This is a genomic window from Mesorhizobium sp. M1182 (assembly GCF_040318335.1).
In the GTDB taxonomy this organism is placed as follows: Bacteria; Pseudomonadota; Alphaproteobacteria; order Rhizobiales; family Rhizobiaceae; genus Mesorhizobium.
Genome location: NZ_JAMYMD010000002.1, coordinates 111,176 through 226,518, shown reverse-complemented (window position 1 = coordinate 226,518; position 115,343 = coordinate 111,176). Strand labels below are relative to the sequence as shown.

General features: G+C 62.7%; 100 protein-coding genes and 1 pseudogene (1 of these 101 cut by a window edge). 49 read left to right on the top strand and 52 right to left on the bottom strand.

Annotation, left to right across the window (positions count from 1 at the left end; all coding sequences use genetic code 11):
* The 3 genes from NKH33_RS03630 to denD all read left to right on the top strand — a co-directional run.
* Window positions 1-710, top strand: the 3' portion of a protein-coding gene (locus NKH33_RS03630; protein ID WP_352918227.1) for a cation diffusion facilitator family transporter. The gene continues 268 nt to the left of window position 1, outside the view; only the last 710 of its 978 coding nucleotides appear in the window; the start codon falls outside the window, past its left edge; it ends in the stop codon at window positions 708-710.
* Between the two features lie 68 nt (window positions 711-778).
* Window positions 779-985: a hypothetical protein gene (locus tag NKH33_RS03625; protein ID WP_352448198.1), complete on the top strand. Its 207-nt coding sequence runs from the start codon at window positions 779-781 to the stop codon at window positions 983-985.
* A 1-nt stretch (window position 986) separates the two neighbouring features.
* Window positions 987-1,964 carry a D-erythronate dehydrogenase gene (denD, locus tag NKH33_RS03620; protein WP_352918226.1) on the top strand — a complete coding sequence of 326 codons (978 nt, stop codon included), beginning with the start codon at window positions 987-989 and terminating at the stop codon, window positions 1,962-1,964.
* A 25-nt stretch (window positions 1,965-1,989) separates the two neighbouring features.
* Here the strand turns inward: denD and NKH33_RS03615 are convergent, their stop codons facing one another.
* The 4 genes from NKH33_RS03615 to NKH33_RS03600 all read right to left on the bottom strand — a co-directional run bounded on the left by NKH33_RS03615 (window position 1,990) and on the right by NKH33_RS03600 (window position 5,987).
* The gene (locus NKH33_RS03615; protein WP_352539487.1) at window positions 1,990-3,135 is read right to left on the bottom strand and encodes a nickel/cobalt transporter; all 1,146 of its coding nucleotides are present in this window, start codon (window positions 3,133-3,135) and stop codon (window positions 1,990-1,992) included.
* Window positions 3,132-3,800: a DUF1007 family protein gene (locus NKH33_RS03610; RefSeq protein ID WP_352564924.1), complete on the bottom strand. Its 669-nt coding sequence runs from the start codon at window positions 3,798-3,800 to the stop codon at window positions 3,132-3,134. The genes NKH33_RS03615 and NKH33_RS03610 overlap by 4 nt, the downstream gene beginning before the upstream one ends.
* An 86-nt stretch (window positions 3,801-3,886) precedes the next feature.
* A complete protein-coding gene (locus NKH33_RS03605) occupies window positions 3,887-4,786 on the bottom strand; it encodes a LysR family transcriptional regulator (RefSeq protein WP_352469556.1) in 900 nt (299 codons plus the stop codon).
* 1 nt (window position 4,787) lies between these two features.
* The gene (locus NKH33_RS03600; RefSeq protein ID WP_352918225.1) at window positions 4,788-5,987 is read right to left on the bottom strand and encodes an amidase; all 1,200 of its coding nucleotides are present in this window, start codon (window positions 5,985-5,987) and stop codon (window positions 4,788-4,790) included.
* A gap of 562 nt (window positions 5,988-6,549) precedes the next feature.
* On the opposite strand from NKH33_RS03600, the gene odc2 reads away from it, so the two are divergent.
* Both odc2 and NKH33_RS03590 read left to right on the top strand, forming a co-directional pair.
* On the top strand, window positions 6,550-7,683 hold the full coding sequence (gene odc2 / locus NKH33_RS03595; protein ID WP_352612858.1) for an ornithine/lysine decarboxylase: 1,134 nt from the start codon (window positions 6,550-6,552) through the stop codon (window positions 7,681-7,683).
* Window positions 7,684-7,892: 209 nt separating this feature from the next.
* Window positions 7,893-8,495, top strand: coding sequence for a GNAT family N-acetyltransferase (locus NKH33_RS03590; protein WP_352918374.1), 603 nt, complete (start codon window positions 7,893-7,895; stop codon window positions 8,493-8,495).
* Between the two features lie 60 nt (window positions 8,496-8,555).
* On the opposite strand, the gene NKH33_RS03585 is transcribed toward NKH33_RS03590, so the two are convergent.
* A complete protein-coding gene (locus NKH33_RS03585) occupies window positions 8,556-8,840 on the bottom strand; it encodes an SCP2 sterol-binding domain-containing protein (RefSeq protein ID WP_352448193.1) in 285 nt (94 codons plus the stop codon).
* A 202-nt stretch (window positions 8,841-9,042) separates the two neighbouring features.
* On the opposite strand from NKH33_RS03585, the pseudogene NKH33_RS03580 reads away from it, so the two are divergent.
* Window positions 9,043-9,243 (top strand): annotated as a pseudogene (locus NKH33_RS03580) (chloride channel protein); the annotation flags it as partial.
* Between the two features lie 57 nt (window positions 9,244-9,300).
* Here the strand turns inward: NKH33_RS03580 and NKH33_RS03575 are convergent.
* Window positions 9,301-10,311, bottom strand: coding sequence for a nucleoside recognition domain-containing protein (locus tag NKH33_RS03575; RefSeq protein ID WP_352918372.1), 1,011 nt, complete (start codon window positions 10,309-10,311; stop codon window positions 9,301-9,303).
* A 118-nt stretch (window positions 10,312-10,429) separates the two neighbouring features.
* Here NKH33_RS03575 and NKH33_RS03570 point away from each other — a divergent pair, with 118 nt between their 5' ends.
* Window positions 10,430-10,882 (top strand): Lrp/AsnC family transcriptional regulator, encoded by a 453-nt coding sequence (locus NKH33_RS03570; protein WP_352918224.1) that lies wholly within the window; start codon window positions 10,430-10,432, stop codon window positions 10,880-10,882.
* Window positions 10,883-10,967: 85 nt separating this feature from the next.
* On the opposite strand, the gene NKH33_RS03565 is transcribed toward NKH33_RS03570, so the two are convergent.
* From NKH33_RS03565 to NKH33_RS03540, 6 genes are all read right to left on the bottom strand, one after another.
* A complete protein-coding gene (locus tag NKH33_RS03565; protein WP_023675441.1) occupies window positions 10,968-11,213 on the bottom strand; it encodes a MoaD/ThiS family protein in 246 nt (81 codons plus the stop codon).
* On the bottom strand, window positions 11,213-13,477 hold the full coding sequence (locus tag NKH33_RS03560; RefSeq protein WP_352918370.1) for a xanthine dehydrogenase family protein molybdopterin-binding subunit: 2,265 nt from the start codon (window positions 13,475-13,477) through the stop codon (window positions 11,213-11,215). The genes NKH33_RS03565 and NKH33_RS03560 overlap by 1 nt, the downstream gene beginning before the upstream one ends.
* A 2-nt stretch (window positions 13,478-13,479) precedes the next feature.
* A complete protein-coding gene (locus NKH33_RS03555; protein ID WP_352448182.1) occupies window positions 13,480-13,956 on the bottom strand; it encodes a (2Fe-2S)-binding protein in 477 nt (158 codons plus the stop codon).
* Window positions 13,956-14,816: an FAD binding domain-containing protein gene (locus NKH33_RS03550; RefSeq protein ID WP_352448181.1), complete on the bottom strand. Its 861-nt coding sequence runs from the start codon at window positions 14,814-14,816 to the stop codon at window positions 13,956-13,958. The genes NKH33_RS03555 and NKH33_RS03550 overlap by 1 nt, the downstream gene beginning before the upstream one ends.
* 136 nt (window positions 14,817-14,952) lie before the next feature.
* The gene (locus tag NKH33_RS03545) at window positions 14,953-16,596 is read right to left on the bottom strand and encodes an MFS transporter (RefSeq protein WP_352918222.1); all 1,644 of its coding nucleotides are present in this window, start codon (window positions 16,594-16,596) and stop codon (window positions 14,953-14,955) included.
* A gap of 237 nt (window positions 16,597-16,833) precedes the next feature.
* Complete coding sequence (locus tag NKH33_RS03540) at window positions 16,834-17,865, bottom strand: histone deacetylase family protein (protein ID WP_352918220.1); 1,032 nt, start codon at window positions 17,863-17,865, stop codon at window positions 16,834-16,836.
* Between the two features lie 141 nt (window positions 17,866-18,006).
* Here NKH33_RS03540 and NKH33_RS03535 point away from each other — a divergent pair, with 141 nt between their 5' ends.
* The 15 genes from NKH33_RS03535 to amaB all read left to right on the top strand — a co-directional run bounded on the left by NKH33_RS03535 (window position 18,007) and on the right by amaB (window position 40,668).
* Window positions 18,007-19,674: an amidohydrolase gene (locus NKH33_RS03535; protein ID WP_352918218.1), complete on the top strand. Its 1,668-nt coding sequence runs from the start codon at window positions 18,007-18,009 to the stop codon at window positions 19,672-19,674.
* Window positions 19,675-19,813: 139 nt separating this feature from the next.
* Window positions 19,814-20,908 (top strand): ABC transporter ATP-binding protein, encoded by a 1,095-nt coding sequence (locus tag NKH33_RS03530; protein WP_352918216.1) that lies wholly within the window; start codon window positions 19,814-19,816, stop codon window positions 20,906-20,908.
* Window positions 20,908-21,828: an ABC transporter permease gene (locus tag NKH33_RS03525; protein ID WP_352918214.1), complete on the top strand. Its 921-nt coding sequence runs from the start codon at window positions 20,908-20,910 to the stop codon at window positions 21,826-21,828. Before NKH33_RS03530 ends, NKH33_RS03525 begins: the two co-directional genes overlap by 1 nt.
* Window positions 21,821-22,621 carry an ABC transporter permease gene (locus NKH33_RS03520; RefSeq protein ID WP_352918212.1) on the top strand — a complete coding sequence of 267 codons (801 nt, stop codon included), beginning with the start codon at window positions 21,821-21,823 and terminating at the stop codon, window positions 22,619-22,621. The genes NKH33_RS03525 and NKH33_RS03520 overlap by 8 nt, the downstream gene beginning before the upstream one ends.
* A 23-nt stretch (window positions 22,622-22,644) precedes the next feature.
* Window positions 22,645-23,679, top strand: coding sequence for an ABC transporter substrate-binding protein (locus NKH33_RS03515; RefSeq protein WP_352539328.1), 1,035 nt, complete (start codon window positions 22,645-22,647; stop codon window positions 23,677-23,679).
* Between the two features lie 150 nt (window positions 23,680-23,829).
* Complete coding sequence (locus NKH33_RS03510; protein WP_352918210.1) at window positions 23,830-25,011, top strand: serine hydrolase domain-containing protein; 1,182 nt, start codon at window positions 23,830-23,832, stop codon at window positions 25,009-25,011.
* 119 nt (window positions 25,012-25,130) lie between these two features.
* On the top strand, window positions 25,131-27,443 hold the full coding sequence (locus tag NKH33_RS03505; RefSeq protein WP_352777051.1) for a Tex family protein: 2,313 nt from the start codon (window positions 25,131-25,133) through the stop codon (window positions 27,441-27,443).
* A gap of 238 nt (window positions 27,444-27,681) precedes the next feature.
* The gene (locus tag NKH33_RS03500) at window positions 27,682-28,887 is read left to right on the top strand and encodes an acyl-CoA dehydrogenase (protein ID WP_352918208.1); all 1,206 of its coding nucleotides are present in this window, start codon (window positions 27,682-27,684) and stop codon (window positions 28,885-28,887) included.
* A 443-nt stretch (window positions 28,888-29,330) separates the two neighbouring features.
* Window positions 29,331-32,693: a transglutaminase family protein gene (locus NKH33_RS03495; protein WP_352918206.1), complete on the top strand. Its 3,363-nt coding sequence runs from the start codon at window positions 29,331-29,333 to the stop codon at window positions 32,691-32,693.
* Window positions 32,694-32,699: 6 nt separating this feature from the next.
* On the top strand, window positions 32,700-35,111 hold the full coding sequence (locus tag NKH33_RS03490) for a circularly permuted type 2 ATP-grasp protein (RefSeq protein WP_352918204.1): 2,412 nt from the start codon (window positions 32,700-32,702) through the stop codon (window positions 35,109-35,111).
* A 7-nt stretch (window positions 35,112-35,118) separates the two neighbouring features.
* Window positions 35,119-36,003 carry a transglutaminase family protein gene (locus NKH33_RS03485; RefSeq protein ID WP_352833798.1) on the top strand — a complete coding sequence of 295 codons (885 nt, stop codon included), beginning with the start codon at window positions 35,119-35,121 and terminating at the stop codon, window positions 36,001-36,003.
* Window positions 36,004-36,121: 118 nt separating this feature from the next.
* Window positions 36,122-37,240: a DNA topoisomerase IB gene (locus tag NKH33_RS03480; RefSeq protein WP_352918202.1), complete on the top strand. Its 1,119-nt coding sequence runs from the start codon at window positions 36,122-36,124 to the stop codon at window positions 37,238-37,240.
* Window positions 37,241-37,324: 84 nt separating this feature from the next.
* Window positions 37,325-37,699, top strand: a complete 375-nt coding sequence (locus NKH33_RS03475) for a YciI family protein (protein ID WP_254817007.1) — start codon at window positions 37,325-37,327, stop codon at window positions 37,697-37,699.
* Complete coding sequence (locus tag NKH33_RS03470) at window positions 37,696-38,970, top strand: RNA polymerase sigma factor (protein ID WP_352918200.1); 1,275 nt, start codon at window positions 37,696-37,698, stop codon at window positions 38,968-38,970. Before NKH33_RS03475 ends, NKH33_RS03470 begins: the two co-directional genes overlap by 4 nt.
* A gap of 183 nt (window positions 38,971-39,153) precedes the next feature.
* Window positions 39,154-40,668, top strand: a complete 1,515-nt coding sequence (gene amaB, locus NKH33_RS03465; RefSeq protein ID WP_352918198.1) for an L-piperidine-6-carboxylate dehydrogenase — start codon at window positions 39,154-39,156, stop codon at window positions 40,666-40,668.
* A 59-nt stretch (window positions 40,669-40,727) separates the two neighbouring features.
* On the opposite strand, the gene NKH33_RS03460 is transcribed toward amaB, so the two are convergent.
* Window positions 40,728-41,600 (bottom strand): hypothetical protein, encoded by an 873-nt coding sequence (locus tag NKH33_RS03460; RefSeq protein WP_352539484.1) that lies wholly within the window; start codon window positions 41,598-41,600, stop codon window positions 40,728-40,730.
* Window positions 41,601-42,318: 718 nt separating this feature from the next.
* Here NKH33_RS03460 and NKH33_RS03455 point away from each other — a divergent pair.
* Together NKH33_RS03455 and NKH33_RS03450 are read left to right on the top strand one after the other, a co-directional pair.
* Complete coding sequence (locus NKH33_RS03455) at window positions 42,319-43,131, top strand: nucleotidyltransferase family protein (protein ID WP_352539322.1); 813 nt, start codon at window positions 42,319-42,321, stop codon at window positions 43,129-43,131.
* Window positions 43,124-43,876, top strand: coding sequence for a metallophosphoesterase family protein (locus tag NKH33_RS03450; protein ID WP_352469581.1), 753 nt, complete (start codon window positions 43,124-43,126; stop codon window positions 43,874-43,876). Before NKH33_RS03455 ends, NKH33_RS03450 begins: the two co-directional genes overlap by 8 nt.
* 320 nt (window positions 43,877-44,196) lie before the next feature.
* On the opposite strand, the gene NKH33_RS03445 is transcribed toward NKH33_RS03450, so the two are convergent.
* Both NKH33_RS03445 and NKH33_RS03440 read right to left on the bottom strand, forming a co-directional pair.
* A complete protein-coding gene (locus NKH33_RS03445) occupies window positions 44,197-45,810 on the bottom strand; it encodes a DHA2 family efflux MFS transporter permease subunit (protein WP_352539321.1) in 1,614 nt (537 codons plus the stop codon).
* A complete protein-coding gene (locus tag NKH33_RS03440) occupies window positions 45,807-46,766 on the bottom strand; it encodes an HlyD family secretion protein (RefSeq protein WP_352918368.1) in 960 nt (319 codons plus the stop codon). Before NKH33_RS03440 ends, NKH33_RS03445 begins: the two co-directional genes overlap by 4 nt.
* Window positions 46,767-47,250: 484 nt before the next feature.
* On the opposite strand from NKH33_RS03440, the gene NKH33_RS03435 reads away from it, so the two are divergent.
* Window positions 47,251-47,682, top strand: coding sequence for a hypothetical protein (locus tag NKH33_RS03435; protein ID WP_023675469.1), 432 nt, complete (start codon window positions 47,251-47,253; stop codon window positions 47,680-47,682).
* Between the two features lie 286 nt (window positions 47,683-47,968).
* Here the strand turns inward: NKH33_RS03435 and NKH33_RS03430 are convergent, their stop codons facing one another.
* The 3 genes from NKH33_RS03430 to NKH33_RS03420 all read right to left on the bottom strand — a co-directional run bounded on the left by NKH33_RS03430 (window position 47,969) and on the right by NKH33_RS03420 (window position 50,472).
* Window positions 47,969-49,159, bottom strand: coding sequence for an NADH-quinone oxidoreductase subunit D (locus tag NKH33_RS03430; protein WP_352501918.1), 1,191 nt, complete (start codon window positions 49,157-49,159; stop codon window positions 47,969-47,971).
* A 66-nt stretch (window positions 49,160-49,225) separates the two neighbouring features.
* Window positions 49,226-49,651 (bottom strand): hypothetical protein, encoded by a 426-nt coding sequence (locus NKH33_RS03425; RefSeq protein ID WP_352918195.1) that lies wholly within the window; start codon window positions 49,649-49,651, stop codon window positions 49,226-49,228.
* A gap of 146 nt (window positions 49,652-49,797) precedes the next feature.
* On the bottom strand, window positions 49,798-50,472 hold the full coding sequence (locus tag NKH33_RS03420; protein ID WP_352918193.1) for a DUF2161 domain-containing phosphodiesterase: 675 nt from the start codon (window positions 50,470-50,472) through the stop codon (window positions 49,798-49,800).
* A 341-nt stretch (window positions 50,473-50,813) separates the two neighbouring features.
* On the opposite strand from NKH33_RS03420, the gene NKH33_RS03415 reads away from it, so the two are divergent.
* The 7 genes from NKH33_RS03415 to apnL all read left to right on the top strand — a co-directional run bounded on the left by NKH33_RS03415 (window position 50,814) and on the right by apnL (window position 59,157).
* Complete coding sequence (locus NKH33_RS03415; protein ID WP_352586635.1) at window positions 50,814-51,641, top strand: phosphogluconate dehydrogenase C-terminal domain-containing protein; 828 nt, start codon at window positions 50,814-50,816, stop codon at window positions 51,639-51,641.
* A gap of 265 nt (window positions 51,642-51,906) precedes the next feature.
* Window positions 51,907-52,848, top strand: a complete 942-nt coding sequence (locus NKH33_RS03410; protein ID WP_352469588.1) for a D-ribose ABC transporter substrate-binding protein — start codon at window positions 51,907-51,909, stop codon at window positions 52,846-52,848.
* Between the two features lie 113 nt (window positions 52,849-52,961).
* Window positions 52,962-53,615: a DUF2291 family protein gene (locus tag NKH33_RS03405; RefSeq protein WP_352682588.1), complete on the top strand. Its 654-nt coding sequence runs from the start codon at window positions 52,962-52,964 to the stop codon at window positions 53,613-53,615.
* Entirely contained in the window at window positions 53,612-55,156 is a 1,545-nt protein-coding gene (locus tag NKH33_RS03400; protein WP_352469590.1) for a sugar ABC transporter ATP-binding protein, read from the top strand. The genes NKH33_RS03405 and NKH33_RS03400 overlap by 4 nt, the downstream gene beginning before the upstream one ends.
* Complete coding sequence (locus NKH33_RS03395) at window positions 55,153-56,217, top strand: ABC transporter permease (RefSeq protein ID WP_023675478.1); 1,065 nt, start codon at window positions 55,153-55,155, stop codon at window positions 56,215-56,217. Before NKH33_RS03400 ends, NKH33_RS03395 begins: the two co-directional genes overlap by 4 nt.
* 1 nt (window position 56,218) lies before the next feature.
* On the top strand, window positions 56,219-57,253 hold the full coding sequence (locus NKH33_RS03390; RefSeq protein WP_352767585.1) for a Gfo/Idh/MocA family protein: 1,035 nt from the start codon (window positions 56,219-56,221) through the stop codon (window positions 57,251-57,253).
* Window positions 57,250-59,157: a D-apionate lactonase gene (gene apnL / locus NKH33_RS03385; protein WP_352918190.1), complete on the top strand. Its 1,908-nt coding sequence runs from the start codon at window positions 57,250-57,252 to the stop codon at window positions 59,155-59,157. Before NKH33_RS03390 ends, apnL begins: the two co-directional genes overlap by 4 nt.
* A 76-nt stretch (window positions 59,158-59,233) precedes the next feature.
* Here the strand turns inward: apnL and NKH33_RS03380 are convergent, their stop codons facing one another.
* Entirely contained in the window at window positions 59,234-60,202 is a 969-nt protein-coding gene (locus NKH33_RS03380) for a GlxA family transcriptional regulator (protein ID WP_352918189.1), read from the bottom strand.
* Between the two features lie 304 nt (window positions 60,203-60,506).
* Window positions 60,507-61,220: a transcriptional regulator NanR gene (locus NKH33_RS03375; RefSeq protein WP_292663135.1), complete on the bottom strand. Its 714-nt coding sequence runs from the start codon at window positions 61,218-61,220 to the stop codon at window positions 60,507-60,509.
* Window positions 61,221-61,401: 181 nt separating this feature from the next.
* Between NKH33_RS03375 and oiaX the strand changes: the two genes are divergently transcribed.
* Both oiaX and NKH33_RS03365 read left to right on the top strand, forming a co-directional pair.
* The gene (gene oiaX / locus NKH33_RS03370; RefSeq protein WP_352469595.1) at window positions 61,402-62,664 is read left to right on the top strand and encodes a 3-oxo-isoapionate-4-phosphate decarboxylase OiaX; all 1,263 of its coding nucleotides are present in this window, start codon (window positions 61,402-61,404) and stop codon (window positions 62,662-62,664) included.
* A 4-nt stretch (window positions 62,665-62,668) separates the two neighbouring features.
* A complete protein-coding gene (locus tag NKH33_RS03365; RefSeq protein WP_352469596.1) occupies window positions 62,669-64,003 on the top strand; it encodes a four-carbon acid sugar kinase family protein in 1,335 nt (444 codons plus the stop codon).
* A gap of 109 nt (window positions 64,004-64,112) precedes the next feature.
* Here NKH33_RS03365 and NKH33_RS03360 read toward each other — a convergent pair whose 3' ends face one another.
* Window positions 64,113-64,610: a hypothetical protein gene (locus NKH33_RS03360; protein ID WP_352741965.1), complete on the bottom strand. Its 498-nt coding sequence runs from the start codon at window positions 64,608-64,610 to the stop codon at window positions 64,113-64,115.
* 282 nt (window positions 64,611-64,892) lie between these two features.
* Between NKH33_RS03360 and NKH33_RS03355 the strand changes: the two genes are divergently transcribed.
* The 3 genes from NKH33_RS03355 (at window position 64,893) to NKH33_RS03345 (ending at window position 68,672) form a co-directional block, all read left to right on the top strand.
* Entirely contained in the window at window positions 64,893-66,410 is a 1,518-nt protein-coding gene (locus NKH33_RS03355; protein WP_352818039.1) for a S10 family peptidase, read from the top strand.
* Between the two features lie 148 nt (window positions 66,411-66,558).
* Window positions 66,559-68,001, top strand: coding sequence for a sensor histidine kinase (locus tag NKH33_RS03350; protein ID WP_352918187.1), 1,443 nt, complete (start codon window positions 66,559-66,561; stop codon window positions 67,999-68,001).
* Window positions 67,998-68,672 carry a LuxR C-terminal-related transcriptional regulator gene (locus tag NKH33_RS03345; protein ID WP_352448141.1) on the top strand — a complete coding sequence of 225 codons (675 nt, stop codon included), beginning with the start codon at window positions 67,998-68,000 and terminating at the stop codon, window positions 68,670-68,672. Before NKH33_RS03350 ends, NKH33_RS03345 begins: the two co-directional genes overlap by 4 nt.
* Before the next feature lie 39 nt (window positions 68,673-68,711).
* Here NKH33_RS03345 and NKH33_RS03340 read toward each other — a convergent pair whose 3' ends face one another.
* The gene (locus NKH33_RS03340; RefSeq protein WP_352918185.1) at window positions 68,712-69,152 is read right to left on the bottom strand and encodes a hypothetical protein; all 441 of its coding nucleotides are present in this window, start codon (window positions 69,150-69,152) and stop codon (window positions 68,712-68,714) included.
* 893 nt (window positions 69,153-70,045) lie between these two features.
* Here NKH33_RS03340 and NKH33_RS03335 point away from each other — a divergent pair.
* The 5 genes from NKH33_RS03335 to NKH33_RS03315 all read left to right on the top strand — a co-directional run bounded on the left by NKH33_RS03335 (window position 70,046) and on the right by NKH33_RS03315 (window position 75,483).
* Complete coding sequence (locus tag NKH33_RS03335) at window positions 70,046-71,050, top strand: LacI family DNA-binding transcriptional regulator (protein ID WP_352918183.1); 1,005 nt, start codon at window positions 70,046-70,048, stop codon at window positions 71,048-71,050.
* A 73-nt stretch (window positions 71,051-71,123) separates the two neighbouring features.
* Window positions 71,124-72,479, top strand: coding sequence for an ABC transporter substrate-binding protein (locus NKH33_RS03330; RefSeq protein WP_023675491.1), 1,356 nt, complete (start codon window positions 71,124-71,126; stop codon window positions 72,477-72,479).
* Between the two features lie 12 nt (window positions 72,480-72,491).
* A complete protein-coding gene (locus NKH33_RS03325; RefSeq protein ID WP_352767192.1) occupies window positions 72,492-73,427 on the top strand; it encodes a carbohydrate ABC transporter permease in 936 nt (311 codons plus the stop codon).
* The gene (locus NKH33_RS03320) at window positions 73,420-74,262 is read left to right on the top strand and encodes a carbohydrate ABC transporter permease (protein ID WP_352682611.1); all 843 of its coding nucleotides are present in this window, start codon (window positions 73,420-73,422) and stop codon (window positions 74,260-74,262) included. Before NKH33_RS03325 ends, NKH33_RS03320 begins: the two co-directional genes overlap by 8 nt.
* A gap of 24 nt (window positions 74,263-74,286) precedes the next feature.
* The gene (locus tag NKH33_RS03315; protein ID WP_352833851.1) at window positions 74,287-75,483 is read left to right on the top strand and encodes a glycoside hydrolase family 172 protein; all 1,197 of its coding nucleotides are present in this window, start codon (window positions 74,287-74,289) and stop codon (window positions 75,481-75,483) included.
* A 76-nt stretch (window positions 75,484-75,559) separates the two neighbouring features.
* Here NKH33_RS03315 and NKH33_RS03310 read toward each other — a convergent pair whose 3' ends face one another.
* The gene (locus tag NKH33_RS03310; protein ID WP_352469607.1) at window positions 75,560-75,985 is read right to left on the bottom strand and encodes a VOC family protein; all 426 of its coding nucleotides are present in this window, start codon (window positions 75,983-75,985) and stop codon (window positions 75,560-75,562) included.
* Between the two features lie 691 nt (window positions 75,986-76,676).
* Between NKH33_RS03310 and NKH33_RS03305 the strand changes: the two genes are divergently transcribed.
* The gene (locus tag NKH33_RS03305; RefSeq protein ID WP_352448133.1) at window positions 76,677-77,117 is read left to right on the top strand and encodes a DUF2267 domain-containing protein; all 441 of its coding nucleotides are present in this window, start codon (window positions 76,677-76,679) and stop codon (window positions 77,115-77,117) included.
* A gap of 12 nt (window positions 77,118-77,129) precedes the next feature.
* On the opposite strand, the gene NKH33_RS03300 is transcribed toward NKH33_RS03305, so the two are convergent.
* The 12 genes from NKH33_RS03300 to NKH33_RS03245 all read right to left on the bottom strand — a co-directional run bounded on the left by NKH33_RS03300 (window position 77,130) and on the right by NKH33_RS03245 (window position 89,668).
* Window positions 77,130-78,125: a LacI family DNA-binding transcriptional regulator gene (locus NKH33_RS03300; protein WP_352918180.1), complete on the bottom strand. Its 996-nt coding sequence runs from the start codon at window positions 78,123-78,125 to the stop codon at window positions 77,130-77,132.
* Between the two features lie 68 nt (window positions 78,126-78,193).
* Window positions 78,194-79,528, bottom strand: coding sequence for a sulfatase family protein (locus tag NKH33_RS03295; protein WP_352539304.1), 1,335 nt, complete (start codon window positions 79,526-79,528; stop codon window positions 78,194-78,196).
* Between the two features lie 22 nt (window positions 79,529-79,550).
* Entirely contained in the window at window positions 79,551-80,366 is an 816-nt protein-coding gene (locus tag NKH33_RS03290) for a carbohydrate ABC transporter permease (RefSeq protein WP_352539303.1), read from the bottom strand.
* 7 nt (window positions 80,367-80,373) lie between these two features.
* Window positions 80,374-81,327 (bottom strand): carbohydrate ABC transporter permease, encoded by a 954-nt coding sequence (locus tag NKH33_RS03285; RefSeq protein WP_352833859.1) that lies wholly within the window; start codon window positions 81,325-81,327, stop codon window positions 80,374-80,376.
* A 4-nt stretch (window positions 81,328-81,331) separates the two neighbouring features.
* Window positions 81,332-82,579: an ABC transporter substrate-binding protein gene (locus NKH33_RS03280; protein WP_352918178.1), complete on the bottom strand. Its 1,248-nt coding sequence runs from the start codon at window positions 82,577-82,579 to the stop codon at window positions 81,332-81,334.
* A gap of 198 nt (window positions 82,580-82,777) precedes the next feature.
* On the bottom strand, window positions 82,778-83,590 hold the full coding sequence (locus NKH33_RS03275) for an SDR family NAD(P)-dependent oxidoreductase (RefSeq protein ID WP_352918176.1): 813 nt from the start codon (window positions 83,588-83,590) through the stop codon (window positions 82,778-82,780).
* Window positions 83,587-84,588: a sugar phosphate isomerase/epimerase family protein gene (locus tag NKH33_RS03270; RefSeq protein ID WP_352918174.1), complete on the bottom strand. Its 1,002-nt coding sequence runs from the start codon at window positions 84,586-84,588 to the stop codon at window positions 83,587-83,589. The genes NKH33_RS03275 and NKH33_RS03270 overlap by 4 nt, the downstream gene beginning before the upstream one ends.
* A 37-nt stretch (window positions 84,589-84,625) precedes the next feature.
* Entirely contained in the window at window positions 84,626-85,399 is a 774-nt protein-coding gene (locus NKH33_RS03265; protein ID WP_352994495.1) for an SDR family NAD(P)-dependent oxidoreductase, read from the bottom strand.
* Window positions 85,400-85,403: 4 nt separating this feature from the next.
* The gene (locus NKH33_RS03260; protein WP_352918172.1) at window positions 85,404-86,501 is read right to left on the bottom strand and encodes an ABC transporter ATP-binding protein; all 1,098 of its coding nucleotides are present in this window, start codon (window positions 86,499-86,501) and stop codon (window positions 85,404-85,406) included.
* A 10-nt stretch (window positions 86,502-86,511) separates the two neighbouring features.
* On the bottom strand, window positions 86,512-87,414 hold the full coding sequence (locus NKH33_RS03255; RefSeq protein ID WP_352539299.1) for a carbohydrate ABC transporter permease: 903 nt from the start codon (window positions 87,412-87,414) through the stop codon (window positions 86,512-86,514).
* Window positions 87,407-88,345 carry a carbohydrate ABC transporter permease gene (locus tag NKH33_RS03250; protein ID WP_352466746.1) on the bottom strand — a complete coding sequence of 313 codons (939 nt, stop codon included), beginning with the start codon at window positions 88,343-88,345 and terminating at the stop codon, window positions 87,407-87,409. The genes NKH33_RS03255 and NKH33_RS03250 overlap by 8 nt, the downstream gene beginning before the upstream one ends.
* Window positions 88,346-88,402: 57 nt before the next feature.
* A complete protein-coding gene (locus NKH33_RS03245) occupies window positions 88,403-89,668 on the bottom strand; it encodes an ABC transporter substrate-binding protein (RefSeq protein ID WP_352918170.1) in 1,266 nt (421 codons plus the stop codon).
* Between the two features lie 143 nt (window positions 89,669-89,811).
* Here NKH33_RS03245 and NKH33_RS03240 point away from each other — a divergent pair, with 143 nt between their 5' ends.
* Window positions 89,812-91,008, top strand: a complete 1,197-nt coding sequence (locus NKH33_RS03240; RefSeq protein WP_352918168.1) for an ROK family transcriptional regulator — start codon at window positions 89,812-89,814, stop codon at window positions 91,006-91,008.
* Window positions 91,009-91,076: 68 nt separating this feature from the next.
* Here the strand turns inward: NKH33_RS03240 and NKH33_RS03235 are convergent, their stop codons facing one another.
* On the bottom strand, window positions 91,077-92,036 hold the full coding sequence (locus tag NKH33_RS03235; protein WP_352539483.1) for a DMT family transporter: 960 nt from the start codon (window positions 92,034-92,036) through the stop codon (window positions 91,077-91,079).
* A 399-nt stretch (window positions 92,037-92,435) separates the two neighbouring features.
* Between NKH33_RS03235 and NKH33_RS03230 the strand changes: the two genes are divergently transcribed.
* Window positions 92,436-93,767: a PQQ-dependent sugar dehydrogenase gene (locus tag NKH33_RS03230; protein WP_352918167.1), complete on the top strand. Its 1,332-nt coding sequence runs from the start codon at window positions 92,436-92,438 to the stop codon at window positions 93,765-93,767.
* 103 nt (window positions 93,768-93,870) lie between these two features.
* Here the strand turns inward: NKH33_RS03230 and NKH33_RS03225 are convergent, their stop codons facing one another.
* The 8 genes from NKH33_RS03225 to NKH33_RS03190 all read right to left on the bottom strand — a co-directional run bounded on the left by NKH33_RS03225 (window position 93,871) and on the right by NKH33_RS03190 (window position 101,415).
* A complete protein-coding gene (locus tag NKH33_RS03225) occupies window positions 93,871-95,379 on the bottom strand; it encodes an aldehyde dehydrogenase family protein (protein ID WP_352918165.1) in 1,509 nt (502 codons plus the stop codon).
* 161 nt (window positions 95,380-95,540) lie between these two features.
* Window positions 95,541-95,885: a cupin domain-containing protein gene (locus NKH33_RS03220; RefSeq protein WP_352767554.1), complete on the bottom strand. Its 345-nt coding sequence runs from the start codon at window positions 95,883-95,885 to the stop codon at window positions 95,541-95,543.
* A 23-nt stretch (window positions 95,886-95,908) separates the two neighbouring features.
* Entirely contained in the window at window positions 95,909-96,256 is a 348-nt protein-coding gene (locus NKH33_RS03215; RefSeq protein WP_352918163.1) for a cupin domain-containing protein, read from the bottom strand.
* Window positions 96,253-97,527, bottom strand: coding sequence for a glycosyltransferase (locus NKH33_RS03210; RefSeq protein ID WP_352918161.1), 1,275 nt, complete (start codon window positions 97,525-97,527; stop codon window positions 96,253-96,255). Before NKH33_RS03210 ends, NKH33_RS03215 begins: the two co-directional genes overlap by 4 nt.
* 17 nt (window positions 97,528-97,544) lie before the next feature.
* Window positions 97,545-98,618 (bottom strand): ABC transporter ATP-binding protein, encoded by a 1,074-nt coding sequence (locus NKH33_RS03205; RefSeq protein WP_352918159.1) that lies wholly within the window; start codon window positions 98,616-98,618, stop codon window positions 97,545-97,547.
* Window positions 98,615-99,409 carry an ABC transporter permease gene (locus NKH33_RS03200; RefSeq protein ID WP_352454154.1) on the bottom strand — a complete coding sequence of 265 codons (795 nt, stop codon included), beginning with the start codon at window positions 99,407-99,409 and terminating at the stop codon, window positions 98,615-98,617. Before NKH33_RS03200 ends, NKH33_RS03205 begins: the two co-directional genes overlap by 4 nt.
* On the bottom strand, window positions 99,402-100,244 hold the full coding sequence (locus tag NKH33_RS03195; protein WP_352818434.1) for an ABC transporter permease: 843 nt from the start codon (window positions 100,242-100,244) through the stop codon (window positions 99,402-99,404). The genes NKH33_RS03200 and NKH33_RS03195 overlap by 8 nt, the downstream gene beginning before the upstream one ends.
* 106 nt (window positions 100,245-100,350) lie before the next feature.
* Window positions 100,351-101,415 (bottom strand): polyamine ABC transporter substrate-binding protein, encoded by a 1,065-nt coding sequence (locus NKH33_RS03190; protein ID WP_352817998.1) that lies wholly within the window; start codon window positions 101,413-101,415, stop codon window positions 100,351-100,353.
* 230 nt (window positions 101,416-101,645) lie between these two features.
* Between NKH33_RS03190 and NKH33_RS03185 the strand changes: the two genes are divergently transcribed.
* Genes NKH33_RS03185 through NKH33_RS03170 form a run of 4 tightly spaced genes read left to right on the top strand, consistent with a single transcriptional unit; the run spans window position 101,646 to window position 106,567 of the window.
* Complete coding sequence (locus NKH33_RS03185; protein WP_352817994.1) at window positions 101,646-102,584, top strand: GntR family transcriptional regulator; 939 nt, start codon at window positions 101,646-101,648, stop codon at window positions 102,582-102,584.
* A gap of 5 nt (window positions 102,585-102,589) precedes the next feature.
* Window positions 102,590-103,885, top strand: a complete 1,296-nt coding sequence (locus tag NKH33_RS03180) for a nucleotide disphospho-sugar-binding domain-containing protein (protein ID WP_352818431.1) — start codon at window positions 102,590-102,592, stop codon at window positions 103,883-103,885.
* A complete protein-coding gene (locus NKH33_RS03175) occupies window positions 103,878-105,263 on the top strand; it encodes a glutamine synthetase family protein (protein WP_352817991.1) in 1,386 nt (461 codons plus the stop codon). The genes NKH33_RS03180 and NKH33_RS03175 overlap by 8 nt, the downstream gene beginning before the upstream one ends.
* The gene (locus NKH33_RS03170) at window positions 105,263-106,567 is read left to right on the top strand and encodes an NAD(P)/FAD-dependent oxidoreductase (protein WP_352817988.1); all 1,305 of its coding nucleotides are present in this window, start codon (window positions 105,263-105,265) and stop codon (window positions 106,565-106,567) included. Before NKH33_RS03175 ends, NKH33_RS03170 begins: the two co-directional genes overlap by 1 nt.
* A gap of 174 nt (window positions 106,568-106,741) precedes the next feature.
* Here NKH33_RS03170 and NKH33_RS03165 read toward each other — a convergent pair whose 3' ends face one another.
* From NKH33_RS03165 to NKH33_RS03130, 8 genes are all read right to left on the bottom strand, one after another.
* The gene (locus NKH33_RS03165) at window positions 106,742-106,999 is read right to left on the bottom strand and encodes a hypothetical protein (RefSeq protein ID WP_352817985.1); all 258 of its coding nucleotides are present in this window, start codon (window positions 106,997-106,999) and stop codon (window positions 106,742-106,744) included.
* 332 nt (window positions 107,000-107,331) lie between these two features.
* On the bottom strand, window positions 107,332-107,871 hold the full coding sequence (locus NKH33_RS03160) for an NADH-quinone oxidoreductase subunit B family protein (RefSeq protein ID WP_352767237.1): 540 nt from the start codon (window positions 107,869-107,871) through the stop codon (window positions 107,332-107,334).
* Between the two features lie 12 nt (window positions 107,872-107,883).
* Window positions 107,884-109,401, bottom strand: a complete 1,518-nt coding sequence (locus tag NKH33_RS03155; protein WP_352452926.1) for a hydrogenase large subunit — start codon at window positions 109,399-109,401, stop codon at window positions 107,884-107,886.
* Window positions 109,402-109,420: 19 nt separating this feature from the next.
* On the bottom strand, window positions 109,421-110,872 hold the full coding sequence (locus NKH33_RS03150) for a hydrogenase 4 subunit F (protein WP_352918156.1): 1,452 nt from the start codon (window positions 110,870-110,872) through the stop codon (window positions 109,421-109,423).
* The gene (locus tag NKH33_RS03145) at window positions 110,869-111,531 is read right to left on the bottom strand and encodes a hydrogenase-4 component E (RefSeq protein WP_023675519.1); all 663 of its coding nucleotides are present in this window, start codon (window positions 111,529-111,531) and stop codon (window positions 110,869-110,871) included. Before NKH33_RS03145 ends, NKH33_RS03150 begins: the two co-directional genes overlap by 4 nt.
* Window positions 111,531-112,487: a respiratory chain complex I subunit 1 family protein gene (locus NKH33_RS03140; RefSeq protein ID WP_023675520.1), complete on the bottom strand. Its 957-nt coding sequence runs from the start codon at window positions 112,485-112,487 to the stop codon at window positions 111,531-111,533. The genes NKH33_RS03145 and NKH33_RS03140 overlap by 1 nt, the downstream gene beginning before the upstream one ends.
* The gene (hyfB, locus tag NKH33_RS03135) at window positions 112,478-114,496 is read right to left on the bottom strand and encodes a hydrogenase 4 subunit B (RefSeq protein ID WP_352818427.1); all 2,019 of its coding nucleotides are present in this window, start codon (window positions 114,494-114,496) and stop codon (window positions 112,478-112,480) included. Before hyfB ends, NKH33_RS03140 begins: the two co-directional genes overlap by 10 nt.
* Window positions 114,496-114,810 (bottom strand): helix-turn-helix domain-containing protein, encoded by a 315-nt coding sequence (locus NKH33_RS03130; protein ID WP_023675522.1) that lies wholly within the window; start codon window positions 114,808-114,810, stop codon window positions 114,496-114,498. The genes hyfB and NKH33_RS03130 overlap by 1 nt, the downstream gene beginning before the upstream one ends.
* Window positions 114,811-115,343 lie beyond the last annotated feature (533 nt).

Below are 115,343 nucleotides of genomic sequence, written 5' to 3'. Positions count from 1 at the left end.
ACGGCTTCGGCCGGGTCAAGACACTGGTCGCCTACACCAACGGCATCGCCATCTTCGCCATTGCGCTGTGGATCGTCTATGAGGCCTGGGGGCGTTTGCTGACCCCTGAGCCCGTGCTCGGCGGGCCGATGCTGGTCGTTGCCATCGCCGGCCTGCTGGTCAATCTCGGCTCGTTCTACGTGCTGCATGGCGGCGACCACGGCAGCCTGAATATGCGCGGCGCCATCCTGCACGTGCTCGGCGACCTGCTCGGCTCGGCAGCGGCGATCGTCGCGGCGCTGGTGATCCTGGCGACGGGCTGGACGCCCATCGATCCGATCCTGTCGATCCTGGTCTCGCTGCTGATCCTGTCCACGGCCTGGTCGCTGATGCGCGAAGCCGCCCACGTCCTGCTCGAGGGCGTGCCGGCAAGCCTCGACCGCGACCTGATCGCCAGGGACATCGAGGCGACAATCAAGGGCGTGCGCGAGGTGCATCACATGCATGTCTGGTCGATCGACGGTTCCAGCAACATGGCGACGTTGCATGCCTGCCTCAATGACGGCGTCGACGCGCATATGGCGGTCAGCGCGATCAAGAAGCGGCTTGCGGCGGAACATGGCATAGCCCATGCCACGGTTGAACCGGAATTCGGCCGATGTGCGGACAGCCATGAGCATGATGACGAGCACGATCACGCGCATGATGCGGCACCGCACCGCGGCCATTAGCACTGACTTCGGGAGTTCTGGGCATTGGCAACGATCGACATGAACTCTCGCCACCCTGGCGCCGCGTAATGGACCGCGACACCCGCAATGCGGCGATCGGCGCCGCCTGGGTTTTGCTGCTGTTCGGCATCGCAGCCTATTATCTTCCAACAGTGATGCTGGCGGTCGGCAAGGTCTCGACGGTGCTTGCCGGTGTCGTCGCGGCGATCTTCATGGTGGCAATCTTCGTCGTGTTCTGGCTGCGTAGCCGCAGCCAGCGCAAAAAGGGAAAGTGACATGCGCATTCTGATTACCGGCGCGGCAGGCATGGTCGGCCGCAAACTCATCGCCAGGTTGGCCAAGGACGGGACGCTCGGCGGCCGCAAGATCGCCGCGCTCGACCTTCACGATATCGTGCCGCCGCAAGCGCCGGTGCTCGAAGGTGTCAGCATTACCCTCCACACCGGCGACCTTGTCGCACCGGGAGCGACCGCAAATCTGGTCGCGCCGCGCCCCGACGTGATCTTCCATCTCGCCGGCGTGGTGTCGGGTGAGGCGGAGGCTAATTTCGATCTCGGCTATCGCGTCAATCTCGACGGCACAAGGGCGCTGTTCGATGCCATCCGCTTGGCCGCCTATACGCCACGCGTCGTCTTCACCTCGTCGATCGCCGTGTTCGGCGCACCGTTTCCCGACATCATTCCGGACGAGTTCCACCCGACGCCGCTGACCTCCTACGGCACGCAGAAGCTGATCGGCGAGGCGCTGCTTGCCGACTATACGCGCCGCGGTTTCTTCGACGGCATCGGCATCAGGCTGCCGACCATCTGCGTCAGGCCGGGAAAGCCGAACAAGGCGGCCTCAGGGTTCTTCTCCGGTATCATCCGCGAGCCGCTGAGCGGCCATGAAGCGATCCTGCCGGTGCCGCGCTCAGTCGTCCACACACACGCCAGCCCGCGTTCGGCGGTGAATTTCCTGATCCATGCGGCTCAGATCGACGGCAGTGCCGTCGGCCCGCGCCGCAACCTGGCGATGCCGGGCGTCGCCGTCAGCGTCGGCGAACAGATCGAAGCGCTGGAACGTGTCGCCGGCGCCAAGGCGGTGAAACTGATCCGCGAGGAGCCCGACGAGACGATCTGGGCGATCGTCAAGGGCTGGCCGACGCGCTTCGAGGCGCGGCGCTCGAGGGAGCTTGGCTTTGCCGCCGAAACGAGCTTCGACGAGATCATCCGCGTCCATATCGAAGACGAGTTGGGGGGCAATATCCCTAGTTAAAGCGCCCCGATCGGACGCAACGAGGTCAGGCGCCAGTCAGGCTGGCCGAAAGCAGCAGCAGGCCGAACAGGAAGACGAAGGCGGCGCCGCCGATCTCGACGAAGGAATGGATGCGGTTGCCCATGCGGCCGTCGCCGGCGAAATACACCGCCCAGTTCTTGGCGGTCACCGCAAGCGTCGCCAGGGCCGAGACGGTGATTGCGGTGCCGAGCGCCATGGCCAGCACCGAAAGGATGCCGCCGAACCATAGCCCGTTCAGCAAGGCGAAGCTCAGCACGATCAGCGCGCCGGAACAGGGGCGGATACCGACGGCAGCGACCGCCGACCAGGCCGTGCGCCAATCGAAGCGATCACCGGAAAGCAGCGCCGGGTCGGGGGCATGCGAGTGTCCGCACGTCTCGCAGACCTCGCCCGCCGCATGGCTGTGGTGATCGTGCGCAGCATGGGCGTGGTCGTGGGCGCCGTGGTCATGCGCATGATCGTGGTGGTCATGCGCATCAAGCGCGTGGGAATGTGCCGCATGGGCATGCGCGGAATGTGAATGGCCGGCATGTGAATGGCCGGCATGGGCAGCCGAGAGGCTGTAGCCCGGATTTGCGCCGAACAGGCGAAGGATGGCCGGGCCGGCCTTGCGCCACAGCAGCCAGGCGCCGAACAGAGTGACGAAGACATAGCTCATGATTTCAAGGAACCATGCGGCGTCTGTCATCGAGACGGCAGTGCCGCGCAGCAAGAAATAGGCGACCAGCATCACCACGATCGCGGTCAGCGCCTGCAGCAGGGCCGAGACGAAGGACAGCATGATGCCGCGCCGGAGCGCCACTTCATTGGCCACCATGTAGGAAGAGATCACCGCCTTGCCGTGACCGGGGCCGGCGGCGTGGAAAATGCCATAGGCAAAGGACAGGCCGATGAGCAGCCACAACTTGCTGCCGTCCTGGCGCATCGCCTTCATCGCGCCGGCAAGCGCATGATAGAATTCCTGCTGGCGCAGATTGATCCACATCAGGATGTGGGCGAACGGGCCGGTGGCGGTTGGAGCCATGCCGTCATTGGTGCCGATGCCGAGTGAACTCTGGGCGTGGGCGGAGCCGAGAAAGTGCGTCATCACAAAGGCGGCGGCCAGAAGACCGAATGCCAAACGCAGGGACGGTTTGGTCACTGGATCTATCCTTCCGGCTGACAGGTCAGTTCAAGCTTGGTGGCAAAGATCTTGCTCATGTCGGTGCCTGTCGGATCGTTGAAGAAGGCCTCGGTCAGGGTCTTCTGGTTCTGGGCGATCGCCTCGTCCGGGTTCGGGCGGACAACCTTGCTGGTGCAGGTCGGCGGCAACCCATCGACCTGCAGATTGGCATCCTCGGTGAAATCGATCGCGGTGTAGAAGGTCGGGTCGTAGACGCCGATATCTATCTTGCCGCTCAGTTTGATCGGTACCTTCGGTTCAGATTCAAACAGGATGATCAACTGGTCATTGTCGAAATTGGCCATCAAATGCGGCGGCGGGGTCATTGCCACGTCCTTGCCGTCGACGGTGACGAGCTGGAAATAGTTGAATTCGGCAAGCGAGGCATGGACGGTGTCGGCGACATCCTTCAGCTCCTTGTCGTCGAGTTTCAGGTCGGAATTCTTGTCGAACTCCATCATCACCGTGCTCGAAAACAAATCGTCGAAGCGCCAGACATGGCGCAATGCCTTCACAGTTTGGTGATCCGGGCCGAGGACCACTTCGAGGCGGGCTTCGGCGAAGACGTGGGGATGCACCTCAGCCGGTCCGACGGCGGCAAACGTCGCGGTCAAGGCCGAAGCCAGCATCATTGCTTGCCGTTTCAGGTGCATTCTCGGTCGCGATTCAATCGGCTTCGGTGAATTGCCGACAGTTACCAGAAAGCGGGCGAAAATGGGACCGCAACGCGGCTGAAAGCTCATGCGTTGTCCAGCGTCTTGAACCACTGCACCAGGAAGTCGACGAAAACGCGAACTTTTGCAGGCAGATAGCGCCGGTGCGGATAGACGGCAAAAATGCCGCCGCCGGGCAGAATGCGGTCATCCAGCGCAGTCAGCAGCTTGCCGCTTTCGATGTCGGGCGCGGCGATGAAATCCGGCAGGACGGAAAATCCCAATCCAGCCACGGCAGCGGCCCTTGCCGCCATCGGGCTGTTGACCTCGATCGGGCCGGAAACCGAAACGCTCACCGTATCGCCGCTGTCGCCTTTGAACGGCCAGTTGGTGAGCCAGCGCCCATTGGTGTCGATGATGCAAGGCACGCGGGCAAGGTCTTGCGGCCTGACCGGCATGCCGTGCCTGGCGATCAGTTCAGGAGACGCGCAAAGCCGTACCGAAAATGGCGCCAGGCGCCTGGCGATCAACGAGGAATTTTCCAGCCGCGAAATGCGCACCGCCAGATCGAAGCCCTCCTCGACCAGATCGACGAAACGGTCGTCGAGATGGATGTCGAGCACGATGTCGGGGTGCTGCTTGGCGAAGTCGATCAGCGACTGGCCGATCGGCGCGTCGGCAAAGGTGCGCGGCGCCGACAGCTTGATCCTGCCGCGCACGTCGCCGGAGGATTCGCGCACCGCATCGGCAAGGCTGTCGACCTCGCGCACGATCTCCGAGGCGCGCCGGTAATAGGTGTGGCCGGCCTCGGTCAGGGAAAACTGCCTGGTGGTGCGGTTGAGCAGCAGCGCGCCGAGCTCGTCCTCCAGCTCGCGCACATATTTCGACAATAGCGCCTTCGAGCGGCCGATCTTGCGCGCCGCCGCCGAAAATCCTTCGGCCTCGACCACGTCGATGAAGGCGCGCATGCGGGTCAGCGTATCCATGTCATGCGCCTCCTTGGTGGGCCGAAAGGATGCGGGCGGCCAGCGCAATCAACTGCCGGTCGCTGTTCTTCGGACCGAGCAGCGAAAGGCCGAACGGCGCCCCGCCGGTCTTGCCGAGCGGCAGCGTGATTTGCGGAAAGCCGGACAGGCCGGAAAGGCAGAGCAGTCTCAGCGCCCGCTCGCGATAGGTCTGCAAATCGTCGAATGACGCGGCCTTGAGCGGCGCGGCACCAGGAGCGGTCGGAAGCACAAGAACGCCGTCGTCGCCAAGCAGGCCGGCCAGTTCGAGGCGAAACGAAACGCGACGTTCCGTTTCACATTGCGCGGTTGCCGCGTCGATTGTCGCGCCGTGCTCGAAACGCTCCTTGACACCGGGTCCCAGCATGCGGTCGCCGCCGGCGATCCAGGCGCCGTGACTTTGCCAGGCTTCATAGCCTTGCAGCTTGCGGAAGCACCAATAGAGATCGTCGGTCGAATGCGACAGCGGGCCGACGCTGCGCGGTGCGCCCAGCACCGAAGCGACACTGCGGAGCATGGCGCGATATTCGTCGGCCTCGTGCGGGCCGAGCACGAGGCCGTCCAGCGCAGCGAGAGCGACGGGGCGTCTCAGTTCGTGGGAATGCGGATCGTCGCCGAGCAGCGCCGTGCCGACCTTTTCGTAGATGACGATGTCGCTTGCGAACCAGCCGAACGTGTCCAGCGAAGGCGCCAGCGGCATGGTGCCGTCGAGCGGGATGCGGCCATGCGTCGTCCTGAGGCCGATCAGGCCGCAGAAGCTTGCCGGCGCTCGGATCGAGCCGCCGGTGTCCGATCCGGTTGCAATGTCGGCCAGCCCGCCGGCGACTGCCGCGGCAGAACCGGAGGACGAGCCGCCGGTGACGCGGTCGGGTGCTGCCGGGTTGATGGGCGACGGGAAATGCGCGTTCAGCCCCAGCAGGGAAAATGCGAGTTCGTCGGTCTGCGTCTTGCCGACGAAGCGGGCGCCCGAATCAAGCAGCGCCTGGACGGCCGGCGCGGTCGCCATGGCCGGTGAAGCGTCCCGGTATTTCTGCGGATTGCCGCAGCCGGTGCGGTAGCCGGCGACGTCGAAGATGTCCTTTACGGCAAGCCGCAAGCCGGCAAGCGGGCCGGATTTCGCATTGGCTACAGGGGTTTGATCAAGGTCGAGAAAAGCGTTCAGCGGGCCGCGAGTGCCTGTCATGCGTTCGATATCCGGATGTGCTTGCCGCAGCATTTTTCTTCTGGTTGCCGCAGCATTGTTCGATGCCACAAATTTTACAACCTGCCATACGATTTTTATTGATTGTGAAATCTTTCGATCTTATATCGCGCTTGCCCAAAGTCGCACGTGCCTGTGGGTGTCCGCCGATCCTCGAATGGTGAGGGTAATCGGTAAGGTAACTGGAGCCAACCCCTCCAGTCGGTTTAGCGGCCAACCGCCAACCGAGGACACCTTGAAGCAACGACGGTGCGGGCCTTTCTGGTGTTCTGCCGGTCGTCCAAAGATCGGGGTTACTGAAGAGGCACACCTTCATTGCCGGCAGTGCGGACGGGTCTCCCATCCAAGCCAAGGCAGACAAAGCGAACCGAGGCCGGGCAAGGCCAAGGTTCACCGCCGCGAGACGGCGCTTCATGGTTCCGGGGTCTCCACCGGCTGGTTCCATGGATTTCCGTCCCGCCTTTGTCCACCGCGTGTTCGCGAGGCCGAGAGCCCGCGTCCGCAAGCCTTTGTGCGCGCCGAAAGGCGCTGATGGAGAGACCCGATGGCTACCCAGCGCATCCTTGACTTTCTCGCCACCCGACGTCCGAACGGCCCGTGCCTCGTCGTCGACCTCGATGTCGTGCGCGACAATTTCCGTGCTTTCGAGAAGGCGCTTCCCGATTCCAAGATCTACTATGCGGTGAAAGCAAATCCGGCGCCGGAAATCCTGCGCCTGCTTGCTGCGATGGGCTCGTCCTTCGACACCGCTTCCGTTGCCGAAGTCGAGATGGCGATGGACGCCGGTGCGCCGGCGGACCGCATCTCCTTCGGCAACACCATCAAGAAGGAGCGCGACATCCAGCGCGCCTACCAGCTCGGCATCAAGCTGTTTGCGGTGGACTGCGTCGAGGAAGTCGAGAAGATCGCTCGCGTCGCTCCCGGCGCCCGCGTGTTCTGCCGCGTCCTGACCGATGGCGAGGGCGCCGAATGGCCGCTGTCGCGCAAGTTCGGCTGTGTGCCGGCAATGGCAGTCGACGTGCTGCGCCATGCCAGGGCGCTCGGCCTCGACGCCTATGGCGTGTCATTCCATGTCGGCTCGCAGCAGACCGACCTGACCGCCTGGGACCGCGCGCTGGCAGACGCCAAGAAGGTGTTCGCGACGCTCGCCGACGAAGGCATCGTGCTGAAGATGGTCAATATGGGCGGCGGCTTCCCGACCCGCTATCTCAGGGACGTGCCGGTGGCGCAGGCCTATGGCCAGGCGATCTTCTCGGCGCTCAGGAAGCATTTCGGCAACGCCATCCCCGAGACGATCATCGAGCCGGGCCGCGGCATGGTCGGCAATGCCGGGGTGATCAAATCGGAGGTCGTGCTGATCTCGAAGAAGGCCGACAACGACAATGTGCGCTGGGTGTTCCTCGACATCGGCAAGTTCGGCGGTCTCGCCGAGACGATGGACGAGGCGATCCGCTACCCGATCGTCACCGCGCATGACGGCAGCGAGACCGCGCCTTGCGTGCTCGCCGGCCCGACCTGCGATTCGGCCGACGTGATGTACGAAAAGACGCCGTACCCGCTGCCCTTGTCGCTGACCATCGGCGACGAGGTGCTGATCGAGGGCACCGGCGCCTACACGACGACCTACGCCTCTGTCGCCTTCAACGGCTTCGAGCCTCTCCGATCCTACGTGATCTGAGGGCTCGCAAGAGTTGCTCAGATCATCCCCGGTGGGCCCCTGTCGCCCGCCCGGGCTCGCCTGTGGAAACAATCCGCTTGTGAAGGATCGCGGAAATGAACATTGCAGATCTCATCGTTGAAGGCGTGGGAATCTCCCCCCTCGAGGGGGAGATGGCCGCGAAGCGGCCGGAGGGGGTCGGTTCGACTGGACTCGGCCTACTGCCGCAGATGGAGGCCGGCGCTTCACGCGCGACAACCCCCTCTGTCGCCTTCGGCGACATCTCCCCCTCGAGGGGGGAGATTGCGGTCGTCGCCGAAAGCGCCGCCGACGTCCCGGCGCGCGAGGCTTTGCTCGATCGCGCCATGGGGCCGAAGCGCCGGAAGAAGTCGTCGGAAAAGCTGCGGCGCGGCCGCCGGCCTTCGGAGGGCCTGGCCTTTGTCGCGCGCGATGCGTCGGGCACTGTTGCCGGCACGGTGCGGCTGTGGGACGTGGTGCTGGGCGAGGGCGGCAAGGCAGCGCTGCTGCTCGGCCCGCTTGCGGTCGACCCGGCGCTGAAAAATGCCGGCATCGGCTCGGCGCTGATGCGCCATGCGGTCACTGAGGCCGAGAGGCTTGGCCATGCGGCGATCCTGCTGGTCGGCGACGCGCCCTATTACGAGCGCTTCGGTTTTTCGGCCGCAAAGACCGGCTCGATGGCCATGCCGGGGCCTTACGAGCGGCACCGCCTGCTGGCGCGGGAACTGGTTGTCGGCGCGCTCGACGGCGCGCAAGGCACTCTGAAGGCGGCAGGGCGCAAGCTGAAGGCACAGAGGCTGCCGCTCGCTGCGTGACGGATCAGAAACAAGCCGCCCATTGCACGGCGGCTTATTTTCATCCCTGACCGGAGTGGATCAGCCGATCAGCTGGCTCAGCGCCATGGCGACGCTCATGTCGCCTTCGACCTTTATCTTGCCGGACATGAAGGCCATCGTCGGGTTGAGGTCGCCTGATATCAGCGAGTCCAGATCGTCGAGCGACAGCTTTATGGTGCAATCGGCCGGCGCATCGGTGGTCGAGACATCGGCGCCGTCGATAACGATGACGCCGTCGCTGCCGGTGTCGAATTTCACCGAGCGATCGAACCCGGCACTCGCCACGCGCGACCTGATGTTGTCGGCAATCTCCTGAACGCTCATGGCGGTTCTCCTCGTCTGCTTGCGTTTGTCGCGCGCCGGCGCTTCGATCTGGCCGAAGCCGCTTGCCTGGTTTTACAGCCACGGCCGCCGGCGCATATAGCTTCGGGTTGACGTTTACGTCAACGCAGTTCCCCGAGGTGAAGATGGGCTTTATCGCCGCAGCATCACGCGGGCATGGTTGCCGGTGCTGTCCTTCGCCAAATTCAGGGATGCTGTGCTGGTGCCGAGCATGAACGTGCAATCGGCGGCCGAGACCTTCCAGCGCGCCGGCGCCCAGGAATTGGCGGTGGTCGAGGATTTCACCGATCGCAAGGTGGTCGGGCTGCTGACCGAAGGCCACCTGATGCGGCGCTATGCCGAGGAACTCGACAAGTCGCGGCCGGATCTGTCGGGCGAGGGGTAGCCGCGTCCTGTCCGGATAGCGATGCGACACACATGTCGGCTGCTGCGTAAGGAGGGCTCACGTCAACGGCCCGCTAATCGCCGGCTCCGAAATCCGATTGCGCGAACTGTCTTCTTCCTTGTGGAAGAGTGTCTTGAAGAAAAAAGCGTCGGGAACCGCCTTGATTACTTTTGCGATCACGGCGATCGCGAGCACGGCAAACGCTAGGCGACCGAGAAGCACGCTCGTAACATCAGCGCCAAGCGTGACGACGACCAACGTATCCTCAATGAGGCTATGGGCAAAACCCATGAACACGCAGGCAAGGAATATCTGACGCGGCTCCGCGCTAGGCGTGCGCGCCTCGCGGATCAGCAGTCCTGCGCCATAGGAAATCCCGAGAAACAGGCCGACAGCGGCGAAAGGTACCGTCTGCTTTTCGATGCCGGCGAGCCGAAAGAGCGGTGCAAGCCCTCTGTTCATCCACTCCAAAATGCCCGACATCTTTAGAAGCTCGATCACCCAGCTCAGCGCAAGCAGAACAACGAGCATGATGCCCAGGGTTTTGAGCGTACCCAGGAGAAAGCCGCCCCAGTCGGTGCTTTCATTCGTCGGCATCCACGCCGGCTTCACCGGTCCTGACAGCCATCCGGTCACGGCGAATATCTGATGCAGAAGGACAGCAAAGACCAAACCCCCGCCAATACGAAGCGCCGCGGTGACCAGGAAGCTCGGCCCGGCCCTCTGAATGATCCGTTGCTCGATCGGAATGGCATGTGCAAACAGCAAGAGAGCCGAAAGAACCGTCATGTCGGCAGTGCTGAGCGCCGAAACCGGAACCAAGGTGAATACGATCACAAGCGCGCCCCAGATCCCGACCAGCAATCCCGTCAGCCAGGCAAAGGCGAGTTCCGGTGGCAACCCCACCTGCAACATGAGCGGGGAGAAGAACGGAGAAATCGCCTGGATGACGCCAAGGTCCTGCAGCAGCCGCGTGGCAATCGCAACCGGAACGATCACGCGAACCAGTTCCCAATAGATTTCAAGCGTCTCCAATGTCTTGCGATAGAAGGCGACGCAAATTGCCATCATGCTGCTCCATCATCCCTGGAGCCATCTGAGTAGCGTGAGACGCTTCGCATTTGTGGTCAAAGTTTGCGATTCCGTGCAATAAAATTGCAACGCACCGACGCTGAGCGCGACCAACATGGACAAGATCGACAGAAGGCTTCTCAACCTGCTCCAGGATGATGCCTCACGAACTAACGCCAAACTGGCGGGGTTAATCGGGCTTTCCCCTTCGAGCTGCCTGCGCCGCATACGACGACTGAAGAAAAGTGGTGTCATCAGCCGCGTCGTCGCGCTTCTCGCACCGGCAAAGGCTGGCCGGGGCTTGAAGGCGATCGTCATCGTCGAACTGGAGCGTCATGGTGAGCAGTATATGCGGGACTTTCTCGAGTTGGCCGCCCAGGAACCGGCCGTCACTCAGGCCTACAGTGTAAGCGGCGAAACCGATGCCGTCCTCATGCTCCGCCTGACGGATATGGAAGAGTTCGATGCACTGTGCGAGCGACTGTTCCGAGACCGAAGCAACGTCGCGCGATACCACACGATGTTCGTGATCCGAACGGCCAAAGAAGTGACCGCAATTCCACTGTAGTGTTCGGGTTATGATAGACCTGCTGGGCCGCGAATTCATAAACGAGCATTGGCCGCACGGAGCGCGGCTTGAGCTCGAGCCCAAATCATCCCCCGGCAAGGCGCGGCAGCAGGAATATCTCCGCCCCTTCCGGCAGTTCCTTCGACCAGGTGTCGCGATAGATCGTCCCGTCGATGGCGACGGCGATGCCGCGATCGATGTATGGCTCGAGGCCGGGATACTGTTCAGCCAGTTTCCTGAACAGCTCCCGAATATCCTTCGCCTCGATTTCGACCTTGCTCTTGCCTCCGGCGATCGCGCCGAGCGACCCCCAGAGCGTTACTTCGACCATCAGCCTCCCCGTTCCGCCTCGATCGCCGCCAGAATGCGCGGCGGCGACATCGGGATATGGGTCATGCGCACGCCCGCGGCGTTCGACACCGCATTGGCGATCGCCGCCAGCGGCGGCACGATCGAGGTCTCGCCGACGCCGCGCACCCCGTAGGGATGGTTTGGGTTGGGGATCTCGAGGATCTGCGTGTCGATCATCGGCAGGTCCGAGCAGACCGGGATGCGGTAATCCAGGAAGCCAGGGTTCTGCAGCCGCCCGTCCTTGCCGTAGATATACTCCTCGTTGAGCGCCCAGCCGATGCCTTGCGCGGCACCACCCTGGTATTGCCCCTCGACATAGGTCGGATGCACCGCCTTGCCGGCGTCCTGGACGACGGTGTAGCGCAGCACCCTGGTGGAGCCGGTCTCGGGATCGACCTCGATATCGCAGATATGGGTAGCGAAGGAGACGCCGGCGCCGTCGGCGACGAGCTCACTGTGGCCTGCGATCGGTCCCCCCGTCTTCCCTGACGCGGCTGCGATCTCCTTCAGCGACAATGCTGCAAGGTTGCCGTATTTCTCGCCCTTGGCAATCGCGTGACCTTTTTCCCAGACCACGTCGTCGACGGGTATGTCCCACATCTGTGCGGCGCGTTCCCGCAACACCTTGATGGCGTTGCGGGCGGCCGAGATCGTCGCCATGGAGGAGGAGAAGGTGCCGCGGCTGCCGTCCGTCATGTCGTTGTAGCCGAGGCTGGAGGTATCGGCGACCACCGCCTTGACCTGCTCATAGGGGATGCCGAGCTCCTCCGCCGCGACCAGCGAAAGCGACGCGCGGGAACCACCCACATCGACCGTGCCGACGGCAAGCGAGACCGAGCCGTCCATGCCGATGTTGAGGTCGGTGCAGGTCTGGCCACCGAAATTGAACCAGAAGCCGCAGGCCATTCCGCGGCCCTGGTTCCTGCCGAGCGGCGCCTTCATGTGCGGATGGTTCTTCACCGCCTCCAGCGTCGGCCCGATGCCGATCGGGCCATATACCGGTCCATAGGACGATCTGGTGCCTTCCTGCGCCGCGTTCCTGATCCGGAACTCGACAGGGTCCATGCCGATCTCCTTGGCCAGCTCGTCGACCGCACTTTCCACCGCAAACGCCGCCATCGGAGCCGACGGCGCGCGATAGGCCGCGGTCTTGGGCCGGTTGACCAGCACTTCGTAGCCGACCGTCCTGACGTTCTCGAGCTTGTAGCAGGCAAAGGCCGTCATGGCGCCGATCTCGGCCCACGTGCCGGCATAGGGGCCGCAGCTATAGCGCAGCGTCGCCTCGGCCGCCGTGATGGTGCCGTCCTTGCGGGCGCCGATCCGAACATCGATCGAGGTGGCGCTGGTCGGGCCGGAGGCGCGGAACACCTCGTCGCGCGTCATGACCAGCTTGACCGGCCGCCCGGCCTTGCGTGACAGCGCCAGTGCCACCGGCTCGGCCCAGACATGGGTCTTGCCGCCGAAACCGCCGCCGATCTCCGAGGAGGTGACGCGCAGCTTCGAGGCTTCCATGCCAAGCAGTTGGGCGCAGTGTTGGCGGTAGACAAAATGGCCTTGCGTACAGACCCACAGGTCGGCGGTGCCGTCGGAGCTGACACTGGCCACGCAGGCATGCGGCTCGATATAACCCTGGTGCGTCTGCTCGGTCTTGAAGGAGCGTTCGACGACGAAGTCGGCCTGGCCGAAACCTACATGGATGTCGCCATGGCCGTACTGGGTGCGCTTGGTGACATTGGAAGGCTTGAGGGGCTTTTGCTCGAGGCCCTCGGTGAAGATGGCGTCGTTGACCAGAGGTGCGGAGTGCTTCATCGCCTCGTCGACGTCGGTGACATGCGGCAGCACCTCGTAGTCGACCTCGATCAGCTTCAGTGCCTGCCTCGCCGTGCGGGCATCGACCGCAGCCACCGCGGCCACGGCATGGCCGTCATAGAGCGCTTTCTTGCGCGCCATGCAGTTGTCGAGGATGTCGTACATGGCGGCATCGCCGTCGGTGAGGTCGGGCAGGTCGGCCGCGGTGATCACGGCCTTGACGCCGGCGAGCTTCTCCGCCTTCGACGTGTCGATCTTCCTGATCGTGGCATGCGCATGGGGGCTTCTGAGAACGCGCCCGACCAGTTGCCCGGCCATGTTGAAGTCGGCGCCATAGCGTGCGCGGCCCGTCACCTTGTCGACGCCGTCGGGACGGATGGGACGCGTGCCGACAGCGGTGAAATTGCGTCCGGAGTAACGCGGATCGAAATTCATCGTCATGCTCCCTTCATCACGCTGGCGGCGTCCTGAACGGCACGCACGATCTTGTCATAGCCGGTGCAGCGGCAGAGGTTCCCGGCGAGGCCGAAGCGGATCTCCTCCTCGGTCGGATCGGGATTCTTGGCCAAAAGGTCCTTCGCCGCTATCAAAAAGCCCGGCGTGCAGACGCCGCATTGGAGTGCAGCGTGCTCCAGGAATTTCTGCTGCAGCGGATGCAGCCTGTCGCCATGCGCCATGCCCTCGATGGTCTCGACGCGCCGGCCCTCGGCCTCCGCGCCGAGCACCAGGCACGAGCACACCAGCCGATCGTCGAGGATGATGCTGCAGGCCCCGCAGTCGCCGGTGCCGCAGCCTTCCTTGGCGCCCGTCAGCCCCAGGCGATCGCGCAGGACATCAAGCAGCGTCTCGTCCGGCTGGCAAAGGAACTCGACATTGTCGCCGTTGATTGTCGTTGATACTGCCACACCAGCCATCATTTGCCTCCTGCGCGTGCATAGGCGGTCGTGGCGGCCCGCTTGGCCAGCACACCCGCGACTTTCCGTCTGAATTCGATAGTGCCGCGCTTGTCGTCGATCGGGCGGCAGGCACCCGAGCAGACCTTGGCGAGCCTGTCCAGCGTGGCTTCGTCCAGCTTGGAGCCGATGAGAACCTCGGCGGCCTCCTCGACCAGAATCACCGTCGGCGCCACGGCGCCCAACGCCAGACGGGCGGATTTGACGCGACCTTGCTCATCGAGCGTCAAGTTCACGCCGGCGCTTACCACTGCGATGTCCATCTCCGTGCGCGGAATGAAACGCAGATAGGCATCGCCCGAACGCGGTAGACGGCTGTCGAGCAGGATTGCCTCGATGATCTCGCCCTTGGCCAGCGACGTCTTGCCCGGCCCAGTCGGCACCGCTTGCACGGCAATCGTGCGCCTGGTTCCCGGGCCGACGACCACAGCCTTGGCGCCAGCGGCCACCAGCGCCGGCACGCTGTCGGCGGCCGGCGAGGCGTTGCACAGATTGCCGACGATGGTGCAGCGTCCCTGCACCTGCTTCGAGCCGATCAGCTTGGCCGCTTCGACGACGCCGGGCCATGCCTTCTGCAGGGCCGTGTTCTCGCCCAGCACGGCGCAGGGGACCGCCGCGCCGATGCTGAAGCCCTCGGCTGTTTCCCTGATCTCGCCAAGCCCGTCGATCGCCTTGATGTCGACGATCAGGTCGGGTTCGATAAAGCCGCCTTTCATTCTCACCAAGAGGTCGCTGCCTCCGGCGAGGATGGCGGCCGTGCCGGCTGAACCGGCCAACAGGCCGGCGGCGTCTTCAATTGAAAGCGGACGTATGTAACGCATCGTCTCCCCTTAGTGGTCATAGTCACACCAACTGATATAACCGTCTCTCCACAATGGCCATCCTGTTCGTGCATTCGCGGATTGGGCCAGGCGCCGCAATTTCCTTTGCTCGTCCAACTGGACGCACCGCCAGCCACTAATGCTCGATCGGTCCCTTCGGCATCACCAGCGCCGTGCCTGCTGTCGTCGGGCGCTCGATCATGCGGCGGACGCGCGGTGGCTCGTTGCCGCTGTGCAGCGCCCTTATGCGCTCGCCGATGACGGCGTCGGCGTAGGTGGCGCGCCGATTGTGGCGGATATATTCGACCCAGGTCGGCGTGTGGTAGTGCTCGATCCATATCGAGGGATTTTCGAGATCGCGCGCCAAGGTCCAGTTGCGGGCGCCATCACGGCGGCGGATGCGGCCGCGCTCGGCCATGGTGGCGAGGAATTCCGGTACGTCCTCGTTGCGGATGACATATTCGATCATGATGGCGATGGGACCGCTGCGCGGCTTGAGATCAAGCGCCAGATGCGGCTCCTGAAAACGGTTGAGCGGATCGAGGTTGAGCACGGCCTGCTGCGGCAGCGGCAGCAGCAGGCCGATGGCGCCTCCCGCCAGCATGGCGACGCTGGCCGCCATCAGGGCGACTTCGGCGCCATGCGCGTCGGCAACGACACCCCAGACCCAGCTGCCGAGCGCGATGCCGCCGAAGGTCGCGGTCTGGTAGACCGAAAGCACGCGGCCGACCACCCAGCGCGGCGTCGACATCTGCACGGTGACGTTGAAGTGCGACAGCGCGGTCACCCAGCAGGCGCCGCCGAGCAGCAGACCGAGCGACGTCTGCCAGGCATGATTGCTGACGGCGGCGTTGAAGGCGCAGACGGCGAAGCCGGCGAATGCCATGCGCACCATGGTTTCGCTGGACAGCAGCTGCCGCAGCCTGACGCTGGTCAGCGCGCCGCCGACGGCGCCGATGCCGAAGGCGCCGAGCATGATGCCGTAGCTCAAGGCATCGCCCTTGACGACGTCGCGCGCGACCAGCGGCAGCAGCGCCAGGACCGCGCCGGCGCTGAAGCCGAAAGCCGAGCTCCTGACCAGCACCTTGCCGATATTGGGCGACATGGCGACGTAGCGCAGGCCGGCGCCCATTGCGGCGCCCAGCGTCTCGCGCGGCAAGGCGGAGGCCGGCAGTTCCGGCTTCCAGCGGGCCAGCACGACGATGAGGCCGACATAGCTCAGCGTGTTGACGGCGAAGGCCGCGGCAGCGCCTGCCGCGGCAACGATGATGCCGCCGATCGCCGGGCCGACGCTGCGCGTCAGGTTGAAGCCCATCGAGTTGAGCGCGATCGCCGCCGGCACCTTGGTGCGAGGCACCATGTCGCCGACCGAAGCCTGCCAGGACGGACTGTTGAGCGCGGTGCCGCTGTCGATCAGGAAGGTGAAGGCGAGCAGCGTCCACGGCGTCATCAGGTCGAGATAGGTGAAGACGGTCAGGAGAGCCGAGACGACGAGCATGAAGATCTGCGCGATCAGCATGATCTTGCGCCGGTTGAAGCTGTCGGCGATAGCGCCGGCCAGCAGCGCGAAGAGCATGATCGGCAAGGTGGTCGAGGCCTGGACCAATGCAACCTGGTAGGACGAGGTGGCGATCGTCGTCATCATCCAGGCGGCGCCAACGCCCTGGATCAGGCCGCCGAAATTGGAGACGAGGCTGGCGGACCACACCGCCCGGAAGATGCCGTACCGGAACGGCGCCAGCGCCGAGGCGCTTTCGCTTTCCGGTGTGTCGTCGTTCATAAATGCTTTCCCGGGCTCAAATGCGTTTGTTCTTCCGATCAATAGGCCCTGCAAGCCGTGGGTTCAAAAAATAGAACATCATTTCGCAAAGGGCGAACGCATTCTGGAAAAACATCATGGTCCAACAACAAGATAGCGGGCGGGTCAGCGCGTGCCGCCGCAGGCTGAACGATCGGTCAGGCAGGCGGTACCGCTTGCCGAGCGCTGCCATCTGATTGGCAGGCACCGGCGGCACTTCTAGCGGTCCTCGAAGCCGGTCAGCACGCCGACGGCGTTGATGCCGATCTCCTCGACGGCGTAGCCGCCTTCCATGACGAACAGCGTCGGCAGGCCGAGCCTGGCGATGCGGCGGCCGATCCTGGGGTAGTCGGAGGTCTTCAGCTTGAACTGGCTGATCGGGTCCTTCTCGAAGGTGTCGACGCCGAGTGAAACCACGACGACGTCAGGAGCATAAGCCGAAAGCCTCGTGCAAGCGTCCTCGAGTGAGGCGTTCCACACGTCCCAGCCGGTGCCGAAGGGCATCGGGTAATTGTCGTTGAAGCCTTCGCCGTCGCCCTCGCCGCGTTCGTCGGCATGGCCGAGGAAGAAGGGATATTCCGTCATCGGATCGCCATGCAGGTTCAGCACCTGAACGTCACCTCGGCGATAGAAGATCTCCTGGGTGCCGTTGCCGTGGTGATAATCGATGTCGAGGATCGAAACGCGCCCGGCGCCATGGTCGCGGAACCATTGCGCGGCGACGGCGGCGTTGTTGATGAAGCAATAGCCGCCCATGAAGGCCGCCCCCGCATGGTGCCCTGGCGGGCGGCACAGCGCGAAGGCGGAAGGCTCACCGGCCTTGACCAGCGCGGCGGCGGTCAACGCGACGTCATAGGACGACTTGATCGCATCCCATGTGCCTTTGACGAACGTTGCCCCACCGTCGAAGGAGTAGAAGCCGAGCAGCGCATCGATGCCTTTCGGGCGCACGTCGCCGCGCAGGCCGCGCGTCGGCCAGGTGAAGGGAATGGCCGAACCGCTGCGGCCCGATGCTTCCCAGAGCGGCCACACGGTCGGCAGGAAATCGATATAGTCGCTGGCATGCACCTTCCTGGCGGCGGCGAGGTCGTGGCTTTCCGGCGGCAGGATCGGACCGAGCTTCTCGCTCTCCACCCGCGCCCTGATGAACTCGGCGCGCGACGGCTTTTCAAAGGCCGGCACGATGGCGCCGGCGATCAATTCGACATTGCCGGAATGGCCGGCATGGAAAGGCGACAAAACAGTCTTCATGAAATTGTTCCGTGGTGAGACGCGGCGACCCTAACCGTCCTGCACTGCCTTTCACAAGGCGCTGGGCCAACCAGCCATGGCTTGCTGGCCCGGCAGCCGGTCGTCTAGCCTGCCGGCAGCGCAACCGACCTGCGGGTAATCATGAGTTCAAATGCCGACCTGATCGTCACCAATGCCCGTGTGCTGACCATGGACGAAGGCAATCCGACAGCCGAAGCGGTGGCGATAAAGGACGGCAACATCCTGGCGGTTGGCGATCGCCGGACGATCGAGACGCTGAAAGGGCCGGCCACGAAGATTATCGATGCGCAAGGCGGTTCGGTGGTGCCGGGCTTCATCGAAGCGCATATGCACCTTTTCGGCGGCGCCGCCGAACTGGACAATCTGCACCTTCAGGGCGTGCATGGCTTCGATGCGCTGAGCGACGCGATCCGCGCCTACGCTGCGGCACGGCCGAACGCCAAATTGCTGCTTGGGGCCGGCGTCGACTACACTATCCTTTCCAAGGAAGAGCCGGTCACCCGCCATCATCTCGACCGCATCATCGCCGACCGGCCGTTCGCGATGTCGGCTTCCGATCACCACACGATGTGGGCCAACACCAAGGCGCTGAAGCTGGCTGGCATCCTGCACGGCAAGCAACTCGGCCCCGGCAACGAGATCGTCATGGGCGCCGACGGCCTCGCGGCGGGCGAATTGCGCGAGGGAGAGGCGTTCGGGCCGATCCTCGAGCTTTCCGGGCAGAACCGCGTGCGGCTCGGCCTTGCGACAGGCGGCGAGCCCGAGCCGTACCCTTCCGCAGCCGAAGTCGCGGCCGATCGCGACCTGATGCATCGCGGTCTGGAATGGTGCGCCCGCCACGGCATCACCTCGATCCAGAACATGGACGGCAATCTCTACCAACTCGAACTGCTTGCCGGTTTGGAGCAGGAAGGGCGGCTGCTCTGCCGCACCAAGATACCTTTTCATTTCAAGAACTTCATGACGCTCGACAAGCTGGAAAAGGCATCGAGCATGGCCAACTCCTATCGATCGGAATGGCTGTCGTCCGGCATGGTCAAGATGTTTTACGACGGCGTGCTGGAAGGCTGGACCGCGGTCATGGTCGACGACTATGCCGACCGGCCGGGCTGGCGCGGTGAGCCGCTGTTCACGCCAGAGCATTTCGCCGAGGTAGCGGTGGAGGCCGACCGGCGCGGGCTGCAGATCGCCGTGCATTCGATAGGCGACGGCGCTGTGCGCGCGGTCCTCGACGGTTACGAGGCGGCGCGGCGGAAGAACGGCAGGCGCGACAGCCGGCACCGGGTCGAGCACATCGAGGTCACCACTGCCGCCGACGTGCCGCGCTTTGCCGAACTCGGCGTCGTCGCCTCGATGCAGCCGCCGCACCCGCCCGGCGCCATGGACTTCCCGCTGGAGCCGACGCTCTCGCGCATTGGCCGCGAAAGATGGCCGCTCAGCTATGCCTGGCGGACGCTGAAGCAGGCGGGCGCGCATGTCGTTTTCGCTTCCGACTGGCCGGTGTCGCGGGTCGACCCGATCCTGGGCATTCGGGCGGCGGTGCTGCGCAAGCCTTGGGCAGAGGGCGACCCCGACCAGAGCTTCTCGCTGCTGGAAGCGCTTGCGGGCTATACGGTCGAAGGCGCCTATGCCGAATTCATGGAACACCGTAAGGGCCGGCTGAAACCAGGCTATCTGGCCGATCTGGTGGTGCTGTCGGCCGATATCGAGGCAACTGAACCGGCTTCCTTGCACAAGGTGCGTCCGGTCAGCACCATCTGCGGCGGCAAGATCACTTACCGGGGTTGATGATGGCGCTGACTATGGCATGGGGCTTGCGTTCTGAACCGAGATCCAGATGCATGGTTGCCAAGCCGACCGGCATATGCTGACAATCGAATGGGAACTGGATCCGCCATCAAGAGCGGACATGAAAATGGGGTAATGCGTGCCGGATCAACCGGGTAAGAGTGCAATCGAGGTCTGCGGCGTCCGCAAGGTGTTCGGTACCGGGGACGCACAAGTCGCCGCTCTCGACACGGTTTCGGTGTCGATCCGCGAGAACGAGTTCTTCACGCTGCTGGGGCCGTCGGGCTGCGGAAAGACGACGCTGCTTAGGCTGATCGCCGGCTTCGATTTTCCCAGTGAAGGCGAAATCCTGCTGCACGGCCACGACATCGCGCCGCTGCCGCCGTTCAAGCGGCCGGTCAACACCGTCTTCCAGTCCTATGCGCTGTTCCCGCACATGACAGTGGCCGAGAATATCGGCTTCGGCCTGGAGATGCTGGGCAAGCCGAAAGCCGAAATCAAGGCACGCGTCGCCGAGATGCTGAAGCTGGTCAAGATGGAGGCGCTGAGCGGCCGCCGCACCAGCCAGATCTCCGGCGGCCAGCAGCAGCGCGTCGCACTGGCCCGCGCGCTGGCGCCGCAGCCGAAAGTGCTGTTGCTCGACGAGCCGCTGTCGGCACTCGACTACAAGCTGCGCAAGGAAATGCAGATCGAACTGAAACGGCTGCAGCACCAGACCGGCATCACCTTCATCTTCGTCACCCATGACCAGGAAGAAGCGCTGACCATGTCCGACCGCATCGCCGTGATGTCGGCCGGCAAGATCCTGCAGGTCGGCACGCCCTGGGACATCTATGACAAGCCGGCCGAGCGCTTCGTCGCCGACTTCATCGGCGAAACCAATTTCCTGACCGCGGCCATCACCGGCATCGGCAACGGCAAGGCGCGCGCGACACTAAAATCCGGCGCGACGATCGACGCGACGGTGGCTGAGGGCTTCCAGCCGAAGGAGAATGCGACGCTGGTGGTCAGGCCGGAACACGCCAAGCTGACCGGCGGCAAGGGCGATCTTTCCGGAACCGTCGAAAACATCGTCTATTTCGGCACCGACACGCATATTCATGTCCAACTGGACAGCGGCGAAGCCTTCACCGTGCGCCAGCAGAACACGCGCAGCGCAGGCTGCGGTTTCGAGCGGGGCGACAAGGTCGGCGTCTCGATCGGCAACGACGCCGCGCAAGTGCTGAGGGATTGATGGCGAGCGCGGAAGAAGTCGCCAAGGCGGCCGAACGGCGCGACATCCGCGACCGCTGGCTGCTGTCGGCGCCGGCCCTGCTGATCATCTTCCTTGCAGCAACCGGTCCCTTGCTGATCGTGCTGGTTTATTCGTTTTTGACGCCCGGCCCTTATGGCGACGTGAAGTGGCAATTCTCGCCCGAGGCCTGGACATCGGTGTTCATGGAACGCGACATCTTCGACGACACGCTTTCCATTGCTGCCGCCCATGTCACTATCTTCTGGCGCTCGATCAAGCTTGCCATCGTGACCACGATCGCTACTTTGGCGCTTGGTTTTCCTACTGCCTATTTCATGGCGACGCGCAGCGAGAAGACGCGCGATCTCTGGCTGTTCCTGATCACCATACCGTTCTGGACCAACTTGCTGATCCGCACCTTCGCCGTGCTGCAGATCATCCGCAACGAGGGGTTGATTAACACGGTGCTGCTCAAGCTCGGCATCATTTCGGGGCCGATCCAGATATTGTTCACCGATTCGGCGATCCTGATCGGCATGGCCTATGTCTATCTGCCGCTGATGGTGCTGCCGATCTACGCCAGCATGGAAAAACTCGATTTCCGGCTGGTCGAAGCCGGCTACGATCTTTATGCGACACGCTTCCAGGTGCTCAGGCGTATCATTTTCCCGCTGGTCAAGCCGGGCGTCATCGCCGGCTCCATCCTGGTGTTCATTCCGGCGCTCGGCGCCTATGTCACACCGGTCCTATTGGGCGGCGGTAAGACCATGATGCTTTCCAACCTGATCGAGCTGCAGTTCGGGCAAGGCCGCAACTGGCCGCTCGGCTCGGCGCTGTCGATCGCCGTCATGGTCATCGTCATGGTGGCGCTGCTCGCCTATGTGCGTAACACCGGCCGGTCGGAGATGCGTCATGGCTAGCAGCTTCGCAATCAAGCATCAGCCGGGATTCACCGCGATCGCCGCGACCTGCTTCGTCGTCCTCTATCTGCCCATCGTCGTGCTGGTCGTCTATGCCTTCAACGCCGCGACCTCGACGTCGGAATGGGGCGGCTTCTCGCTCAAATGGTTCCAGTCGGCGTGGCAGAACACGCAAGTCATCGACGCCACCGTGCGCTCCTTCCAGATCGGCGCCATCGCGGCGATCCTGGCCACGATCTTCGCCACCATGGCGGCGCTCGCCACCACGCGCACGCCGCCCTATCCCGGCCTGACCTTCAAATATGCCGCCATCAACCAACCTTTGATGGTGCCGGAGATCGTCACCGGCGTGGCGCTGCTGATCTTTTTCTCGCGCATCAAGATATTCACCGGCTATTCCGGACTCGGCTACCTAATCGCGGCGCATACGGCCTTTTGCATTCCGTTCGCCTACCTGCCGATCCGGGCGCGGCTGGAGAACATGGACCTGACGCTGGAACGGGCCGCCGCCGATCTCTATGCGACGCCGTGGAAGACGTTCCGCCGCATCACCCTGCCGCTGCTTTGGCCCGGCATCCTGGCCGGATTGATGCTGGCCTTCGTAATCTCGCTCGACGATGTCGTCATCACCGAGTTCGTGAAATCGGGCGGCCAGGACACGCTGCCGACCTACATGCTTGGCCAGATACGTCGAGGGGTAACGCCGGAGATCAACGCGATATCGACCGTGTTCCTGCTCTTGTCGGTCGCCATCGTGACGTTGTTTTTCTTCATCAGCAGGAAACGGGACTGAAAATCGAAAATGGGAGCTAAAACATGAACTGGAAGACATCAGCGACCGCCGTCGGGTTGGCGCTGCTCGCCTCGACAAGCGGCGCTTTCGCGGACGGCGTTTTGAACATCTACAATTGGGGCAACTACACCAGCCCCGACGTGATCAAGAAGTTCGAGCAGAAATACAACATCAAGGTGACCATCACCGATTACGATTCGAACGATACGGCGCTGGCCAAGGTTCGCCAGGGCGGCACCGGCTTCGACATCGCGGTGCCTTCGCAAACCTTCGTGCCGATCTGGATCAAGGAAGGCCTCGTTCAGGAGACCGATCCCGGCAAGATGGAGAACTTCAAGAACGTGGCGCCGGAATGGGCCAATCCCGATTTCGATCCGGGCCGCAAATATTCCGTGCCATGGGCCTGGGGCACGGTGGGCATCGTGGTGAACACCGATGTCTACAAGGGGCCGTCGGACAGTTGGGGCATCATCTTCAACACGCCCGACGAACTGAAGGGCAAGGTCAACGTCGTGCCGGAAATGAACGACGTCATGTTCGCGGCGACCAAATATGTCGGCGCCGCGCAATGCGCCAGCGACAAGGAAACGCTGAAGAAGGTGCGTGACACGCTGGTTGCTGCCAAGCCGAACTGGATCGCAATGGAATACAATACCATCGAGAAAATGGGCGCCGGCGATTTCAAGGCGACCAGCGACTGGAACGGCTCAGCCCTGCGCCAGCGGCTGGCGAACCCCAAGATCCACTATTTCTATCCCAAGGAAGGTTTTGGCCTCTGGAGCGACAATGTCATGGTCCTGAAGGAAGCCAAGAATGTCGAGAACGCCAAGCTGTTCCAGAACTTCATCATGGATCCGGAAAATGCCGCCGGCCTATCCGCCTTCCACCGCTACGCCAACGGCATTGCCGGTTCCGACAAGTACATGCCGGCCGATATGAAGGATGCGCCGGAAGTCATCATCCCGGAAGACGTCAAGGCGCATGGCGAGCTGCAAAAATTGTGTTCCGAGGACGTGCAGGCAATCTACAGCAAGATCTGGACCGAACTGCAGAAGTGACCGCATCGTGATGGACCCGGCGGCAGGCGCCGGCCGGGTCCGTTTTGTCCGCATTTTTTTAACGTCGCCTATCGGTGGCGACACTGAAAGCCGTGCACGCCATCGCCGCGGCGCTCGCCTAGAACGCCAAAGACCCGGAAGGAAGCGGCTATGGCCGGCAAGACCGCGTTCGAGACCAGATATGGCTTTGCCCGCAAGGAGGTGCTGCTCGGCAATTGGCGGGAAAGCCCGTTCAGCCGGTGGTCGTTCCAGAATGTCGGCGAGCTGGTGCCGAGCGCTGCCGTGGCGGCACAGCCGGGCAGCAGCGAAGCGTCGGCCCAGGATTTCGGCGGGCTACTTGGCGAAAAAGTCGCTCTTGCAGGCGGCGCGGAGACTGTCGCGGCGTTTCTCGCGCGCTCCGATACCGACGCGCTGACGATCATGAAACGCGGCAAATTCGTCGGCGACTGGTTCGCGCCGCATATGGAGTTTGGGGCGCGCCACATCGTCTTTTCGATCAGCAAGTCGCTGACCGCCATTGTTGCCGGCATATTGGAAGGCGAGGGGATTTTCGATCCGCAGGCTCCGGTAAGCCGCTATCTGCCCGAAGCCGCCGGCTCGGCCTATGGCGATGCGCGTGTGCGGCACGTGCTCGACATGAGTGTCAGCCTCGATTTCGAAGAGGCCTATCTCGATCCGGAAAGCGCCTTCGCCCGCTACCGCCGCGCCATGCTGTGGAATCCAGGCGGGGGCATCGAGAGCCTGGCCACTTTCCTCATGACGCTGCAGGGTCTGGCCGAGCCGCATGGCCGGACGTTCCGCTACCGTTCGCCCAATTCCGACCTGCTCGGCATCCTGCTCGAACGTGCGTCTGGCCGGCGTTTCGACGATCTGATGCGCGAAAAATTATGGGAGCCGCTCGGCGCCGTCGGCGACGCCTCGGTGACAGTCGACATGGAAGGCACGGCGCGCACCGCTGGCGGCATTTCGGTGACGCCGCGCGACCTTGCACGCGTCGGCGAGATGATGCGGCAAGGCGGCGTGGCCAATGGCCGCCGCGTCGTGCCGGAAGCCTGGATGCGCGACACGACCGAAACTGGCGGCGACGCCGAGGCCTGGCGGCGCGGCACGATGGCGTTCCTGTTTCCGCGTGGCCGCTATCGCAACAAATGGTACCAGACGGGCGCGGCAAGCGGCGCCTTCTGCGGCATCGGCATCCACGGCCAGTGGCTTTACGTCAATCCGAAGGCCGAAATGGTAATCGCAAAGATGTCGTCGCAGCCGGTACCGGTCGACGATCCGCTCGATCTGGATATGATTTCCTTCTTCGAGGCGCTGAGCCGGATGGTCTGATCCATCCAGACAGCCCGACCTTTCCTGTGGACCTCTCGCCGGGTTGAAAATGGCGCGGTTGGCGCGGCAGTGCTCTGCGCCTATGGTCGCTGCTCGTTTCGACTAGCGACAGGTACGACATGGCAGCCGACATCAAGCGCATCGCAACCATCATAGCCGCCGAGATCGCCGCGCGGCCCGAACAGGCTGCGGCGGCGATCGGCTTGCTCGACGACGGCGCGACCGTGCCGTTCGTGGCGCGCTACCGCAAGGAGGTCACCGGCGGCCTCGACGACACGCAGCTGCGCGACCTCGCCGAGCGGCTGGCCTATCTGCGCGAACTCGACGCGCGCCGCGACACCATCCTTGGTTCGATCCGCGAGCAGGGCAAGCTGACCGAGGAGCTCGAAGCAAAGATCGCTGCAGCCGCTACCAAGGCCGAACTCGAAGACATCTACCTGCCTTACAAGCCGAAGCGCCGGACCAAGGCCGAGATCGCACGCGAGCGCGGGCTCGGGCCTCTGGCGGAAGCTATTCTCGCCGACCGTACGGCTGTACCCGCCGAGCTGGCGCTGGCCTACATCAGCGAGGACGTGGCCGACGCCAAGGCGGCGCTCGAGGGTGCGCGCGATATCCTGTCCGAACAGTTCGCCGAGAATGCCGATCTGGTCGGCAGATTGCGGACCTACATGAAGGAACGCGCCTTTCTGCGCTCGCGCGTCGTCGACGGCAAGCAGGAGGCCGGCGCGAAATTTTCCGACTATTTCGACCATGTCGAGCGCTGGGCCAACGTGCCGAGCCATCGCGCGCTGGCCATGTTGCGCGGCCGCAACGAGGAGGTTCTGTCACTCGACATCGAAGTCGATGCCGATGACGCCTCTCCGGTGAAACCGGTTGAGCGGATGATCGCCGACGCCTACGCCATCGGCCGCCAGTTGCCGGGAGACCGCTGGCTGATGGAGGTCGCCGGCTGGACCTGGCGCACAAAGCTGTCGCTGCACCTGACGCTCGATCTGATGCGCGATCTGCGCGAGCGGGCCGAAGAAGGAGCCATCCATGTCTTCGCCCGCAATCTCAAGGATTTGCTGCTTGCCGCCCCTGCCGGCTCACGGCCGACGATGGGGCTCGATCCGGGCATTCGCACCGGCGTCAAGGTGGCGGTGGTGGACGGCACCGGCAAGCTGCTGGCGACGACAACGGTCTATCCGTTCCCGCCGAAGAACGACGTGCGCGGCACGCAGGCCGAACTGGCCAAGCTCATCCGGCTGCACAAGGTCGAGCTGATCTCGATCGGCAACGGCACCGGCAGCCGCGAGACCGAAAGGCTGGTGGCCGACATGCTGGCTGACATGCCTGCCGGGTCCGGGCCGAAGCCGCTCAAGGTGATCGTCAGCGAGGCCGGCGCCTCGGTCTATTCCGCCTCGGCAACGGCGGCGGCGGAATTTCCCGGCCTCGACGTGTCGCTGCGCGGGGCAGTGTCCATCGCGCGGCGCCTGCAGGATCCGCTCGCCGAACTGGTCAAGATCGAGCCCAAGTCGATCGGCGTCGGCCAGTACCAGCACGACGTCGATCAGTACCGCCTCGGCCGCTCGCTGGAAGCCGTGGTCGAGGATGCGGTAAACGCCGTCGGCGTCGATCTCAACACGGCCTCAGCGCCGCTTCTGGCGCGGGTTTCGGGTCTCGGCGCATCGCTGGCCGAGGCGATCGTTGCGCATCGCGATGCCTCCGGCCCGTTCGCCAGCCGCCGCGAACTGTTGAAGGTCTCCCGCCTTGGACCCCGCGCGTTCGAGCAATGCGCCGGCTTCCTGCGCATTCCAAACGGCAGCGAACCCCTCGATGCCTCGGCCGTGCATCCGGAAGCCTATGGCGTTGCCAAGAAGATCGTCGCGGCCTGCGGGCGCGACGTCCGCTCGCTGATGGGCGACAGCGCCGCACTCAAGGCGCTCGATCCGCGCGTCTTCGTCGATGAGCGCTTCGGCCTGCCGACGGTGCGCGACATCCTGGCGGAGCTGGAAAAGCCCGGCCGCGATCCGCGCCCCGGCTTCAAGACCGCGACCTTTGCCGACGGCATCGACGACATCAAGGATCTGAAGCCCGGCATGCAGCTTGAAGGCACCGTCACCAATGTCGCGGCTTTCGGCGCCTTCGTCGATATCGGCGTGCACCAGGACGGATTGGTGCACGTCTCGCAACTGGCCGATCGGTTCATCAAGGACGCGCATGAGGTGGTCAAGGCCGGCGACGTGGTCAAGGTGCGTGTCGTCGACGTCGATATCAAGCGCAAGCGCATCGGCCTGTCGATGCGCAAGGATGGTGACGGTGGCGCACCGAAGCCGCGCGACAATGGCGGCAGGCCGGTGCCGCGCGCGCCCGCGCCCCAACGCCAGCCGGAGCGGCCGGTGCAGCAGGGCGCGTTCGGCGCCGCTTTGGCCGATGCGTTGAAGCGGAAATAATTTCGCGAGCCGGCTGTGGCAGGTCAGACGGCGGCGCTCGACATTGATGATCCATCACCAATGCTCATGGATCGGCGAAGCTATTTCGTTTGATTTTTTCAGGACGGGAGCCGATAAGCCGCGCGTTTCAAGATTTCTGTTTCGATGCATGTCGTTATCCCCAAGCTGCCGAACACCCTCGGGTCAGGCCCGCGGGCAAGCTTTGGGCGACATGCATGAGTTTGGGAGACCGAGAGCCATGGCCGCCGACAAGAACGCATTCGTCTGGGATGATCCTTTCCTGATCGAGGACCAGCTTTCGGAGGACGAGCGCATGGTGCGCGATGGCGCCGCGGCGTTTGCCGCCGACAAGCTCGCTCCTAAGATCGAGGAAGCCTATCTCGAGGAGAAGACCGACGCCGGGATCTTCCGCGAAATGGGCGAGGCCGGTCTGCTCGGCATCACCATCCCCGAGGAATATGGCGGGCTCGGCGCCAACTACGTCACCTACGGGCTGGTCGCGCGGGAAGTGGAGCGGATCGACTCGGGTTATCGCTCGATGATGAGCGTGCAGTCGTCGCTGGTAATGTATCCGATCCATGCCTATGGCTCGGAAGAACAGCGCAAGAAATACCTGCCGAAGCTGGCGTCGGGCGAATGGATCGGCTGCTTTGGCTTGACCGAACCTGATGCCGGTTCCGACCCGGGCGGCATGAAGACGCGGGCCGAGAAGACTGCGAGCGGCTACAGGATCTCCGGCTCGAAGATGTGGATTTCCAACGCGCCGATCGCCGACGTGTTCGTCGTCTGGGCAAAGTTGTCCGACGAAAGTGGGGGCGCGCATGACAACCAGATTCGCGGCTTCGTCCTGGAAAAGGGCATGAACGGGCTGTCGGCGCCGAAGATCGGTGGCAAGCTGTCGCTGCGAGCCTCGATCACCGGCGAAGTGGTGATGGAAGGCGTCGAGGTAGGCGACGACGCGCTGCTGCCCAATGTCTCGGGTCTCAAAGGGCCGTTTGGCTGCCTCAACCGGGCACGCTACGGAATTTCCTGGGGCGCCATGGGCGCGGCTGAGGATTGTTGGCACCGCGCCCGCCAGTATGGCCTCGACCGCAAGCAGTTCGGCAAGCCGCTGGCCGGTACGCAGCTTTTCCAGAAGAAGCTCGCCGACATGCAGACCGAGATCGCGCTCGGCCTGCAGGGCAGCCTGCGCGTCGGGCGGCTGATGGACGAAGGCAAGATGGCGCCGGAGATGATCTCGCTCGTCAAGCGCAACAATTGCGGCAAGGCGCTCGACATCGCCCGCCAGGCCCGCGACATGCATGGCGGCAACGGCATCCAGATCGGCTACCACGTCATGCGCCACGCCCAGAACCTGGAAACCGTCAACACCTACGAGGGCACGCATGACGTGCATGCGCTGATCCTCGGACGGGCGCAGACCGGGTTGCAGGCATTCTTTTAGGGTTCAGGCTCCGCTTCCAGGATGCCCGTGCCTGGTATCTCCCCTCGCAAAGCGGGAGATCGGCAACTTTCGTCGACCATGCCACATTTTGTTCTTGCTTTGTGCCGGCAGCTATGCTACTAATTTGGGTATGGTGCTAATTGGCTCCAACGACCCGCCCGCCGAGGCGGGTTTTTCTTTTCCGCTCTTTTCGACGAAGCATCGCGTGTGCTGCCGATCATCGATATCGGCGGGAAGCGCCCGGTGCTGACCCGCCGGACTTCGGCTCTGCAGCGTTGCAACGTCTTGCCGCCACACTGCGGAATCCCGGGGTCGGCGCTCCGTTTCGTGAGCTATGAAAGCTGCTTGATTTAGGTGCAGCGCAACATCTCTGCTTGGAGAATGGTCAGCATTCGTGTCAGGGTTCAGCGAACTCCTTTTGAAACGCCGACTTCAGGGGCACCATGGCAATTCTGGCAGCCGTCTATCACCTGACCCATTACAAATACGACCGGCCGGTCGTCTTAGGCCCGCAAGTCATAAGGTTGCAGCCTGCGCCGCATTCCCGCACCAAGGTGCTCAGCCATTCGCTGAAGGTCGGGCCGGCAAATCACTTCGTCAATCTGCAGCAGGACCCCTACGGCAATTTCCTGGCCCGCTTCGTCTTTCCCGAGCCGGTGACGGAACTGAAGATCGAGGTCGATCTCGTTGCCGACATGACGGTCTACAATCCGTTCGATTTCTTCGTCGAACCGTCGGCCGAGACGTTTCCATTCGAATACCCCGAAGAGATCCGGGACGATCTGACCATCTATCGAACGCCGGAACCGGCGGGGCCGCTGTTGGAGGCATTCCTGAAAACCATCCCGCGCCACCCGACCAACACCGTCAATTTTGTCGTCGACCTCAATGCGCGGCTACAGCGCGAGATCGCGTATATCGTGCGCATGGAAACCGGCGTCTTCTCGCCCGAGGAAACGCTGGCCGCCGGCAAGGGGTCGTGCCGCGATTCGAGCTGGCTCCTGGTGCAGATACTGAGGAACCTCGGCATCGCCGCGCGTTTCGTCTCCGGCTACCTGATCCAGCTCAAACCCGACCTCGTTGCGCTCGACGGGCCGCCCGGCACGGCGACCGATTTCACCGACCTCCATGCCTGGTGCGAGGTGTATCTGCCGGGCGCCGGCTGGATCGGCTTCGACCCGACCTCCGGCCTGCTCACCGGCGAAAGCCATGTGCCGCTCGCGGCAACGCCCCATTTCCGCAATGCCGCGCCGATCTCCGGCATGGCGAGCTTCGCCAATGTCGAATTCGGCTTCGACATGCGGGTAGACCGCATCGCCGAGCGTCCGCGCATTACCAAGCCGTTCTCCGACGAGAGCTGGCAGGCGCTGGACGCGCTGGGGGTCCAGGTCGATGCTGCGCTCCAGGCCGGCGATGTGCGGCTGACCATGGGCGGCGAGCCGACCTTCGTCTCGATCGACGATTTCGAGGCTGCAGAGTGGAACACCGCCGCCGTCGGGCCGACCAAGCGGGAAAAGGCCGATGCCCTGATCCGCCGGCTGCGCGAACGCTTCGCGCCGGGCGGCTTCCTGCATTACGGGCAAGGCAAGTGGTACCCCGGCGAAAGCCTGCCACGCTGGACCTTCTCGCTCTACTGGCGCACCGACGGCGAGCCGGTGTGGAGCGACCCGTCGCTGATCGCGCATGAAAAGAGCGAGGCGGATGTCGGACCGAAGCAGGCCGAAGGCCTGCTGACGGCGATCGCCGACGAACTCGGCATCGACAAGACGATGGTCAGCGAAGCCTATGAGGATCCCGCCGAATGGCTGCTCAAGGAAGGCAAGCTGCCGGACAACGTCGATCCTTCCAATTCGAAGCTGGAGGACCCCGAGGAGCGCAGCCGCATGGCGCGGGTGTTCGAACGCGGGCTGACCAAGCCGTCGGGCTATGTGCTGCCTGTCCAGCGCTGGAACAGCCAGGCGTCCGGACCGCGCTGGCGCTCGGAGAAGTGGAAGACGCGGCGCGGCAGGCTGTTCCTGGTGCCCGGCGATTCGCCGGTCGGCTACCGCCTGCCGCTCGGCACGCTGCCCTATGTGCCGCCGGCGCAGTTCCCCTACATAGTCCCGGTCGATCCATCGCTGCCGCGCGGACCATTGCCGGCGCGCGAGGCGATCTTGCCCGGTTCTGCTTCTCCGGCCGAACTGGAGGGCGCCGACGAGATGGCACGACGCCAGCAGGCGGTATCCTTTACGGCCGTTACCGGCCAGCAGGACCGCGTCGAACAGGAGATCACCGAGATCGGCGGGGCCGTGCGCACGGCGCTTTCGGTCGAGCCGCGCGACGGACGGCTTTGTGTGTTCATGCCGCCGGTCGAGGCGCTGGAGGATTATCTCGAACTGGTGGCGGCGGCTGAGAACGCGGCAAGGGCGATCGGCCTGCCGGTGCATATAGAAGGCTACGGCCCGCCGCACGATCCGCGCCTCAATGTCATCCGTGTCGCACCCGATCCCGGCGTCATCGAGGTCAATATCCACCCCGCTGCGAATTGGCAGGATTGCGTGGCGACGACCACGGCGATCTACGAAGAGGCGCGGCAGACGCGGCTTGGCGCCGACAAGTTCATGATCGACGGCCGCCACACCGGCACCGGCGGCGGCAACCACGTCGTCGTCGGCGGCGCAACGCCCAATGACAGTCCGTTCCTGCGCCGCCCCGACCTGTTGAAGAGCCTGGTGCTGCAATGGCAGCGGCATCCGTCGCTGTCCTATCTGTTCTCCGGCCTGTTCATTGGCCCGACCAGCCAGGCGCCGCGCTTCGACGAGGCGCGCCACGATTCGCTTTACGAACTCGAAATCGCGATGGCGCAGGTGCCGCATCCGGACAAGGGCGCGGCACCCCTGCCGTGGCTGGTCGACCGGCTGTTCCGCAATCTTCTGACCGACGTGACCGGCAATACCCATCGCTCGGAAATCTGCATCGACAAGCTGTTTTCGCCGGACGGGCCGACCGGCCGGCTTGGGCTGGTCGAATTCCGCGGCTTCGAGATGCCGCCCAACGCGCGCATGAGCCTGGCGCAGCAATTGCTGGTGCGCGCCATCATCGCCCGGGCCTGGAAGAACCCGCTCGACGGCCGCTTCGTGCGCTGGGGCACTTCGCTGCACGACCGTTTCATGCTGCCGCATTATGTCTGGGCTGACTTTCTCGATGTGCTGGACGACCTCAAGCGGAACGGCTTTGCATTCCGTCCGGAATGGTTCGACGCCCAGCTCGAATTCCGCTTCCCGTTCTGCGGCGAGGTTAGCCAAGCCGGCGTCAAGCTGGAGCTCAGGCAGGCGCTCGAGCCGTGGCACGTGATGGGCGAGCAAGGCGCGATCGGCGGCACCGTACGCTTTGTCGATTCCTCCGTCGAAAGGCTGCAGGTGAAGACCGAGGGGCTCAACCCGGAGCGTCACGCCGTCGTCTGCAACAGCCGCGTCGTGCCGATGAAGGTGACCGACAACCGCGAGATCGCGGTGGCCGGCGTGCGCTTCAAGGCCTGGCAGCCGGCGTCGGGCCTGCATCCGGCGCTGCCGGTCAACACTCCACTGGTCTTCGACATCTATGATCGCTGGTCGGGCCGCGCGGTCGGCGGCTGCGTCTACCATGTCGCGCATCCCGGCGGGCGCAGCTATGACACCTTCCCGGTCAATGGCAACGAAGCGGAGGCGCGGCGACTCGCTCGCTTCGAGCCGCGTGGCCATACGCCGTCCAGCTACGTGCTGCGCAACGAAGAAGCCTCTGAAGATTTCCCGATGACCCTTGACCTTCGGCGGCCGCAAAGACTCTGATCAGCCATGGCGAAGGGGAATCACAAAAGGCTGCGCAGCAAGCCGCAGACCCATAGTCTGCTGGAGCACTACCAGCCGATCGACGGCGTCGTCGACGAGATGGTCGATGCGTCGGGCAATCCGCGGCCGGCCTGGCGGCACTTCATCGAGGCACTGGAGGACCTGGGGCCGGAAAAGCTTGCCCAGCGCTTCGCCCGCGCCGACCAGTACCTGCGCGACGCCGGCGTCTACTACCGCGTCTATGACAAAGCCGGCGCCAACGAGCGGGAATGGCCGCTGGCGCATGTGCCGCTGCTGATCGAGGAGCAGGAATGGGCTGACATCAGCGCCGGCCTGGTCCAGCGCGCCGATCTGTTCGAGGAGACCATCGCCGACATTTACGGGCCGAACCGGCTGGTCGAGAAAGGCATTCTGCCGGCCGGATTGATCGCGGCCAGCCCGGAATATTTGCGGCCGGTCGTCGGCACCAGGCCGGCGAGCGGCCATTTCCTGCATTTCTGCGCCTTCGAGCTCGGTCGTGGCCCGGACGGCCGCTGGTGGGTGCTTGGCGACCGCACACAGGCGCCGTCGGGCGCCGGCTTTGCGCTGGAAAACCGCGTCGCCACCACAAGGGCGCTGTCCGACATCTACGGCGAAATGCATGTGCACCGCCTGGCCGGCTTCTTCCGTCGCTTCCGCGACGCGCTGATCGGCATGGCCAGGCAAGCCGGCGGCCGTGTCGCCATCCTGACGCCGGGACCGCTGAACGAAACCTATTACGAACATGCCTATATCGCCCGCTATCTCGGCATCATGCTGCTCGAGGGCGAGGACCTGACCGTCTCCGGCGGCAGGCTGATGGTGCGCACGGTTTCGGGGCTGATGCCGGTGAGCGTCTTGTGGCGGCGGCTCGACGCCGCCTTCGCCGATCCGCTTGAATTGCGGCCGGACTCGCAGATCGGCACGCCGGGGCTGGTCGAGGCGGTTCGGCAAGGGGCGGTTTCGGCCGTCAATGCACTGGGCTCCGGCCTGATGGAGACGCGCGCGTTGCTCGCCTTCCTGCCCAAGATTTCGCGCGCCCTGCGCAACGAGGAACTGCTGCTGCCGACGGTCGCGACATGGTGGTGCGGGCAGGAGACGGAGCGTGAACATGTGCTCGCCAACATCGATAGCATGGTGATCGGCCCGGCGCTGTCGACGCGGCTTGCCTTCGAGGACGACGGCTCGACCAAGCTCGGGTCGGCGCTGTCGGTCGAGGAACGGGCCGAACTGGTCGCCAGGATCGAACGGGACGGCGGCGACTTCGTCGGCCAGGAAGCGGTGACGCTGTCGACCACGCCTGTCTATGTCGGCGGTTGGCTGGAGCCGCGGCCGGCAAGCCTGCGCGTCTATCTGGCGCGGACGCCGGAAGGCTGGACCGTGATGCCGGGCGGGTTTGCCCGTGTCGGCTTTTCGCTCGACCCGACGGCCATCGCCATGCAGCGCGGCGGCCAGGCGGCGGATGTCTGGGTGGTCAGCGACAGGCCGGTCGAGCGCGAGACACTGCTGCCGCAGGAGCACGACAGCTTCACCCGAACCCTGCCGGGCAGCCTGCCCAGCCGCGCGGCTGAGAACCTGACATGGCTCGGCCGCTATATCGAGCGATCGGAAGACACGGTGCGCATCCTGCGCGCCTACCATGTGCGGCTGGCCGAGACATCCGATCCCGAGATGCCGCTGCTCGCCGATATCAGCGACTATCTCGCGCCGTTCGGCATCGACGTCGAGACGGCAATCCCATTGGGGCTCATCGGCACGCTGGACAGCGCCGTTTACAGCGCCGGGCAGATCCGCGACCGCTTCTCGCCCGATGGCTGGCTGGCATTGAAGGATCTGTCGAAGACCATCCATCAATTTGCCGCGACCGTGGCGCCGGGCGACGACGCGACAAGGGCAATGACGGTCATCCTGCGCAAGCTGGCCGGGTTTTCCGGCCTGCTGCACGAGAACATGTACCGCTTTGCCGGCTGGCGTTTCCTGGAAATCGGCCGCAGGCTCGAACGCGGCATCCAGATCGCCCGCACGCTCGCCCGGCTGACCGGAGCCCAGGCGCCGGAAGGTGCGCTCGACATGGTGCTGGAGATCGGCGACAGCGTCATGACCCACCGTCGGCAGTATCCGGTGCAGGCGGGGCGGCGCACCGTGGTCGACCTTCTGGCGCTCGATCCGCTCAACCCGCGCTCAATCCTTTTCCAGCTCGAACGGCTGAAGGCCGAAATCGCGCTGCTGCCCGCTGTCGGCGCTGAAGGCCATATGTCGCCGGCGGCCAAGGAAATCCTGCAGCTCAACACGTCGATCGCCATCAAGGAGCCCTCGGACATGACGGCCAAGGCCCTCGGCGATCTCGCCAATGAAATCGGCGGGCTCTACAACAGCCTCGCCAAAGCCTATTTCGGGTAGAGACAGCATGCTCTACGACATCAGGCTTCACCTGCGTTACGACTATGATGCGGCGGCCGGCGGTGGCCGCCATCAGGTGCGCGTGCTGCCGCCGACCATCCCTGGCGTGCAGCGCGTCATCGCCGCTTCACTGTCTTTTGTGCCGGCGCCCAGCGAACGTTCCGACTTTTCCGACTTTTTCGGCAACAGTGTCACCTCGATCGCCTTTCGTGACGCGCATGATGCGCTCGACATCAGGATGAGCGCGCGTGTTTCAGTGTCGCGGCCCGAACCCGGGCTCGACGTATCGCCGGACATACGCCGGCTGAGGGAAGAACTCGGCGCAGTGCACTCGCTGGCGCCGGCTTCGCCGCATCACTTTCTGGCCGCCAGCGATCATGCCGGCATCGACGCGGCAATCACTGCCTATGCGAAAGGCAGTGCCGGCGGTTCGACAGTCGGCACGGCCATGGCTCTGTGCAACCGCATTCACCGCGATTTCACCTATGACGGCGAGGCGACCACCGTGCAGACGCGGGCCAGCGACGCCTTTGGCCTGAAGCGCGGCGTCTGCCAGGATTTCTCCCACATCATGATCGCCGGCCTGCGCGGCCTCGGTATTCCCGCGGGCTATGTCAGCGGGTTCCTGCGCACCATCCCGCCGCGCGGGAAGCCGCGGCTCGAAGGCGCCGACGCCATGCACGCCTGGGTCAAGGTGTGGTGCGGGCGCGATGCCGGCTGGCAGGAATTCGATCCGACCAATGGCATGCGGGCTAGCAACGACCATATCACGGTCGGCTACGGCCGCGATTACTCCGATGTGGCGCCGATCGTCGGCGTGCTGAAAACCACCGGTGGACAGGTCGGCGAGCAGGCGGTCGACGTCGTTCCGGTCGTGCTCGAAAAGGCGTGACGACGCACGTCTTCGACGCACGGCGACGTCGATAGGCTGTTCTGGGACCAAGAGATCAAGAGGCGTTGGAACCCGCAGCCGGCAAGCGGCTTATCTACGGAAATTCCGTGGAGAGGACATGCTGGACAAATCCGGGTCGTCGTCTGGCCAATCGGCTGTGAGGAAAGCTGCACCAAAAAACGCGGTGCCGCACAACGGAGCGCTGGAGAACGGCGCGCAAGCCTCGGCCGTTCGGGCCTCGCTCAACTATGTCACCGACACTGAACCCGGTATTCGCCGGCTGCGTTCGGGCAAGGGGTTCTCGTACAAAGGACCCGACGGGCGGATTGTCGACGGGGAGGCGCTGGCACGCATCAAGGCGCTCGCCATTCCACCGGCCTGGACGGATGTGTGGATCTCGCCGGATGCCGACGGTCACATCCAGGCGACCGGTCGGGACCAGCGCGGCCGCAAACAATACCGCTATCACCCGCACTGGGCGGAGGAGCGTGACGGCGTCAAATATTCGAGCCTGATTGCCTTCGCCGAAAGCCTGCCCGAACTGCGGCGGCAGATCGAGGTCGATTTGCGCCGTCACGGCCTGCCGCTGGAACGCGTCGTTGCGGCTATCGTCTGGCTGCTCGACAACACGATGATCCGTGTCGGCAATGCCGCCTATGCCCGCGACAACAAGAGTTTTGGGCTGACCACGCTGCGTGACCGCCATGTCGACATCAAGGGCTCGAGCCTGCGCTTTGCCTTCATCGGTAAATCCGGCAAGGAATGGAGATTGAAACTTGTCGATCGCCGGATTGCCAAGGTCGTGCGTGGAGCGCAGGACCTGCCGGGCCAAAAACTGTTCCAGTATCTCGACGAGGACGGAAACAGGCATCCGGTGCGCTCAGACGACGTCAACCGCTATATCAGGGAAAATGCCGGAGCGGAGTTCAGCTCCAAGCACTTCAGAACCTGGGGTGGCACCATCCATGCGGCGTCGCTGTTTGCGCAAACCGAACGTCCGGAAAGCCAGGCGCAGCAAAAGCGGGTGATGAACAATGTCATCGACAAGGTTGCCGAGCGGCTCGGCAATACGCGCGCGGTTTGTCGCCAATGCTACATCCATCCGGAAGTGTTCCGCGCCTGGCCCGAAGGACGGCTGCTGGACGAAATGGCGGATGCCAACCAAGGCAAGCGCTCGATCGCCGGGCTCGACGACGAGGAGGCCTTGGTCTTGAGATGGCTGAAGGCGAGGGAATGACGCCGGACGGAGCGTATTTTTTTGTCGACGCCGTGTCGGCATCGGTCCTAGTGTTTCGTCCTTTGACAGAGAAAAGGACGACCCATGCTCTACGCGATCCTCTGCTATGCCTCCGAAGACGTCGTCTGCTCCTGGAGCAAGGAGCAGGACGACGCCGTCATGGAAAAACTTCTGGGTGTGCAGGAAAAATATGCCCAGGCGGGCCGGCTTGGCCCGGTGGCGCGGCTCTTGCCGACGACCGCGGCGACGACGCTGAGGAAGGTCAAGGGCGAATCGATCGTCATCGACGGCCCGTTTGCCGAAACCAAGGAACAGTTCCTCGGCTTTTACACGCTCGAATGCGCCGACCTCGATGAGGCCGTCGACTTCGCGCGCGAGCTTTCCGAGGTCAACCCGAGCGGCGGCTCCTACGAAATCCGGCCGGTCTCGCTGTTCAATCCCGCCAAGGTTTCCGCATGACCGAACTCGCCTGGATCAGCACGGCAATCAGCACCGCTCGCCCGCAGGCGATGGGGGCATTGCTGCGCTACTTCCGCGACCTCGACGCGGCGGAGGAAGCATTCCAGGACGCCTGCCTGAGGGCACTGAACAACTGGCCGAAAAACGGTCCGCCGCGCGATCCGGCAGCCTGGCTGATCTTCGTCGGCCGCAACAGCGGCATCGATGCGGTGCGCAAGCGCGCCAAGCAGGCGCCGCTGCCGGAGGAGGACCAGATCTCCGATCTGGAGGATGCCGAGAGCGACGTCGCCGAGCGGCTGGACGGGGCGCATTACCGCGACGATATTTTGCGGCTGCTGTTTATCTGCTGCCATCCCGACCTGCCGGCCACACAGCAGATCGCGGTGGCGTTGCGCATCGTCTCCGGCCTGACGGTCAAGCAGATCGCCCGCGCCTTCCTCGTCGGTGAAAGCGCCATGGAGCAGCGTATCACGCGCGCCAAGGCGCGTATCGCCGACGCCGGGGTGCCGTTCGAGACGCCGGGAGCGGTCGAGCGCTCCGAACGGCTCGCCGCCGTCGCCGCCATGGTCTACCTGATCTTCAACGAAGGCTATTCCAGCAACAGCGGCGAGGCTTCGGCGCGTGCGCCGCTTTGCGAAGAGGCGATCCGGCTGGCCCGGCTGCTGCTCAGGCTGTTCCAGACCGAGCCGGAGATCATGGGGCTGACGGCGCTGTTGCTGCTGCAGCATGCACGCTCGCCGGCTCGCTTCGACGAGAACGGCGAGATCGTGCTGCTCGAAGACCAGGACCGCAGCCTGTGGAGCCGCAAGATGATCGATGAAGGCCTGGCGCTGGTCGATAAGGCGTTGCGCCATCGCAAGCCCGGTCCCTACCAGGTGCAAGCGGCGATCGCCGCACTGCATGCGCGGGCGGAAAAGCCCGAGGACACGGACTGGAACGAGATCGACCTGCTCTACGGCCTGCTCGAGCAGATGCAGCCGTCGCCGGTGGTGATGCTCAACCGCGCCGTCGCGGTCTCCAAGGTGCGTGGACCGGAAGCCGCACTCGCCATGATCGAGCCGCTGGAGGGAAGGCTTTCCGGCTATTTCCATTTCTTCGGCCTCAAGGGCGGACTGCTGATGCAGCTTGGCCGCGGCGAGGAGGCGCGTGTCGCTTTCGACCGCGCCATCGCGCTCGCCAATACGGCCGCCGAGGCAGCGCATATCCGCATGCATATCGACCGGCTGATGAAAGAAAGCGCCGTGCGGGAAACCGCCAAGACGGCACACTGATTCGCTCTATCTGGCTGGTTCAACAGTCGGACGCCGGCTTGGACCATGCCGGGGTGGCGATTTCTCCCTGAAACGCGTAATGCCACGCCATGACAGCGCCTGGTGTGCCGACCGGCAGGGAGTGGGTATGGCGCAAGGCTTGGACCGACGCCATATGAGCGACGGAATCTGAAAGGGATGAAAATGACGATTGCGAAGGAAACGGCCGGGCTTCTGGCGAAACTGGGCGTTGCCGAGCGCGCGCTTACGGGCGGCGATCTTATCGTGCGCAGCCCGGTGACCGGCGAGCAGATCGCCGCGCTGAAGACCATCTCGCCGGCCGATGCGGCAACGACCATCGACAATGCCCACAGAGCTTTCCTGGCGTGGCGGCAGGTGCCAGCTCCCAAGCGTGGCGAACTGGTGCGGCTGCTCGGCGAGGAATTGCGCACACACAAGGCCGAGCTTAGCCGGTTGGTATCGATCGAAGTCGGCAAGATCCCATCCGAAGGTCTTGGCGAAGTGCAGGAGATGATCGACATCTGCGATTTCGCCGTCGGTCTTTCCCGGCAATTGTACGGCCTGACCATCGCCACCGAGCGTCCCGGCCATCGCATGATGGAGACCTGGCATCCGCTCGGCGTCGTAGGCGTCATCTCGGCCTTCAACTTTCCGGTCGCGGTGTGGTCGTGGAACGCAGCACTTGCGCTGGTCTGCGGCGACGCGGTGGTGTGGAAGCCGTCGGAGAAGACACCGCTGACGGCGCTCGCCTGTGAGGCGATTTTTGCACGCGCGGTAAAGCGTTTCGGTGCTGACGCGCCGCAGGGACTGGCGCCCGTGCTGATCGGCGATCGCGCCGTCGGCGAGATCCTGGTCGATCATCCCAAGGTGCCGCTGGTCTCGGCCACCGGCTCGACGCGCATGGGCAGGGATGTCGGCCCACGGCTGGCGAAGCGCTTTGCCCGTGCCGTGCTGGAGCTCGGCGGCAACAATGCCGGCATCGTCTGCCCGACGGCCGATCTGGACATGGCGCTCCGCGCTATCGCCTTCGGCGCCATGGGCACGGCCGGCCAGCGCTGCACGACGCTCAGGCGCCTGTTCGTGCATGAGAGCGTCTATGACCAGCTCGTTCCGCGCCTGAAGAAGGCTTATGAGAGCGTCTCGGTCGGCAATCCGCTGGAGACAAGCGCTCTGGTTGGCCCGCTGATCGACAAGGCTGCCTACGAGAATATGCAGAAGGCGCTGGAGGAGGCGGCTTCGCATGGCGGTAAGATAACCGGCGGAATGCGGGTCGAGAACGGTCACCCCGACGCCTACTATGTGCGTCCGGCGCTGGTCGAAATGCCGCGGCAGGTTTCGCCGGTGACGGAGGAAACCTTCGCGCCCATCCTCTATGTGATGAAATATTCGGACTTCGACACCGTGCTAGAAGAACACAATGCGGTGGGAGCGGGGCTGTCATCCTCGATCTTTACCCGCGACCTGCAGGAATCCGAGCGCTTTCTTAGCGTCGACGGATCGGACTGCGGTATCGCCAACGTCAATATAGGCACGTCAGGGGCCGAGATCGGCGGTGCCTTCGGTGGCGAGAAGGAAACCGGCGGCGGCCGCGAGAGCGGCTCCGATGCCTGGAAGGCCTATATGCGGCGCGCCACCAATACGGTGAATTATTCCAAGGCGCTGCCGCTTGCGCAGGGCGTGTCGTTCGACATCGATTGAAATGCCAGATCTCCGTCGCGGCGGCGCCAAGGCTGCCACGACGGCGGTCGGCTCGCGGTTCAGCTGGCTTGCGAAGTTACAACACAGTTGTCGAAGGCTGCATCGATGATGGCGAGCTTGATGGCCTGGGCGGTCATGTATTCCTGATAGAACTCGCTCGACACCCACATGACCGAGTGACCGCGCTGGCCCAGCCAGCCGATGCTGCCGAGTTCTTCGGCATCGCGCAATTTGCGTGACAGGTGGGTGCGGGAAAGCTTGAGCCAGTTCGCGAAATCTCCAATTGAGACGACACCGGTCGGGATTCGGTCCAGGTCGGCATGATCGGGGTCGACGCCGGACATCAGCCAATCCATGACGATGCCGCCATTGTCGAGCCAGGTGAACAAGGAAAAGGTCTGTCTCGGCTCCCGCACGGCATGCGACGAAAGCAGGCCGTCGGCCACCAGCGGCTGCAGTTTGGCGAGCATGTCCGGTTGTGCGACGAATGCAGCCAGTCGAAATCCGCTGTCCAGGCTGTCCAGGCTGTCCAGCGTTCTGAGATGAGCCATGACCCAGCCGGCAACCGTCTCCAGAGTGCCCGCGGTCGGCTCAAAGGGGCGGATGCGCCCACATTTGATCGGCAGATGCCGGATGAAGCCGTAATGCAGCATCTCCTTCAGGAAGGCGTCGGCGGTGTTGCGGCTGGCCACCGAATGCCGGCAGATGTCGTCCATGAACCGTGCGGACGTAAGTCCCTTGCGATGATCGTCCGGCTCTCGATTGAAATACAAGGCAAGACCGATATGGGCCATCAGCCAACGTTGTTGGGTGGCGAATACGGAGGCCAGCCGCGGGTTCGCTTCATAGGTCTGGAGAAGCGTCCGCGACTGAGCCTGGACATGGCGACGCAGCGCCGGATGGCGGGCAATGTCTTCAGAAACCAGCGCCATCCCCGCCGAGCCCAACCAAATTTGCAACTGGAAATACGATCACAATTTCAGCCTTCGCGGGTCGTGTCCAGAGCCGGCGCATCAGGATACGAGCCGAATCCCGCCGGCTGGTAGCTGAATTCCGCCACTTGATCGCCGAGGCTGATCTCGCGAGGCGCTGATCTCCCTGCAGAAGGCTAGCCCGCTCGAACCCGCCAATGATGGCCTCGCCCCGTCCAGCCCGTGCTCCCGCCGATGGCGACGCGGAACCAACACAAGCTTTGCTCGTTGAAGAACGCTGATTTGGACTGAGACTGTGAGGAACTACAAAATGGAGAATGGCCTTTTCGCCACGCCGCCTGCACCGTTACGGAAAACAGAGTCGGTTTGGCTACGGGCGCTCAAATGGCTGTTGCGCCGGGTGCGCAGCGCCTCCGACAGCTCCGGAACCATGTTGAAGCCAATCCTTTCCGGACCTGAGGATGATAGCGGGCCTACTCCGCCTCGACGCGCTTGAGGCTGATTGCACTGCGATCCTGACGCCAAAATAACCGGTCGCATGTCTTTTCATCACTGCCGCGACGGCGACAGCCATGACCGCTTCGAAGGCCTGCGACGGCGATGTGTTCGCCTGATGCAGCGGCGGGAGCGGCAGTGCCGCGTAACGGCGGGAACCATTGGGCGTGCTTGGCTATTAGATACAGGCGGCTGCTGGTCTGCCGGGCCAGGAGCCATAGCTATGATCATTAATCCCCCACCGGAAAGCGCCATCCCGGCATCCGTTCCGTCGGTCGATCCAAAAGCCGCCCCGACGCCTCGCAATGCCGAAGCGGAGGTCTTTTATATCGAGGCGATCCGCGAGCTTGTCACGACCGGCATCCCCTTTCTCGTCGCCGGCACCTATGCCGTAAGCGCCTATACCGGGATCACCCGCCTGACCAAGGATCTCGATATTTTCTGCAAGGCCGGCGACTGCCCGCGCATCCTCGCCCATTTCAAGCGGATCGGTTACGCCGTCGTGGTCGAGGACGACCGGTGGCTCGGCAAAGTGTTCAAGGGCACGCATTTTTTCGACGTCATTTTCGCCTCGATGAACGGCACAATGCCCGTCGACGACCTGTGGCTGGAGCACGCCCGTCAGGGCGAATTGCTGGGCAGCCAGGTGCGGATCATCGGCCCAACCGAGCTTATCTGGTCCAAAAGCTTCATCCAGGACCGCCGCCGCCACGATGGCGCCGACGTCGCGCACACCATCCTCAAGGCGCACGACCAGATCGATTGGCAAAGGCTGCTTTCCTACATGGAAGTCCATTGGGAAGTCTTGCTGATGCATCTCTTGAACTTCCGATGGATCTATCCGACGGAGCGAGACCGTGTGCCGGCGTGGCTGCTCGACGAATTGCTCGACCGGCTGGCCAAACAGCGCGAACTGCCGCCTTCCCGGATGCGGATCTGCCGCGGGCGCATGCTTTCACGAACCGACTATGAGATCGACGTCAAGGAATGGGGCTTTGCCGACGTCGGCGGTGAAGGAGAATATAGCGATGGCTGACGAACTCAAACCTGCTTCGGCAAAGGCGGAAAACGGCGGCACACTCAAGATCGCCGCCATTGGCGATCTGCATGTCGGCAAGGAGGACCAGGCGTCGTACCGCGATCTTTTCGGCGAGATGTCGCGCGAAGCCCAGGTTCTCGTGCTGACCGGCGACCTTACCAATCTCGGCAAGCCTCGGGAGGCCGAAATCCTTGCCGAGGAACTGCGTGCCTGCACGATCCCGGTCGTCGCCGTACTTGGCAACCACGACTATGAGTCAGGCGCCGTCGAGCAGGTCACCGACATTCTGCGCCAGGCGGGCGTTCATCTGCTCGATGGCGAGGCGACGGAGATTCACGAGGTCGGGTTCGTCGGGGTCAAGGGTTTCGTTGGCGGTTTTGGATCGCGCATGCTCGGCTCCTTCGGCGAACCGGCCATCAAGTCGATGGTGGCGGAAAGCGTGAACGAAGCGATGCGGCTTGAAAACGCGATGCGGCAGGTCCGCGCCAAACGCACGCTTGTCGTTCTGCACTACGCGCCTGTCGTCGAGACGGTCGAAGGCGAGCCGCTGGAGATCTTCCCATTTCTCGGTTCGTCACGCCTGGCCGAAACAATAGACCGGTTCCAGGTCAGTGCGGTGGTGCATGGTCATGCGCATCGCGGCGCCTACGAGGGCCGTACGCCGGGCGGGGCGTCGGTCTATAACGTTGCCATGCATGTCGCCAAGCCGACGGGCCGCCCCTACGCCATGCTCGAAATCTGACAGGCAGCGCCACTGGCGCAAGCAATCGCCCGTGCACGCTGCAGAACGATCATGGCACTTGCCGGGTAACAGCCATCCGCTTCGGTGGAATGTCGTTTTCATCCGGGTTGGGAACGGGATCTTCGTCGGGGAGCCTGTCGGGGTCCGGCTCACGCACGGGCTTGGGATCGGGGATGGGAGGCGGTGGCACCGGGGTCGGTGTTGGCTCGGGTGTGGGAATAGTGGCCATCGTAATCATCTCCTCTTGGCGCAGAACAACGCAACGGGTCGGCTGGTTCCCGGCTTGCCCGTTTTTGGAACTACACCGTCGCGCCTGCGGGTCAGCCCATCTCCGGATTCGGCTGGCTGCCGCCTGACTTGCTTGACCGCAGCAGCAGCGCCAGCGGAACGAGCAGGGCGGTTGCCACCGCGCAGTAGCGGAAGACATCGACATAGGCGAGCAGCGTGGCCTGGCGAGCGATCAACTGACCAAGCCAGGCGATCGCCTGCTGCTTCGCCTCGACCATTGGCGAACCCTGGGCGACGAAATGCTCGGTCGCCTGCCGAAGCGCCTGCTGATAGGCGGGCGACGACTGCACGGTGTGGCCGACCAGATTCGATTGATGGATCTGGGAGCTTTGCGCAATGACGGTGTTGGACAGCGAGACGCCGATGCTGCCGCCGATATTGCGTGCAACGTTGATCAGCGCAGATGCCTGGTTGGTCTTCTGCGGGGGCAGGCCGACATAGGCCGCGGTCGAGATGGGAATGAACAGGAACGGCAGCCCGACCATCAGGAAAACACGGGCAAAGGCAAAGAAGCGGAAGCTGGCGTCCGGAGTAAGCGAGGTCATATGCCAAAGGGCCACTGCGACCACCGACATGCCCATCATGATCAGATATTTGGGCTGCACGATGCTGCCTACAAATCCGGACACCGGCATCAAGATCAACATGGCGATGCCGCCCGGCATCATCGAAAGGCCCGAGAGCGTCGCGGTGTAGGCAAATGTCGTCTGCTGCAGCTGAGGCACGATCTGGGTGGTGCTGAACAGGATAGCACCGACCGCCATCATGACCAGGAACGCCGTGCCGAACTGGCGCGTGAATAATAGGCGCATGTCGACGACCGGATCGCTGCGACTGAGTTCCCATGGGATAAGCAGCAGGAACGCGATCGCGGAAATCACTGCGAAAGTGGTGATGAAATCCGAGGCGAACCAATCGTAGCGCTGGCCCCGGTCGAGAAAAATCTCCAGGCACCCCAATGCCGTCGCTACCAGGACGAACCCGATCCCGTCGATCTTCAGGCCGCCTTTCAGCCGTTCCTTGCGTTCGCGTTCGAGTACGTCCGGTTCGACCAACAGCCATTGCACCAGGGCCAGCGACAGGATGCCGAACGGCACGTTGATGAAGAAGATCCAGTGCCAGGAGAAATGGTCGGTCAGCCAGCCGCCGATCGTCGGCCCGACCGTCGGTGCGACGATGACGGCAATGCCGTAAAGCGCGAAGGCCTGCGAGCGCTTTTCTGGCGGAAAGGTATCGGCAAGGATCGATTGCTCGCTTGGCGCCATGCCGCCGCCGCCGAGTCCCTGAAGGACCCTGAACAGGATGAGCAGTTCCAGGTTGGGCGCCAGTCCGCACAGCAGCGACGCGACGGTAAAGGTCGCAACGCAGAGCATGTAGTAGCGCTTGCGGCCGATGACGCTTGCCAGCCAGCCGCTGACCGGGATGATCACCGAGTTGGCAACGAGATAGGTGGTAATCACCCAGGTGCTTTCGTCCATTCCGGCCGCCAGGCTGCCGGCGATGTTGCGCAGGGCGACATTGGCGATCGAGGTGTCGAGCACCAGCATGAAAGTGGCGATGGAGACGACGACGGCGATAAGCCAGGGATTGTGCGTCCCGGCGGCGGATCGGCTTTCACCCTGATTTCTGGCGGTTTCGCCGCTCATCGCACCTTGACCGTCGGCACCACCGACAGGCCCGGCCCGAGAAGCACATCCGGCGGCTTGTCGAAGACGATCTTGACCGGCACGCGCTGTACCACCTTGACGAAATTGCCGGTGGCATTTTCGGCCGGCAGGAGGCTGAAGGCGGTGCCGCTGCCGGCCTGAATACTGTCGACGCGACCATGGAAGGACTTGTCCGGGTAGGCGTCGATGTCGATGTCGACCGGCTGTCCCTGCCGCATCAGATCGAGCTGCGTCTCCTTGAAATTGGCCTTCACCCAGACCTCGTCGGGAACGAACATCATCAATACCTGGCCAGGTTGGGCGTAGGTGCCGTTAGCCGCAGAAATGCTCGTTGCCCGCCCGGCTGCGGGTGCTGTGATAGTCGTGCGTGACAGCGTCGTGCGGGCTTGCTCCTGGCTGGCCTTGGCCTGCTCGAGCTGCGCCTCGGCGCTCCTGGCCTGTGCCTGCAAGACCGAAACCTGGCTTTTTGCGGAGGCGACATTGGCCTCGGCGCTGTCCAGCGCGGCCTGGTCCTGACGCAACGTCGATGCCGCCTGCTGCGCCTGCTGCTGCGTTGCCGTGCCCCTGGCCAGGAGTTCGCGATTGCGTTGATCCTCGGCCTTGGCGAAATCCAGCGCTGCCTTGGCCTGTGCAACCTGCCTCTGGGCAGCGTTTACCTTTGCGTTTTGAGCCTCGATCTGGGCGGCGACATTGACGATTTCGGCCTCGGCCGCGGCGACGCCGGCATCGGCCTGCTTCAGGTTTGCCTGATAGTCGCTGTCGTCGATACGCAGGAGGACATCGCCCGCCTGTACATGCTGATTGTCGGTAACCGCCAGCTCGGTAAGGCGGCCGGCTATTTGCGCACCGATCGTCACTGTGCGCGCATCTATGAAGGCGTCGTCGGTCGATTCGTACTGGCGAGCGTTCAGCCACCAGATCGCGATGCCTGCCACGACGAGCAACAGCGCAAGCGCGATGGCTGCGGCCGCATAGGGATGGCGCCTGGGAAAGCCGAGCAGACCGGCCTTTCGTTGCGAGGCATTCCCGTCGGGTTTTTCCTGCCGGGGCTCTGCCGATCGCTCACGAGATTCTCGAACCGGGGCCGGTTGCTCCCGGGTTTCATTTACAGGCTCGACGTCTTGCTCGACGCGTTGAGGCTTCGTGTCCAACGGAATTGCTTTCAAGATTGATATTGCAGCCGCCGAAGCGGACGCAAAGCCAAACGGCAAGCTTCCGCAAAAGTTCCTGTCCGGAAACGGGTTCGGTTAACCGGTCGACATCGAACACAGGCGGGGGCGCGTCGGAATTCGAGCGCCGCTTCACCGGGCAGGTGATCCGTACGCCTCATGTTGCGGCGGTCCGGCCTTGTCAGCGCTCCATGGCGCGATAATTGCTCATATAGGCGTGGGCGAATTCACCTGTCGACAGGAGCCGACCATGAAACATCAAACACTCGACCAACTGCAGGCCGTCGCGGAAGTTGAGTCCTTCGCGGCGTATCCGGCGATGACTCGAACCCAGCGGATTGAACGTTGGGCGGAACTTCTCGAACAAAACCCGACGCGATGCCTTGGGGCGCTTCCAGGCACCGAATATATGAACAGGGAAGCGCGCGACAGATCGCGTGGCGCTGGGACGCCGCTCACTGTCGCCTTCGAGGATCCGGTTCTGCGTGCCATGGGCCTCAGCGATGATACCTATGGTGAGGCAAAGCGCTTCTTCGAACTGAGCGACCGGCAGTTGCACCAAATCGTCTGCCATTGCCATGTCGGCGCTACGATGCAAGCGAGATGGGCCGCTGCCAGGGTGCGCGGGATAGTTCGCGGCAACAGATTTGTTGCCTGGATGAAGGGCTTGATCGTGCATTGAGGCGGTACGAGGAACGGCGGAACACGCGTTCTTTCCGCGCCGTGGAGAGCGCTTCCGAACTTGGAAGGGCTCGTGCGCCGTCGGGCCGCGCAGATTGTGAAACTCCTCGACGCTTGGCTGCGCCTTGTCGCGGCCATGCGTCCGTCTTTGATGTGAGAATTTGAGCTGGCCCGCCACAGGTGAGAGCCTTCGTCTGACCGGCGGTCGAGCGCCGTCCAGGCCTGCCTGCGCGGCTACTAACGACGAATGATCCTGCGATCGGGGAAGATCCTGCGACCTGGCTAAACTAGCGATCGATTTCTCCGAACACGATGTCGAGCGAGCCGATGATCGCGGCAACATCGGCGATCATATGGCCTCGGGACAGGAAATCCATCGCTTGCAGGTGGGCGAAGGAAGGTGCGCGGATCTTGCATCGGTAGGGAACGTTGCCCCCGTCCGACACGAGGTAGACGCCGAATTCACCCTTCGGCGCCTCGACGGCGGCATAGACTTCACCGCTCGGCACGCGAATGCCTTCGGTATAAAGTTTGAAGTGGTGGATCGTCGCTTCCATCGAGCGCTTCATCGTGGCACGCGGCGGCGGCGTGATCTTGTGGCTCGGAATCGCGACCGGTCCCTGGCCTTCTGGTGAGCGCAACTTTTCCAGACATTGCCGCATGATCCGGACCGACTGGCGCATTTCCTCCATGCGGACGAGATAGCGGTCGTAGCAGTCGCCATGCTTGCCGACTGGGATATCGAAATCCATCTCCGAATAGCATTCGTATGGCTGCGCCTTGCGCAGGTCCCAGGACGCGCCCGATCCGCGCACCATCACGCCGGAAAAGCCCCAGGCCCAGGCATCATCGAGGCCGATCACCCCGACATCGACATTGCGCTGCTTGAAAATGCGGTTCTCGGTCAACAGCTCTTCGAGATTGTCGCAGACCTTGAGGAACGGATCGCAGAACTTCCAGATGTCGTCTAGGAGTTCCGGCGGCAGATCCTGATGCACGCCGCCGACCCTGAAATAATTCGCGTGCATGCGGGCGCCGGACGCGCGCTCATAAAAGACCATCAGCTTCTCGCGCTCGGCGAAACCCCAGAGCGGCGGCGTCAGCGCGCCGATGTCCATGGCTTGCGTGGTGACGTTGAGGAGGTGCGATAACAGCCGGCCTATTTCGCAGAAAAGCACGCGGATGAGCTGTCCGCGTTTCGGAACCGATATTTCGAGGAGCTTCTCGGCGGCGAGACAGAATGCATGCTCCTGGTTCATCGGCGCGACGTAGTCGAGCCGGTCGAAATAGGGCAAGGCCTGCAGGTAGTTCTTGTACTCGATGAGCTTTTCGGTGCCGCGATGCAGCAGGCCGATATGGGGATCGGCGCGTTCCACGATCTCGCCGTCGAGTTCGAGCACCAGCCGCAGGACGCCGTGAGCGGAGGGATGTTGTGGCCCGAAATTGATGGTGAAGTTGCGAACTGCAGCCTCGGCCACGACAGTCCTCCGCGATCAAGCGGGCTTTGGTTCCGTGCCGGAGCCGGCTTGTCCGCTTTCAGCCGCTCACGTCGTCGTCTGGATGATCAGCGTGAGCGTGCCGTCGCCGTCGATATTGGCTGCGACGACCTGCGTGGAATTAAGCCCGTTCGCCGCCAGCGCCGATGCCGCCTGCGGCGATGCGTCGATCGAACTTTGCAGGATGCGCAAATCCTCGGCGCTGGTCTGGGTGACGACGGCCTCCGCCTGTGCCTTGATGTCAGGAGGCAGATCCTCCATCGCCACGATTGTCACTGCGGTGAAATTCTGGGCGGAGAAGGCTTGGTCAGGTGTAGCCTGGTCGGGAGTGGTCCCTTCGGGCGTGGCTTGCTCTGGCAGGGTTTGCGGGGCCGTCGGCGGGACAGGGGCAAGCTCTGGTGCCACGGATTGCGCATAGACCGGCGAGGCAAGGGCCAGTGCCGAAAGTGTGGCAATTGTCGTCGATAGGCGCATAGCCGTTCCTTCCGTTTGCTCAGCGGACGATCAATTCGGTGACGACAAAACCATCGTGTCGAAATATGGTTCCGTGACGAGGTGATGTCTTGCCGAAAGCCGTGATTGTCGCGGAAAGCAGGGCGCGAAATCCGGCGTTGCCTGTCTCAGGCAGCGGTGTGGCTGCGATCGGGCTGCGGCCAGCGCTGCAACGCCTCACGGCCCTGAGCGGTCAGTTCGTAGATCCCGCGATCGGTGCGCGCGAACCAGCGATACACATTGTGCAGCAGGATCTTAGGCGCGTTCGGCAGGTTGGGCTTCAAGTCACGCGGCCGCTTTGGGCCATCGGCGAGGGCTGCGGCGCATGCCAGCGCCTGCTGGCGATAAGCGGTCATGATCGGCGCACGCGAGCCGCCGCCGGCGACAGGATCGCCCTGCCGACGCCGATGTTCGTCAATTAGCTTCGAGCGGCGCCGGGGATCCCGACGCGGAGCCAATGCCGTCGGGCTGAGCAGCACCTGAACCTCGCCGTTCGGTCGCACGCCAAGCAGGCCAAAGCCGAGCCGACGGCAGAGATTGCGGTATCTCACATCGCTCTCACGGCCCTTGCCACGGGCCGACATGCATGCCGCTAGCCAGACCTCGTCGCTCGCCGCCATACGGTCGACGCCCTGGAGCACCAGTTCGAGGTTGAACTTCAGCTTCAGCTCGCAGATGACGACGATCGGCGGAGAGTCGGCACTCAGCGCCAGCAGATCGCAGCCGCCGATCTCGCCCTTGACCATAAATCCCAGGCCTTCCAGGAAGGTCTTGACCGGGCTGTAGAGTGAAGTTTCGAGCATGGGCCTTTGTCGGCTGCGAATCATTCCGCCGATCGGCGGTTCAGCGCGATGATCGCTCCTTGCCGTTGAACAGGAGGTAAACGACGGCCAAGCAAGTGGTCAGAGCCGTGCCATGGCCGCTTGCCAATTTGGTATGCTGGTATAATGTGTACCTAAGGTAGCATGCTCCGCGTAGCTGCGCTGTGCTGGACATCCGGGCGCCCGAGACATCGTCCATGGCATCGTCATTTGAGCGGCGGCTCCCCTGCGTTCTCTAATCCGCCGACCGGCGGCAATGTGCATACAAGTCAATGGGATGACGATCGGCAGGGCCGTCGTTGGAATTCAGGAGTAACGGACACATGACAACGATTGCGCTGTTTGGTGCGGGCGGCAAAATGGGTTACCGTCTGTCGACCAATTTTCGCGGATCTCCCTATACGATACGCCATGTCGAGGTCAGCGACGCCGGCCGCGAGCGGCTTAAGTCGGGCCTCGGCATCGATGCCGTCAGCGCCGATGAGGCGCTTGATGGAGCCGATGTGGTGATCCTGGCGGTGCCGGACACGCACATCGGCAAGGTCGCGGCGAGTATCGAGAGCAAGCTTGCATCAGGCACGATGGTCGTCGTGCTCGACGCCGCGGCACCTTTCGCCGGGCATTTGCCGAAGCGGCCGGACCTGACCTATTTCGTCACCCACCCGTGCCATCCGCCGATCTTCAACGACGAGACCGACATGGCGGCCAAGAAGGATTATTTCGGCGGCGTCAAGGCCAAGCAGCACATGGTCAGCGCCTTGATGCAGGGACCCGAGGAAGATTTCGCCAAGGGTGAGGCGATCGCAAAGATCATCTGGGCGCCGGTCATGCGCTCGCATCGCGTCACGGTCGATCAGATGGCGCTGCTCGAGCCCGGCCTTTCTGAAACGGTGTGCGCCTCGCTGCTCGTCATCATGAAAGAGGCCGTCGACGAGGTGGTGGCGCGCGGGGTCGACAAGCAGGCGGCGCTCGATTTCCTGCTTGGGCATATGAACGTGCTTGGCGCCGTCATCTTCGGCGAAACCAAAGGCGTGTTCTCCGACGCCTGCAACAAGGCGATAGAGTTCGGCAAGCCGGTGCTGATGCGCGACGACTGGAAGCGGGTGTTCGAGCCGGAGGAGATTGCCGCGAGCATTCAGCGCATCACTTGAGGGCAGCGACGCGTTCTCCGGAACATGTCACCTGAAATTGTCATTGACTCATTATACCAGTTGGCTTAGCTGTTTGATGGATCGGACCGTCAAGCTTCGCCGCAGGATCAGGCGCTGGATGAGTGGAGGATAGGGGGAGCGATCCTTCGAGGTGAAGCCGGCCAAGGGCTTGTGAATCTGACGCGACCCGCCGCCTACGGCCGGCTAACGAAATCGAATGCATATAGCCTTGGGATAAGGCACGGATTTTCAACGGGAGGAATACATGAAACTGACACGCAGAATGACGCTTGCGGCTTTTGCCGGCATGCTGGCGCTTGGCACCGCCGCACCCGCCTATGCGGCGGATTTGATCGCCATCATCACGCCCTCGCATGACAATCCGTTCTTCAAGGCGGAAGCTGTCGGCGCGGAGGCGAAGGCCAAGGAACTCGGCTACGAGGCGTTGGTGCTCGTCCATGACGACGACGCCAACAAGCAGTCCGAATTGATCGACACGGCGATTGGCCGCGGCGCCAAGGCGATCATCCTCGACAATGCCGGCGCCGACGCCACCGTCGCCGCGGTGCAGAAGGCCAAGGACGCAGGCGTTCCTTCCTTCCTGATCGATCGCGAGATCAATGCCACCGGCGTTGCCGTCGCGCAGATCGTCTCCAACAATTATCAGGGCGCCCAGCTCGGCGCGCAGGAATTCGTCAAGCTGATGGGCGAGAAGGGTAATTTCGTCGAGCTCGTCGGCAAGGAATCCGACACCAATGCCGGCATCCGCTCCAAGGGTTACCACGACGTCATCGACGACTATCCGGACCTGAAGATGGTGGCGCAGCAGTCGGCCAATTGGAGCCAGACCGAGGCCTATTCAAAGATGGAATCGATCCTCCAGGCCAATCCCGATATCAAGGGCGTGATCTCCGGCAACGACACGATGGCGATGGGCGCTCATGCGGCACTTGCCGCTGCCGGCCGCAAGGACGTCATCGTCGTCGGCTTCGACGGGTCGAACGACGTGCGCGACTCGATCACCTCCGGCGGCATCAAGGCGACAGTCCTGCAGCCGGCCTTCGCGCAGGCGCAGATGGCGGTCGAGCAGGCCAACGACTTCATCAAGAACAAGAAGTCTCCGGCCGAGGAAAAGCAATTGATGGATTGCGTCCTGGTCAATGGCGACAATGCCGCCAAGCTGGAGACGTTCGCGCTCACCAACTGAGCCGGCGTAACATCAAGCAGCAAGGGACGAGCCTCCGGTTCGTCCCTTGCTTCCATTTCGCCCTTGCCTCCATTTCTCTGGGTGCTCCTGACCGCCATGCCGAACGAGCCGACATGTTCAACACGCTGACCCGGCCGATCCTTGTCGCGTTGTTCCTCGCAGCAATAGGCAGCCTGACCGCCTGCAAGATCCTGCCGACGCCGTCGGCGGAAAACGGCGGCACTGGCTCCGCATTCGATCCCGACAAGATGGTCGCGGACATCTGGGCGGCGAAAGTCATACCCTATCTGCAGCAGAAGGCCGGGCCGTTTGCCGAGGTTCACACCTTGGCCAAGACCGATCCCGCCGCTGCCGGCGCCAAATACGGCAACCCGAAGAAGCAGGCGAATTCGCCATGGACCTTCGCCGTTCGGCTCGAGGGCAAGGTCGTGGCAGCCAACACACAGTCACGCGCGGCGACGATGGACGTCGATGCCGACGGCGACGGCAAGGCGGACGCGCGGGTGCAGATCGGACCCGCCATGCGCGGAACCGCGCTGCGCGACAGCCTCGACTTCATCCAGTTCAACGATTTCACCAACCAGATCGACTTCGCCCAGTTCGGCAAGGCTTTCAACGCCTATGCCGACAAGACCGTGCTTTCCAAGCTGCCGCGCGAGGCACTCGAGGGCCGCAGCGTCGAGGTACTTGGCGCCTATACGCCGGGCAGTGGCCAGGACCTGCCGCTGGTGACGCCGGCGGAGGCAAAGATCGGGCCGAAGTCATGAGCGGCGATCAAGATGTCATCCTGAAGCTGGAGGACGTCTCGAAAGTCTATTCCGGCACCGTCGCGGTCAAGCGGGCGAATTTCGAGGTGCGCAAAGGCGCGGTCAACGTGCTGGTCGGCGAAAACGGAGCCGGCAAATCGACGCTGATGAAGATCATCGCCGGCGTCGAGCAACCGACGCTCGGGCGCATCCTGCTGGACGGCGAGGAGGTTTCATTCTCGTCTTCCGGTGATGCCGTGAGCCGCGGCATCGGCATGGTTTTCCAGGAGCTGAATCTGTTCGGCAATCTGACTGTCGCCGAAAATATTTTCGCCACCCGCGAGATCACCAACCGCTTCCGCAAGATCGACCGCAAGGAGCAGGAGCGCCGCGCGGCGGAGTTCCTTGAACGCCTGGAAGCCGGCATCCGGCCCGACATGCTGGTCGAGGATCTGCGCATCGGCCAGCAGCAGCTGGTCGAGATCGCCAAGGCGGTTTCGCTCGATGCGCGCATCCTGATCATGGATGAACCGACCTCGGCGCTCAGCGCGGCGGAAGTCGAGATCCTGTTCAAGGTGATTGCCGACCTCAAGGCACGCGGCGTGGCAATCGTCTACATCTCGCACCGGCTCGAGGAACTGATCCGCATCGGCGACACCATCACGGTGCTGCGCGACGGCCGCATCACCGGCCAGGCGGAGATGAAAGACGTCGACACCCAGTGGATCGTGCGGCAGATGATCGGCTCGGATGCCAAGGACTTCGCCAAGGCCGACGGCCATGTGCCGGGCGAGGAAATATTCCGCGCCGAGGACATCTGCCTGCCGCGCGTCACCGGCGGGCTTGCGGTCGATCACGTCTCGCTGTCGCTGCGCGCCGGCGAAATTCTCGGCATCTATGGCCTGATGGGCGCCGGACGCAGCGAGCTGTTCGACTGCATCATGGGCCGCCACGGCCATTCGACGGGCACGATATTCATTGCCGGCAAGAAAGTGCACGAGCGCGACACGACGCGGCGCATCCGGCGCGGCCTGGCGCTGATCCCCGAAGACCGCCAGCGCGAAGGGCTGGTGTCAATCCTCTCCGTCGCCAGCAATCTGACGCTGGCCAGCCTGTCGCGGTTCGTGCGCCTGTTCCACATTCGCGGTGCCGCCGAACGACAGGCGGTGGCCCGGACGGTGCGCGAACTGGCGATCAAGGTCGCCGATCCGGCGCAGGAAGTCTCGTCGCTGTCAGGCGGCAACCAGCAGAAGGTGGTGATCGGCAAGGCGCTGCTCACCGGGCCGAAGGTGCTGTTGATGGACGAGCCCAGCCGCGGCATCGACGTCGGCGCCAAGGCCGACGTGTTCCGCACCATGCGCAAGCTGTCGCGCGACGGCCTGGGGATTCTGTTTGCCACCTCCGATCTCGACGAAGTGATGGCGTTGTCCGACCGCATCGCGGTGATGAGCAATGGAAAACTGACCGGCATGTTCGACCGCGCCGAGGCGACGGAGGCCGCACTCGTCGCTGCCTCCGCCTTCGGCCACGGACCGGTCCCGCACGGAGAGCAAGACGCATGACTGACATCCCAGCCAAGGCGGCGGTCAACTCCATGTCGGGCGGCTCGGTCCTGCTGACGCTGATGAAGGCGAGGACGTTCATCGCGCTGATCGCCGTGCTGTTATTCTTCTCGATAGCCGCCCCCAATTTCCTATCGGCCGCCAATCTTATCCTGATGTCGAAGCATGTGGCGCTGAACGCATTCCTCGCAATGGGCATGACCTTCGTCATCATCACCGGCGGCATCGACCTGTCGGTCGGCTCGATCGTCGGCCTGTGCGGCATGGTGGCCGGCTATCTCGTGCTCAACGGCATCGACCTGCAGGTCGGCTACACCATCTATTTCAACGTCTTCGAGATCGCGCTGATCACGCTTGCCGTCGGCATATTGATCGGCGCCGTCAACGGCTTGCTGATCACCAGGCTCAACGTTGCGCCTTTCATTGCCACGCTCGGCGTGCTCTACGTCGCACGCGGCCTGGCGCTGCTGTCGTCGGACGGCCGTACTTTCCCTAATCTCGTCGGCAAGCCGGAGCTCGGCACCACCGGATTCGGCTTTCTCGGCGCCGGCCGGTTGCTCGGCCTGCCGGTTGCGCTCTGGATTTTGCTCGTCGTTGCGCTAGGGGCGGCCTATCTCGCCAAGTACACCCCGCTCGGCCGCCACATCTTCGCGGTTGGTGGCAATGAACGGGCGGCGCGGATTTCGGGCGTCCGCGTCAATATGGTGAAGATGTTCGTCTACATGTTCTCCGGCTTCTGCGCGGCGATCGTCGGGCTGATCATCTCGTCGGAGCTGATGGCGTCGCATCCGGCGACCGGAGAGAGCTTCGAGCTCAACGCCATTGCCGCGGCGGTGCTCGGCGGCACCTCGATGTCGGGCGGTCGCGGCACGATCGGCGGCACCATTGTCGGCGCCTTCGTAATCGGCATCCTTTCGGACGGGCTGGTGATGATGGGAGTGAGTTCGTTCTGGCAGATGGTGATCAAGGGCCTCGTCATCATCGTCGCCGTCGTCGTCGACCAGGCACAGCGCCGGCTGCAGAGCCGTGTCACGCTGATGCAGATGGCAAAGGCCGGCTGACATGGCGGAACTGCGTGGAGCGCTGATCGGCTGCGGCTTCTTTGCCATCAACCAGATGCATGCCTGGCGCGATATAGAGGGCGCCTCGATCACCGCCATCTGCGACCGCGATCCGGACCGGCTACGGATCATTGGCGACCAGTTCGGGGTCGCACGGCGCTATACCGACGCGGCAGCGCTGTTTGCCGGCGAAAGGCTGGATTTCGTCGACATCGCCACCACGGCACCAAGCCACAGAATGCTCGTGGAGATGGCGGCGCAGCACGGCGTTCCGGCAATCTGCCAAAAACCGTTTGCGCCGACGCTTGCCGACGCCAAGGCGATGGTAAAGGCCTGTGCTGACGCCGGCGTGCCGCTGATGGTGCATGAGAATTTTCGCTGGCAGTCGCCGATCCAGGCGGTGCGTACCGTGCTCGACAGCGGCGAAATCGGCACCCCCTTTTTCGGACGGATCTCGTTCCGCTCTGCCTATGACGTGTTTTCCGGCCAGCCTTATCTGGCGACGGGAAAGCGCTTCATCATCGAGGATCTGGGTATCCACATCCTCGACATAGCCCGCTTCCTGCTGGGCGACGTCTCGACCGTCACTGCGCGAACGGCGCGCATCAATCCCGGCATTGCCGGCGAGGACGTTGCGACGATGCTGATGGACCACACGGGCGGCGCCACTTCCGTGGTCGACTGCAGCTACGCGAGCAAGCTCGCTACCGAGCCGTTTCCGGAGACGCTGATCGAGATCGACGGCAGCGACGGCACGATCCGGCTGGCGCAGGGCTACCGGCTCACCGTCACCGGCAGGAGCGGGACAGCTGTGAGCGACGTCTCGCCACCGCTGCTGGCCTGGGCATCACGGCCGTGGCACAACATCCAGGAAAGCGTCGTCGCCATTCAAAAGCATTGGGTCGACTGCCTGACCAAGGGAACCGAGCCCGCGACCTCGGGCGCGGACAACCTCAAGACATTAGCGCTGGTCGAGGCTGCGTACGCTGGCGCCGCAAGCCGGGAGCCGGTGCAACTCGACGCCTTGCTGAAATGACAGCCGACGCCTTCCTCCTCTACGGCACACGTGCCGTTGAAGCCGAACCGGTCAGGCTGCGCGCCGGCGCGCTGACGGCGGACTTCGTCAACGGCAATCTGCGCACCATCCGGCATGGCGGCACCGAGGTTCTGCGCGCCGTCGCCTTCATCGTCAGGGATCGCGACTGGGGCACCTACGAGCCGGCGCTCACCGATTTAATCATCGACCAGGGCGATGACGCTTTCTTCGTCAGCTATTCGGCAGGTTGCTTCGGACCAGAGGGAAGCCGGCTCGACTTCCGTGCGACCATCAAGGGCTCGGCCGATGGCCAGCTGATCTTCGACGTGAGCGCTCTTCCCGACAACGATTTCGAGACCAATCGCTGCGGCTTCTGCATCCTGCATCCAATTGCCGGGCTGGCCGGCAGCCCGGTCACGGTCGAGCATACCGATGGCAGCGTGGTCGCGACGCGGCTTCCGGAGCTGATCGATCCCTGGCAGCCTTTCAAGGATCTGCGGGCGATCACCTATGAGGTCCGGCCGGGCGTCACCGCCGAATGCCGGATGCAAGGCGACATTTTCGAGATGGAGGACCAGCGCAACTGGTCGGATGCCTCCTACAAGACCTATGTCCGGCCGCTCGCGCTGCCATGGCCCTATGTGCTGCCTGCCGGCAAGACCTTCCGCCAGACCACTAGTTTGCGGATAGAGGGTCGCGGGAAAGTGCCGGCCGCTGCGGCAATCGCGGAACCAATTCGCGTCACGCTCGGCCAAGCCGGACCGGCGCTGCCGGATGTTGGCGTGATCATCTACCCGGATGAGGTCGAGGCGGCGCTGGGCAAGCTGCCGATGCTGTGCGAGCTTGGTCCGCAGCAATTGATGTTCCACTACGACCCGACGCGTGGCCATGGGCTCGACGCCTTGCGATCCTACGCCCGGCTCGCCGCCGCCTATCCGGTCCGGACAACGCTCGAATGTGTCATTGCCGGCGACGGCGATCTCGACGCCGAGCTTTCAGGCGTCGCCGACAGGGTGCGCCAGGCCGGGCTCAAGCTTTCGGCCATTGCCGTCTCGCCCTCGGTCGACCGGCAGTCGACGCCACCGGGCAGCGCGTGGCCGCACTGCCCGCCGCTCGAAGACGTCTACGCCGCGGCGCGGCGCGCCTTTCCCGACAGCCGCCTCGGCGGCGGCATGTTCAGCTATTTCACCGAACTCAATCGCAAGCGTGTGCCGGCCGACCTGCTCGATTTCGTCACGCATTGCACCTGCCCGATCGTGCACGCCGCCGACGATCTCAGCGTCATGCAATCGCTGGAGGCATTGCCTTTCATCACGGCGTCAGTACGAACGATCTTCGGAACAATACCTTATCGGATCGGGCCGTCGACCATTGCCATGCGCCAGAACCCTTATGGCGGCGCGACCAAGGCTAATCCTGACGGTCAGCGCATTGCCATGGCCAACCGCGACCCTCGCCATGCCGGGCTGTTCGGGGCCGCATGGACGATCGGCTATGCCGCGCGCGTTGCGCCGGCCGGGCTCGAAATGCTGACGCTCTGCAGCTTCACCGGACCATTCGGCGTGCTGGCCTCGTCGGGCGAACCTGTCAAAGAAGGTACACCCCGGCCGATTTTCCACGCGGTGAAAGGACTTTGCGATCTGGCCGGCCATGCGCATGTGGCGGCGACAACGACCGATGAGACGCGGGTGCTGGCACTGGCCGGCCACTCCCAGACAGGCAAGATCATCGTCTGGCTGGCGAACCTTACTCCGGACGACCTTCCAGTCGATGTTTCCGGGCTCGGCTCCGATCGGGGTCCTCTGAAGATCTGGGATGGACGAACGTCACGCCAGATTCAGCGCGACGCGTCGGGCCGAGACCGTCTTGTCATGACGCCCTACGCAATCGTCCGGATTGGCTGAAGTCACGCCGGGGTTCATGAATCGCCGCAGTTCCGCAGCGGTTGCCCGTAGCCGCAGCACTTCCGCTGCCGACTTGTCACCGGACTTGCTTTCGAAACTCGCCTGGTGCCATTCCAGTTGTCTTGGAAAAAAGACGGCTGAACGAAGCGACGTCCTGATATCCCACCCGATAGCAGATTTCTGAGACGCTCAGTTTCGTTTCCTCAAGCATGGACCTTGCCAACTCCAGCCGCCTTTCCTGGATCCATTTTCCCGGCGTTGTCTGGAGCTCGTCGAAAACCCTGCGAGACAGGGTTCGCGAAGACATTGCCAATTCGGTTGCAAGAAATTTCAAATCGATTTCTGACATCTTGTCTTTCGAGAGCTCGCGCAGCTTGTTCTCGAATGGGCTGGCCTCGTTCGAAATTTTGTCGAGAGGAAATTCGTAGGGACTCTGGAATTTGCGCGGCGGAGGAAGAACCAGAAGTTTTCGAATGATCCGTTCTTCCTTCTCGAAGCCCAGATCGATCAGCAAAGCCCTGGCGAGTTCGAATCCGGAAAACCCGCCTCCACATGTGTAAAGGCGGTCCTGGCGAATGAGCAGGCGGGAAGCGTCCCATCGCACTTGCGGAAACCGGCGGCTTGCCTCGTTCTTCAGCCACCAGGATATCGTTGCGCGCTTGCCGTCCAACAATCCCGAAGTGGCGAGCAGATAACACGCGCCGCAATGTGCTGCGATGATTGCGTCCTGCTGCTGCGCGAGCGCGATCAGCGGTTTTGAATGCTCACTCTCCTCGTCGAGCGAGCGCAGAAGCTCCGGAATCTCGACACCCGGCATGGCAATGAGAATCAGGACATCCATTTTCCGGGATGGTTGAGCCTTTGTCGGGAAGGAAATTCCGGTGCTCGATGCCGACGGCGCGCTCCTTGAAACGAACTCACAGGAGAGAACCTGCGAACGGCAGACGTCATTCACAAGCTGAAACATTTCCACGAGCGTCGAGACGACGGCCGAATAGAAATTCGACGGCAGCCAGATCACAACGTGGAGGCCCCTGTCAGCCATTGCGGTACTCCAGTATCGTTCTCGGATGGCAAGCCTAGCATAGTCTTTGCAAGAATTGCCAATCCCAGAACAAGCGCGGCGCCTCCAGGAGGGCCTATGCGGGCTTGCTGACGAAAGCGGGCCGCGGAAATCCATGGCTGGGAAGATGCAAATGCTGAAATCGTTGAATGAAAACACGCGGCACATACATCGGATTCAGACGCAACAGAAAACTGCGTCGGTCCGGGCTCAGGCTGATCTGTGGTCAGTCAGTAGGCCGAGAGCAAGGTGCCGGCCGCTGCGGTCGGGACCTTGCTCTTGATTTTCAGCTGCCGGAGTTCATCACGTAAAGCGCACGCGAGCGTTCGAGGTGCTTGATCATCGCCTTCTCGGCGCCATCCGCATCCTTGGCCTCGATGCGTCCGATGATCTCTTCGTGCTCGGTCAGCGTGAACTTTTCCTTGCCAGTCCAGATCAGCATTTCGGTGTGGTATTCCTTTAGCCAGCCAAGCATTGCCTCGCTGACGGCGACATAGATCGGATTGCCGGATATTGCCGCGATCTGGGTGTGGAATTTCATGTCGGCGGATATAAAGGCTTCCGAGTCGCCACGATGGCTGCGCTGCTCGGCAACCGTTGCCCGCAACCGCTGCACGTCCTCGGCGGTTGCCTTCTCCGCGGCTTCCCTGACCATGCCGCGCTCGAAGAAGATACGCGCGTTCTTGAGGTGCTCCAGCGTGTCCTTCGACGACGACAGGATGATCTTGGCGGCACCGTCGACCTGTTTGATGATCGACTTGGCGGTCAGCTGCAGCACTTTCGCCCGCTCGCCATGCGAGATCGCGACAAGGCCCATATTGCTCAACGCCTGCATTGCCTCGCGGATCGCCGGCCTGCCGACCTCGAAGCGCTCCATCAATTCGCGCTCCGACGGCATGTCGTCACCCGGCAGCAATTCGCCGCTGGTGATCAGGCGCTTCAGTCTCAAGAATACTTCGTCGGAAAGCTTGCGCCGGACGATCGGCTCCGAACGGTTCATCGTCGCGAATCACTCCTTTGACCGGCCCCTATCTAGCATTTCCGCCGTGAATTCCGGAACGCCTGCTGCCGGCTCGCCCTTACCGCCAAGCCGGATAGGGCTTGCAAAGCTTATGTACTCATTATACCAGATTTCAAGGGCCAAGGAACCTTTTTCGAACCACCCGGCAGGCCGCGCGAATATGATTGTTCTCACCTATCGCATCGAAACGCCGGGCAATATCGAGGCGCTGGCGGCCAAGATCGCAAGCGACCAGTCGACCGGAACCTTCGTCGCGCTGGCCGGCGAGACCGAAGAGCTCAAGGCCAGGGTCGCAGCGCGAGTCCTGGCGATACGGCATCTGCCGGATGCGGATCGGCCGTCTCTTCCCGAAACCGGTCCCGAAGCGCGCAACGGCCCGGTCAAGCGCGCCGACGTCGACATCGCCTTTCCGCTGGACGCCATCGGCACCGACCTGTCGGCGCTGATGACCATCGTCATCGGCGGCACCTTTTCGATCAAGGGCCTGTCCGGCATTCGTGTCGTCGACATGAGGCTGCCCGAGGAGTACCGGGGCGCGCATCCGGGCCCGCAATTCGGCGTCACGGGCAGCCGCAGGCTGACCGGTGTCGTGGATCGTCCGATCATCGGGACCATCGTCAAGCCGGCGCTGGGACTCCGCCCGTACGAGACGGCCGCAATGGTGCAAGAGCTGATTGCGGCCGGCGTCGACTTCATCAAGGACGACGAGAAGCTGATGAGCCCGGCCTATTCGCCGCTGTCGGAGCGGGTGAGGGCAATCATGCCGCTGATCCTCGACCACGAGCAGAAGACCGGTAAGAAGGTCATGTATGCCTTCGGCATTTCACATGCCGATCCCGACGAGATGATGCGAAACCACGATCTGGTGGCAAAGGCCGGCGGCAATTGCGCGGTGGTCAATATCAATTCGATCGGTTTCGGCGGCATGGCTTACCTTCGAAAACGCTCCAGCCTTGTGCTCCATGCCCACCGCAATGGCTGGGACATTCTCACCCGTCATCCCGGCCTTGGCATGGATTTCAAGGTCTGGCAGCAGTTCTGGCGGCTGCTCGGCGTCGACCAGTTCCAGATCAACGGCATCGCCTCAAAATACTGGGAACCCGACTGGTCCTTCGTCGAATCCTTCAAGGCGGTGACCACGCCGATCTTTTCGCCGGCCGATTGCGCATTGCCGGTCGCCGGCTCCGGCCAGTGGGGCGGGCAGGCGCCTGAAACCTTCCAGCGAACCGGCCGGACGGTCGATCTTCTCTATCTCTGCGGCGGTGGCATCGTCAGCCACCCGGACGGGCCGGGCGCCGGCGTGCGCGCCGTGCAGCAGGCCTGGCAGGCGGCGGTCCAGGACATTTCGTTGGCGGATTATGCCTTGAGCCATGTCGAGCTGGCGCGGTCGATCGAGAAGTTCGGCGGCGGCGAGGCGGCCTGACGCCATGCAAAACCTGCTTCTGAGTTACTATGGCGACGACCTGACCGGCTCGACCGACGTTATGGAGGCGCTCGAGCTCGGCGGCGTGCCGACCGTCCTGTTCATGCGCCAGCCGGACGAGGCGCTGCTTTCGCAATTTGCGCATTGCCGCGCCCTTGGGCTGGCCGGCACCAGCCGCAGCGAGACGCCGCAGTGGATGGACACGCATCTGCGAGATGCCTTCGCCTGGCTGAAGACCGTCAACGCCGAGATCTGCCACTACAAGGTCTGCTCGACCTTCGATTCCAGCCCGGCAATCGGCAGCATCGGCCGGGCGATCGAAATCGGCCGCTCGGTTTTCCGGCAAGAGGGCGTGCCGCTGGTGGTCGGCGCGCCGCAGCTGAAGCGCTACACCGCCTTCGGTCATCTGTTCGCGGCCTATCGCGAAAAATATTTCCGCATCGACCGCCATCCCGTGATGAGCCGCCATCCGACCACGCCGATGGACGAATCCGACCTGCTGATCCATCTGTCGCGCCAGACCAGCCTCGCCTCGGGCCTGGTCGACCTGGCGACGCTGCAGTCTGCGTCGCGGTCGAAAGCATTCGACCGGCTTGTGGAGAATGGCTCAGGTATTGTGCTTGTCGATGTCGATAGCCTGGAAACCCAGGCACTTGCCGGCAAGGAGATTTGGCGCGCTCGCAAGCCGGGCGGTTATTTCGTCGTCGGCTCTTCAGGCATCGAATATGCCTTGCTGGTCGAATGGGCAGCGAACCGGATCGTGGATACCAAATCCGCCTTTTCGCCGCCGGGCGCTGCCGACAGGATCGCCGTGGTCTCGGGGAGCTGCTCGCCGACGACGGAACGACAGATCCGTTATGCTCTGGCCGACGGCTTCGACGGGATCGAGCTCGACCCAGTCGAACTGGTTTCTGAGGCTTCGAACGACGCGATTGCGCGCGCGGTGGCAACCGGCCGCTCCAGCCTACGGGCCGGGCGCAGCGTCATCCTCTACACCGCGCTCGGGCCTGCGGCCGACCGCGGTGCAGAAATCGATCTCCGGGAAGGCGCCCGCCATAAGCTCGGCCACGGCCTTGGCGAGGTTCTCCGCGAACTGACGCTTCAAGAGAAGCTACTGCGCGTGGTCATCGCCGGCGGCGACACGTCGAGCCATGCACTTGGCCAGATGGGCGTAGACGCGCTGACTGTGCGAATGCCGCTGCCGGCATCGCCGGGCTCGCCACTTTGTGTGGCGCATTCAAGCATTAAGGCGATCGATGGGCTGGAAATTGCCCTCAAGGGTGGGCAGGTCGGAACCGACCGCTATTTCTCCGCTATTCGCGATGGGGTCGGCGGTTGAGAGCGGGGAATGTCAGGTCAAATCGGTGATGCTCGATCGGGATCGAGGATACTAGCCGGCAAACCAGAAATCTCAGGCGTTCAGATCAGCGGCAATGCCACTCATCACGCTATCTGCCCATTGTCCTGCCTGGATGATACTGACGGGCGTAGGCGACACAGGCGTCTACCGTGCTGACACAGAGCGCATCGCGGTTGTTCGGCAGGTTGTTGTCGCCGGCGTAGGCAACCTCGGCAACATGACCGTCAACCATTCGAATTTGCGTGTTGCAATAGCCGCCGGGGGCGACGTTGACGGAACCTCCCAGCGCCGGGACCGGGCCAATGGCCACGGTCGGAACGACAATGTTGAGATTGCCGCGTTGAACGACGCGCTGATAGGTCCAGATCTGGCCGGATTTGCCGACATCGGCAGTGGCGGTCGGAAAGCCGGCGCACATTCGAACGTCCGCCTCGCTAAGGCCGACCATCTCCCTGCGGGCTGCCGCCGCCGTGGCGTCTTCCTTCGCAGTGCTCGACGTGTCGTCGGGCATGACGCAGGAAGACAGGATGGCGGCGCTTGCCGATAGAAGGAGAAAGGCAAGCTTTCGGGTGTGGAAAGATGTCATACCAACTTCGGATTGCACGGGAGCCCCGAATGCCAACCTAGGAAGTGGGCCAATCGAGTCAACCGGCAGAAAATTCACGAAGTCGTTTGGTCCGCCAATCCGCCGCACGCATCTGCTGGAAGAGGTTGAGGCTGCTGCCGTGACCCTCGCGCCCTATCTTCCGCCTGGGCATCGGATTTCCAAATCCGACCCCTCTTCTTGTCAGATGTACTGGCGCACGGTGCTGTGACTTTGGTTCGGCCGACGGTGTGCTAGTTTCCAGCCAATTGCTCCGGAGACGTCATGCCTATCAAGCTGCAAGAAATCGCCCTCGCTCTTCTGCTGTTGGTTGCCGGAGTTGGGGTGGGTCACGCGGAGACGGCCCAGCGGCCGCCGCCCACAGGCGGGGTTCTCTCGCTCCTGCCACCGCCGCAGACTTCCGATCATTCGATCGTCATAGCCGGACGCACGCTCGATTACGAGGCCAAGGCCGGCACGCTGTCATTGCCGTCCGGCAAAGGCGATATCACCGCCGAGATTTTCTACGTCGCCTATGCACTGCATTCCGGGAAAGAAACGGGACCGGATCCGCGGCGCCCGATCACCTTCGTGTTCAATGGCGGTCCGGGAGCAGCTTCCGCTTATCTTCATCTCGGCGCGCTCGGTCCGCGGGTCCTGGCGACGGCGGCCGATGGAAGTTTCCTGCCGCCGCCGCAGAGGCTGTTCGACAACCCCGACACTTGGCTCGACATGACCGACCTGGTCTTTGTGGACCCTGTTGGAACCGGTTACAGCCGTGAAGCGCCCGGCACAGAAGCACACAGCTTCTGGGGCGTCAGCCAGGACGTCGCGTCGATAGGCGCGTTTATCCGGCTCTATCTGGCGCAGACGAACCGTACGGCATCGCCTGTCTTCCTGGCTGGCGAAAGCTATGGCGGCTTTCGAGCAGCATTGCTCGCCAGGAAGCTTCAGGAAGACATCGGCATCAGCCCGAGTGGCGTCGTGCTGATTTCGCCGGCGCTCGAATTCACGCTGGTGCGCCCAGACGAGTTCCAGCCGCTCCACTGGGCGCTGGAACTGCCGTCGCTGGCGGCAGTGCGCCTACACAGCGAAGGCGTTTCCGGCCCGGCCCTGCAGGAGCGGCTGGCGGAAGTCGAACGCTATGCGCTCGGCGATTATCTGGCCGCGCTGGCCGGTGGGCTGGAGCAGGGTGGACGCCTGGCGAGCCAGCGTGTCGCCGCAATCACCGGTCTGCCGCTCGATCTCGTCCAGCGGCACTTTGCACGCATTCCCATAGGGCTGTTCGCCAAGGAGTTTGCACGGGCAAAGGGCAATGTTCTCAGCGCCTATGACGGCAACATCGCGACAGCGGACGTGGCGCCAGAGAGCCTGGGAGTCGAGGGTCCCGATCCGGTGCTCGACCGAAGCGTGCCGGCGCTCACCTCCGCTTTCGTCGGCTATGTGCGTGATGAATTGAACTTCCGCACGGATATCAGCTATCGGCTTCTCAACCGTGAAGTCAGCGGCAATTGGGACTATGGGACGAGCGCGACGCGTCAGGGCTATGCGGGTGTCATGGACGACCTTCAACAGGCGCGCGTGCTAAACCCCAGCCTCGGCGTGCTGATCGTCAACGGCTACAGCGACCTGGTGACGCCGTACATGGGCTCGCGCTACCTGCTTGGTCAAATTCCTTCGCTTGCCGGCGCAAAGCCCATTCGCACCGAGGTGCTGGAGGGCGGGCACATGATGTATCTGAGGCCGGATGGACGGGCGGCACTGAAGCAGGCCGCGTCCGAGCTTTACCGAACGACGCAATGAGACGGTTTGCCCAAAAAAGCGCCGGATACGCTGTTCGCCCTCTCATCAGGCCCTAGTTCCATCGCGATTGATCGGTTACACACCTAGGATGGCGTCTTTCAGCGACGTTCGACAACGGATTAGCCGGCTCTCCAGAATCGCGCCACTGGTGCGGCGTGCTGCCGAGCGGGCCATTCGGAACACCAAGCCACACAGGCTGACAAGCCTTGTTGACCGTTGGAATGCGCTGTCGCTGGCAACGCAGTTCCTGCTCGCGGGCGGTCTATTTTCCCTGTCAGCCATGGTGGTGGTGGGGATTTCCGTCACGAACCATATAGAAACCGTGGTCACGCAGAATTCGGCTTCCGCAACGGCTCTTTACGTGGACAGCGTCATCGCGCCGCTGCTTCCGGATATGCGCAAGAGCGAAGTGCTCGACGAGAGCGTCGCCCACGCGCTCGATGAAACGCTGGGACAAGGGGCACTCGGCACAAGGCTCGAATCCTTCAAGCTCTGGCGTCGCGACGGAACCATCCTGTATTCGACCGACAAGACATTGATCGGCAAGCGCTTTGAACCCAGCGACAATCTCCGGGCGGCATTCGCAGGCCAAATGGTCTCGGAGTTCGACAAGCTGGACGATTCGGACAGCGAGGCCGAAAGGGCCAGCGGCTTGCATCTTCTCGAGATCTACAATCCGGTGCTGCAGCCATGGTCAGGGGAAGTGGTGGCCGTTTCAGAATTCTACGAGGTCGCCACTGATTTTGAAAGAAACCTGCATCAGGCACTCATTCGAACCTGGCTGGACGTTGCCGCCGTCACAGCGGCCTTCTTTCTCGGGCTGTCGGCAATCGTGTTCCGTGGCAGCCGCATGATCAGTTCGCAGAGCCGCTCGTTGAAGCAGCGCATTGCCGAGCTTTCCGATCTGCTTGCGCAAAACAGACTGTTGAGGCTGCGGGTGCAGCGTGCCTCGCAGCGTGCCACCGCACTTAACGAACGCTATCTCAGGCGCATCGGTGCGGACTTGCACGATGGCCCGGCGCAATTGGTTGCTCTCGCGGCGCTGGGGATCGACAGCCCCGTCATTGCCGATCCCGCTACGCCGCAATCGAAGCGTGCACAGGAATTGCTGGCCATCAAAGCACATCTGGACGATGCCATGCGCGAGATCAGGAGCATCAGCAAGGGCCTTGTCCTGCCGCATATCGAGCATGCCGAACTGGGTGAAATTCTCCAGCTTGCCGTACGGGCGCACGAAGAACGAACCGGCGTCAAAGTGACACTATCGATGACCGGCGGCCATGCGCCATTGTCGCCGGCGGCCAAGATCTGCATCTTCCGCTTCGTCCAGGAGGCGCTGAACAATGGATTCCGTCATGCCGGAGGTGAAGGTCAGTCGGTCGAGAAACATTTCGACGGCGAGCGCGTTTGTATCGAAGTGGCCGACGCCGGCGCCGGCTTTGACCCGCAAATCGTGCGTCCCGAGAGGCTGGGACTCGTAGGGCTGCGCGAGCGGGTGGAAAGCCTCGGGGGCCAGTTTGCCGTAACTTCCTCACAGAGTGGCACAGTCGTAAGAATGGCCCTCAACATCGTTGAAATGGGGCAGACATGACAGTAGCCATCAAGCTCGCCATCGTCGACGACCACCCGCTGTTCAGGGAAGGCGTTGTGCGCACGCTCGATCAGATCGGCGGGTTCGAGATCGTCGGTGAAGGAAGCAGCAGAGACGATGCCCTGCGGATAATCGAAGACCAGCGGCCCGACATTCTGCTGATGGACATCTCGGTTCCTGGAGGTGGCCTTGGCGTGATCGGACCGGCCCTTGAGCGGCATCCGGCACTGAAAATTGTGATGCTGACCGTTTCGGAAGAAAACCAGCACGTGATGACCGCGTTGCAGAGCGGGGCAAGGGGCTATGTTCTGAAGGGGGTCGGGTCGAGGACGTTGGCTGCGATCCTGCGCACGGTAGCGTCGGGCGAACGATATGTCTGTCCACAATTGTCGGCGCGCCTGTTGGCCGATCTCTCGGCTCAATCAAAAGAGCCGGCGAAAGCTGACGGACTTGCCGACCTCACCAGCCGCGAAAGGGAGATCCTGACGCTGGTTGCCGCGGGACTGAGCAACAAGCGGATCGGGCTTCGGCTGAACCTCCATGAAAAGACGATAAAGCACCACATGACGCGAATCCTGGCCAAGCTCAACGTCAGCAACAGGACCGAAGCTGCCATGACCTTGCGCGACGCGACTGAGCGCCGCCATCCGCCTGTTCGCGATCATGCTTGAGCCGAAATTGCCGCACTGCGCGGCCATGTGAACTGGCCCTCAGTTGATCATTCCAAGCAACCTGTCCCGATCGGAACGCGTCGCCAGGCGCCGAATGATGATGCGGCCCTCGGCATCCCGCATTTCATATTGGTCGCTGTCGATGCGTTCGCTGAGTCCGTTCGAATGCACCACGCCAATGCTCGGGCCGCTCACCTCGACCCGGTCTCCTGTGGATGCGTTGACAAAGAGTTTTGGCTTGCTATCGGGGTTTACCGCAGGGGCGGGATCAGGGAGATTGTCGTCCTGCGACTTTGCTTTGCCCTTGCCGGCACCAGCGTTCGAGTTCGAATTGCCGGAGTTTCCACCCGAATTGCCCGAATTCCCGTTCCCGTTCCCGTTCCCGCCATTGCCGTTGCCGTTCCCGCCATCTTTGGCCCAGGCAGCCTGCGGGCCATCGAACACGACGCGATAGGGGCTTACGACGAGAATGAAGGTCAAGACGACTACAGAAATGCCGACACGACGTCCTCGTGAAGATCCGGTCCTTCGTTTCCGGGTCGTCATCAATGAACTTGCCCGTCGCATGTCGGAACTCCCCTTAATCATACGGCTCTGTCGTACTGCCTCCTGTTCGAATTCGTGTGATGCTTAAAACAATGGTTTGCGTCCGGAACGTCAAGGCCCACCAGTCCCACGATGGTAACTGGTGGGTCTCGCTAGCGCAGGAAGGGACTATTTACTGCGCAAGTCTTTTGCCTTCCTTTGGTTGCGTCTCTCCGCGGTAGCGCCGACTTCCACCGTCAGCCAACAATAAATCCAATGGCCGCGACCCCGAAACACAGGCCAAATAACGGAAAAAGCAGCCAACGTGCCTGGTGAATGCTCGGGTCCATGGCGGCCTCCTGTAACAGTCGGCATCGCAACGGGGCTCCTCGGAACTCAGTTCCTGAAACTCTCGCATTTCGGGCTTTTGCGATAGCAGCCTCGGACCAAAGTTTGGCTGTGCGGGTCCTTGGTCGATAGGCTTACAGACTGAAGTCCCAATGCCAGGAGCCTGCCCTGCATTCGGCGACCTTTGTGTCCAACTGGCAGCTGCGATCCACCGCCCCTTCGAATGCTTTGCGTTTCTGGCTCTATGGCAGCAACGCCGTTGGTCTACTGCCGCATCGTTGAAACGCCACCAATGCAGACCCATATGCGAATTGCGTCGGATGTCTCCTCCCATTGCGTCCGGCGCGTTCCCCTCTGGAGGTTATAGACCTTCACACTTGGCCGGGCTTAACAACCCGGCCTTTTCTTTTGGCATTTGTATAATCGCCTGATGGCCCTAGTTTGCGAGACATCGGTAAAATCGATTTGCAAATGCATTCAAGTGCCCATAGCCTGTCACCATGAGCACGATTTCCAAAGTTGCCACGCGAGCGGGCGTGTCGCGCACGACCGTGTCGCATGTCATCAACCATGCGGACCGGGTATCGAAATCGCTGCGTGAGCGCGTACAAGCGGCGATCGACGAACTCGGCTACACCCCGAACCCGCAGGCGCAGAGCCTGCGCACCGGCCGTACCAACATTATCGCGATGCTGATCCCGGACATCCGCAACCCGTTCTATCCGGAGCTGGTGAAAACGGCGCAGTCGACGCTCGAAGTGGTCGGCCTCGACATGCTGATCTTCAACACCGACGTGCCGGGCGGACATTCACAGGATCACGGCCGCGAGTATTTGCGCCAGATCGGTCGCAAGCGGGTCGACGGCGTCATCGTTGCCGACTTCGCGCTGCACGGCATGCACAGCGAACTGCTCAGCCTCGATCTGCCCGCCGTCTTCATCGGCCATCTGCCGAACCATGCTGTCGACAGCGTCCAGCTGGACGATTTCGGCGGCGGCTATCTGATGGGCGAGTATCTGGCGAAGAGGGGCCATCGCCGCGTCGCCCATGTCACCGGGCCATCCTTTTTCAAGGAGGCGATGGCGCGCGCCGCCGGTTTCGAAAAAGGGCTCGCCGACAATGGCGTGCCAATCTCCGCCGATCTGCGGTTCGAGGGAAGCTATCTTGCCCCGTCAGGGCGGGAAGCGGTCACCTGGCTCAGGGAGAAGCACGGCGGAAACCTGCCGTCGGCGATGTTCTTCGCCAATTATCTGATGGCCTCCGGTGCGCTGACCGAATTCTACGACCATGGGATCAATATCCCTCAGGATATCGCCATCGCAGTCTTCGATGACCTGCCTCAACTGGAATATGTCAGGCCGAAGCTGACCTGTGTCGGCAACAGTCCGACAATGCTTGCCAAGCGCGCCACGGAAATGCTGCTCGAACGGCTGGGCGGCAAAGTCGAGGGCGCGCCGCGCACCGAAGTGATCCCATGCGCGTTGAGCCCATTCGACAGCGCGTGACGCCAGATGCCGGCAAAGGGAACGGAGGTCCCTTCGCCAACGTTCGACCGAACAACATCCAAGGGAGGAATTGATGACTGACAAAACGACCCGCGACCGGCCATTGGCCAGCCTGAATCGCCGTCGGCTGATCCAGGGCGGCGCCACTTTCGCTGCCGCCGGCCTCACAGGCTTCCCGTTCATCAACAGGATGGCCGTGCGCGCTCAGGAAGCGCCGCTGAAATTCTGGCAGTTCTATGCGCCTGGCGGAGACGTGAAGCCGCAGGTCCAGTGGTTCGAGAAGCTGGTGGCCGACTGGAACGACGGCCACGACCAGAAGGTCGAGCTCGAATATGTCGTCAACAGCGAGTACATCTCCGGTTCCAAGCTGGCAACGGCCTTCGCGTCGGGCGAGGGTCCTGACATCTTCCTCATCAGCCCCGGCGATTTCCTGCGTTATTACAATGGCGGCGTGCTTGCCGACCTGACGCCGCATATCGAGGATGCCGCCAAAGCCGATTTCCCGGAAAGCGTCATCGCCAACCGCATGGTGGACGGCAAGATCTACGGTGTGCCGATGGAAGTCGAGCCGATGGCCTTCTACTATTCGGTCAAAGCCTTCGAGGATGCAAAGCTCAACGAGAACGACGTGCCGAAGACCTGGGACGAGCTGTTGGCGGTCGCCAAAAAGCTGACGACGCCCAGTCGCTACGGCGTGCTGTTCGAAACGACTCCCGGCTATTACCAGAACTTCACCTGGTATCCGTTCCTGTGGCAGGGCGGCGGCGAATTCCAGGGCAAGGACGGCAAGAGCGCCTTCGATTCGCCGGCCACCGTCCAGGCGCTGAAACTCTGGCAGGATGCCATCAATACCGGCGTGGCGCCGCGTCAAGTGGTCGGCGGTGGTTTCGACATAGTCGCCAATCTCGGGGCAGGGCTGTGCGCCATGCAGAACTGCGGCATCTGGGGCATTTCGGCGATGGACAACAACGCCAAGGACGTGCCCTACGGCATCTTCAAATTGCCGACGCCGGCCAATGGCAAATACGTCACTGTCGGCGGCGGCTGGGCCTTCGTCGCCAATGCCGGGGGCAAGAACCCAGATGCCTCCGCCCAGTTCTGCGCCTGGGCGCTGGCCTCGATGGACCAGGCCTCGATCGACCGTGTCGTCAACTGGTGCACGGTCGCCAAGAGCGACATGCCGCCGCGCAACAGCGCGCTGAAGGCCGGCGCCGATGTCTTCAGCACGGGCAAGTTCGGCACCTTCGCCAAGGAGATCCACCCGGGAACGCGTGCCGAGCCGCGGGTTCCGCCGGAGGCGTACAAGATCATCTCCGACGCCATCCAGTCGGCACAGCTTGGCGGGGTTGATGCCCAGCAGGCGGCGACGACGGCCAGTCAGCAACTCGATGCGTTCCTCGCTTCCTATTCCGGCGCGCCGATCCTTTAGGCCCTTTCCAGCATGGATCAGTTGAAACCGCCAGCCGCGGGCGCGAATTCCGCCCGCGGCCTCACCGCCAAGCAAAGGGAGCGCTGCGCCGCATGGCTGTTCGTCCTGCCCGATGCGGTTGGCCTACTGGTGTTCGTCGGCGTGCCGATGCTGCTGTCGCTCGCCGTCGGGTTCTTCGAGGTCAACGGCTTCGGCGGCTACAGGTTCGTCGGGTTCGGCAATTACAGGCGCATGTGGGGCGACCCGCTGTTCTGGTCGTCCGTGAAGGTGACGGTAGCCTATGCCGTCATGCTGGTGCCGGCGCTCTACGTCGCCGGACTGGGACTGGCGCTTCTGGTGCAGAAGACCAACCGCTTCAACGCGGTCATGCGCTCGATGTTCTTTGCGCCGCAGATGGTCAGCCTGGTCGTGGTGGCGCTCGTGTGGCAGCTCATGCTGGTCGAAAAGGTCGGCATCGTCAGCCGGCTGGCGCCGCTCGTCGGTCTCGGCGGAATTTCGCTGCTCGGCGATCCAAATCTGGCGCTGTTCACGCTGGTGCTGGTCAGCGTCTGGTTCCTGATGGGTTTCTACATGCTGATCTTCCTCGGCGGGCTCCAGGACATCCCGGCAGAGTACTACGAAGCCGCAAAGATCGACGGTGCCGGGCCGGTGACAAGCTTCTGGTACATTACTTTGCCCTTGCTTAAGCCGACCAGCTTCTTCGTCCTCCTGGTCTCGCTCGTCGCGGCTGTCGCCGGCGGCCAGGTCTTCGACCTGATCTATGTGATGACCAAAGGCGGGCCGGTCAATTCGACCTCGGTGCTGATCATCTACATCTACAAGCAGGCGTTCCAGTTCGGCGCCTTCGGCTATGCATCGGCAATGGCATCGCTGCTGGTGCTGGCGCTGATGCTGGTCACGGTCTTCTTCTTCGTGCTGACGCGCGGCGGACGTTTCGAGCATGACTGACGGCCGAACTCATTCCGGCCGTTCGCAGATACGAGCGGCGAGGCTTGCCTGGATGCTGGCGACCGCAGCGCTTGGCCTGATGACGGTGTTCCCGCTTGTCTGGATGCTGGTCATCTCGCTCAAGCCGGCGAGCGACGTCTTCACGCCGAGCCTCATTCCGGAACGGCCGACGCTCGGCAATTTCCTCTATGTGCTGACCGAGGTGCCGTTCCTGCGCTATCTCTTCAATTCGTTCTTTGTGTCGGCCACAGTAACCGTCGCTGCGCTGTTCTTCCATTCGATGGCCGGCTATTCGCTCGCACGGCTGCGTTTTCCGGGCCGCGACATTCTGTTCCTCGCCATGTTCTCGACCTTCCTGGTGTCGCTGCCAGTAATCATCGTGCCGCTGTTCATTTTGACGCGGACGCTGCACATGTTGGACAGCTATGCCGGGCTGATCATTCCGGCGATCTTCAACGCGTTCGGCATCTTTCTGCTCAGGCAATACTACCTGTCGCTGCCCAGGGAACTGGAAGAAGCCGCGATCATGGACGGCGCCGGCTACTGGCGCATCTATTGGAGCATCATCCTGCCGCTCAGCCGGCCGATCCTGTCGGCACTGGCGATCCTGTTCTTCCTCGCCAACTGGAACGCTTTCCTGTGGCCGTTGACGATCACATCGGACCTCAACCTCTGGGTGGTGCAGGTAGCCATTGCGAACTTCAAGAGCCAGTACGCCGCCGCCTGGAATTATGTCATGGCCGCCTCGACCATCGTCGCCGTGCCGATGCTGGTCCTCTTCGTGATCTTCCAGCGCCAGATCATGGAATCCATCAAGACAAGCGGCCTGAAATAACCGCTGAAGCAAGAGGAGAAACACATGGATAATGCCGGCCTGTCGCCGCTTCGCGGGCTCGCCAAATTGCGCGACGCCAAAACCCGCCGGTTCTCAAGCTACGACCGCACCGGCGGCAATGACGACCGGCTGCACATTGAACCCGGCCAGACGGTGGTGATTGCCGAGCATGACGGTGCCGGCATCGTCACGCATATCTGGGCGACGCTCGCCTGCGAGAGCGAGGCGTTCCTGCGCAAGATCGTATTGCGCGCCTATTGGGATGGTGAGGCACATCCGAGCATCGAAACGCCGATCGGCGATTTCTTCGGCATGGGCCATGCCCGCACCCGCAATTTTGCCAGCCTGCCGGTGCAGGCAAGTCCAGAGGATGGCAAGGCCTTCAACTGCTACTTTCCGATGCCGTTTGCCAGCCACATGCGCTTCACCGTCACCAATGAGGCTGAGGACGACCTGCTTTTCTATTACTATGTCGATCTCGAACTGCATGAGGAACTCGAGGAAGGCCTGGGCCGCTTCCACGCCCAATACAGGCAGCAGCGACCTGACGGCATAGACGAGACGGGGCTGGCCAACGAGCAGGTCCTGTTTGGCGGGGAAAACACCGACGGGAACGGCAACTACACCATCCTGGAGGCGGAAGGTCATGGCCACTATGTCGGCGTACTCTATTCCGTCTATTCGCGGCGGCGTTCCGCACTATGGGACTGGTATGGCGAGGGCGACGACATGATCTTCGTCGATGGCGAGCCGGGCATTTCCGTGCCGGATACAGTGCGCAAGCCCGATCCGCGCATCGGACCGAAGGCCGAACTGATCGACGATCGCGGCGAGACCGGCCCCGGCGCCAACGATGCCTGGCCGCCGACGCTGCACGGCACCGGCACGGAAGATTATTTCAATACGGCATGGTGCCCGACACAGGACTACAGCGCGCCCTATCACGGCATCATCGCCGCCGGCGGGCCGAACTGGACCGAGCCGGTTACGCTCTATCGCTGGCACATAGAGGACCCGGTCATCTTCCACAAACGCATCCGGGTGACCATCGAGCACGGTCACGCCAATCGCCGCTCGGACGACATTTCGTCGGTCGCCTTCTGGTATCAGGCCGAACCGCACAAACCGTTCGAAGCGCTTGTCGATGTCGAGGACCGCATCCCCACCTATCGCGCGCCTTATCACAATTGGAATGCCGCCTTCGACGAGAAGAGGCGTTAGGCCGGGATGCGTTCGAATTGAACCGTGCATCCCGCGCTATCTGTGTCGGGGCACGACCCTGCCGCAGCGTGCCGTCTCAGCTGCGAGGTGGAAGTTGCTGGACAGACCAGGTGTTGCCGTCGGGATCCTCAAAGAAGACAAATCTGCCCCAGGGAAAATCCTTGATATCGCTGACCTCGATACCTTGAGCGGCCAGGTACCGGTGAGCCTCATCGATATCGGGCACGACGAGTTGCAGGCCCCTTATGGATCCCGGGGGGCTGTCGACGAGGCCCTTGCCCATGGCAATCGAACAGGCCGAACCGGGCGGCGTCAATTGCACGAAACGTATCTCGTCGCTTACGGTGTGGTCGTGATCGAGATGAAAGCCGACCTTCCCAACATAAAAGGCAATTGCTCTATCGACGTCCGATACGGGGACCGGGACCAGCTCCAGCTTCCAATCCATGACAGCCCTTTCGCAGCTTGATCGCCAAGTGGTGCCGAACACCGTGGGCGCCATCCCGCCATCTTCCCAATGCCATTGTCGGCGCGGGCCGCTCAGTCAGTCAAGAGATACCCGGGCTCGGGCAACGTGAGGACTGGTCTCATTGCTGAGACGGCGTTCGGAACCGATGAGCACAAGCTCAGTTAGGCGGAGGACAACCACCTTTCGGATCAGCAAGGCCGACTTTAATGATCGGAACGCAGGCGCCGAATACAACTGTGGGAAGGTTGAACGGGCGTGGTTGACGCGCGAAGGGATTGCTTGGAAGCGACGCTCGCCGAAGCCGGCGAGATCGTCGGACGGCGAAGCCGAAGCGCAATTATGCCGTGAATGCCTACGATTCGGCCTGCCTTCTCCTTGCCGCGATCAAAGACGCCAGCACTGTATCCAAGGGACATCCGAGCCGGCGCGACGTTCTGGCGGCGGTGCACAATATCCGTTTCAAGGGAATCGCTTATCGCGAGCCCGTTCGGTGGGATGAAAAGGGTGACAATCTGGCCGCTGTGACTGCACTCAACGGGGTGAAAACGGCCGCTTCCGACAGATCGCCGAAATCCAGCAGATGCAGAGTGTCGAGCAGACCTGACGCCGACAGGCTCTCCGACCGAACCGGTTTCCGCCGCTTTGCCAGGACGATTTTCACAGGACCACGAAACAATAATCTCCGGTCGCCGTTTCGCCCGCAGAACCTTTCGAGGAGGCGACGATGAGCGCAACCGGCTTGGACGTTTTTGACAAAACGCTGCAAATAACAAACATCTGGCTTGACGAGATCATGGCGGATCTTGGTCCGGATCGACACGTGGCCTGGCATACATTGGGCGCCGTTCTGCGAACCCTTCGCGACAGGCTGCAGATCGGACTGGCGGCCAAATTGGGAGCGGAACTGCCGCTGCTCGTGCGCGGCGCCTACTATGATCGCTATCGGCCCGCCGACATGCCCGACAAGACACGCTCGCTCGAGAAGTTCCTGCAACACATCGCCGATGAATTGAAATCGACCCGTCCTGTCGATCCCGAGGATGCGGCACGCTCAGTGCTGCGTGTGCTTGCACGGCATATAGACCTTGGCCAGTCGGCAAAGGTGCGGGATGCGCTGCCAAAGGAAATCCAGGTCCTCTGGCCTGAAAGCGTGGGCGTCAAATAGCGGCGATCCTGCTCATGCGGACGCGCGACGGACCAACTGCCACGAAACGCTGAAAAGGGTAGGTATTGCGCCCGGTGTTGCCGAGATCAATGAGATCAGATGATCGGCAAGATGGTCGTAGTGGGCAGTTTCGGGGCCGATTGTCGTCAATGCCGGATGGCTGAATTCGCCCTCGTCGATATTGCCGCAGCCGATGACTGCAATGTCGCCGGGCACGGAGAGGCCGGCCTCCTCGAATGCGTGCAGGGCGGTCACGGCGGCAAGATCGGATTCGACGAAAAGCGCGGTCGGCCGATCCGCGCGGGCGGCCAGCGCCGTAGCATTGGCAAACGCAGCCTTGCGCGCCTCTGCACCGCCGATCACCAGGTCGTCTCGCAGCGGAAGGCCGCGTGTTTGCAGGAAGCTGCGATAGGCGGCGAGACGGCTCCCGTCCACCGCTTGCTCATGCACCATATAGGCGATGCAGCGATGGCCGGCTCGGTAGAGGTAGTCGAGTGCCTCGAAGACGGCCCTGCCGGTATGCTGGCGCACAACCGAGAAGCCTGCCGGCTCGATGGTCGGATGGAAGATCACCGCTGGCCGGCCCGCGGCCGCCAGGCGCGCGGCCAAGAGCATCACCTCGGGCTCGGAGAGATGCTGCCAGTCGGCGATAATGCCGTCTGCCAGCCCGCTCTCGATTTCCCTCACGATCCGGTCGGTTCGTTCGCAGGTGTCTCCCGCGGTGATAATTGTCGAAAATCCCCTCAGCGCCGCTCCAGATTGGATATCCTGCGCGATCCGGTCGCTGAACGGCACGCCGAGACGAGGCAGTACAAGGCAGATTCGCTCGGCCTGCTGGCGGCGCAGCTGCCGCGCGGTGCGGTTTTGCACATAGTTGAGCTCAGCGACGGCCTCGAGGATGCGCTGCCGCGCCTCCTTGCCGACGAACTTCAGGCGCGTGCTGTCGCCGCTGAGCAGGTACGACACGGCAGCGGTCGATACATTGGCGCGCCGGGCGACATCGGCCATGGTCGGCGCCTTTCTGCGATCGGAACTTCTCTCGTGCATTGTTGGATCCGCTGCGCGACGTGACATGATCAGCTGTCGCTCAGCCGGATTTCATTCCAGCTTCCATGCCCGGCGGCAAGGATCTCGGGCCTTGCCTCGCCGGCCTCCTCCATCAGGGCAACGATGCGGCCTCGCAGCCATGCACGCGTCGCTGCGTGATCGGGCGAAGCTATGAGATTGATTAGTTCGTTTGGATCGGCATCGAGGTCGTAGAGTCTCGCCTCGACATAGAAATCGCTGCCGGAATCCCGCCAGCCGTCTTTTCCCGGTGCCTCGACCTCATATTTCCACCGTCTGGTGCGCAAGGCGCGGCCGACATGGTGCTCGCTGATTTGAATGAATATCTCGTCGCGCGGCGGCCGTTCGCCCTGCAGTGCGTCGAGCAGCGAGACGCCCTGCATCGAATTGGGCACTTTCAGGCCGGCCGCGGCGAGCAGGGTCGGCGCGAGATCGACGAGGCTGACCAGGCCTTCATATGTGCCGATGCGCTGGAAGCCGGGGCCGTGGAATAGCGTCGGCACGCGGATCGACGCCTCATGACAGGAACGCTTGTATTCGTTGTTGCGAGTCTTGAAGTGACATCCGTGGTCGGAGGTGAAGAGGATGATCGTGTCGTCAAGCCGGCCAAGGCTGTAGAGCGCCTCGATCAGCCGTCCAAACGCCTCGTCGAGGCGTGCGACCATGCCCAGATAGCCGGGGAAATGTTCCGCTGTCGTGCCGCCAAGTGCGGCGAGATCGCCGGGAATGGCGAGCTTCTTGCGGATCCTGTCCTCGTATCCGAGCGGGGCAGGGTAGTTGTCCGTCTGGTTCTGGTGATGCGGCTCGAGGAAGGACAGGAATAGAAAGAACGGCTCGTCTTCCCTCGATGCGACATAGCGGATTGCAGCGTCGGTTAGGGCATCGACGCGGTATCCCGGCAGCTTCACCGCCTTGCCGTCATTGTCGTGGACGACGGTGTCGAAGGGGCCGGAAGTGAACTCCAGGATGTTGGAGGCCAGCCAGTAGCGATAGCCGCCGCGTTGTTCCTGGGTGACCGGCTCGGCGGACCCCAGGTGCCACTTGCCGATGTAGGCGGTGTCATAACCTGCCGCGGTGAAATGATGCGCGAGCGTGCGCTCGCTCTTCGGCAGTGGGATGTCGTTGCGGTAGCAGCCGGTGATGGTCGGGTACCGCCCCGTCTGGAATACGGAGCGGGCGGGTCCGCAAACGGGCTGGCAGGTAAACGAATTCGCCACGAACGTGCCGGTCCCGGCGAGGCGGTCGAAATTTGGCGTAAGCTCGAGCGGATTGCCATGGACGCCAACGGTGTCCCAACGCTGCTGGTCGGTGAAGAAGACGATTACGTTCGGTCGGCGGGACGTCATAGGGTGCAATGGCTCCGAATGGTCATTTCATGCCTGCCAGCATCACGCTGCGGACGAAGTAGCGCTGCGTGAAGAGGAACAGCAGCAGGCTCGGGATGAAGAGAATGATCCCGCCCGTCGCCGTCAGGTTCCACTGGGTGAAGAATTCCTGGTTGAAAAGCGTCAGTCCCGTCGTGATCGGCCGCATTTCGGTGGTGTTGACGGCGACCAGCGGCCAGAGGAATTCGTTCCACTGGAACACGAAGGTGAGGAGGGCCAGCGTCGCCAGTGCCGGACGGACCTGCGGCAGCACGATGCGCCAGTAAAGGCCGAGTTCCGAGCAGCCGTCCATCCGTGCAGCGTCAAGCAACTCGTCGGGAATCGGACGGATGAACTGCCGCATCAGGAAGATTCCATAGGCGCTCATGGCGAATGGAAGGATAAGGCCCTGATAGGTGTTGAGCCATCCCATCCGCGCGGTGAGCACATAGAGCGGGATCATGCGGATGAAGAATGGGATCATCAGCGTAGACAGCACCGCGACAAACATGACGCGCTTACCGGCGAATTCCATCTTCGCGAAGACGTAGCCGATCAACGGATCGAAGATCAGATGGAGGAAGGTAATCCCGCCGGCGATGATGAAGCTGTTGAGCGTGAAACGCGCGAACGGCGCCTTCTGCCAGATGTCGATGTAATTCGTGAATTGCCACGTCTCGGGGATCAGAATCGGAATGCCGCTGAAGACGTCGGCATCGCTCTGCAGCGACAGCGAAAGCATGTAGAGGAACGGAAAGATCGACAGCGCCACGCAGAAGAGCAGCAGTAGGTAGGACGGGAGCGTTTTTGCCAATGTCATGCCAACCTCAATAGGTGGTTTCGCGGTTGAGCAGGCGGAACTGAACGAAGGTGATGGCCAGGATCAGCAGGAACATCAGGAAAGACAGCGCCGAGGCGTAGCCGATGTTGAGCTCGAAGAAGGCTGCCTCGAACACGTGCAGGCTGAAGAACCGCGTCGCGTCGGCCGGTCCGCCCTTGGTTATCAGGTAGGCCGGCGCCAGCTCCTGCAGTTGGCTGATCGTGCTGACGACCGCGATGAACAGCGTGGTCGGCGTCAACAACGGCCAGGTCAGATAGCGGAATTGCTGCGTCGGCGTGGCGCCGTCGATGGATGCGGCATCATAGAAGTCGGACGGGATCGACTGCAACGCGGAGAGGTAGATCAGCATGGCATAGCCGACATCCTTCCAGACCGTGATGGCGATGAGGGTCGGCAACGCGGTCGAGGTGTCGCCGAGCCAATTCTGGGTCGGCAGCCCAAGCTCGGCAAGGAAGCTGTTCAAGATGCCAGTGTAGGGATCGAGAATTGCCTGCCACATCAACGCGACGATCACGAAGGAGGTGATGTAGGGAAAGAAGATGATTGCGCGGATCAGAGTGCGCCCCGGGATCGGCCGGTTGAGCACGACCGCCAGTCCGAGGCCAATGGCGATGCTGGCCGCGGTGACGCCTATCGCGAAGGCCAGCGTCACGAAGAGCGACTGCCGAACGCGCGCGTCGCCGAGCGCAGCAACGTAGTTGTCCAATCCGGCGAATCGGCTCTCGCCGATCAGCGGCTGGCCGCTGTACAGGCTCGCCCAAAACTCTAGTCCGATCGGATAGAAGAAATAGACCGAGAAATAGAGGATTGCTGGCGACAGCAGCAGGTAAGCGAGAAGCGTTTGCCGGGTGCGCCGGCTGAAGCGGCCAGTTCGCCGGGTCGGCATCGCGCCGACGCGAATGTCCGTATCGGCCGTATCGGTGCTGCCGCTGATAAACATCGGCCTAGTTGTTGGCCAGGATGACGTTGGCCTCGGCCGCGAATTTCGGCATGATCTCGGCTGCTGGCTTCTGATTGTAGATGATATCCTCGAGCGCGCTTTGCAGGAGCTTCTCGATTCGCGCGTGCTTGCCGGTGAGGCGCAGCTCGGCGGTGACGTCTTGCGCGTAAGGCAGGCATTTGCTGAAGCTGCCGATGACCGGATCGGCCTGAACCTCGGCGTTGTTGGCCCAGGATTTGCGCGGCATCGTCATGCCCGCTTCCTTGGTAGCCGCCAGTTCCGTGTCGAGCGCGACGAGCCGCTTCAACAACTCCCAGGCCTCCTTCGGGTGCTTGGCGTCCTTAGGGATCATCACGCTGACGCCGCCCGCGAACGTCGCCTGCACCTTGTGCTTGAGTGATGGCGCAACCGCCCAGTTGAGCTTCGGGTTGCCCGAGCGGATCGGCTTCACGTCCCACGGACCGGTTATGATCATGGCGACCCGGTTGGCCGTGAACAGCTTTTGCGGACCCTCATAGTCAGCACCCGCCGCCGGCTTGGTCGCTGCTTTTTCCTTGTGGATCAGGTCGGCGAGGAACTGGATCGCTTCGATCGCCTCTGGACTGTCGAGATTGACCTTGTTTGTCTTGGGATCGTAGTAGGTCACGCCGTTCTGCAGCAGCCACGACGAGTAATATCCGATGCTCGGGTTGGGAGCGAAGCCGAAGCGGGCGCCGGTCGTCGTCGCCTTGGCAACCTTCAGGAACTCCTCCCAGGTCGCAGGCGGCGCGTCGAAGCCCGCCTGCTTCAGCATATCGACGTTGTAGACGAGGGTGGCGCAGGTGAGGTGGATCTGGACGCCATAGTACTGGTCGCCGAGCTTGTTACGCTCGACGGAATAGGCTTGCCAGTCGTCGGGATAGCCGATCGTCTTGCCGTCTTGTTGGATGAAGTCGTTCAGCGGCCGCAGCAGATTCCGCTGGCCGAATTCCTGCACCCAGCCGCCGGGTTCGGCGACAAGATCGGGCGGACTCTTCGCCGCAAAATCCGCCACCAGCTTGGTGCGCATATCCGGCCACTGGAATTTCTCCCACTGCACCGACCATCCGGGATGATCGGCCTCGAACTTTGCTATTGCGTCGGCATAAGCTTGATAGGCGTGGCCGGCGTTCCAATAGAGCGTCAGGGTCTCGGCATGGGCTGCACTCGCGGTCGTCAGGGCCACGCCTAAAACCACACCGTGCAGGAACCCGACTGACTTGTAGCGGCGCATCTTGGTCTCCTCCAGGTTTGCCACCGCCTTCCTCACAATGGATGGCGACATATTATTCGATTAATATACCCGCTATACCGCAGTTTTTGTCAAGCTCCGACTGTAATGCAGTGCATAGTTCTGGCCGAACTCGGGCGGAGCTATCTACAGCGCGCGATGCCGAAGTTGCTGCCGGTACCCGATCTGGACGATCGCGGCCTAACCTGGAAAGATCGTGAAACCGCCATCGACGCGGATTACCTGCCCGTTGATGAAGCGCGCGCGCGGACCGGCGAGGAAGGCAACCGCGTCGGCGATCTCTTCAGGCTCCGCATACCGGTTCAGCGATTTCTTGCTCGAATCCATGCGCTGTGGATCGACCACGCGGCTCGCCTGGAACCGCGCCGTCTTGGTGGCGCCGGGGCTCACCGCATTGACGCGTACGCCATCGTCGATCAGTTCCTTGGCGAGGCAGCGCGTATAATGGACAACAGCCGCCTTGAGCGTCGAGTAGACCACCTCGGGCGAGCAGCCGATATGCGCTGCCGCCGAGGCGATGTTGATCACCGAGCCCGAGCCACGCTTGACCATCGGCGGAACGAACGCCTGGCAGACCAGCATCGTGCCGATGAGGTTGTTCTCGGTTAGAACCTTGATGTCTTCGTAGTCGATGTCCAGTGCGTTGTTGGGATTGGGCTTTACGCCCTTGGCGCCGATGTCGCCGCCGGCGCAGTTTACCAAGATGTGCACGTCGCCGAGCTCCGCCTCGATCTTCCTCTTCATTTCCGCGACAGCTTGCTTGTCGCCGATGTTGCCGGTGACCGCGGTGATGCGCGTCCCGTGCTTCTCCAAGCCCCTGGCAGAGTCGCCGAGGTCCGCGAATTCGCCATATTGAGATGGCCGGGCCCAATCGAGGTCGTGGACCGCGACGTTTGCGCCAAGTTCGGCCAAGCGGTCGGCCATCACGCGGCCGAGGCCGCGTCCCGAGCCGGTGACGAAGGCGGTCAGGCCGCTGAGTTCTCGGGCAGTCATGCTGATTTCTCCATTGCAATGAAATCGAATTTCATCATGTTGGCGGCGCTGCGCCGGATCATGTCGAGCTCGTACGAAACGAGCGCACCGTCATCATCGCGCTCCCATGGCGTGCGGTAGTCGGCGTCGTCCCCAAGGCGGTTCAGGCGCGCAGCACTCAGGCAGGCCGCGAATTCGCGGGCGGTCTTCGGCGCATATCCGTTCCACCAGTCGTCGGTGAGACAGCGAACGTGACGAGCCTCCAGCGCGCCGGGCTCAAGCACCGCCGTCAGCGTGTCGTGGTGCTCGCCAAGGATGGCTGCCAGTTCGGCGAAAGGCACGGCGCCGTCGCCGATCGCGCAGCGGACCAGACGGTAGCCCTCATCCGTGAACTGGACGCGATAGTCCTTGAGGTGAACGTGGCGGACATGGGGCGCGATCCGGCGCGTGAAGGCAAGCGGCGCCTCGCCGACAGGAAAGGTGTTGCCGGTGTCGTAGGTGATGCCGACACCCGGTCCGCCAAGTTCGCAGAACGCAACCAGTTCGTCGCTGCCGAAGTCCTGATGGTTCTCGATGCCGAGCACGCGTCCCTCGGCCGCCGCACGCGGCCCCCATTCCGTCAAGGCAGCGCGAATCGTTGCGTTGAACTCGCTCCATTTCGGACCCCACGCATTGCGGTCGCCGCACAGGACAGGCGTCAGTGCGATACGGATCGTCGTCGCCTCGAGCAGGCGCGCAGCCCGGAAGGCGGTGTCCAGCGGACCTGCCACCACCAGTCCGCCGCTCACCACCGGGACGATGTCCAGCGCGGCAAGACGCCTGCGCAGCGCGACGATTTCGGCGTCAGTCAAGTCGGTCAACCAGGGTTCGTAGATCTCGAGCGTGCGTGCGCCCAGTTCCTGCCCCAGCGTGATGAAGCCTTCCAGCCCCGCGCCGTGCGGATTGTGCCGCGGCGTGCCGCGGCCCTGCAGTCCGAGATGATAGGTCAGTCCGTAGGGGTTGAGGCCGAGACGAAGCATCAGCTTGGCGGTTCCAATGGAGAGCGGAGAGGCGTCACTAGCGCAGACCGGCATCGACGGTAATGGACTGTTTGGTGATCATGCGGCTGTCGTCGGCTGCCAGGAAGAGCACCGTGCGTGCAATCTCCTCGCCCAGCAGGACGCGGCGGATCAATTGCCGCTGCACCGTCTGGTCGACTGCCTCCTGCGTCTTGAACCACAGCTCGCGCTGCCGCTCGGTCATGACGGCGCCGGGTTCGATCGCATTGACGCGGATGTTATCCGGTCCGAATGACCGCGCCAACGCACGCGTCAGCGCCACCACGGCCCCCTTGGCGGTGGCATAGGCCACCATCTGGTCCGCTCCGAACCGCCAGGCAATGGAGGAGAAGTTTATGATCGAGCCGAAGCCGAGTTCCTTCATATGCGGATGCACTGCCTGCGCGGCGAAGAAGTGATGCCTCAGATTGACATCGAAGCTGCGGTCCCAATAGTCGGCCGTTATCGCGTCGAGGGGATGGCGCTGATCATTGGCTGCGTTATTCACCAGGACGGCGACCGGACCAAGCCGCGCGCGTACGCGTGCTACCGACGCCTTTAGCGCATCGACGTCGGTCACATCGCAATGGAGATATAACGGAGCCTGCCCGGCGGCACCAGCGAGCTCGCGCACCAACGCCTCCGCTGGTTCGTCCTGCACATCGAGAAAGGCTATCCGGGCGCCGTTCGCCACGAAGGCGCGGACCATATCGGCGCCAATACCGGAGGCGCCGCCGGAGATCAGCACGACCCGATCGGTCAAGCTTGGATAAGTCGCGAATTGTACGGACATCAAACTACAGAAGCGCCTTGGTTGTTGGATCGAACAGACAGGCGCGCGACATGTCGATGCCGAGCGTTATCGTCTCGCCCATGACGGGAGCGTCATCCGGCTCGAAACGGCCGGTGATCTCCAGGTCACCCAGCCTGAGCACGGCAAGCGTCTCGGCCCCGGTAGGCTCGACCAATTCGACCGGCGCCTGCATGGACGCTACAGCAGGTTTGCGCGACTTCAGATCGGTCGTGAAACGGTAGATGTGTTCCGGCCGGATACCGAGCACGACGTCCTTTGGCGCGCCGGCGGGCATCGGCGCGGCAAGGGCGAGGCTGACGTCGCTGCCGTCAGCGGCGCGTACCGAGATGCTGGTCGAGCCCGTAAGCCGGGCGGGAATGAAATTCATCGCCGGCGATCCCATGAAACCGGCAACGAACATGTTGGTCGGCCGGTCGTAGATCCGTTTCGGCGTGTCGAACTGCTGTACCGAGCCCTGGTTCATCACCGCAATGCGGGATGCAAGCGTCATCGCCTCGACCTGATCATGGGTGACATACACCGTGGTCTTGCCGACGCGATGGTGAAGCTTCTTGATTTCGGTACGCATGTCGACGCGCAGCTTGGCGTCGAGGTTGGACAAGGGCTCGTCGAACAGAAACAGCTTCGGGTCGCGCACGAGGGCACGCCCCATCGCAACGCGCTGCCGCTGGCCTCCCGAGAGCTGGCCGGGCTTGCGTTTAAGCAGCTGTTCGATCTGCAGGAGTGCGGTAACCCGCTTGACAGCTTCCGCCTGCGCCGCTTTTGGCACGCCGCGGCTCTCCATGCCGAAGGTGATGTTCTGGCGCACCGTCATGGTGGGATAGAGAGCGTATGACTGGAACACCATCGCAATATCGCGGTCCTTGGGTTGCACCGAGTTCACCAGCCGGTCGCCGATCCATATCTCGCCCGACGTGACGGTTTCCAGTCCGGCGATCATGGCGAGCAAGGTTGACTTGCCGCAACCCGACGGGCCGACAAGGGCGACGAATTCTCCGGTCTTAGCCTCGAGATCGATGCCGGCAAGAATCTCGAGCGAGCCGTAGCTCTTGTGAAGGTTGCGGATCATCAACGCGGACATGGGCGACGCCTCATTTTATGGCGCCCTGGGTGAGGCCGCGCACGAAGTATTTTCCACCAAACAGATAGATCAGCAGCGGAGGCAACGCGCCGATCAGCACGGCTGCGCTCATCACATCGTAAGCACGCGCGGTCGTGCCGCCGGCCGTGAGCGCGACCAGTGCCGCTGTGATCGGCTGCTGCTGGCCCGATGTGAAGACGACGCCGAACAGATACTCGTTCCAGATGCCGGTGAACTGCCAGATGACGGTGACGATCAGGATGGGCGGCGACAGGGGCAGGATGATCTTGCGGAAGATCCGCCAGAACCCGGCGCCGTCGATGCGTGCCGCCTTGATCAGGTCGTCCGGTATGCTGACGTAGAAATTGCGGCAGAACAGGGTGGTGAACGAGATGCCCTGGACGACGTGGATCAACACCAGCCCGTATGTGGAATTGGTCAGGCCGAGCTTGCCGAGCAGGAACGCCCACGGCATCAACGAAATCTGGCCGGGCATGAATACGCCGAGCAGCATCAGATTGAAGATCAGTTCGGAGCCCCTGAAGCGCCATTTGGAGAGGATGTAGCCGTTCATGGCGCCGAGAATGGTCGAGATGATGGTGGCGGGGATCGTCATGGCCAGGGAGTTGAAGAAATTGCGCTTCATTCCCTCGCAGGTACCGCTGACGCAGTAGGATCCCCAGGCCTGCGCCCACGCATCGAACCGGAAGCTGCGCGGTACGGAGATGAGGCCGTTGCGGGCAATCTCCGACTGCTCGCGCAACGAGTTGAAGATCACCACCAGTAGCGGCACGAGATAGACGACCGCGAAAAGCGTCAGCACGGCATAGACAAGGAAGCGGCTCCAGAAATGCCGGCGCGTGGCAGCGGCTTCTTCCGGATCAAAACGGGCATTAGGGCCAATTTCAGCCATTGCGGCCCTCCGCCCGCCGGCGCCAGACGATCCACAAGGAGTACGGCACCAGCACCACCGCGACCGCCGCGAGCATCATCATCGCCGCGGCGGCACCTTCGCCGATTTGGCCGCGCTGGAACATCAGGTCGTAGACATAGATGGCGGGGAAGGTGGTGGACACACCTGGGCCGCCTCGCGTCAACGCCGCCACTAGGTCGAAGGTCTTGATGGCGAATTGTATCTGAATGACCGCCACCGCCAGGAATATCGGAGCGATGGTTGGCAGGATGACCCTCCGATAGGTCCGGAATACCGACGCGCCGTCGATTTGCGCGGCTTTGACGAGATCCGGATCGACCGACCGCAGACCGGCCAGGAAAAGTGCCATTGCGAAGCCGGACGACTGCCAGATACCGGTTATGATCACCGCATAGATCGCAGTGTTGCGGTTGGCCGTCAGGGCGAAGCTGAAGTCGGTCCAGCCAAGCCCGCGAACGAAGGCCTGGATACCGTCGACAGGATTATAGAGCCAACTCCACACCGTACCGGTGACGATGAAGGACACCGCCAACGGATAGAGGAAGATGGTGCGCCAAACCGCCTCGCCGCGGACGCGCTGGTCGATCGCGATCGCGAGCAGCAGGCCAACGGCCATCGAGCCAACGATATAGAAGCCGCTGAACAGGAAGAGATTGGTATAGGCGATGTTCCAGCGCCGGTTTGCCCAGAGCGAAGCGTAATTGTCCAGGCCGACGAACCCATAGGTCGGCAACAGCGACGAATTGGACAGCGAGATGTAGAGCGTCCAGAGCGTGAAGACGAAAACATAGATGAAACTCGCCGCTATCGACGGCGCCAGCACCAGAATGGGCACCATCGTGCCCAGGCGCTCGCGCCACGGACGGGCCGCGGCAGCTGCGGCTGGTACAATCAGATCATGGGTGGACATCGGGCTGCTCCGGCGAGGTCTGGCCGGGAGCTTCGCCCCCGGCCATCATCGGCAGCGTCACTTCTGCGCTTCGGCCGCATCCGCCATCGCATTGGCCGCGTCCTGCGCACTCATATCCGGCGTTGCTACAAACTCCGTGATGCTATCCATTATTGCGCCGCGGACCTTTTGCGGAACCGTCATGTTGTGCGCCATCGAACGCACGAGCGTGCCCGCGGCGATCGAGGCTTGCAAATCCTTTTGCGAGAGTTGCTGGCAGGGATTGAAGCCGTTCGAAAGATCGACATCGAGGCGCGCCGGAATGGACCCTTTGGTCTGATTGAAAATGGTCTGGAATTCGGGCGACAGGATGATGCTGGCAAGCAGCTTCTGTCCCTCGATATAGTCCGGGTCCTTCTGCTTGAAGAACACGACCGAATCTGAATTCAGGATGAAGCCCGGCTTGCCCCAATCGGTCGGCGCCTGGGCGCAGACATAGTCGGTGCCCTCCTTGAAGCCGCCGGCCGTCAGCAGGCCGATCGTCCAGTCGCCCATGATGTGAAAGGCGGCCTCGCCGCGGCCGACCAGATGCGACATGGTATCCCAGTCACGCCCGTTCATGCCGGGGTCCATGTACTTCGAGGTCATGGTGCGGAACTGCTCGAAGGCCTTGACCATGCCGTCGCTGCGCATGGCGTCGACGTCGCCCTCGACGAAGGCTTTCTTGTAGAGATCGAGGTCCTGACCGTACACGACCACTTCGAAGACGGTCGAGTCGGTCCAGTCGGCGGTCGAGTGCGAAATGCAGATCTTGCCGCTGGCCACGATCTTGTCGCAGGCGGCGTTGAATTCCGCCCATGTCTTCGGCATCTCGGTGACGCCCGCGTCCTTCATGACCTTCGGCGATGCCCACAGCCAGTTGATGCGGTGGATGTTCATCGGCGCGGCCACCCAATTCCCGGTCGGCTTCATCACCGGCAGCAATTCGGGAGCGACGACCTTCTCCCAATTTTCCGCTTTCGCCAGGTCGTCGAGATTGGCTGTCATGCCCGTCTCGTTCCATTCGGCGATCTCGGGGCCCTTTAGCTGCACAGCGGGAGGTGCGTTGCCGGCGATCACGTCAGCACGCAGTTTGGCCAGGGTATTGGCCGTATGGCCTGCGATGGAGGTCTGCTGCCAGATGCCACCCTTGGCGGTAAACATCTCGCCGAGCTTGGCGATAGCCTGGGCGTCCGATCCGGTGGCCCATTGATGCAAGAGGTTGGTCTTCGGCTCCGCGAGGGCTGTTCCGGAAATCAAGGTGAAGGCGGTAGCGGCCGCAAAGGCCGTCCTCAGGTATTTCATCGTTTCACTCCCCTATATGATGCACGGTTCGTATCGACCGCTTGTGGCCCGCGATTTGAGGTCGTGGCCGGCGAGATGCAGTAATCTCCGTTCTTTCCAAAATGACATATCTGGGCTATCAGTCAACGTCCTTTGTGCCCATCATGAACAAACCTTCGCTTAGAAATTGGCTGATCGACAGGCCGTCCGCGTCGCCGGAGAGCCTGATCGTCCGATGCCTGCGCGAGCGCGGCGCGCTTTCTGCGTCGCAAATTACCCGCATTACCGGTTTGGCGCGGTCGACGGTTTCGACCGCGCTCAACGGCTTGAGAAAGTCCGGGATGGTGATCGAATCCCCGGCCCATCATGACGCGGCGAGGGGTATCGGCAGGCCTGCCACGACATTGACGCTCAATCCCGCTGCGGGCACCTGCGTCGGCATCCATCTGGGCCTCGACGAGATGCGGTGCGTCGTCGCCGACGTCTCGCATTCTTTCGTTGCCGAACAAACTATCCCCATGGGTCTGGACTACCAGCCGCAACAGGCGGCCCAGCTCGCCAAGTCAGTAATTGCCCGATGCTACGAAGAGAACGGTCTGCCGATGGCGGGGCTCCTGGGGGTTGGGGTCTCCGTCTCGGGCCCAGTCAGCCGCGAAGGAGTGGTGCTGCGCGCGAGTATCGTTCCGACCTGGGCCGGGGTCAACATCCGCGATGTGTTCGGGCCGGTCCTTGAACAGCCGATCTTCGCCGACAATGAGAGCAACTGCTCGGCCATTGCCGAGCTGATGTGGGGTGCGGCCGTCGGCCAGGACGATTTCGTGCTGTTCAAGGTCGATCTGGGCGTCGGCGGGGCCATTGTCCACCACGGTCGGCTGGTGAGCGGCATCGCCGGCGGCGCCGGCGAATTCGGGCACATCAGCATCGATCCCGGCGGCGACCTTTGCCGGTGCGGCAATCGAGGATGCCTGGAGCTCTATGCCAGCTTTGCCCGACCGCTCGAGCAGATTTCGCGCATCGTGCGGCGGCCGGTCACGATGGACGACGTGATCATGATGGCCGAGCAGGGCGACGTGAGGGCGCTGCGGATGATCGAGGACACCGCCGAGTTCGCCGGCCGTGGCCTTGGCCTGATCGGTTCGGTTCTCAATCCGCCGCTCATCATCATCGGCGGCCGCATGGCCTTGGCGGGCGACATTCTCCTGGCGCCACTGATCGCATCATATGAACGCCACACGCTCATCAAGTCCCGCGATGTGGCGCCTGCGCTGCGCACGCGGATAATCGTTGGCAAGCACACGGAGAACGACGCATTGCTCGGCGCGGTCGGCCTCGTGCTGCGTCACAACAGCCGACTTCAGTGACCCGGCTTGCTTCGGGTGGCGCTCTGATTTTGCGAGCTGCTCGCCGAAGCAGCGGAACTGATGTTTGCCTACGCGACACGCACCGTGCGCTGCCTCGGCTTGATCGCGGTGGCGAGCAGCAGGCCGGCGATGATGAAGGCGGCGCCGGCGAGATCGTAGTCGTGCAAGCTTTCGCCAAGGACCAGATAAGCGAGAACGGCGACGAAGGCGGTCTGGAGATAGAGCAGCATGCTGGCGCGCCCCGCACCAAGCGTCTCGACGCTGCGGTTGTAGAGATAGTACATCAGAGCGCCGCCGGGGCCGGCAACATAGGCGAGAGCCAGAAGGCCGTTCGCATGCAGCGCCGAACGATCCCCGGAAAACAGTTCCCAGAGATAGAAGGGCAGTGCGGCCAGCGCGCCGGCTCCCAGCAGCAGGACCACCATCGGCAGAAGCTCGATAGCGAATTTGGCGCGACGCAGCAGCACGGTGTAGAGGCCCCAACAAAACGCGCTGCCGACGATCCACAACTCGCCGGAATTGAACTGCAGCTGCATCAGCGCGGCAAGGTCGCCGCGCGCCACGATCACCACCATCCCGGCCAGAGCGACCAGCGCTCCAAGCGCTTTCCAGACACCGAGGGGCTCGCCGAGCACGAAGCGGGCAAGCACCATGGTCATGATCGGCGACAGCGCCATGATGATGCCGGCGGTTGTCGCGTTGGTGTAGTTGAGGCCTGTGTAGATCATGCCCTGACACAAGGTTAGCCCGATAGTGCCGATGACCAGCACCTCGATCACCCGGGATTGGATCAGCACGAGCATCGCCCCGTGATGACGATGGACGATAGGCAGCAGGATCGCGCACGCGAGCGTCAGCCGCCAGAAGCAGAGCGCCCAAGGCGGCATCTCGGGGGCAACCCACTTGGCGGCGATATAGACGCCGGCCGACAGGAGCCAGCAGAGCGTCGCGAGGGAATAGGCGAGCGGAAGTGATGCGCCGGGTGTCGCCTTCGCTACACTTGGATGTGCTATCGGCAGCGATTGGATATCCGTCTCCTCCCACCGCAGACTTTAGCAGATTGGCAGCGTCTTGCTAAGCAGCAACAACAGCTGTTTCACCAGCTGGCGCAATCGGTGGGTCATTGTGGGTCCCGCCGTTCACGGTCTCCTTCCATTCGAACGCATGTTGGCCCATGAGCAACTCGATACCGAAAAGCGCAAGCCGTATCGATTTCGCGCGACACGAATGTGAGATTCATATCGCGCGACAGATATTCGCGCGGTTGCCACAATCTTCTCGCGCCATATTTCTACCGAGAGCAGATCTGTCGCGAATTCCTGGTTCCTAGGATCACGAGCGCCGCTGTTTCGAAGCAATTGGAAGAATAAGCCACTGACTTCCGTTTACACAAAGAGCGCGACACAGATCCATGCGGAGGACGTCCGATGCATGCCGGCTTCCGAGGAAGCGTACTCGTAGCGGTGTTGGGCACCGTCATGGCAAGCTGCGCTGGCATTCCGGCGCAAAAAACCGGGGCAATAACCGGCTATGGCCCCAACCCCACTTTACCGAAACCAAGACCGACGCTGATCCCGACTGTTAACATCGCCGAGGCGAAAGGCTGGCAGAAAGAAGGTATGCCGACCCTGGCGAAGGGGCTGACGGTGAACGCCTTCGCCATCGGCCTCGACCATCCGCGCTGGCTACATGTGCTTCCGAACGGCGACGTGCTGGTTGCTGAAACCAATGCCCCTGCCAAGCATGATGAAGGCTTCAGTCTTAGAAAGGTCTTCATGGACCTGGCTATGAAGCGGGCTGGCGCCGCGACCAAAAGCGCCAACCGCATCACGCTCCTGCGCGACACCGATGGCGACGGCATTGCGGATGTGCGCACGACGTTCGCGGAAGGCCTCAATTCGCCCTTCGGCATGACGCTGTCCAAAGGCAAACTCTTTGTCGCGAATACCGACGCGCTCGTCGCTTTCCCCTACTCCAATGGCCAGACCCGAGTCAGCACGTCGCCGGAAAAGATCATCGACTTGCCGGCCGGGGACCTCAACCATCATTGGACCAAGGACGTGATCGCAACTCCGGATGGACGCAAGCTCTATGTCACCGTTGGGTCCAACAGCAACGTTGGAGAAAACGGCATAGCCGCGGAGAAGAACCGCGCCGCTGTCCTTGAAGTGGATCGGTCTACCCGCCGCACTCGGGTCTTCGCCTCGGGCCTGCGCAACCCGAACGGGCTCTCCTGGAATCCTGAGACTGGCCAGCTTTGGGTCGCTGTGAACGAGCGTGACGAGATCGGCGACGACCTTGTGCCGGATTATATGACCTCGGTTCGTGACGGCGCTTTCTACGGTTGGCCCTACAGCTACTACGGACAGAACGTCGACGAACGCGTCAAGCCGCAGCGCCCCGATCTCGTGGCGGCAGCGATCAAGCCCGATTACGCCCTGGGCTCTCATACGGCCTCGCTCGGACTGACCTTCTCCAAAGGCGCGCAACTCGGTCCGGCCTACGGCAACGGCGCCTTCGTCGGCCAGCACGGCTCGTGGAACAGGAGTGTGCGCAGCGGTTACAAGGTCATCTTCGTGCCGTTCCATGGTGGCAAACCGAGCGGTCCTCCGGAAGATGTGCTCACTGGCTTCATCGGGCGTAATGACGAGGCGATGGGCAGGCCGGTCGGCGTCGCTATCGATCAGACTGGCGCACTGCTCGTCGCCGACGACGTCGGTAATGTCATCTGGCGGGTCCGCCGGGCGAATGGCCGTTGAGCGCAGGTGGCCTTTCTGATTCCGATCTCACCAGCCTTCGGCTACATTCCCGGAGGCGGATATCCTAAACACTTAGCTAGCAGCACGCCCGAAGATAGTCGTGTCAAACATGCTTGCGCCCGCCTGCCTCGCGGAACCAGCTGTCGGGATAGGGATACCACCAGCCCTGAATCTCCGGTCTGTGGTCGATGATGACCATCTTCGAGCGGCGGAATGCATCCAGACCCTGGCGGCCGAGCTCGCGGCCGAGGCCCGAAGCCTTCCAGCCCCCGAACGGCAACGCGTCATTGTCTATCAGCGGATTGTTGACCCAGACCATGCCGGCCTCGAGCCGCTCCGCGGCCTCATGCGCTTCGGCTAGATCGGTGGTGAAGACCGAGGCGCCGAGACCGAAGGGGCTGTCGTTGGCAAGCTCTATCGCCTGGTTGAAATCCTTGACCCGGCAGATTGCGGCGACCGGCCCGAAACACTCTTCGCGCACGATTGCCATATCGGCGGTGATGCCGGTCAGGATGGTCGGCTCGTAGAACCAGCCTACATTATGTGCCGGCGGAATGCGTCCGCCGGTGACCGCTTTGGCACCGCTGCGGATCGCATCGCCGACCAGCCGGATGACCTTCGCACGCGCGGCCTCGCTGACCAGCGGTCCGATCTCGGTTTTGTCGAGGCCGTTGCCGATACGCAGCGCGCGCGTTTTCTCGGCAAACAGATCGACGAAGCGGTCGTGAACGGCATCAACCACGAAGAACCGTTCGGCCGAAGTGCAGACCTGGCCAGTGAGATGGAAGGCAGCCGTGACGCTGCCGGCAGCCGCCACGTCCAGTGGGGCGTGTTGGCTGATGATCAGGGGATCGCTGCCGCCGGCCTCGATAACGCAAGGCTTCATGCGCTCTGCACATGCGACGGCGACAGCCTTGCCGGCGGCGACCGAACCGGTGAAAGCAACCGCATGCGTGCGGTCCGAGGCGATCAGCGCCTGCGCCGTTGCTGCTCCGCCTGGCATGCAGGAAACCAGGCCCTTCGGCAGGGAGCGGAACACGGTCATGTAATCCAGCGTCGACAATGTTGTCGCTTCGGCGGGCTTGATCACGCAGGCATTGCCGGCGGCAAGCGAGGCGGCGACGGTCCAGCACATCAACAGGATCGGAAAATTGTAAGGCATGATGTGCACCGACGTGCCGTAGGGCTCGTAGCGGGCATACTGGAACGAACCGGCCTGCGTCGTGCCGGCGATCTTGCCGGCGTCGTCACGCGCCATTTCGGCGTAATAGCGGAAGATCGGCGCGCAATTGGCGATCTCGCCGATCGCCTCCGGATAGGGTTTGCCCATCTCGCGCACCATCAGCTCGGCGCAGTGCGTGAAGTCGGCCGCCTCGATGGCGTTGGCGACGGCGTGCAGATGCCGGGCACGGCTCTTGGCGTCGAGCTTTTTCCAGGCCGTTTGCGCCTTGGTCGCTGCGGTGAGCACGGCGTCGATCTCGCCGTCGCTGGCTGCGGTGATCGCGCCGACGGTTTCGAGCGTCGCCGGATCGATCACCGGTTTTGCCGCACCGGTCATTGGCCGATAATCCGGATTGACGAAGAAGGTCGGCCGGTCAGGTGAAAAGTCCATTCTGTCCTCCCGTGTGCACGGAACCTTTTTGAGAATTCACCCTGCCGAGACAGGCGGCGTGGTTTTCGAGAACCGAAGCGGAGCGGAGATTAAAGTCCATGAGCATCGGAAGCGGAGAAAACGGCGTCAGGTGTCCGGTAGGGTAGAATTATCGAGAAGGTTCAGCGGATCATGTAGACTTTCTTGATGGTCTCGTGGACGGTGCAGACGCCTTTCCAGTCCTGCGGAAAGAACGCTGCGGTGTCCGGTTCGATCTCGATCACCTCGCCGGATTCGTGGACATAGGTGCAGCGTCCCTCGAGGAAATGGCAGAACTCATCGCGGGTGACGTGGCAGTGCCATTTGCCCGGCGTGCAGACCCACAGTCCGCATTCGGAGCGGCCCTCCGGCCCCTTGTGCAGCAGCTTGCCGGAACTGCGGGATTCGCCGTCGATCAGGGTGGGGATGACGCCCCAGTCGACCAGGTCGGTGAGGGCGAGCGGCGATTTCATGATCGGTGTCGGCATGTCGGGAGCTCCAGTGGCCGGCTTTAGGCCAGCATGTAAACGTTGCGGATGGTCTCGTGGACGGTGCATTCGCCGGTCCAACCGGCCGGGAACATGACAACCGTGGCGGCGGATACCTCGATCACCTCGCCGTCGTCCGATCTGTAGGTCGCACGGCCGGCAACGAAATGGCACAATTCGTCGCGCGGAATCGCCAGCCGCCAGCGACCGGGCGTGCAGACCCAGATGCCGGATTCCGGCTGGTTGTTCGGCCCTTTGTGCACCAGCCTGCCGGTGGAGTGCGAAGCGTCTTCCAGCGCGTCGGGCTGGGTGCCCCAGTCGACGAGGTCGGTGCGGGTCGAGGCTTGGTGGAGGTGTGGGGCAGAGATCACAGCAATTTCTCCAGCAAAGCAGCCGCTTTCTCCGGGCCGTTCTGCGACTGCATCTGGGCCGACGTCTTGGCCAGCTTGGCCCTGATTGCCGGGTCGGTCAGGCAGGTTTCGATCCTGGCGATGAGCTCGGCGTCGCTCCAGTCGTAGCGCGGCATGCCGAAGCCGTGGCCGGTTTCCTCGACCCGCGTCGCATTGTCGTGGCCGTCCCAGACGTAGGGCATGATGATCGCCGGCTTGCCGAAATACAGGCACTCGGTGAACGAGTTGTTGCCGCCATGATGGATCACCGCATCGACCTGCGGGATGACCGAGGGCTGCGGGAACCAGCTCTCGACGATGACGTTTTCGGGCACTTGCGCGTACTGCTCCTTGTAGCCGCCGACATTGACCAGCGCCCGGTAGCGCGTCTTGCCCAACGTTGCGACGATGCGCTTCAGCAGATCGACATCGCCGGCGCCAAGGCTGCCGAAGGAAACATAGAGCAGCGGCCCGTCATTATTCTTCGCAAAAACCGGCACGGTGTAGGGCTTCTCCTGCCGCACGCAGCCTTCCAGATATTGGAATTTTGCCGGGTCGAGCGGATAGCGGCGCTTGAACTTCGCCGCCTCGGGATAGAGCAGCAGATTGAGGTACGGCGAGGCCTCGAAGAACTGGCCGATCGGATACGGCGCTTCGTTGTTCGCTTTCAAAAACGCATTGAAGTCGTCATGGATCGGCTTGATGACGGCGTTGAAATGGTCGCGGTAACGCCGATGGCAGGCGTCGTCGTTCTCGCCGCAGCCGGACAGATGTGGCGGGATGTCCTCGTCCTCGATCTCGTTTTCCGAGCAGGAGATGACGCGCACCCAGGGCTTGCCATACTGCTTGATTGCCGGGAACAGGATGACATTGTCGACGCAGATGACATCAGGCTTGATCGTCGCAAGCACGCCAGGCAGATCCTTCTCAGCCCATTTGGCGCTGTCGACGATCGCCGTCCAGCAATCCTTCACGTAATTGTCGACCTGGTCGTAGGGCGATTTGCGGAAGTTCGGGATGTGGCCGTTGATGAAGTCTTCCCAGAACTTGGCCATCTGTTCCGGCGGCATCGGCTCGGACAGGTTCACCGGATGAGCCTCGAAGCCGTAGCCCTTGTAGACGTCGACGAAACCGGGGTCCGACAGGAACACCGCTCTGTGGCCGCGCGCCTCGATCGCCTGGGCTATGCCGACGGAATTGAGCGCGGGGCCATAGGCGGCCTCCGGAAAGAACGCGATCGTCTTCTGCGCCATGAGAGGTTCTCCTTCGATCAATCTGCGAAAATTCTGACGTCAGCCGCATCCCAGCCGAGCTCGACTGTATCGCCCGACGAGACCGGGCGGCGGTCGGCGGCGTCGGCGGTGACGCGCACCAGGAACGGCTTTGGCGACAGGGCGGTGCGGACGTGCAGCTGCAGATCGAGTCCCTGATAGGCCAGCGCCTCGACCGCGCCGAAGATACGGTTGGCCGTTTCTGCCGACGGGAACAGCCGGATGCGTTCGGGCCGCACTGAAGCTACCGCCGCAGCGCCGGGCGAAATTGTTGCGGGAACATCGCCGGCGATCCGCATGCCGTTGCTTGCCAGCACGCCATCGCCGGCGGCTTTGCCCGGTACGAAATTCATGACGCCGATGAAGTCGGCGACGAAACGGTCCCCCGGATGCTCGTAGACCGCATGGGGTGTATCGCATTGCAGCAACTTGCCGTCCCTGAGCACTGCCATGCGGTCGGCCATGACGAGCGATTCCTCCTGATCATGGGTGACGATGACGAAGGTGATGCCGACCTCGTGCTGCAGCCGCTTCAGCTCCAGTTGCATGGCCCCGCGCAGCTTCTTGTCGAGCGCGCCAAGCGGTTCGTCGAGCAGAAGCAGCCGTGGTCGCTTGACCAGCGCTCGGGCAAGCGCGACGCGCTGTTTCTGCCCGCCGGACAATTGCTCCGGCTTGCGGTCGGCGAAGGCAACGAGTTCGGTCGTCGCCAAAATGGCGTCGACACGGGAGCGGATTTCCTTTGCAGGCAAGCGTTCCATTTCGAGGCCGTAGGAAACATTGGCCCTGACGCTCATATGCGGAAACAGCGCATAGGACTGGAACATCAGATTGACCGGCCGCTTATTGGGCGGGGTCCTGGCGATGTCGCGGCCGTCGAGCAGGATGCGCCCGTCATTGGGCGTCTCAAAGCCGGCCAGCATGCGCAGCAGCGTTGTCTTGCCGCAGCCCGAAGGTCCAAGCAAGGCGAAGAATTCGTTCTCGCGGATATCCAGCGAAATGCCGTCGACCGCCGTCACCCGGCCGAACTTCTTCGACACGTTGTCGATCGCCAGCAGCGTGCGGGGCTCGTTCATTGGCCGATCACCCCACGGTTGAGCCGCTGCGACAGGGTCAGCGCGGTGATTGAGACCGCCATGACGATAGTCGCCAAGGCATTGATCTCCGGCGTGATGCCGAAGCGAATCATCGAATAGATCTGCATCGGCAGCGTGGTCGAGGCGCGGCCGGCGCCGGCGGTGAAGAAGGCGATGATGAATTCGTCGACCGAAAGGGTGAAGGCGAGCAGCGCGCCGGCGACGACGGCAGGCAGGATCACCGGCAACGTCACCCGCCGAAATGTCGTGAGCGCGGAAGCACCGAGATCGGCAGAGGCCTCGACGATCGACCAGTCGAAGCTTTTCAGCCGCGCGCGCACCACGGAGCAGACGAAGGCGAGATTGAAGACGACATGGGCCAGGATGATGGTGTGCAGGCCCAAGGTGAGATCAAGCATCGAGAAGAAGCTGAGCAGCGCGATCGCCAGCACGATGTCGGGAATGATCATCGGCGCAAAGATCAGCGCCTCGAGACCTTTGCCGTATTGCCGGCGTATTTCGACGCCGATCGCCAGCAGCGTGCCGAGCAGCGTGGCGATGGCGGTCGAGACAAGCGCCACGATCAATGTGTTGAGCGCGGCAGAAAGGATTGCGGCGTTTCCGATTAGCGAGACATACCATTTCAGCGAAAAGCCCGACCAGACGGTCGGCAGCCCGCCTTGGTTGAACGACAGCGCCACCAGCACGGCGATCGGGATGTAGAGGAAGGCCAGGACCAGTGAAAGCACGAGCCAGAGCGCGCGCCTCGTGGCGAGGGAGCGCTCAGCCATCGGCGCCTCCTCTCGCTTCGGCGGTACGGCCCGAGGCGCGATCAGCAGCCAGGGCCTGCGCCGTCAGCACCAGCAGCATGATGGCGATCAGCACCATTGCCAGTGCCGCACCGAAGGGCCAGTCATTGGCGGTCAGGAACTGCTCGTAGACGACATTGCCGATCATCTGGAAGCGCCCACCGCCGAGCAGAGCAGGGGTCACGAAATTGCCGATCGACAGCACGAAGACGAAAACAGCACCGGCGGCGATACCCGGCACGGTCACTGGCAGGATGACCCGGCGAAATGTGGTCACGGCCGACGCGCCGAGGTCGCGCGAGGCCTCTGCGAGCTCCGGATTGAGCCGCGACAGCGGCGCGTAGCAGGCCAGGATGACGAAGGGCAGATAGTTGTAGACCAGACCGGCGATGACGGCGCCTTCGGTATAAAGCATCGACGGCGGCTCGCCGGTGTAGCCGAACCAGCGCAGCAGTTGTGTGATCAGCCCTTCGCGGTTGAGCAGCACGATCCAGGCATAGGTACGGATCAGGTAGTTGGACCAGAAGGGCAAGACGGCAAAGAACAGAAACACCGGCTGCCGTTGCCGGGGTGCTGCCGCGATCGCATAGGCGGCCGCATAACCGATCACCACCGCGACCAGGGTTGCCGTGCCGGCAATGCGCGCCGAATTGAGGAAGATGCCGGCATAGAGCGGGTCGAACACCAGCCCGAAATTCTCCAGCGTGAAAGTGTAATCGATGCCGCCATAGATGCCGCGCCGAAAGAAGGCGAGCGCCAGCACCAGCGCGCATGGCACGACCATCAAGGCGGTGAGCCAGGCCAGCGCCGGCGTCATCAGCAAGAATGAGCGAAGTCTTGTTTGGGACAAGATTGCGGTACCGCATTCAACGGTCGGCGGCGAAAACCCCGCCGTCGACCGGGATTTCTGATTTTGATGTCGGTTATTGCGCGGCCTTGATTTCGCTGACGATCTTCGAGTAGTCGCGTTGGGCATCGCCGACATCGCGCAACTGCTCGAACTTGACCAACGCTGCCACCGGCATGCTCATATTGGGAAATTTGGCGAGAAAATCCGCCGGCAGGCTTTCCATGGCCGGCTTGTTCGGTACCTTGTAGTCGATGTTCTGGGCCGCCCAGGCGTGGTTCTTGGCGTCCAGCATGAAGTTGATGAACTGGAAGGCGGCGTCCTTGTTGGCCGATGCCTTCATCACGACCATCGTATCGACCCAGAGATCCGAGCCTTCTTTCGGTATGGTGTATTTAATTTGTGGATTCTCGGCGATCCCGTAATTGCACCAGCCATCCCAGGCCTGAACCATCAGCGCCTCGCCCGAGACCAGCTTTGAATAAAAGGTCGTGTCGTCATAGGCCAGCAAGGTCTTCTTGGCCGAGATCAGCAAGTCCTTGACTTCGCCGAGCTTTGCCGGATCGGTCTCGTTCACCGAATAGCCCTTGGCGAGTTGGCCGGCGGCAAGCAGCCAGCGGTCGGTCGCCAGCATCGTCGTCTTGCCCTTGAGCGCATCGGACGGGGCGAGAAGGTCGTTCCAGCTGACCGGCTCCGCCTTCACCAGATCCGAACGGTAGCAAAGGCCGGTGGTGCCCCAAGTGTAGGGCACGGAAAAATTGTTGCCGGCGTCGTGCGGCAGCTTCGCCGCCTCGGGATAGAGATTAGCGAGGTTAGGGATCTTGGCATGGTCGATCGCCTCGATCAGGCCGAGCTTGTTCAGCACTTCGGCGAAGGGCGAGGAGACGAAGACCACGTCATAGCCCTTGCCGCCGGACGCGACGAGCTTGCCCATGATCTCCTCGTTAGTGGCGTGAACCACGACTTCACCGGAGACACCGGTCGCCGCCTTGAAAGCTTTCATGGCATCCGGCGCCATGTAGCCGTCCCAGTTGGAGATAACGAGGTCGGAGGCAGCCGCCGGCGCTGACAGCGCCAGGCCAAGGCCAAGTGCGATCAAGGACTTCCTTAACGGACGGTGCCGCAGGTGGGTGGTGGTCATGACAGACTCCCATTCTGGTTGATCATCGAACTAGTCGTCGGACCAGCGCCTGCAGCCGTAGCCGCTTTGATCCTGTTCCCCGGTCTTTTATTGCCGATTGATCTCACAGTACTATTGCAGAAAAAAGTACGTCAATCCATAATTTGTCAAACTACGGTGAATCCCGGCCGATCGCATCCGCAAGGGCAATCGGCCAAATCTCAGCCGCCAAATCCTTCACGAGAATTGCCATGCAAGTTGCAGCTCGACGTCCCCGTACCAACCATCTCGACCTTGCACAGCGCATTCTCGATGTGGCCCGGAAACGCGGCTTTGAACCCGGCGCTCATCTCCCGGAGCAGCAGATCGCTTCGCTCTGCAACGTATCCCGAACTCCGGTGCGGGCCGCGCTGCGTCTGCTCACTGAAAAAGGCGTGGTTCGATGGGAGGCTGAGTCCGGCTATCGCTTGGCGGTAGACCTCACGAGCCAGGCGACCGTCGCCGCCGACCTGCCGAGCGCCGAGGAGGATGAACTTGCCGACATGATCCTGCGAGACCGCTCGGCGCGCCGGCTGGACCAGACGGTCACCGTCGGCGCGCTGATGCGACGGTATAATGCCGAGCGCAGGACGGTACTAAAATCGCTGAAGAAACTGGCCGAGGAAAATCTTCTGGACCGCGCGCCGGGGCAGTCCTGGCTTTTCAGGAGAGCGCCGGACGATCTTGGCGCACAAGGGGAGAGCTATGAATTCCGGCTGTTGCTGGAACCCGCCGCCCTTCTGGCGCCTGGATTCCGGCTGGATGGGACGCGCGCGGCAGCCTTGCGACAGGGCATGGAAATGCTGCTGGCTCTGCCCGACGCGGCATTCGATTCCAGAGAGTTCCAACGGCTGGACATCGATTTTCACGGGATGATCGCCGGTGGCTCCGCCAACCGCTTCGTCGCCGAGGCGTTGGCCGATCATCTCAGGCTGCGCCGGCTGCCGGGAACGTATGCCGGCGTCAATGTCTTCCGGCTGAAGCAATCATTGCGCGAGCATCTGACCATACTCGACCATCTGGAGAGCCAGCAGTACGAGGTTGCAGCCGATCTGCTTCGGGTCCATCTGCGGCTTTCACGCAGCCAGCGACCGCAGGCGGCTAGTCGCGGGGCGCCCGCGCTGTTCGGCATGATCAGCCGGCCGGAATAACGAGGATCATGCGCAAAGGCAGCCCGACCATCGCACTGTTTCCGGAAGCGAGCTTCGGCGCTGCGCTGAATTGCGTTGGCATAGCGCAGGCCCTGCGCGCTCGTGGCGCCCGTCCGGTGTTCATCTGCCATGCCGGCTTTTCTGGCGTGTTCGCCGACTATGGGTTTCAGGAATACCAGTTGCCGACTGACGATCCGTTGACCGACAGCGAACGCCAGAGCTACTGGCAGGCCTTCGTGCGCCGTCATCTGCCGCATTTCAGGCTGAGCCCCATCGATCAGCTCGAAACCTACGTTGCCCCGACCTGGCAAGCAATCGTAGACACTGCGGTCAACGCCGAGGCGCCGCTGCGCCAATTGCTGGCGCGGCTGAAGCCGGACGCCGTGGTGCTCGACAACGTCGTCATGTTCCCGGCATTGGCGACAGCCGGCTGCCCGTGGGTGCGCGTCGTCTCCTGCGCCGAAACCGAGCTTCCCGATGCCAATGTGCCACCCTATCTGTCCGGTCTCGCCGCCGACGACCCGAGCCGCGCGGCGTTCGAGGCGCGCTACCTGGCAGCGGTCGCTCCGGCCCATGACCGCTTCAATCGGCTTCGGACCGACGCCGGTCTTGCGCCCTTGCCGACGGGTCTTTTTCTGGAACCTTCGCCCGCCCTCAATCTGCTGCTGACCCCAACGATTGTGCGAAGGCAGCGCGCCGAGCCGCTCGACCCTGCCAGCTTCGTCTATCTCGAAGGCTGCGTTCGCTCGGAAGGGCCGTTCGACGTGCCGGTTTTTCCGCGCGATGGCGGACCGCTGGTTTATGTCAGTTTCGGTAGTCTTGGCGCCATGGATGTCGGCCTGATCCAGCGGATGCTCGCCGTTTTCGACAGGCTGCCGGCCCGCTTCATTGTCAATGCCGGAGGTCTGCGCGACAGCTATCGCGCCGTTCCGGACAATGTCTATCTCGATGCCTGGTTTCCACAGCCTTCGGTCGTGGCGAAATGCGACCTCTTCATTCATCATGGCGGCAACAACAGCTTTTGCGAAGCACTGCGTTTCGGTGTGCCGTCGCTGGTCATGCCCTATTGCTGGGACGGGCATGACAATGCGCAACGTGCCGAGGAAACCGGCGTCGGGCGCCACATCAGCCGCGATGGCTGGACGGAAGACGAATTGGCGCGAAGCATTCTCGGCCTGATGGCCGATGCTGCAATGCGCGCACGCCTCCGGGAGAATGCAGTGCATATGGCGCTGACACCCGGAACGGACGTGGCTGCCGAAGCCATTCTCGCTCTCGCAAGGACCCGACCTGATGCTTGACACCACAACAACGGATGCCTCGACCATGAACGGCACCAACGACCCGAAAGACTGGTTGGCCGCTCACGCTGTCAGCGAGGTCGAGTGCCTGGTGCCCGACATGAACAGCGTGCTGCGCGGCAAGGCCCTGCCAGCGGCCAAGTTCCTCAAGGCGATCGAGGACCGAGCACTCTATCTGCCGAGCAGCGCGTTCCTGGTCAGCATCGACGGCCGCTATTCCGGTTCCGTCGACGAGGGGTTCGCCTACCAGGACCCCGACATGCGGATGGTGCCGGATGTCGCAACACTCTGTCTGGCGCCCGGTGGCGGGCCAGGCAAGGCCTATGTCTTCGCCGATGCGTTCCACATGGACGACCGGCCGTGGATGGCTTCGCCGCGGCACGTGTTGCGGGCCGTGCTCGATCTATATCGCCAGCGCCGCTGGCGGGCGGTGGTGGCGCCGGAGCTTGAATTTTATCTCACCGCGCCCAATCCCGATCCCGATAGGCCGGTGACGGCGCCGGTCGGGCGCAATGGCCGCTCCGAAAGCGTGCAGCATCCCTACGACATGGCGGCACTGGAGCAATTCGAGCCGGTGATCCGGCGCCTCTATGACTATGCTGCGGCAGCCGGACTGCCGCTCGACACGCTCATCCATGAATCGGGCACGGCCCAACTGGAGATCAATTTCCTGCATGGCGACGCGCTGCCGCTGGCAGACAAGGTGTTGCTGTTCAAGCGAATGACGCGCCAGGCCGCGCAGGAAGGTGGCATGCAGGCGACCTTCATGGCCAAACCGATAGCCGCACAAGCCGGCAGCTCAATGCATCTCCACATGTCTGTCGTCGACGAGGCCGGCAACACGCTGTTTGCCGGGCGCGACGGCGCCGACACCGAGATGTTCGGGCATTTCATCGGCGGCCTGCAGAAATACATTCCCGAGGTGATGCCGCTGTTTGCGCCGAACGTGAATTCGTTCCGCCGCATCCGGCCGAACCACAGTGCACCCGCCAACATCGAGTGGTCGCACGACAACCGCTCCTGCGGCCTGCGTGTGCCGGCAGGCGGGCCCACCGCGCGGCGCGTGGAAAATCGGCTGCCCGGCGCCGATGCCAATCCCTATCTGGCGATAGCCGGCTCGCTGCTTTGCGGTTATCTCGGCGTCGAGGAGAAGATCGCTCGTTCGACGGAAGCGTCGGGCAATGCCTATCGCAGCAGGAGCACGCTGCCCAAAACCATGGAAGAGGCGCTCGACCGCTTCGCTGCGTGCGATCCGGTTCGGGCGGTGCTCGGCGAGGATTTCTTCCAGACCTATTTGCGCGTCAAGAGCGTTGAGCTCGACCTGTTCCAGAGCGTCGTCACCTCTTGGGAACGCGACCATCTGCTGCTCAAGGTGTGATGATGGGCTTCAATTCTGGGGGCTTCAACTCCGGCCTGGATATCGGCAAATCCTACTATGTCGCGACGGCCAATCCGGCTCCGGACCATCCGGCGCTGCAGGGCGACGTCGACGCCGATCTGGTGGTGGTCGGCGGCGGTTGTACCGGCCTCTCCGCAGCCTTTCATGCAGCCGAACGCGGCCTGAAGGTAGTGCTGCTCGAAGGCGGCAAGATCGGCTGGGGGGCGTCGGGGCGCAATGGCGGCCAGATGATCCCCGGCCTGCGCAAGGGTGCCAAGGGGCTGGTCAAGCTATATGGGCCGGAACGGGGGAGGGCACTGTTCGATCTCGCCTTCGAGGCGCGGGCCCTCGTGCTCGGTCTGATCGAGCGCCATGCCATCGATTGCGACCTCAGGCTCACCGGCCATCTGGCCGGTGCGGTCAACGGTTCCGACCTGCGCGACCTCGAAGAAGAAGCCGAGTGCCTTTCTACGGTGATGAACTTTCATGATGTCGAGATGCTGTCGGCAGCGCAGGCGCGCGGAATGGTGAACACACCTTATCACGGCGCGATGTACGAGAAGCTCGGTGGCCATATGCATCCGCTGAACTACACGCTCGGTCTTGCTCGCGCCGCGGCTGCGGCGGGCGTCACCATCCACGAGAATTCGGTGGCGCTGCGGCTGGAGCGGGAAGCTTCCCCCCGGGTTTCGACGGCCAAAGGCTCGGTCCGGGCCAGGCATGTCGTACTGGCCGGCGATGCGCTGCTCCACGGGCTTGAGCCGCGCGTCAACAGTCGCATTATGCCGGTCGGCAACTACATCATCGCCACCGAGCCGCTGGGCGACGCGAGCGACGTCATCCCAAGCAATGTGGCCGTCTCCGACACGCGCTTCGTCGTCAATTACTACCGGCTGTCGGCGGATGGACGCCTGCTGTTCGGCGGCGGCGAGCGCTATACGCCGTCGCCGCCCGCCGACATTGCCGGCTTCGTGCGGCCGCACATGGAAAAGACCTTTGCGCAATTGCGCGGCCGCCGCATCGATCACGCCTGGGGCGGGCTGGTCTCGGTGACGACATCGCGCCTGCCGCATGTCGGTCGCTATGGCGACGTCTATTTTGCGCATGGCTATTCGGGCAAGGGGGTGATCCTGTCGACGCTGTCGGGCAAGCTGCTCGCTGAGGCGATCACCGGTGATGCTTCGCGGCTCGATCTGTTTTCGACCCTAAGCCCGCTGCCGTTCCCCGGCGGCACGGCGCTGCGCGGCCCGCTCTATGTGCTCGGCATGCTTTGGTACGCAATGCGTGACCGCATCAAACATTGAGCGCAGGCATGCGCAATGAGGCCGAGCGCCGCCACCAAGCGATTAACGGCTGATTTCGCGGCGGCGTCCGACTTGATCGATGCTTGAATATGGTCCGCAGGCCATGGCCGCGAGTCGGTTCGTGCCCTGCTCCCGAAGCCTGAGCGCCGATAGACCTGCCTGTTATTTCCTCAGCTAATAGATCGATATGATTGCAGGATTAACCGTTTCATAGCCCAGGCGCGGCTCCGATTTGTCTTTCGAAATCGGGCTGGAGACAGTTCCGGTTGAACTGCAATCCAATTTTGTTTCCCTGTTTTTCTTGATCGTGCTGCCCGACAGGTCGGCACAGCACGACGTTACTGGTGTACTGACCACCCTCTTTTTCTCGTGCGCAACGGCGGCGGTGGATACGGCAATCACAATTGCCGCGCAAACAATCGTCAATCTCATTGTTTCCCCCTTAGAGCACCGCAAAAATGTGGTCGACTGCCTTGAGACGCCGGCGAAGGCGGTATTCGCGCCTGGCCGGCCCATGCAGCTTCCGACTGCACAAGATTGTAACTACATTAGCTGCAGCGCAAGTAACCATTTCGGACTAGGGAACGGTCCCCTTCGATCGAAAGCGCTGGGCTGCCGGCGAAAAAGCAGGCGTTCTAGCCGTTCTCGCCGCCGAGCGCCTTCCAATTTTGGGACAGAGGTTGGCTGATGCCCTTAAACTCACGGCTACGCATCGGTTGGATCTATGCAGCGACAAGGCCAACCTTGGCAAAGCCTCTACATAGTCACCTTCGGGCAGCACCAGTCTTGGAATTCACGCCGTCAAGCAAGGCGAGCAGGCCTTTCAGAATTTCGATTGGCGGCGGCGGACAACCTGGAATGTGCAGATCGACAGGCAAGGCCTCGGACACTCCGCGCACCACCGCATAGCTGCCGGAGAAACAGCCGCCATTGCCTGCGCAATCTCCCAGTGCGACCACCCATTTTGGGTTGGGGGTTGCGTCATAGGTCAGCTTCAATGCCTCGCGCATGTTTTTTGTGACCGGCCCGGTGACGAGCAGTACATCAGCATGGCGCGGCGATGCGACGAACCGGATCCCAAAACGCTCGATGTCATAGAAGGCGTTGTTCAGCGCGTGCATCTCAAGTTCGCAGCCATTGCAGGAACCGGCATCGACCGCCCGGATCGACAGGCTTCGCCCCAATCGTTTGTGAGCAGCCCCATCGAGCGCGCGTGCGAGTTCGTCGACTGCCGTGCTGCTTGCCAACGGCGGACGCTCGGTGAGAGGGGGGCGTATCAGGCTTTCAAAAAGAAGCTTGCGCATGACAGCGTGCCTTCAGAGATCATGGCCCGAATAAGAGCAGTTGAACGATTTGTTGCACAGCGGAAAGTCGGCAACGATGTTTCCTTCGATCGCCGCTTCAAGGAGCGGCCATTGAAACCATGACGGATCACGGAGGTGACAGCGCTCGACCAAGCCGCCCTTGCCAATGCGCAGCCAGGCCAGAATGTCGCCGCGGAAACCTTCGACGAGCGCCATGCCTTCATGCGATCGGTTTGTCTGCGCGAAATCGACACGGATCGGTCCGTCTGGCAGTTGTCGCAGGACTTGTTCAATCAGAGACAGGCTCTGTTCGACCTCGTGGATACGAATCCATACACGGGCGTTCACATCGCCTTCCTGGAGGAGAGGTACATCGAAGGCGAGTTCGCCATAGGGTGGATAAGCGAGATTGCGTCGGGCATCGAAGTCCCGACCGGAGGCCCGGCCAACGTAGCCTCCGGCGCGATATTGACGAGCGAGTTCCACCTTCAGCCGGCCAGTTGCGACAGTCCGATCCTGCAGCGATGCCGTGTTGTCGTAGAGCTCGACCAGCGCGGGAAACCGCTGCCTGATCTCTGCGATCAGGGACCTGAGCGCTGTCGTGCCCTCATCGCTCAGGAAGCTTGCCACGCCTCCGGGCACGATGCAGTCGCGCATCAAACGATGACCGAAGGCAGCATCGCTTGCCCGCAATACGCGCTCACGCAGCACCCCACAGTGGGCATGCATAAGCGCGAAGGCGGCATCATTGCAGATGGCGCCTATGTCGCCCAGATGATTGGCCAGGCGCTCCAACTCGGCCATGAGCGCTCGCAGCCAGACCGCGCGTGGGGGAACCTGGACACCCAGCGCCGCCTCGACCGCGCGGGCAAAAGCGAGGGAGTATGCCACGGTACTGTCGCCAGAGGTTCTGCCCGCCAATTTGGCTGCACGGTCGATATCGGACCCCGCCATCAGGCCTTCTATACCCTTGTGCGCGTATCCGAGGCGCTGCTCCAGCCGGACGACCGTTTCACCGCTTGCCGTGAACCGGAAATGGCCCGGCTCGATGATGCCGGCATGCACGGGCCCGACCGGGATCTGATGCAGGCTCTCCCCCTCGGCAGGCAGGAAACTGTACGGGAAGGCAGTCGCAGCAGACGTCCGGACGCGGGTACTCAACGGATAGCTGACACCCCAATGGCCATGATCAAGCCACCGTCTCGTATCAGGCGCGCCTTGTGGCAGGAGCCCGAACAGGTCAGCAGCCGCACGTTCGAGCCGCAATGCGGGCGGATGCAGCCGGCCGACCGATGGGTAGCGGCCACTGGGGCATTCCAGGCTGACAACGCCGATGTCCCCGGCGCTTTCATCGAGAAGTGCCATGTGGACGGCGCCTGGCTCACCCCATAGGCCGAGCAAGCTCCAGTGGCCCTCGGCCAGTTGCTCGACGGCAAAGCCCCATTTTTTCGGAGTCACCACGGCGCGCGACCACGGGAAATGATTTTCGACACGTTGGCCAGCAAGGATGAGGTCGATCAGCGCAGGCATGCTCTTTTCTCTCCTCTGCTCACCCCAGGATACTTGCGACGTGCTGGAACCATGTGACCAGCGGTGGCGGCAGATAGATGCCGGCGGCAAACACCAACGCCAAGTGGGAATACATCGGAATGTAGGACGCCTCGGCGGGTGCAGTGCTGCCGCGCGGTTCGCCGAAAGCGACGCCGGTCAGTCGAAGCAGCAGGGCGCCGAAAGCGAGCAGAATCCCGAAAACCAACGGCATCGCCAAAAGAGGGTGTCTTGCAAATGTCGAACTCACGACCAGGAATTCGCTCATGAAGATACCGAGCGGAGGGAGGCCGGCAATGGCAACGACGCCGATGACGAGCGCCCAGCCAAGGGCAGGATGTGTTTCCGTCAGTCCCCGGATTTCGGCGATGTTCTGTGTCCCCTTGACCTGGGCAATGTGGCCGACCGTGAAAAAGATCGCCGACTTGGTCAGGCTGTGCATGACCATGTGCAGCAGCCCGGCAAAATTGGCGAGCGGGCCTCCTATGCCGAAGGCGAACACGATGATGCCCATGTGCTCGATCGAGGAGTACGCGAACAGGCGTTTGATGTCGCGGCGGCGGTAGAGCATGAAGGCCGCGAAGACAAGCGACGTCAGTCCCATCGTGATCATCAATGACCCAGGTGCGATCGCTTCCGGGCTTGCCGCGAGCAACAGCTTGAAGCGCAGCACGGCATAGAGTGCGACGTTTAACAGCAAGCCCGACAGCACTGCCGAAATCGGCGTTGGACCCTCAGCATGCGCGTCTGGCAGCCAGGCATGTAAGGGCGCAAGGCCGACCTTCGTCCCGTAGCCGAGCAGCAGAAAGATGAAGGCGACATTGAGCAGAGCCGGATCGAAGCGCGCGGCGTGAGCGATGAGCACCGTCCAGACCATCGCATTCGTCCCCTCGCCAACAACCGGCTGTGCAGCCATGTAGACGAGGATGGTGCCGAACAGTGCGAGCGCGATGCCGACGCTGCCCAGAATGAAATATTTCCAGGCGGCCTCCAGCGCTTCGTGCGTGCGGTAGATGCCGACCATGAGCACGGTGGTCAGCGTGGCAAGCTCCACCGCCACCCACATCAAGCCAATATTGTTCGACACGAACGCCAGGTTCATGCCGAACATCATGACCTGGTACATTGCGTGATAGAACCGCAAGTTCGGGACTGTCAGCCGCCCGCTCTCCAGTTCGTGGGCAATGTAGGAAGCGCTGAAGACGCTGGTGGTGAAGCCGACGAATGTGTTGAGCACGATGAAGACGATATTGAGATCGTCGACGAGCAGATACTGCCCAGGCTGCGGGCGGTCGGTGACAAGAAGCGACAGTGCGGCGAGCACGGTCAGCAAGCTCGCAGCGACATTGACGCCCGCCGATATCCGGTATTTCGGCAGCGCCGCCAGAAGTGCGGCCGAGAAGACCGGTATCAGCAAAATGGCGGCCACCGCATCGAGGGAAAACGCGGTCAACGGTGTTCTCCCCTGTAGTCGTCGAGCGCGCCGACATCCACCGAGTCGAACCTCTCGCGGATGCGGAACAGGAAGACTCCGATGACGATGAAGGCGATAAGGATCGAGAAGGCGACACTGATCTCGACGACCAGAGGCATGCCCTTGGCCCCCGTGGCGGCGAGGACCAGACCGTTCTCGAGCGACATGAATCCGACAACTTGGCTGACGGCGTTGCGGCGGGTGACCATCACCAGCAGCCCCAGCAAAATGATGGACAGCGCGAAAGCCAGGTCCTCGCGGGCGAGGGGATCAGCCTCGGGAGTGACGCGCAGCATCAGGACCATGGACAGGGTCACCAGGCCTATCCCCGCAAGCATCGTCGTACCGATGCCGACGGCGGTCTCGACGTCACGATGGATGCCGAGCCGCTGAATGATGCGATGAAGCCCGACAGGAATGACGATCGCCTTGAAGACGAGGGCGATCGCCGCCGTGACGTAGAGATGATGCGCGTCCTGAATGTATGCCTGCCAAGCTACGGACAGGGCCAGCACGATTGCATGAAGCGCAAAAACGTTGATCAGAGCAAAGAGGCGATCCTGATACAGCATCATGAAACTGACCAGCACCAGGCCGCCGGCGAGCAGGTGAGCGATGTCGAAGGTGAGGCCGTTCATCAGAGGCTCCGTGAGACGAACAGCAGGAGCGTGCCGAGCAGGGCCAGCATCAGCGCTGCCCCGAGGAAATCCGGGACGCGGAAGACGCGCATCTTGGCGATGGCAGTCTCAAACACGGCGAGGAGAACGCCACAGACGGCAAGCTTGCCGACATAGGCGACGACACCCGGAGCAAGGGATTCCAGTCCTGCCCCGGCGCTCGCCAGGCCCCAAGGTAGGAAGACGCAGGAAATCAGCGACACATAGAGCAGAAGCTTGAGGAAGGCGGCAAACTCGATCATCGCCAGATGGCGACCGGAATATTCCAGCACCATCGCCTCATGAACCATGGTGAGTTCCAGATGGGTCGATGGGTTGTCCACGGGTATGCGGGCGTTTTCGGCGATCGCCACCATCACGAGGGCGATGAGCGACATCCCGAGCGACACCCGCAAGCCAACCTCCGGTGACCCCATGAAGGCGGCGACCGTTGAGAGTTGCGTAGCACCCGCGACGAGCGCCAGGCTGAACACGATGAGCAGCATGGCGGGTTCGGCCAGCGAAGCGATCATCACCTCGCGGCTCGAGCCGATGCCGCCGAAGCTCGTGCCGACGTCCATGCCTGCCAGCGCCAGGAAGAACCGGGCGCTTCCCAGCAGTGCGACAATGGCTATGAGATCGGCGGTCCAACTGAATGTGAGGCCGGCGGCGAATGTCGGGATGAGCGCCGCGCCGACCCAGGTGGTGGCAAAGATCAGATAGGGCGTCACGCGAAACAGCCAGGATGCGTTGTCCGCCAGAACGACTTCCTTGCGCATCAGCCGCAAGAGATCGCGGTAAGGTTGGATCAGGGAAGGACCCTGGCGGCGCAAGAGCCGTGCCTTCACCTTGCGCACGAATCCGGTCAGGAGCGGCGCCAGCAAAAGCACCAGCGCCATCTGCGCGCCTTGAACGGCCAACTCGAGAATCACGGCCATAGTGCGAGCACCAGGAGCAGGACAATGAGAAAGAGAAAGACGAGGGTCAGGTAGCGCCTGATCGTCAGGAACTGCAGATGGTTGAGGTGGTCGGTCGCAAAGTCGAGGGCCCGGCCGATAGGCAGGTACAGCGTCTCCCAGATCACATCATGCATTTCGACATTCAGACGAGCCGGACCGGTCTCGCCAGGTGCCGGCATTTCGACGGTTTCCCTTGCACGGAATACGAACGTGCCGAAGACGCGGCGGATAGGCTGCGCGAAGCTGACGGCCGTGTACTGCGAGCTCGGGACCACATCCGGGAAGCCACAACCCCAGGCGGGACCCCGACGGAGTGCATGTGATGCAAAGCGATGGATCACATATGCCGCAGCGGATGCGGAAAAGGCGATGAACAGGAACACCAACAGGCCGTTGTAGGAACTGCGGCTCGCTGCAATCGGCACGATAGACAGCCAGGGCTGGGCCATCTGCACAGGCATCCGACTGCCGATCAGTGGCAGTGTCACCGATGAGAGGCCGTCTATCACAAGACCGGGCAGAATGCCGGCCAAGAGACAAAGGGCAGCGAGAATGAACATTGCCGCCAGCGAGTAGCGGTCGACCTCATGCGCCAGTTCCACCGCGGCCGAGCGTGGCCGGCCGAGGAATGTAATCCCGAACGCCTTCACAAAGCAGGCCGCGGCCAGTGCCGCTGACAGCGCCAGCAGACCGCCAACGGCGGGCACCATGACCTTCAGTCCCCATTGTGACAGATCGGGGCTCTGCAATATGGCCTGAAAGGCCAGCCATTCGGAGACGAAGCCGTTGAAGGGTGGAAGTGCCGAGATCGCGACGCAACCGACGAGAAAGGCAAAACTTGTAAAGGGCATGCGGTGGATGAGACCGCCCAGCTTCTCCATATCCCGCTCTCCGGTTGCCGTCAGCACGGCGCCCGCGCCGAAAAACAGCAGGCTCTTGAAAAAGGAATGGTTGAGGACGTGGAACAGCGCGGCGGTGAGCGCCAGCGCTGCAGCCGATGGCATGGCGTTCGCCTTGAAAGCGAGCGCGAGACCAAGGCTTACGAAGATGACGCCGATGTTTTCAATGGTGCTATAGGCAAGCAGTCGCTTCAGGTCCTTTTCCATCAGCGCGTAGAGGATGCCGAGAACCGCCGTCAGGCCGCCAAGGAAAAGCACGGCAACGCCCGACCACCATGCCGGCTCACCGAGCAGATCGAAAATAACGCGTATGAAGCCATAGACTGCGACCTTGGTCATCACGCCGCTCATGAGAGCCGAGACGTGGCTTGGCGCGGCCGGATGGGCGAGTGGCAGCCAGACGTGCAGCGGGACGAGTCCGGCCTTGGAGCCGGCGCCCAGCAGCATGAGAACCAGGACGAAAGCAGCGGCGAACGGGGTGGGATCGCCGGCTCGCATCGCGTCGAATGTGTAGGTTCCATCGGATCCGGCGAGCAGGCCGAACGCAAGCAGCAGCGCGAGTGTGCCGAAGCTCGCCATCACGAGATAGATGTAGCCCGCCCGCGCATTGTCCTGCTTGCGATGGTGCGCCATGACGAGCGCCCAGGAGGCGAGCGACATGAATTCCCAGGAAAGCAGGAAAGTGAAGGCGTCGTCGGCCACCACGACAAGGTTCATTCCGGCTAGGAAAGCCGGGAAGAACGGCAGCACCCGATGCGGCGCAGACTCATGCCTGCCGTAGCCGAGGCCATAAAGACTGGCCATGGAGCCGCCGAAGTTGACGACGATGAGGAAGAAAGTCGACAGCGCGTCCAAACGGAAATGAGCGCCAATCCATGGCAATCCAAGAGGCAACACCACAGTCGACGGGGTGACGGGATTGTCGGCGACGCGGCTCGCGAGAACCATGAGCACGGCCGCCGATATACCTAGCGTCAAGCCGTAGATCAGGCGTGTTCCCGAGTCGGATCTGCGGCTTTCCGCAATCGCAAGCACCGCAGTCCCCAGGAGCGCAGCGACGCCCCACAGGAGGACCGCGGCCCCCGAAATCACGCCACGCTCCTCACGGGGAGTTTGGCATCCGTATCGACTCCGCCAAGGATTTTGGCGGGGTCAAAATCCGCTTTCAGTCGCACGCCGCGCCCGCCGATTTGGCTGGAGGCGCCTTCAGCGATCAATTCCACACCGGCGAGGTCAAGTGCCCCGATCAGCTTCATGAGAGAATCGACGTTACCCCTAATAATCGACTCGCTGGCTTCCATGCGTTGAATTGTCGGCACGGAAAGACCGGACAATTCGGCAAGCCTGCGCTGGTCGATGCCAAGGAGCGCCCTCGCGGCACGCAACTGTGGAGCAGTTATCACGGTCGCATCCCCCTTTTGATCAGCTTTGAGATATTATCTCTACGTCTTGCAGCATATATTAAAATGCGGCGCATTCAATTAGTGATGCGTGACGCATCTGTCTTGAGGCTGTAGAAAACCGGGCGATACGCCCTGCCTCGAACCAAAGCCATGCGGCCATTCCCGTCACGGCCAGTCTTGTCGCCAGCCATCTTGGATTTGCGCGTGATGGGGCTGGCAATGGGCCCTTATCTCGGCCGGCCACTCGATTGGAGCCGCCGCGGGCGCGTCGGCTATCTCTTCGACCTCACTCTACGTTAAGAGTGGGTATGGCTGAGTTCGCTTGCTTTTGCCGTTGGGCCGGTCTCATCGTGTTCGTGCTTCAGGATCGGCCAAAACAGATAGCTGCCGAAATCCAGGAACAGCGCCTTCGCGAATGTGCTACCAAATCTGGCATGCGGCAAAGCTCTGCAGCGCTACTGCCAAAGCCGCCTCATGCGAACGGAGACGTCCTCCAGGACTGGCATGGAGGCCAGCACGAGGAGAATGGCCGC

Coding starts and splice junctions, on each gene's coding strand:
- NKH33_RS03305 (WP_352448133.1), top strand. CDS start 76,677: ATGAGCGCAACCGGCTTGGACGTTTTTGACAAAACGCTGCAAATAACA.
- NKH33_RS03500 (WP_352918208.1), top strand. CDS start 27,682: ATGGCCGCCGACAAGAACGCATTCGTCTGGGATGATCCTTTCCTGATC.
- NKH33_RS03155 (WP_352452926.1), bottom strand. CDS start 109,401: ATGCCTGCGCTGATCGACCTCATCCTTGCTGGCCAACGTGTCGAAAAT.
- NKH33_RS03425 (WP_352918195.1), bottom strand. CDS start 49,651: ATGCGCCTATCGACGACAATTGCCACACTTTCGGCACTGGCCCTTGCC.
- NKH33_RS03240 (WP_352918168.1), top strand. CDS start 89,812: ATGAACAAACCTTCGCTTAGAAATTGGCTGATCGACAGGCCGTCCGCG.
- NKH33_RS03410 (WP_352469588.1), top strand. CDS start 51,907: ATGAAACTGACACGCAGAATGACGCTTGCGGCTTTTGCCGGCATGCTG.
- NKH33_RS03190 (WP_352817998.1), bottom strand. CDS start 101,415: ATGACCACCACCCACCTGCGGCACCGTCCGTTAAGGAAGTCCTTGATC.
- NKH33_RS03610 (WP_352564924.1), bottom strand. CDS start 3,800: ATGCACCTGAAACGGCAAGCAATGATGCTGGCTTCGGCCTTGACCGCG.
- apnL (WP_352918190.1), top strand. CDS start 57,250: ATGACAGCCGACGCCTTCCTCCTCTACGGCACACGTGCCGTTGAAGCC.
- NKH33_RS03480 (WP_352918202.1), top strand. CDS start 36,122: ATGCTGGACAAATCCGGGTCGTCGTCTGGCCAATCGGCTGTGAGGAAA.
- NKH33_RS03515 (WP_352539328.1), top strand. CDS start 22,645: ATGAACTGGAAGACATCAGCGACCGCCGTCGGGTTGGCGCTGCTCGCC.
- NKH33_RS03505 (WP_352777051.1), top strand. CDS start 25,131: ATGGCAGCCGACATCAAGCGCATCGCAACCATCATAGCCGCCGAGATC.
- NKH33_RS03485 (WP_352833798.1), top strand. CDS start 35,119: ATGCTCTACGACATCAGGCTTCACCTGCGTTACGACTATGATGCGGCG.
- NKH33_RS03205 (WP_352918159.1), bottom strand. CDS start 98,618: ATGAACGAGCCCCGCACGCTGCTGGCGATCGACAACGTGTCGAAGAAG.
- NKH33_RS03185 (WP_352817994.1), top strand. CDS start 101,646: ATGCAAGTTGCAGCTCGACGTCCCCGTACCAACCATCTCGACCTTGCA.
- NKH33_RS03510 (WP_352918210.1), top strand. CDS start 23,830: ATGGCCGGCAAGACCGCGTTCGAGACCAGATATGGCTTTGCCCGCAAG.
- NKH33_RS03265 (WP_352994495.1), bottom strand. CDS start 85,399: ATGTCCGTACAATTCGCGACTTATCCAAGCTTGACCGATCGGGTCGTG.
- NKH33_RS03600 (WP_352918225.1), bottom strand. CDS start 5,987: ATGACAGGCACTCGCGGCCCGCTGAACGCTTTTCTCGACCTTGATCAA.
- NKH33_RS03160 (WP_352767237.1), bottom strand. CDS start 107,871: ATGCGCAAGCTTCTTTTTGAAAGCCTGATACGCCCCCCTCTCACCGAG.
- NKH33_RS03395 (WP_023675478.1), top strand. CDS start 55,153: ATGACTGACATCCCAGCCAAGGCGGCGGTCAACTCCATGTCGGGCGGC.
- NKH33_RS03545 (WP_352918222.1), bottom strand. CDS start 16,596: ATGAACGACGACACACCGGAAAGCGAAAGCGCCTCGGCGCTGGCGCCG.
- NKH33_RS03260 (WP_352918172.1), bottom strand. CDS start 86,501: ATGTCCGCGTTGATGATCCGCAACCTTCACAAGAGCTACGGCTCGCTC.
- NKH33_RS03455 (WP_352539322.1), top strand. CDS start 42,319: ATGATCATTAATCCCCCACCGGAAAGCGCCATCCCGGCATCCGTTCCG.
- NKH33_RS03570 (WP_352918224.1), top strand. CDS start 10,430: ATGGACAAGATCGACAGAAGGCTTCTCAACCTGCTCCAGGATGATGCC.
- NKH33_RS03325 (WP_352767192.1), top strand. CDS start 72,492: ATGGATCAGTTGAAACCGCCAGCCGCGGGCGCGAATTCCGCCCGCGGC.
- NKH33_RS03590 (WP_352918374.1), top strand. CDS start 7,893: ATGGAGGCCGGCGCTTCACGCGCGACAACCCCCTCTGTCGCCTTCGGC.
- NKH33_RS03280 (WP_352918178.1), bottom strand. CDS start 82,579: ATGCGCCGCTACAAGTCAGTCGGGTTCCTGCACGGTGTGGTTTTAGGC.
- NKH33_RS03295 (WP_352539304.1), bottom strand. CDS start 79,528: ATGACGTCCCGCCGACCGAACGTAATCGTCTTCTTCACCGACCAGCAG.
- NKH33_RS03175 (WP_352817991.1), top strand. CDS start 103,878: ATGCTTGACACCACAACAACGGATGCCTCGACCATGAACGGCACCAAC.
- NKH33_RS03255 (WP_352539299.1), bottom strand. CDS start 87,414: ATGGCTGAAATTGGCCCTAATGCCCGTTTTGATCCGGAAGAAGCCGCT.
- NKH33_RS03345 (WP_352448141.1), top strand. CDS start 67,998: ATGACAGTAGCCATCAAGCTCGCCATCGTCGACGACCACCCGCTGTTC.
- NKH33_RS03550 (WP_352448181.1), bottom strand. CDS start 14,816: ATGCGTTACATACGTCCGCTTTCAATTGAAGACGCCGCCGGCCTGTTG.
- NKH33_RS03445 (WP_352539321.1), bottom strand. CDS start 45,810: ATGAGCGGCGAAACCGCCAGAAATCAGGGTGAAAGCCGATCCGCCGCC.
- NKH33_RS03210 (WP_352918161.1), bottom strand. CDS start 97,527: ATGGCGCAGAAGACGATCGCGTTCTTTCCGGAGGCCGCCTATGGCCCC.
- NKH33_RS03165 (WP_352817985.1), bottom strand. CDS start 106,999: ATGAGATTGACGATTGTTTGCGCGGCAATTGTGATTGCCGTATCCACC.
- NKH33_RS03380 (WP_352918189.1), bottom strand. CDS start 60,202: ATGGCTGACAGGGGCCTCCACGTTGTGATCTGGCTGCCGTCGAATTTC.
- NKH33_RS03555 (WP_352448182.1), bottom strand. CDS start 13,956: ATGGCTGGTGTGGCAGTATCAACGACAATCAACGGCGACAATGTCGAG.
- NKH33_RS03470 (WP_352918200.1), top strand. CDS start 37,696: ATGACCGAACTCGCCTGGATCAGCACGGCAATCAGCACCGCTCGCCCG.
- NKH33_RS03270 (WP_352918174.1), bottom strand. CDS start 84,588: ATGCTTCGTCTCGGCCTCAACCCCTACGGACTGACCTATCATCTCGGA.
- NKH33_RS03400 (WP_352469590.1), top strand. CDS start 53,612: ATGAGCGGCGATCAAGATGTCATCCTGAAGCTGGAGGACGTCTCGAAA.
- NKH33_RS03575 (WP_352918372.1), bottom strand. CDS start 10,311: ATGGCAATTTGCGTCGCCTTCTATCGCAAGACATTGGAGACGCTTGAA.
- NKH33_RS03145 (WP_023675519.1), bottom strand. CDS start 111,531: ATGAACGGCCTCACCTTCGACATCGCTCACCTGCTCGCCGGCGGCCTG.
- NKH33_RS03495 (WP_352918206.1), top strand. CDS start 29,331: ATGGCAATTCTGGCAGCCGTCTATCACCTGACCCATTACAAATACGAC.
- NKH33_RS03140 (WP_023675520.1), bottom strand. CDS start 112,487: ATGGCCGTGATTCTCGAGTTGGCCGTTCAAGGCGCGCAGATGGCGCTG.
- NKH33_RS03520 (WP_352918212.1), top strand. CDS start 21,821: ATGGCTAGCAGCTTCGCAATCAAGCATCAGCCGGGATTCACCGCGATC.
- NKH33_RS03405 (WP_352682588.1), top strand. CDS start 52,962: ATGTTCAACACGCTGACCCGGCCGATCCTTGTCGCGTTGTTCCTCGCA.
- NKH33_RS03490 (WP_352918204.1), top strand. CDS start 32,700: ATGGCGAAGGGGAATCACAAAAGGCTGCGCAGCAAGCCGCAGACCCAT.
- NKH33_RS03285 (WP_352833859.1), bottom strand. CDS start 81,327: ATGTTTATCAGCGGCAGCACCGATACGGCCGATACGGACATTCGCGTC.
- NKH33_RS03230 (WP_352918167.1), top strand. CDS start 92,436: ATGCATGCCGGCTTCCGAGGAAGCGTACTCGTAGCGGTGTTGGGCACC.
- NKH33_RS03420 (WP_352918193.1), bottom strand. CDS start 50,472: ATGCTCGAAACTTCACTCTACAGCCCGGTCAAGACCTTCCTGGAAGGC.
- NKH33_RS03365 (WP_352469596.1), top strand. CDS start 62,669: ATGCAAAACCTGCTTCTGAGTTACTATGGCGACGACCTGACCGGCTCG.
- NKH33_RS03315 (WP_352833851.1), top strand. CDS start 74,287: ATGGATAATGCCGGCCTGTCGCCGCTTCGCGGGCTCGCCAAATTGCGC.
- oiaX (WP_352469595.1), top strand. CDS start 61,402: ATGATTGTTCTCACCTATCGCATCGAAACGCCGGGCAATATCGAGGCG.
- NKH33_RS03625 (WP_352448198.1), top strand. CDS start 779: ATGGACCGCGACACCCGCAATGCGGCGATCGGCGCCGCCTGGGTTTTG.
- amaB (WP_352918198.1), top strand. CDS start 39,154: ATGACGATTGCGAAGGAAACGGCCGGGCTTCTGGCGAAACTGGGCGTT.
- NKH33_RS03290 (WP_352539303.1), bottom strand. CDS start 80,366: ATGACATTGGCAAAAACGCTCCCGTCCTACCTACTGCTGCTCTTCTGC.
- NKH33_RS03275 (WP_352918176.1), bottom strand. CDS start 83,590: ATGACTGCCCGAGAACTCAGCGGCCTGACCGCCTTCGTCACCGGCTCG.
- NKH33_RS03245 (WP_352918170.1), bottom strand. CDS start 89,668: ATGAAATACCTGAGGACGGCCTTTGCGGCCGCTACCGCCTTCACCTTG.
- NKH33_RS03535 (WP_352918218.1), top strand. CDS start 18,007: ATGAGTTCAAATGCCGACCTGATCGTCACCAATGCCCGTGTGCTGACC.
- NKH33_RS03330 (WP_023675491.1), top strand. CDS start 71,124: ATGACTGACAAAACGACCCGCGACCGGCCATTGGCCAGCCTGAATCGC.
- NKH33_RS03170 (WP_352817988.1), top strand. CDS start 105,263: ATGATGGGCTTCAATTCTGGGGGCTTCAACTCCGGCCTGGATATCGGC.
- NKH33_RS03540 (WP_352918220.1), bottom strand. CDS start 17,865: ATGAAGACTGTTTTGTCGCCTTTCCATGCCGGCCATTCCGGCAATGTC.
- NKH33_RS03435 (WP_023675469.1), top strand. CDS start 47,251: ATGAAACATCAAACACTCGACCAACTGCAGGCCGTCGCGGAAGTTGAG.
- NKH33_RS03360 (WP_352741965.1), bottom strand. CDS start 64,610: ATGACATCTTTCCACACCCGAAAGCTTGCCTTTCTCCTTCTATCGGCA.
- NKH33_RS03310 (WP_352469607.1), bottom strand. CDS start 75,985: ATGGCGCCCACGGTGTTCGGCACCACTTGGCGATCAAGCTGCGAAAGG.
- NKH33_RS03200 (WP_352454154.1), bottom strand. CDS start 99,409: ATGGCTGAGCGCTCCCTCGCCACGAGGCGCGCGCTCTGGCTCGTGCTT.
- NKH33_RS03565 (WP_023675441.1), bottom strand. CDS start 11,213: ATGGTCGAAGTAACGCTCTGGGGGTCGCTCGGCGCGATCGCCGGAGGC.
- NKH33_RS03475 (WP_254817007.1), top strand. CDS start 37,325: ATGCTCTACGCGATCCTCTGCTATGCCTCCGAAGACGTCGTCTGCTCC.
- NKH33_RS03335 (WP_352918183.1), top strand. CDS start 70,046: ATGAGCACGATTTCCAAAGTTGCCACGCGAGCGGGCGTGTCGCGCACG.
- NKH33_RS03225 (WP_352918165.1), bottom strand. CDS start 95,379: ATGGACTTTTCACCTGACCGGCCGACCTTCTTCGTCAATCCGGATTAT.
- NKH33_RS03450 (WP_352469581.1), top strand. CDS start 43,124: ATGGCTGACGAACTCAAACCTGCTTCGGCAAAGGCGGAAAACGGCGGC.
- NKH33_RS03415 (WP_352586635.1), top strand. CDS start 50,814: ATGACAACGATTGCGCTGTTTGGTGCGGGCGGCAAAATGGGTTACCGT.
- odc2 (WP_352612858.1), top strand. CDS start 6,550: ATGGCTACCCAGCGCATCCTTGACTTTCTCGCCACCCGACGTCCGAAC.
- NKH33_RS03375 (WP_292663135.1), bottom strand. CDS start 61,220: ATGAACCGTTCGGAGCCGATCGTCCGGCGCAAGCTTTCCGACGAAGTA.
- NKH33_RS03605 (WP_352469556.1), bottom strand. CDS start 4,786: ATGGATACGCTGACCCGCATGCGCGCCTTCATCGACGTGGTCGAGGCC.
- NKH33_RS03355 (WP_352818039.1), top strand. CDS start 64,893: ATGCCTATCAAGCTGCAAGAAATCGCCCTCGCTCTTCTGCTGTTGGTT.
- denD (WP_352918226.1), top strand. CDS start 987: ATGCGCATTCTGATTACCGGCGCGGCAGGCATGGTCGGCCGCAAACTC.
- NKH33_RS03195 (WP_352818434.1), bottom strand. CDS start 100,244: ATGACGCCGGCGCTGGCCTGGCTCACCGCCTTGATGGTCGTGCCATGC.
- NKH33_RS03320 (WP_352682611.1), top strand. CDS start 73,420: ATGACTGACGGCCGAACTCATTCCGGCCGTTCGCAGATACGAGCGGCG.
- NKH33_RS03390 (WP_352767585.1), top strand. CDS start 56,219: ATGGCGGAACTGCGTGGAGCGCTGATCGGCTGCGGCTTCTTTGCCATC.
- NKH33_RS03525 (WP_352918214.1), top strand. CDS start 20,908: ATGGCGAGCGCGGAAGAAGTCGCCAAGGCGGCCGAACGGCGCGACATC.
- NKH33_RS03585 (WP_352448193.1), bottom strand. CDS start 8,840: ATGAGCGTTCAGGAGATTGCCGACAACATCAGGTCGCGCGTGGCGAGT.
- NKH33_RS03300 (WP_352918180.1), bottom strand. CDS start 78,125: ATGGCCGATGTCGCCCGGCGCGCCAATGTATCGACCGCTGCCGTGTCG.
- NKH33_RS03250 (WP_352466746.1), bottom strand. CDS start 88,345: ATGTCCACCCATGATCTGATTGTACCAGCCGCAGCTGCCGCGGCCCGT.
- NKH33_RS03220 (WP_352767554.1), bottom strand. CDS start 95,885: ATGCCGACACCGATCATGAAATCGCCGCTCGCCCTCACCGACCTGGTC.
- NKH33_RS03460 (WP_352539484.1), bottom strand. CDS start 41,600: ATGGCGCTGGTTTCTGAAGACATTGCCCGCCATCCGGCGCTGCGTCGC.
- NKH33_RS03560 (WP_352918370.1), bottom strand. CDS start 13,477: ATGAATTTCGATCCGCGTTACTCCGGACGCAATTTCACCGCTGTCGGC.